This window comes from Uliginosibacterium sangjuense (assembly GCF_059132465.1).
This window is the reverse complement of the sequence record NZ_CP101132.1, coordinates 3566613-3676316: the sequence shown is the minus strand read 5'-3', so window position 1 is coordinate 3676316 and position 109704 is coordinate 3566613. Positions and strand designations below refer to the sequence as shown.

General features: G+C 66.8%; 116 protein-coding genes, 1 other RNA gene and 1 riboswitch (2 of these 118 running past the window's edge). Of the genes, 65 read left to right on the top strand and 52 right to left on the bottom strand.

From position 1 onward, the window contains the following. The 8 genes in view from NMB43_RS16955 to NMB43_RS16920 are tightly spaced (at most 38 nt apart) and all read left to right on the top strand, a layout consistent with a single transcriptional unit that may run on beyond the window. Positions 1-846, top strand: partial view of a rhamnosyltransferase WsaF family glycosyltransferase gene (locus tag NMB43_RS16955; protein WP_494349344.1) — the 3' portion only. 471 nt of this gene lie to the left of the window's left edge; only the last 846 of its 1317 coding nucleotides appear in the window; its start codon lies off the left edge, out of view; its stop codon occupies positions 844-846. Then, positions 839-2011, top strand: a complete 1173-nt coding sequence (locus tag NMB43_RS16950; RefSeq protein WP_494349343.1) for a glycosyltransferase family protein — start codon at positions 839-841, stop codon at positions 2009-2011. The genes NMB43_RS16955 and NMB43_RS16950 overlap by 8 nt, the downstream gene beginning before the upstream one ends. Continuing rightward, entirely contained in the window at positions 2008-2898 is an 891-nt protein-coding gene (locus NMB43_RS16945) for a glycosyltransferase family 2 protein (RefSeq protein ID WP_494349342.1), read from the top strand. Before NMB43_RS16950 ends, NMB43_RS16945 begins: the two co-directional genes overlap by 4 nt. 2 nt (positions 2899-2900) lie before the next feature. Next, positions 2901-3701, top strand: coding sequence for a glycosyltransferase (locus tag NMB43_RS16940; protein ID WP_494349341.1), 801 nt, complete (start codon positions 2901-2903; stop codon positions 3699-3701). Then, entirely contained in the window at positions 3686-4699 is a 1014-nt protein-coding gene (locus NMB43_RS16935) for an NAD-dependent epimerase/dehydratase family protein (RefSeq protein WP_494349340.1), read from the top strand. Before NMB43_RS16940 ends, NMB43_RS16935 begins: the two co-directional genes overlap by 16 nt. Before the next feature lie 38 nt (positions 4700-4737). Further along, positions 4738-5724: an MraY family glycosyltransferase gene (locus NMB43_RS16930; protein ID WP_494349339.1), complete on the top strand. Its 987-nt coding sequence runs from the start codon at positions 4738-4740 to the stop codon at positions 5722-5724. Positions 5725-5749: 25 nt separating this feature from the next. Next, complete coding sequence (locus NMB43_RS16925; protein ID WP_494349338.1) at positions 5750-7600, top strand: polysaccharide biosynthesis protein; 1851 nt, start codon at positions 5750-5752, stop codon at positions 7598-7600. Next, positions 7593-8435 (top strand): symmetrical bis(5'-nucleosyl)-tetraphosphatase, encoded by an 843-nt coding sequence (locus NMB43_RS16920; protein ID WP_494349337.1) that lies wholly within the window; start codon positions 7593-7595, stop codon positions 8433-8435. Before NMB43_RS16925 ends, NMB43_RS16920 begins: the two co-directional genes overlap by 8 nt. A gap of 51 nt (positions 8436-8486) precedes the next feature. Here NMB43_RS16920 and NMB43_RS16915 read toward each other — a convergent pair whose 3' ends face one another. The 14 genes from NMB43_RS16915 to NMB43_RS16850 form a co-directional block, all read right to left on the bottom strand. Next, positions 8487-9272, bottom strand: coding sequence for a lysophospholipid acyltransferase family protein (locus tag NMB43_RS16915; RefSeq protein ID WP_494349336.1), 786 nt, complete (start codon positions 9270-9272; stop codon positions 8487-8489). A gap of 83 nt (positions 9273-9355) precedes the next feature. Next, positions 9356-10111, bottom strand: a complete 756-nt coding sequence (locus NMB43_RS16910) for a GNAT family N-acetyltransferase (RefSeq protein WP_494349335.1) — start codon at positions 10109-10111, stop codon at positions 9356-9358. Positions 10112-10208: 97 nt separating this feature from the next. Next, positions 10209-10694: an outer membrane lipoprotein gene (locus NMB43_RS16905; RefSeq protein ID WP_494349334.1), complete on the bottom strand. Its 486-nt coding sequence runs from the start codon at positions 10692-10694 to the stop codon at positions 10209-10211. A gap of 12 nt (positions 10695-10706) precedes the next feature. Next, complete coding sequence (locus NMB43_RS16900; protein ID WP_494349333.1) at positions 10707-11642, bottom strand: carbohydrate kinase family protein; 936 nt, start codon at positions 11640-11642, stop codon at positions 10707-10709. A gap of 62 nt (positions 11643-11704) precedes the next feature. After that, positions 11705-12934, bottom strand: coding sequence for a glycosyltransferase family 4 protein (locus tag NMB43_RS16895; protein ID WP_494349332.1), 1230 nt, complete (start codon positions 12932-12934; stop codon positions 11705-11707). 72 nt (positions 12935-13006) lie between these two features. Beyond that, positions 13007-13387 carry a diacylglycerol kinase gene (locus tag NMB43_RS16890; protein WP_494349331.1) on the bottom strand — a complete coding sequence of 127 codons (381 nt, stop codon included), beginning with the start codon at positions 13385-13387 and terminating at the stop codon, positions 13007-13009. Positions 13388-13483: 96 nt separating this feature from the next. Next, positions 13484-13984, bottom strand: a complete 501-nt coding sequence (tpx, locus tag NMB43_RS16885; RefSeq protein ID WP_494349330.1) for a thiol peroxidase — start codon at positions 13982-13984, stop codon at positions 13484-13486. A 105-nt stretch (positions 13985-14089) separates the two neighbouring features. Beyond that, positions 14090-15373 carry a DUF3426 domain-containing protein gene (locus NMB43_RS16880; protein WP_494349329.1) on the bottom strand — a complete coding sequence of 428 codons (1284 nt, stop codon included), beginning with the start codon at positions 15371-15373 and terminating at the stop codon, positions 14090-14092. Further along, positions 15367-16257 carry a 50S ribosomal protein L11 methyltransferase gene (gene prmA / locus NMB43_RS16875; RefSeq protein WP_494349328.1) on the bottom strand — a complete coding sequence of 297 codons (891 nt, stop codon included), beginning with the start codon at positions 16255-16257 and terminating at the stop codon, positions 15367-15369. Before prmA ends, NMB43_RS16880 begins: the two co-directional genes overlap by 7 nt. Positions 16258-16266: 9 nt before the next feature. Beyond that, a complete protein-coding gene (accC, locus tag NMB43_RS16870) occupies positions 16267-17610 on the bottom strand; it encodes an acetyl-CoA carboxylase biotin carboxylase subunit (RefSeq protein WP_494349327.1) in 1344 nt (447 codons plus the stop codon). 75 nt (positions 17611-17685) lie between these two features. After that, positions 17686-18132, bottom strand: coding sequence for an acetyl-CoA carboxylase biotin carboxyl carrier protein (gene accB / locus NMB43_RS16865; RefSeq protein WP_494349326.1), 447 nt, complete (start codon positions 18130-18132; stop codon positions 17686-17688). Between the two features lie 56 nt (positions 18133-18188). Then, on the bottom strand, positions 18189-18713 hold the full coding sequence (aroQ, locus tag NMB43_RS16860; protein WP_494349325.1) for a type II 3-dehydroquinate dehydratase: 525 nt from the start codon (positions 18711-18713) through the stop codon (positions 18189-18191). A 37-nt stretch (positions 18714-18750) separates the two neighbouring features. Further along, positions 18751-19332, bottom strand: coding sequence for a TlpA family protein disulfide reductase (locus tag NMB43_RS16855; protein ID WP_494349324.1), 582 nt, complete (start codon positions 19330-19332; stop codon positions 18751-18753). Next, positions 19304-19939: a hypothetical protein gene (locus NMB43_RS16850; protein ID WP_494349323.1), complete on the bottom strand. Its 636-nt coding sequence runs from the start codon at positions 19937-19939 to the stop codon at positions 19304-19306. Before NMB43_RS16850 ends, NMB43_RS16855 begins: the two co-directional genes overlap by 29 nt. Positions 19940-20026: 87 nt before the next feature. Between NMB43_RS16850 and mpl the strand changes: the two genes are divergently transcribed. The 7 genes from mpl (at position 20027) to NMB43_RS16815 (ending at position 25985) form a co-directional block, all read left to right on the top strand. Continuing rightward, positions 20027-21382, top strand: coding sequence for a UDP-N-acetylmuramate:L-alanyl-gamma-D-glutamyl-meso-diaminopimelate ligase (gene mpl, locus NMB43_RS16845; RefSeq protein WP_494349322.1), 1356 nt, complete (start codon positions 20027-20029; stop codon positions 21380-21382). A gap of 231 nt (positions 21383-21613) precedes the next feature. Further along, positions 21614-22459, top strand: coding sequence for a cytochrome c oxidase subunit II (coxB, locus tag NMB43_RS16840; RefSeq protein ID WP_494349321.1), 846 nt, complete (start codon positions 21614-21616; stop codon positions 22457-22459). 37 nt (positions 22460-22496) lie between these two features. Then, positions 22497-24089, top strand: coding sequence for a cytochrome c oxidase subunit I (gene ctaD / locus NMB43_RS16835; RefSeq protein ID WP_494349320.1), 1593 nt, complete (start codon positions 22497-22499; stop codon positions 24087-24089). An 8-nt stretch (positions 24090-24097) separates the two neighbouring features. Then, positions 24098-24208 (top strand): cytochrome oxidase small assembly protein, encoded by a 111-nt coding sequence (locus NMB43_RS16830; protein WP_494349319.1) that lies wholly within the window; start codon positions 24098-24100, stop codon positions 24206-24208. Beyond that, a complete protein-coding gene (locus NMB43_RS16825) occupies positions 24205-24735 on the top strand; it encodes a cytochrome c oxidase assembly protein (RefSeq protein ID WP_494349318.1) in 531 nt (176 codons plus the stop codon). Before NMB43_RS16830 ends, NMB43_RS16825 begins: the two co-directional genes overlap by 4 nt. Continuing rightward, positions 24735-24953, top strand: a complete 219-nt coding sequence (locus tag NMB43_RS16820) for a DUF2970 domain-containing protein (RefSeq protein WP_494349317.1) — start codon at positions 24735-24737, stop codon at positions 24951-24953. Before NMB43_RS16825 ends, NMB43_RS16820 begins: the two co-directional genes overlap by 1 nt. A 24-nt stretch (positions 24954-24977) precedes the next feature. Continuing rightward, entirely contained in the window at positions 24978-25985 is a 1008-nt protein-coding gene (locus NMB43_RS16815; RefSeq protein ID WP_494349316.1) for a cytochrome c oxidase subunit 3, read from the top strand. Between the two features lie 13 nt (positions 25986-25998). Here the strand turns inward: NMB43_RS16815 and NMB43_RS16810 are convergent, their stop codons facing one another. Further along, the gene (locus NMB43_RS16810; protein WP_494349315.1) at positions 25999-26199 is read right to left on the bottom strand and encodes a twin transmembrane helix small protein; all 201 of its coding nucleotides are present in this window, start codon (positions 26197-26199) and stop codon (positions 25999-26001) included. A gap of 65 nt (positions 26200-26264) precedes the next feature. Here NMB43_RS16810 and NMB43_RS16805 point away from each other — a divergent pair, with 65 nt between their 5' ends. The 5 genes from NMB43_RS16805 to NMB43_RS16785 are packed head-to-tail and all read left to right on the top strand — an operon-like array spanning position 26265 to position 30008. Beyond that, positions 26265-26951, top strand: a complete 687-nt coding sequence (locus tag NMB43_RS16805) for an SURF1 family protein (protein WP_494349314.1) — start codon at positions 26265-26267, stop codon at positions 26949-26951. Further along, positions 26948-27496, top strand: coding sequence for a redox-active disulfide-containing membrane protein (locus NMB43_RS16800; protein ID WP_494349313.1), 549 nt, complete (start codon positions 26948-26950; stop codon positions 27494-27496). Before NMB43_RS16805 ends, NMB43_RS16800 begins: the two co-directional genes overlap by 4 nt. 4 nt (positions 27497-27500) lie before the next feature. Further along, complete coding sequence (locus NMB43_RS16795; RefSeq protein WP_494349312.1) at positions 27501-28496, top strand: COX15/CtaA family protein; 996 nt, start codon at positions 27501-27503, stop codon at positions 28494-28496. Then, positions 28477-29373: a heme o synthase gene (gene cyoE, locus NMB43_RS16790; protein ID WP_494349311.1), complete on the top strand. Its 897-nt coding sequence runs from the start codon at positions 28477-28479 to the stop codon at positions 29371-29373. Before NMB43_RS16795 ends, cyoE begins: the two co-directional genes overlap by 20 nt. A 47-nt stretch (positions 29374-29420) precedes the next feature. Next, positions 29421-30008: an SCO family protein gene (locus NMB43_RS16785; protein WP_494349310.1), complete on the top strand. Its 588-nt coding sequence runs from the start codon at positions 29421-29423 to the stop codon at positions 30006-30008. A gap of 490 nt (positions 30009-30498) precedes the next feature. On the opposite strand, the gene draG is transcribed toward NMB43_RS16785, so the two are convergent. The 4 genes from draG to nifL form a co-directional block, all read right to left on the bottom strand. Next, the gene (draG, locus tag NMB43_RS16780; RefSeq protein WP_494349309.1) at positions 30499-31485 is read right to left on the bottom strand and encodes an ADP-ribosyl-[dinitrogen reductase] hydrolase; all 987 of its coding nucleotides are present in this window, start codon (positions 31483-31485) and stop codon (positions 30499-30501) included. Positions 31486-31572: 87 nt separating this feature from the next. Next, positions 31573-33066, bottom strand: a complete 1494-nt coding sequence (gene nifB / locus NMB43_RS16775) for a nitrogenase cofactor biosynthesis protein NifB (RefSeq protein ID WP_494349308.1) — start codon at positions 33064-33066, stop codon at positions 31573-31575. 342 nt (positions 33067-33408) lie between these two features. After that, positions 33409-34911 carry a nif-specific transcriptional activator NifA gene (nifA, locus tag NMB43_RS16770; RefSeq protein ID WP_494349307.1) on the bottom strand — a complete coding sequence of 501 codons (1503 nt, stop codon included), beginning with the start codon at positions 34909-34911 and terminating at the stop codon, positions 33409-33411. A 70-nt stretch (positions 34912-34981) separates the two neighbouring features. Further along, entirely contained in the window at positions 34982-36604 is a 1623-nt protein-coding gene (gene nifL / locus NMB43_RS16765) for a nitrogen fixation negative regulator NifL (protein ID WP_494349306.1), read from the bottom strand. A gap of 307 nt (positions 36605-36911) precedes the next feature. Here nifL and rsxA point away from each other — a divergent pair, with 307 nt between their 5' ends. The 7 genes from rsxA to NMB43_RS16730 are packed head-to-tail and all read left to right on the top strand — an operon-like array spanning position 36912 to position 42284. Next, a complete protein-coding gene (gene rsxA, locus NMB43_RS16760; protein ID WP_494349305.1) occupies positions 36912-37493 on the top strand; it encodes an electron transport complex subunit RsxA in 582 nt (193 codons plus the stop codon). An 18-nt stretch (positions 37494-37511) separates the two neighbouring features. Further along, the gene (locus tag NMB43_RS16755) at positions 37512-38033 is read left to right on the top strand and encodes an RnfABCDGE type electron transport complex subunit B (RefSeq protein ID WP_494349304.1); all 522 of its coding nucleotides are present in this window, start codon (positions 37512-37514) and stop codon (positions 38031-38033) included. A 13-nt stretch (positions 38034-38046) separates the two neighbouring features. Continuing rightward, positions 38047-39528 carry an electron transport complex subunit RsxC gene (gene rsxC, locus NMB43_RS16750; RefSeq protein ID WP_494349303.1) on the top strand — a complete coding sequence of 494 codons (1482 nt, stop codon included), beginning with the start codon at positions 38047-38049 and terminating at the stop codon, positions 39526-39528. Positions 39529-39556: 28 nt separating this feature from the next. Next, complete coding sequence (locus tag NMB43_RS16745) at positions 39557-40642, top strand: RnfABCDGE type electron transport complex subunit D (protein ID WP_494349302.1); 1086 nt, start codon at positions 39557-39559, stop codon at positions 40640-40642. Next, on the top strand, positions 40639-41283 hold the full coding sequence (rsxG, locus tag NMB43_RS16740) for an electron transport complex subunit RsxG (RefSeq protein ID WP_494349301.1): 645 nt from the start codon (positions 40639-40641) through the stop codon (positions 41281-41283). Before NMB43_RS16745 ends, rsxG begins: the two co-directional genes overlap by 4 nt. Beyond that, positions 41280-41978, top strand: coding sequence for an electron transport complex subunit E (locus NMB43_RS16735; RefSeq protein ID WP_494349300.1), 699 nt, complete (start codon positions 41280-41282; stop codon positions 41976-41978). Before rsxG ends, NMB43_RS16735 begins: the two co-directional genes overlap by 4 nt. Before the next feature lie 24 nt (positions 41979-42002). Then, positions 42003-42284, top strand: a complete 282-nt coding sequence (locus tag NMB43_RS16730; RefSeq protein ID WP_494349299.1) for an RnfH family protein — start codon at positions 42003-42005, stop codon at positions 42282-42284. Positions 42285-42436: 152 nt separating this feature from the next. Here the strand turns inward: NMB43_RS16730 and nifM are convergent, their stop codons facing one another. From nifM to metK, 4 genes are all read right to left on the bottom strand, one after another. Further along, on the bottom strand, positions 42437-43309 hold the full coding sequence (nifM, locus tag NMB43_RS16725; RefSeq protein WP_494349298.1) for a nitrogen fixation protein NifM: 873 nt from the start codon (positions 43307-43309) through the stop codon (positions 42437-42439). Further along, entirely contained in the window at positions 43302-43775 is a 474-nt protein-coding gene (locus tag NMB43_RS16720; protein WP_494349297.1) for a nitrogen fixation protein NifZ, read from the bottom strand. Before NMB43_RS16720 ends, nifM begins: the two co-directional genes overlap by 8 nt. After that, complete coding sequence (gene nifW, locus NMB43_RS16715; protein WP_494349296.1) at positions 43772-44104, bottom strand: nitrogenase-stabilizing/protective protein NifW; 333 nt, start codon at positions 44102-44104, stop codon at positions 43772-43774. Before nifW ends, NMB43_RS16720 begins: the two co-directional genes overlap by 4 nt. Positions 44105-44512: 408 nt before the next feature. Further along, positions 44513-45679, bottom strand: a complete 1167-nt coding sequence (gene metK, locus NMB43_RS16710) for a methionine adenosyltransferase (protein ID WP_494349295.1) — start codon at positions 45677-45679, stop codon at positions 44513-44515. 222 nt (positions 45680-45901) lie between these two features. Here metK and NMB43_RS16705 point away from each other — a divergent pair, with 222 nt between their 5' ends. From NMB43_RS16705 to xerC, 5 genes are read left to right on the top strand one after another with little or no spacing between them, the layout of a single operon-like run. After that, a complete protein-coding gene (locus NMB43_RS16705; RefSeq protein WP_494352162.1) occupies positions 45902-46774 on the top strand; it encodes a lysophospholipid acyltransferase family protein in 873 nt (290 codons plus the stop codon). A 1-nt stretch (position 46775) separates the two neighbouring features. Further along, positions 46776-47195 (top strand): CoA-binding protein, encoded by a 420-nt coding sequence (locus NMB43_RS16700; RefSeq protein WP_494349294.1) that lies wholly within the window; start codon positions 46776-46778, stop codon positions 47193-47195. Between the two features lie 17 nt (positions 47196-47212). Beyond that, the gene (gene dapF, locus NMB43_RS16695; protein WP_494349293.1) at positions 47213-48055 is read left to right on the top strand and encodes a diaminopimelate epimerase; all 843 of its coding nucleotides are present in this window, start codon (positions 47213-47215) and stop codon (positions 48053-48055) included. A gap of 14 nt (positions 48056-48069) precedes the next feature. After that, entirely contained in the window at positions 48070-48720 is a 651-nt protein-coding gene (locus NMB43_RS16690) for a DUF484 family protein (RefSeq protein WP_494349292.1), read from the top strand. Positions 48721-48738: 18 nt separating this feature from the next. After that, entirely contained in the window at positions 48739-49653 is a 915-nt protein-coding gene (xerC, locus tag NMB43_RS16685) for a tyrosine recombinase XerC (RefSeq protein ID WP_494349291.1), read from the top strand. A gap of 19 nt (positions 49654-49672) precedes the next feature. Here xerC and NMB43_RS16680 read toward each other — a convergent pair whose 3' ends face one another. Next, positions 49673-50170, bottom strand: coding sequence for a 3'-5' exonuclease (locus NMB43_RS16680; protein ID WP_494349290.1), 498 nt, complete (start codon positions 50168-50170; stop codon positions 49673-49675). Between the two features lie 169 nt (positions 50171-50339). Between NMB43_RS16680 and NMB43_RS16675 the strand changes: the two genes are divergently transcribed. After that, positions 50340-51530 carry a class I SAM-dependent rRNA methyltransferase gene (locus NMB43_RS16675; RefSeq protein ID WP_494349289.1) on the top strand — a complete coding sequence of 397 codons (1191 nt, stop codon included), beginning with the start codon at positions 50340-50342 and terminating at the stop codon, positions 51528-51530. On the opposite strand, the gene NMB43_RS16670 is transcribed toward NMB43_RS16675, so the two are convergent. Then, positions 51518-52519 carry a glycosyltransferase family 9 protein gene (locus tag NMB43_RS16670; protein ID WP_494349288.1) on the bottom strand — a complete coding sequence of 334 codons (1002 nt, stop codon included), beginning with the start codon at positions 52517-52519 and terminating at the stop codon, positions 51518-51520. The genes NMB43_RS16675 and NMB43_RS16670 overlap by 13 nt on opposite strands. After that, positions 52516-53721: an O-antigen ligase family protein gene (locus tag NMB43_RS16665; RefSeq protein WP_494349287.1), complete on the bottom strand. Its 1206-nt coding sequence runs from the start codon at positions 53719-53721 to the stop codon at positions 52516-52518. Before NMB43_RS16665 ends, NMB43_RS16670 begins: the two co-directional genes overlap by 4 nt. Before the next feature lie 147 nt (positions 53722-53868). Here NMB43_RS16665 and NMB43_RS16660 point away from each other — a divergent pair, with 147 nt between their 5' ends. Beyond that, positions 53869-54885 (top strand): glycosyltransferase family 9 protein, encoded by a 1017-nt coding sequence (locus NMB43_RS16660; protein ID WP_494349286.1) that lies wholly within the window; start codon positions 53869-53871, stop codon positions 54883-54885. 3 nt (positions 54886-54888) lie between these two features. Here NMB43_RS16660 and NMB43_RS16655 read toward each other — a convergent pair whose 3' ends face one another. From NMB43_RS16655 to btuB, 19 genes are all read right to left on the bottom strand, one after another. Further along, positions 54889-55440 (bottom strand): acyltransferase, encoded by a 552-nt coding sequence (locus tag NMB43_RS16655; protein ID WP_494349285.1) that lies wholly within the window; start codon positions 55438-55440, stop codon positions 54889-54891. Between the two features lie 4 nt (positions 55441-55444). Beyond that, positions 55445-56044, bottom strand: coding sequence for a DUF4254 domain-containing protein (locus NMB43_RS16650; protein ID WP_494349284.1), 600 nt, complete (start codon positions 56042-56044; stop codon positions 55445-55447). Continuing rightward, on the bottom strand, positions 56041-57213 hold the full coding sequence (locus tag NMB43_RS16645; protein WP_494349283.1) for a glycosyltransferase family 9 protein: 1173 nt from the start codon (positions 57211-57213) through the stop codon (positions 56041-56043). The genes NMB43_RS16650 and NMB43_RS16645 overlap by 4 nt, the downstream gene beginning before the upstream one ends. Beyond that, a complete protein-coding gene (locus NMB43_RS16640) occupies positions 57210-58331 on the bottom strand; it encodes a glycosyltransferase family 4 protein (RefSeq protein ID WP_494349282.1) in 1122 nt (373 codons plus the stop codon). Before NMB43_RS16640 ends, NMB43_RS16645 begins: the two co-directional genes overlap by 4 nt. 30 nt (positions 58332-58361) lie before the next feature. Then, on the bottom strand, positions 58362-59582 hold the full coding sequence (locus NMB43_RS16635; RefSeq protein ID WP_494349281.1) for a glycosyltransferase family 4 protein: 1221 nt from the start codon (positions 59580-59582) through the stop codon (positions 58362-58364). Next, positions 59579-60703: a putative lipopolysaccharide heptosyltransferase III gene (gene rfaQ, locus NMB43_RS16630; RefSeq protein WP_494349280.1), complete on the bottom strand. Its 1125-nt coding sequence runs from the start codon at positions 60701-60703 to the stop codon at positions 59579-59581. Before rfaQ ends, NMB43_RS16635 begins: the two co-directional genes overlap by 4 nt. Positions 60704-60772: 69 nt before the next feature. Continuing rightward, positions 60773-61321 (bottom strand): alpha-ribazole phosphatase family protein, encoded by a 549-nt coding sequence (gene cobC / locus NMB43_RS16625; RefSeq protein ID WP_494349279.1) that lies wholly within the window; start codon positions 61319-61321, stop codon positions 60773-60775. After that, positions 61315-62079, bottom strand: a complete 765-nt coding sequence (locus NMB43_RS16620) for an adenosylcobinamide-GDP ribazoletransferase (RefSeq protein ID WP_494349278.1) — start codon at positions 62077-62079, stop codon at positions 61315-61317. The genes cobC and NMB43_RS16620 overlap by 7 nt, the downstream gene beginning before the upstream one ends. Continuing rightward, positions 62076-63131 (bottom strand): nicotinate-nucleotide--dimethylbenzimidazole phosphoribosyltransferase, encoded by a 1056-nt coding sequence (gene cobT, locus NMB43_RS16615; protein WP_494349277.1) that lies wholly within the window; start codon positions 63129-63131, stop codon positions 62076-62078. Before cobT ends, NMB43_RS16620 begins: the two co-directional genes overlap by 4 nt. Further along, a complete protein-coding gene (locus tag NMB43_RS16610) occupies positions 63128-63631 on the bottom strand; it encodes an O-acetyl-ADP-ribose deacetylase (protein ID WP_494349276.1) in 504 nt (167 codons plus the stop codon). The genes cobT and NMB43_RS16610 overlap by 4 nt, the downstream gene beginning before the upstream one ends. Beyond that, on the bottom strand, positions 63628-64149 hold the full coding sequence (gene cobU, locus NMB43_RS16605) for a bifunctional adenosylcobinamide kinase/adenosylcobinamide-phosphate guanylyltransferase (protein WP_494349275.1): 522 nt from the start codon (positions 64147-64149) through the stop codon (positions 63628-63630). Before cobU ends, NMB43_RS16610 begins: the two co-directional genes overlap by 4 nt. Before the next feature lie 127 nt (positions 64150-64276). Beyond that, entirely contained in the window at positions 64277-65173 is an 897-nt protein-coding gene (locus NMB43_RS16600) for a cobalamin-binding protein (protein WP_494349274.1), read from the bottom strand. Between the two features lie 182 nt (positions 65174-65355). Then, positions 65356-66162, bottom strand: coding sequence for an ABC transporter ATP-binding protein (locus tag NMB43_RS16595; protein WP_494349273.1), 807 nt, complete (start codon positions 66160-66162; stop codon positions 65356-65358). Continuing rightward, the gene (locus NMB43_RS16590) at positions 66159-67133 is read right to left on the bottom strand and encodes a FecCD family ABC transporter permease (RefSeq protein ID WP_494349272.1); all 975 of its coding nucleotides are present in this window, start codon (positions 67131-67133) and stop codon (positions 66159-66161) included. The genes NMB43_RS16595 and NMB43_RS16590 overlap by 4 nt, the downstream gene beginning before the upstream one ends. Before the next feature lie 34 nt (positions 67134-67167). Further along, positions 67168-68781 carry a cobyric acid synthase gene (locus tag NMB43_RS16585; RefSeq protein ID WP_494349271.1) on the bottom strand — a complete coding sequence of 538 codons (1614 nt, stop codon included), beginning with the start codon at positions 68779-68781 and terminating at the stop codon, positions 67168-67170. Next, positions 68778-69779, bottom strand: a complete 1002-nt coding sequence (gene cobD, locus NMB43_RS16580; RefSeq protein WP_494349270.1) for a threonine-phosphate decarboxylase CobD — start codon at positions 69777-69779, stop codon at positions 68778-68780. Before cobD ends, NMB43_RS16585 begins: the two co-directional genes overlap by 4 nt. Then, positions 69769-70692, bottom strand: coding sequence for an adenosylcobinamide-phosphate synthase CbiB (cbiB, locus tag NMB43_RS16575; RefSeq protein WP_494349269.1), 924 nt, complete (start codon positions 70690-70692; stop codon positions 69769-69771). Before cbiB ends, cobD begins: the two co-directional genes overlap by 11 nt. A gap of 13 nt (positions 70693-70705) precedes the next feature. Further along, entirely contained in the window at positions 70706-71323 is a 618-nt protein-coding gene (cobO, locus tag NMB43_RS16570) for a cob(I)yrinic acid a,c-diamide adenosyltransferase (RefSeq protein WP_494349268.1), read from the bottom strand. A 54-nt stretch (positions 71324-71377) separates the two neighbouring features. Further along, positions 71378-73219, bottom strand: coding sequence for a TonB-dependent vitamin B12 receptor (gene btuB, locus NMB43_RS16565; RefSeq protein ID WP_494349267.1), 1842 nt, complete (start codon positions 73217-73219; stop codon positions 71378-71380). Positions 73220-73343: 124 nt separating this feature from the next. Further along, positions 73344-73540: riboswitch (cobalamin riboswitch) on the bottom strand. Between the two features lie 64 nt (positions 73541-73604). Between btuB and NMB43_RS16560 the strand changes: the two genes are divergently transcribed. From NMB43_RS16560 to NMB43_RS16535, 6 genes are all read left to right on the top strand, one after another. Beyond that, complete coding sequence (locus NMB43_RS16560) at positions 73605-73811, top strand: hypothetical protein (RefSeq protein ID WP_494349266.1); 207 nt, start codon at positions 73605-73607, stop codon at positions 73809-73811. Then, complete coding sequence (locus tag NMB43_RS16555; protein ID WP_494349265.1) at positions 73808-74116, top strand: cell division protein ZapA; 309 nt, start codon at positions 73808-73810, stop codon at positions 74114-74116. The genes NMB43_RS16560 and NMB43_RS16555 overlap by 4 nt, the downstream gene beginning before the upstream one ends. Positions 74117-74170: 54 nt before the next feature. Continuing rightward, a non-coding RNA gene (gene ssrS, locus NMB43_RS16550) (6S RNA) lies at positions 74171-74350 on the top strand. Positions 74351-74402: 52 nt separating this feature from the next. Further along, positions 74403-74870: an EVE domain-containing protein gene (locus NMB43_RS16545; protein WP_494349264.1), complete on the top strand. Its 468-nt coding sequence runs from the start codon at positions 74403-74405 to the stop codon at positions 74868-74870. Further along, a complete protein-coding gene (locus tag NMB43_RS16540) occupies positions 74867-75679 on the top strand; it encodes a sulfite exporter TauE/SafE family protein (RefSeq protein ID WP_494349263.1) in 813 nt (270 codons plus the stop codon). Before NMB43_RS16545 ends, NMB43_RS16540 begins: the two co-directional genes overlap by 4 nt. Positions 75680-76274: 595 nt before the next feature. Beyond that, on the top strand, positions 76275-77261 hold the full coding sequence (locus NMB43_RS16535) for a LysR family transcriptional regulator (RefSeq protein WP_494349262.1): 987 nt from the start codon (positions 76275-76277) through the stop codon (positions 77259-77261). Between the two features lie 24 nt (positions 77262-77285). On the opposite strand, the gene uraD is transcribed toward NMB43_RS16535, so the two are convergent. Then, positions 77286-77837, bottom strand: coding sequence for a 2-oxo-4-hydroxy-4-carboxy-5-ureidoimidazoline decarboxylase (gene uraD / locus NMB43_RS16530; RefSeq protein ID WP_494349261.1), 552 nt, complete (start codon positions 77835-77837; stop codon positions 77286-77288). Positions 77838-78102: 265 nt separating this feature from the next. On the opposite strand from uraD, the gene NMB43_RS16525 reads away from it, so the two are divergent. The 11 genes from NMB43_RS16525 (at position 78103) to tam (ending at position 87936) form a co-directional block, all read left to right on the top strand. Next, the gene (locus tag NMB43_RS16525) at positions 78103-79095 is read left to right on the top strand and encodes an ABC transporter ATP-binding protein (RefSeq protein ID WP_494349260.1); all 993 of its coding nucleotides are present in this window, start codon (positions 78103-78105) and stop codon (positions 79093-79095) included. Between the two features lie 81 nt (positions 79096-79176). Then, positions 79177-80484 (top strand): ABC transporter substrate-binding protein, encoded by a 1308-nt coding sequence (locus NMB43_RS16520; protein WP_494349259.1) that lies wholly within the window; start codon positions 79177-79179, stop codon positions 80482-80484. A 133-nt stretch (positions 80485-80617) separates the two neighbouring features. Continuing rightward, positions 80618-81508, top strand: coding sequence for an ABC transporter permease (locus NMB43_RS16515; protein WP_494349258.1), 891 nt, complete (start codon positions 80618-80620; stop codon positions 81506-81508). 2 nt (positions 81509-81510) lie between these two features. Beyond that, entirely contained in the window at positions 81511-82392 is an 882-nt protein-coding gene (locus NMB43_RS16510) for an ABC transporter permease (RefSeq protein WP_494349257.1), read from the top strand. Further along, positions 82389-83099, top strand: a complete 711-nt coding sequence (locus NMB43_RS16505) for a GntR family transcriptional regulator (protein ID WP_494349256.1) — start codon at positions 82389-82391, stop codon at positions 83097-83099. Before NMB43_RS16510 ends, NMB43_RS16505 begins: the two co-directional genes overlap by 4 nt. Next, positions 83100-83861 (top strand): aspartate/glutamate racemase family protein, encoded by a 762-nt coding sequence (locus NMB43_RS16500; RefSeq protein WP_494349255.1) that lies wholly within the window; start codon positions 83100-83102, stop codon positions 83859-83861. A 31-nt stretch (positions 83862-83892) separates the two neighbouring features. Beyond that, complete coding sequence (gene uraH, locus NMB43_RS16495; protein ID WP_494349254.1) at positions 83893-84240, top strand: hydroxyisourate hydrolase; 348 nt, start codon at positions 83893-83895, stop codon at positions 84238-84240. 1 nt (position 84241) lies between these two features. Beyond that, positions 84242-84634, top strand: a complete 393-nt coding sequence (locus tag NMB43_RS16490) for a VOC family protein (protein WP_494349253.1) — start codon at positions 84242-84244, stop codon at positions 84632-84634. Positions 84635-84730: 96 nt separating this feature from the next. After that, positions 84731-85918 carry a urate hydroxylase PuuD gene (locus NMB43_RS16485; protein WP_494349252.1) on the top strand — a complete coding sequence of 396 codons (1188 nt, stop codon included), beginning with the start codon at positions 84731-84733 and terminating at the stop codon, positions 85916-85918. 273 nt (positions 85919-86191) lie between these two features. After that, entirely contained in the window at positions 86192-87112 is a 921-nt protein-coding gene (puuE, locus tag NMB43_RS16480) for an allantoinase PuuE (RefSeq protein ID WP_494352161.1), read from the top strand. A 62-nt stretch (positions 87113-87174) separates the two neighbouring features. Beyond that, on the top strand, positions 87175-87936 hold the full coding sequence (tam, locus tag NMB43_RS16475; protein WP_494349251.1) for a trans-aconitate 2-methyltransferase: 762 nt from the start codon (positions 87175-87177) through the stop codon (positions 87934-87936). A 21-nt stretch (positions 87937-87957) separates the two neighbouring features. Here tam and NMB43_RS16470 read toward each other — a convergent pair whose 3' ends face one another. Continuing rightward, positions 87958-89412 (bottom strand): aminotransferase-like domain-containing protein, encoded by a 1455-nt coding sequence (locus NMB43_RS16470; protein WP_494349250.1) that lies wholly within the window; start codon positions 89410-89412, stop codon positions 87958-87960. A gap of 177 nt (positions 89413-89589) precedes the next feature. On the opposite strand from NMB43_RS16470, the gene NMB43_RS16465 reads away from it, so the two are divergent. Then, positions 89590-89928: a hypothetical protein gene (locus NMB43_RS16465; protein ID WP_494349249.1), complete on the top strand. Its 339-nt coding sequence runs from the start codon at positions 89590-89592 to the stop codon at positions 89926-89928. Here NMB43_RS16465 and NMB43_RS16460 read toward each other — a convergent pair. Then, positions 89900-91018 carry an acyltransferase family protein gene (locus NMB43_RS16460; RefSeq protein ID WP_494349248.1) on the bottom strand — a complete coding sequence of 373 codons (1119 nt, stop codon included), beginning with the start codon at positions 91016-91018 and terminating at the stop codon, positions 89900-89902. The two genes, NMB43_RS16465 and NMB43_RS16460, sit on opposite strands and share 29 nt — an antisense overlap. Before the next feature lie 297 nt (positions 91019-91315). Here NMB43_RS16460 and NMB43_RS16455 point away from each other — a divergent pair, with 297 nt between their 5' ends. Continuing rightward, positions 91316-92074 (top strand): substrate-binding periplasmic protein, encoded by a 759-nt coding sequence (locus NMB43_RS16455; protein ID WP_494349247.1) that lies wholly within the window; start codon positions 91316-91318, stop codon positions 92072-92074. A 13-nt stretch (positions 92075-92087) separates the two neighbouring features. Here NMB43_RS16455 and NMB43_RS16450 read toward each other — a convergent pair whose 3' ends face one another. From NMB43_RS16450 to NMB43_RS16440, 3 genes are read right to left on the bottom strand one after another with little or no spacing between them, the layout of a single operon-like run. Further along, positions 92088-93467 carry an efflux transporter outer membrane subunit gene (locus NMB43_RS16450; RefSeq protein WP_494349246.1) on the bottom strand — a complete coding sequence of 460 codons (1380 nt, stop codon included), beginning with the start codon at positions 93465-93467 and terminating at the stop codon, positions 92088-92090. A gap of 2 nt (positions 93468-93469) precedes the next feature. After that, positions 93470-95419 (bottom strand): MacB family efflux pump subunit, encoded by a 1950-nt coding sequence (locus NMB43_RS16445; protein ID WP_494349245.1) that lies wholly within the window; start codon positions 95417-95419, stop codon positions 93470-93472. 10 nt (positions 95420-95429) lie between these two features. Next, a complete protein-coding gene (locus NMB43_RS16440; protein WP_494349244.1) occupies positions 95430-96626 on the bottom strand; it encodes an efflux RND transporter periplasmic adaptor subunit in 1197 nt (398 codons plus the stop codon). A 186-nt stretch (positions 96627-96812) separates the two neighbouring features. Between NMB43_RS16440 and NMB43_RS16435 the strand changes: the two genes are divergently transcribed. From NMB43_RS16435 to NMB43_RS16400, 8 genes are all read left to right on the top strand, one after another. Further along, the gene (locus tag NMB43_RS16435) at positions 96813-97685 is read left to right on the top strand and encodes a sulfurtransferase (RefSeq protein ID WP_494349243.1); all 873 of its coding nucleotides are present in this window, start codon (positions 96813-96815) and stop codon (positions 97683-97685) included. Between the two features lie 67 nt (positions 97686-97752). Then, a complete protein-coding gene (locus tag NMB43_RS16430) occupies positions 97753-98571 on the top strand; it encodes a M90 family metallopeptidase (protein WP_494349242.1) in 819 nt (272 codons plus the stop codon). Between the two features lie 170 nt (positions 98572-98741). After that, positions 98742-99788, top strand: a complete 1047-nt coding sequence (locus tag NMB43_RS16425; RefSeq protein WP_494349241.1) for a diguanylate cyclase domain-containing protein — start codon at positions 98742-98744, stop codon at positions 99786-99788. A gap of 217 nt (positions 99789-100005) precedes the next feature. Beyond that, entirely contained in the window at positions 100006-100728 is a 723-nt protein-coding gene (locus NMB43_RS16420) for a FadR/GntR family transcriptional regulator (RefSeq protein ID WP_494349240.1), read from the top strand. Further along, on the top strand, positions 100725-101519 hold the full coding sequence (locus tag NMB43_RS16415; RefSeq protein WP_494349239.1) for a transporter substrate-binding domain-containing protein: 795 nt from the start codon (positions 100725-100727) through the stop codon (positions 101517-101519). The genes NMB43_RS16420 and NMB43_RS16415 overlap by 4 nt, the downstream gene beginning before the upstream one ends. Before the next feature lie 126 nt (positions 101520-101645). Continuing rightward, positions 101646-102320 (top strand): amino acid ABC transporter permease, encoded by a 675-nt coding sequence (locus tag NMB43_RS16410; RefSeq protein ID WP_494349238.1) that lies wholly within the window; start codon positions 101646-101648, stop codon positions 102318-102320. After that, complete coding sequence (locus NMB43_RS16405) at positions 102317-102979, top strand: amino acid ABC transporter permease (protein ID WP_494349237.1); 663 nt, start codon at positions 102317-102319, stop codon at positions 102977-102979. The genes NMB43_RS16410 and NMB43_RS16405 overlap by 4 nt, the downstream gene beginning before the upstream one ends. Continuing rightward, positions 102957-103688: an amino acid ABC transporter ATP-binding protein gene (locus NMB43_RS16400; protein ID WP_494349236.1), complete on the top strand. Its 732-nt coding sequence runs from the start codon at positions 102957-102959 to the stop codon at positions 103686-103688. The genes NMB43_RS16405 and NMB43_RS16400 overlap by 23 nt, the downstream gene beginning before the upstream one ends. 15 nt (positions 103689-103703) lie before the next feature. On the opposite strand, the gene NMB43_RS16395 is transcribed toward NMB43_RS16400, so the two are convergent. Next, positions 103704-104498 carry a transporter substrate-binding domain-containing protein gene (locus NMB43_RS16395; RefSeq protein ID WP_494349235.1) on the bottom strand — a complete coding sequence of 265 codons (795 nt, stop codon included), beginning with the start codon at positions 104496-104498 and terminating at the stop codon, positions 103704-103706. Between the two features lie 230 nt (positions 104499-104728). Between NMB43_RS16395 and NMB43_RS16390 the strand changes: the two genes are divergently transcribed. The 4 genes in view from NMB43_RS16390 to NMB43_RS16375 are tightly spaced (at most 4 nt apart) and all read left to right on the top strand, a layout consistent with a single transcriptional unit that may run on beyond the window. After that, positions 104729-106132, top strand: a complete 1404-nt coding sequence (locus NMB43_RS16390; RefSeq protein ID WP_494349234.1) for a TackOD1 domain-containing metal-binding protein — start codon at positions 104729-104731, stop codon at positions 106130-106132. A 4-nt stretch (positions 106133-106136) separates the two neighbouring features. Then, positions 106137-107423: a glycosyltransferase family 2 protein gene (locus NMB43_RS16385; protein ID WP_494349233.1), complete on the top strand. Its 1287-nt coding sequence runs from the start codon at positions 106137-106139 to the stop codon at positions 107421-107423. 1 nt (position 107424) lies between these two features. Then, the gene (locus NMB43_RS16380; RefSeq protein WP_494349232.1) at positions 107425-109512 is read left to right on the top strand and encodes a TolC family protein; all 2088 of its coding nucleotides are present in this window, start codon (positions 107425-107427) and stop codon (positions 109510-109512) included. Then, a protein-coding gene (locus NMB43_RS16375; protein ID WP_494349231.1) for an HlyD family secretion protein crosses the window boundary here: on the top strand, positions 109509-109704 show its beginning. Its footprint extends 842 nt past the window's final position; 196 of the gene's 1038 nt are visible here — the first part of the coding sequence; its start codon is at positions 109509-109511; the stop codon falls past the right edge of the window. Before NMB43_RS16380 ends, NMB43_RS16375 begins: the two co-directional genes overlap by 4 nt.

Below are 109704 nucleotides of genomic sequence, written 5' to 3'. Positions count from 1 at the left end.
GGACTGCGAGATAACGATCGCTTCGTTACGACGTCTTGGTGGACTACGGCCGCTACCCTCGCCGCCATACCCTTGGAGCGCGTTACTTATTTGCTGCAGGAAGATGAACGCATGTTTTATGCGGCCGGTGACGAGCAGTTGCGTTGCGAGCAAGTCATGCGGACACCCGGCCTCAGGACACTGGTCAATACTTCCCTGTTGATGCGACATCTCTGCGAGTCTGGCCTTGAGCGTCTGGAGACCGACGGCCTCTCCTTCGAGCCCGCATTTTCGCGAGAACTGTTCCACCGTAGGCCACGCCAAGCCGGTGCACGTCGTCGCTTGGTTTTCTATGCGCGGCCCAACAATCTGCGCAATCTCTTCTTCCTGGGTATCGATGTGCTCGACAAGTGTGTTCGCGATGGTTCTCTGAACACGCGGGAATGGGAGATCGTGTTTGTCGGCAAAGACATCCCTGAACTTCGCTTTTCAGATGGGACGAGCCCTCAGATCAGGCAGGGGCTTAGTTGGGGACAGTATGCCGAGTTGGTTGGCTTGGTCGATGTCGGCTTATGCCTGATGGCGACTCCGCACCCCAGCTATCCTCCTTTCGATATTGCAGTCAGTGGCGGTTACGTGGTCACCAACACCTGGGGCTGTAAGGGCGATCTGAGCAACTATTCAAACCGCATTATTACCGCCGAGCCTGAAGTGGATGCCCTCGCCCAGGCGCTAACGGGGGTGCTGAAGAAGTTCACTGCTGTGGGCGATGCGCCTCCTCTGCAGGACGTGCCGAGTAAGCTTGCGGCAAACTGGACACAGGCTTTCGATTCGGTGATTGAGGTCCTGGAGGCTCGATTTGTTTGAGGCGTTTGTCAGCCCTGCCGACTATCTTGAGCCATGGGCGCAAGACCTGCCATCCCGGTTCCGGATGCTGACCAATCGAGTGCGGCGGGTGGCCTATTTCTACGAGAAGGCCGACAACAGTACTTTTCGTTATCGCGTCTACAATATGGCGCAGGTGCTCAATGAAGCGCCAGACGGTAAGGACTGGTCGGCCGCGTATTTCTTCCTTGATGACATTGAGTACGCGGAGGAAATTGCCAAGGCGGCTGACCTGCTGGTGATCTGTCGCGTTCGTTACGATCATCGGGTGGCACGGCTGATCAATGCTTTCCGTCTGCGCGGGAAAAAAGTGGTATTCGACGTCGATGACATGGTTTTTGATGTCAATTATGCCCATCTCATTCTCGATACGCTGAACCAAGATCTGGACAACCCCAGGGTATGGGACGACTGGTTCGCCTATTCCTCGCGAATCGGACAGGTTCTTGCTCTGTGCGATGCTGCAATTACCACCAATGCTTATCTGGGTGAGAAAATACGCCGCCATTCAGGGCTCGACGTATTCATCATTCCTAATTTCATGAACCGGGAGCAGTTGGCGATCTCAGACTGCATCTTCGACCACAAGTCGCGTAGCGGTTTCCGCCGCACTCGAGATGTCTGTTTTGGTTATTTCAGCGGCTCGCCTTCGCACAATCGTGACTTCGCCCTGGTCGTTCCTGCGCTAGGGCGTTTGCTGGCGAATTTTGAGCAGGCAAGGGTGGCTGTGGTTGGTTTTATTTCTATACCTCCAGAGCTGCAGAAATATGGTGATCGAGTCGTCAAATACCCTTTTCACGACTACGTCAACCTGCAGCGTTTGATCAGTGTGGTGGATTTCAACCTAATGCCGCTGCAGAACAACGATTTTACTAACTGTAAATCGGAATTGAAGTTCTTTGAGGCGGCTGCAGTGGGAACAAACAGCATTGCTTCACGCAGTTTTACCTACGCCGGCTCTATCTCGCATGGCGAATCGGGATATCTTTGCCACGATCATGAGTGGGAACGCTGGCTCACTGCAGTCATGATGGAAGAGTTCGACTATGCGCGGATGGCCTGCTTGGCACGTGAAGCAGTTAGGACCAAGTATGGCTGGGAGTCGCAGCGGGCGTGCATCGAACGCGTACTGGGGGCACTTGCATGACGCCTTCCGTCTGGGCCGTGATCGTCACTTTCCACCCTGATCGTTCGGAGCTGGCGCGTTTGGTAGCGGCCTTGCAATCCCAGGTTGGGCGAACGGTGGTGGTCGATAACGGTTCCGACGAGTCGGTTCGAGATTGGGTTGGTCAGTCGCAGGTTGATTTCGTCGCACTCGGTGACAATCTTGGTATCGCAGCAGCGCAGAATATCGGTATTCGGCGGGCGATGGAGGGCGGTGCGACGCATGTTGTGCTGTTCGATCAGGACAGCGTACCAGCAGAAGGTATGGTTGCTGCTCTGTATGCTGCAGCCGTGCGTCTCGTCGAAAGCGGTATTAAGGTGGCGGCGGTTGGCCCGCGTTACCTAGATTCGCGCCAGCACAACGACATACCGTTCATTCGAATAGAAAATTTTAGGGTGGTGCGAGGCCAGTGCTTCGGTGCGCAGGATGTCCAGTCTGTCGATTATTTGATCTCCTCAGGCTGCCTCATCCCCGTCGATGCAATTGAAGCGGTTGGTGGCATGGACGATAGCCTGTTCATCGACTACGTGGACATTGAGTGGGGGCTGCGGGCTGGAATGCGCGGTTACCAGTCTTTCGGCCACTGCGGTGCGTTCATGCATCATCAGCTAGGTGACGAGCCCGTTTTGTTCTTGGGGAAACGATATCCTGTCCATTCGCCGTTGCGCCATTATTATCACTTTCGTAATGCCGTCCGGATGTATCTGTGGCATGGTTTGCCCTTGATGTGGAAACTTGTCGATGGCTACCGACTCGTGCTGAAGTTTTTCTTCTATTCGCTGATGACAGCTCCACGAGCTAGACATTGCGGCATGATGTTGCTGGGCATAGTCCACGGAGTGCTCGATAGAGGCGGGCGAATTAGATAAGCATGAAACTGTCTGTCAGTATCGTAGTGTTTCGTTCGGATGTAGCCAAACTACAGGCTACGATATCGAGCTTGCGCGTTGCCTTTGCCTTGCTGTCTGAGGCTGTGCCTTCCGCAGCGCTGCAGATCGTTTTCGTCGATAACGACAACGAACCGCAGATGCCCGCTTATCTGGACGATGCTGGCGATCTTCCGGTGATTCTCGTGCGTGGTCATGGCAATGTTGGCTACGGAGCAGGGCACAACTTCGCGCTGCCTCATGTGGGTGACTACCACTTGGTCCTCAATCCAGATGTCGAGTTGAAATCGGATTGCCTCGTGCATGCAGTCCGTTTCATGGCCGACCACTCCGACGTTGGATTATTGTGCGCCTATGGACAGGATGATGCGGGTCGGGCCCTGAATCTGTGCAAACGGTATCCCACCGTATTGGATCTGTTTCTGCGTGCCTTCGCTGCCGATTGGATACGCTCTCGCTTTGCCGAACGACTCAGTCGCTATGAATTCGGCGATATGGTGGATCAGGAGGCTGTGTTCGATCCTCCACTGGTGAGCGGTTGCTTCATGTTCTTTCGCGGCAGCGTATTTCGTGAGGTCCACGGTTTCGATCCGAACTTTTTCCTCTATTTCGAGGATTTCGATATCAGCCGCCGGGCTTCTCTGCGTGCGCGCCTAGCCGCCGCCAAGTCGATTTCTATCGTCCATCATGGCGGTGGTGCGGCCAGAAAAGGCGTGCGACATATCATTATGTTCGTCAACTCCATGTGTAAGTTCTTCAATCGCTACGGATGGCGCGCCTGGTAGAGCAGGCGTTGGCTTCCCAAGGGACGTTTATGCCAAACCGGGTTCTGGTGACTGGAGCGAGTGGCTTCATTGGAGCTCGTGTATGCGCGTACCTGGAACGTGAAGCGCTGGCTGTCCGCAAGCTGAGCCGGACGCCGTTGTACGGCGAGGATGTTGTGCTTGGAGCGCTCGACGATGAGGAACTGCTGCGAGCTGCCGTGGCAGATTGTGATGTGGTCGTACATTGTGCTGGTGTCGCTCACGCGTTCAAAGGGGGGGCTGCAGAAATCGAGCGGGCCAATTTCCGCATCAATTGCGAGGCTACGCTCCGGCTGGCGCAATTCGCGGAACAGGCTGGCGTCCGCCGTTTCGTGTTCTGTTCCAGTGTGAAGGCAGGTGGCATGTCTGGAGGTGATCGTGCAGACGAGAGCTTCCAGGGGCCATTCGACGGCAGTTATGCTCTGGCCAAACGACAGGCGGAAATTGGGCTTGCCGAACTGGCGGAACGCTCCAACCTTTCTGTCGTATCCTTGCGATTGGCGATGGTCTATGGGCCAGGAGGAAAGGGAAATCTCGAGCGGATGCTGCGCATGGTGCGTGCCGGTCATTTTCCTGCACTACCGGAAACGCACAATCATCGCTCGCTCGTGCATATTGACGATGTCACCGATGCGATTCTGCTGGCGAGCATGCAAACGGATGCCAAGGGCTGTTACATCGTGGCGCATCCCGAGGCGCCGTCAGGGCGAGGAATCTACTTGGCGATGAGGGCGGCGCTGGGGATGCCCCGGCCCCGCTACTACCTGCCGGAATCCATACTACGCACGGCTGGATATGCTGGCGACATTGCAGAGAGGCTGACCTCTCGTGTGATGCCTTTTTCTAGTCAGGTAGTTTCTCGCTTACTTGATTCCGCCTGGTATTCGTCCGATAAGATCCAGAGAGAACTTGGGTGGTCGCCACGGGTCGATTTATATACTGGGATAGCAGATCTCGTTGCGGCAGGTGCTGCCGGTTGATCCTTCGTGTTTCATCCTACGGTTCTGGAGTGAGCTGATTGGCAATCGACATGTTCGCAGTCATAGCCTTTGTTGCATCTGCTGCACTGAGTGCGGTCATCATCCTTGTGCTTTTGAGTAGCGGGCTGGCTAGTGTTGCACTTGACAAGCCGAATGAGCGTTCAATGCATACAACCACGACGCCCCGCTCGGGCGGAGTGGGGGTATTGCTGGCCGTGGCTGTAGTGTCGGCGCTAATAGGTGTGACGGGACAGCCTCTGTGGGCGGGCGCCATAGCACTCGCCTTGGGAGGGCTGTGTATTTGGGATGACCGCTGTGGGCTGGGTGTTGTGCCGCGCCTGATAGCTCAATTGACGGCGAGTGCTGGCCTGATCATTGTAGTTGGGGGTGGGGGGGCTGCGTACGTAATACTCGTACTGTTGCTATTGACATGGTCAACGAACCTCTACAATTTCATGGACGGCTCAGATGGCATGGCTGGTGGCATGGCTCTGGTGGGTTTTTCGACCTTTGCACTGGCGGCTCCTGGTGATGTCATCGCTCTGTTAGCCTGGGCGGTGGCGGGGGCGGCGCTAGGTTTCTTGCTGTTTAACTGGAGTCCAGCGCGTATCTTCTTGGGAGACTGCGGATCGGTGCCAATGGGTTTCTTGGCTGGGGCCTTGGGACTGATTGGTACGATCAACGGTGTTTGGCCTGCATGGTTTCCTTTGTGGGTATTTTCTGCATTCCTGATGGATGCCAGTCTGACGTTGGCCAAGCGGATCCTGCGTGGTGACGCCTTCTGGCGGCCACATCGCGAGCATTACTATCAACGTCTGATCCGTATGGGGTTGAGTCATCGTTGGGTGGCCGCGGCTTGGATGATTTGGTCGGCGCTTATTGGGGCGCTGGCGCTTGGCTTGCGCAAGGCTGATCATGCTTGGCTGGCTTGCCTGTTGCTGCTGTGCATCTATGCCGTGTTGGCGCGGCTGATAGATAAGCGTTGGGAGAGGTATCAAGATGCGCATGCTTCCGTCCCGGCTTGATACAGGGCAGTTTTCTCTGCGCGCGATGCTCGTACTGGCCTTCGATGTGCTGGCCGTACTCGGGTGTTGGGCCTTCAGTTACGCCTTGCGATTCAATTTCGCTGTGCCAGAGGAGTTCGCGGCGTCCGGCCTGCAGGCGGCGCTGTGGGTTTTGCCGGTGCATGCGCTGATGTTCTGGTTGCTCGGTCTGTACAAGGGCATCTGGATCTTCGCCAGCCTGCCCGACTTGATCCGTATCGTGCGTGCGGTGGTGAGCGCTGCCATCCTGACCATGCTGCTGGTCTTCCTGTTCCGGGCGACACCGGCGGTGCCGCGCTCGGTCTTCATCCTCCACCCCTTCCTGCTGATCGTCGTCATGGGCGGCGCGCGCGTGGCTTACCGGGCGTGGAAGGAGCACCAGCGCTGGGGGGCGCTGGTGGCGGCAGGCAAGCCGGTGATCCTGCTCGGCGCCGGAGCTGCCGGCATGCAGATGGCGCGCGAGCTGTGCCGCAGCGCCGAATGGCGGCTGGTGGGGGTGCTGGATGACGACCCCAGCAAGAAAGGGCGCGAACTGCTGGGCTTCCGCATCCTCGGCGGGTTGGCGGACCTGGGGCGCGTGGCGGAACAGATGAAGGTCCGCCATGCCATCATCGCCATGCCCTCGGCCGGGCCGCAGGTGCACAAGCGCGCCATGACGGCCTGCGTGCAGGCGGGGGTCAAGGCGATGGTGCTGCCCGGCCTGGAAGGCATGATCCGCCCTGGCGACGCCACACCCAGCCTGCGCGAGGTGGATGTCGAGGACCTGCTGGGGCGCGAGCCGGTCCAGATCGACACCGGCAACGTGGGCCACATGCTGACCGGGCGGACCATCCTGGTGACCGGTGCCGGGGGCTCGATCGGTTCCGAGTTGTGCCGCCAGATCGCGCGTTTCCAGCCTGCCTCCCTGGTGGCCTACGAACTCAACGAGTACGCGCTGTACCGGCTGACCGAGGAGTTCGCCGCGCATTTCCCGCAGGTGCAGGTGATTCCGGTGGCGGGCGATGTGCGCGATGCCGCCTGGCTGCAGGACGTGTTCCGGCGTTTCGTGCCCGGCGTCGTGTTCCATGCCGCGGCCTACAAGCACGTGCCCTTGATGGAAGAGGCCAATGCCTGGCAGGCCGTGCGCAACAACGTACTGGGGACCTGGTGCGTGGCGCAGGCCGCCTTGGCCAGCGGGGTCGATCGCATGGTGCTGATCTCCACCGACAAAGCGGTGAATCCGACCAATGTGATGGGGGCCAGCAAGCGTCTGGCCGAAATGGTGTGCCTGGCGGCCCAGCGCGGCAGCCCGCATACCCGCTTCGAATGTGTGCGTTTCGGCAATGTGCTGGGCAGCGTGGGCAGCGTGGTGCCCAAGTTCCGCGAGCAGATCGCGCGTGGCGGGCCGGTGACCGTGACCCATCCCGAGATCACGCGCTACTTCATGTCCATTCCCGAGGCGGCCCAACTGGTGCTGCAGGCCGGGGCGATGGGCGAGGGCGGTGACATCTTCGTGATGGACATGGGCAAGCCGGTCCGGATCGTCGATCTCGCGCGCGACATGATTCGCCTGTCCGGGGCGACTGAGCACGAGATTCCCATCGAGTTCACCGGCCTGCGTCCGGGCGAGAAGCTCTACGAGGAACTGCTTGCCGATTCCGAGCTGACCCGCCAGACCCATCACCCCAAGCTGCGTATCGCCAAGGCGCGCGATGTGGATCCCGCCCTGGTGGATGAGGTCATTGCCTGGCTGCGGGCCGGGCAGGTGCGCACGCCGGGTGAGGTCAAGCGCGAACTGCGCAGGTGGGTACCGGAGTACGCGCCCGCCAGCCCGCGTGCGGATCTTCAGGTCGTCAGCCTTGCCAAGAGCCGTGCTTGAGTCTGGCGGAAGCATCTGGGCCATCGGTGACCTGCAGGGGTGCCTGAACCCCTTGCTTGCGTTGCTTGAACAAAGTGGTTTCAACCCGCAAGACCGCCTGTGGGTGGTGGGCGACCTCGTCAACCGCGGCCCGCAATCGGCCGAGGTGTTGCGCTTTCTGCGCAAGCTCGGACCGCGCTGCACGGCGGTGCTGGGCAACCACGACTTCTATTTGCTGGCCCTGGCTGCCGGCATGCCGCCGCGGCCGAGTGAGGGCGACACCCTGCACGATGTGCTGGACGCTCCGGATGCCGATGAGTTGATCGAGTGGTTGCGTTTCCGCCCCTTCCTGCATGTGGAGGGTGGCTGGGCGATGGTGCATGCGGGGCTGCTGCCGCAATGGAGCATCGACCAGGCCCTGGCCTTGGCCGGCGAAGTGGAGGCTCAGCTACGCGGGCCGCAATGGAAGGAATTCCTGCTCAATCTGTGGGGCGCCAAGCCGGTGCACTGGGAAGACGATCTCACCGGTTGGGACCGCTTGCGCGTGGTCGTGAATGCGATGGCGCGCATGCGCTTCCTGACGCCCGCCGGCGGGGTCGACGTCAAGACCAAGGGGCCACCGGAAAAGGCGCCGGCGGGCGCCGTACCCTGGTATGCCGCGCCCGAGGCGGCCTGGCGTAGCCATCGAATCGTCTGCGGGCATTGGTCCGCGCTGGGCTTCCGCGACATGGGCCAGGTCGTGGCCCTGGACTCGGGCTGTGTGTGGGGCGGGCAACTGACGGCCTACCGTCTGGACGACGGTGCGGTATTCCAGGTGGATTGCCCTGAGGCCTCGCCGCCGAGCGGCTGGGATTAGGTCGAAGGCCGACCAGAGGCCGGGATGACGGCCTCCCTGCGCACGCCGGCGCTAGGGAGTGAGATCCGGGCTCGCGCGTGCCTGCAGTGCGTGCCGCAGGCCCAGGCCATCAGCGATTTGCTGCCAACTCAGCTCTGACAGTTCGCGTCGGCCCAGTTCGGCCGACAGCGGGGCCAGCAGGCGTACTTCGGCGTGCAGCTGCGGCGCCCGCACGATGTTGCGCAGGCAGGCCCAGAACGTGATGTCCCCGTCGTAGGCTGGCGCACGGTCGGGCTGGCCATGTGCGTCGAGGTAGCGCAGCACGGCGGGCGCCACTGGCGCTGCCGCATCCACCGCCGACTGGAACAGTGCGCTCTTGAAGGGCAGCAGGCCGTGGCCGTCGGTGGTCGTCCCTTCCGGGAACACCACCACGCGTTCGCCGCCCTGCATGGTCTCGACCAGGGTCTGCGCGGTGCGCGCCGCGGCCGCCCGGCTGCCGCGCGCGATGAAGATGGTGCCGGTGTGCTCCACCAGCCAGCCGATCACCGGCCAGTCGCGCACCTCGTCCTTGCATACGAAGTGCGTCTCGGTGAGCGCATTGATGACGAAGATGTCCAACCAGGAAATATGGTTGCAGACGATCAGTGCGGGCTCGGGCAGCGTCATCGCGGCGGCTTGCAGGCGTACGCCCAGCACCTCCAGCAGACGCTGCGACCAGGCTCGCTTGACCGCACGGCGGCGGGTTTCGCTCCAGCCGGGAAAGCGGAAGCGCACGGTGTAGAGGCCGCCCAGCAGGTGGCCGGCAAGGCGCAGCAGGCGCCAGGCGGCGCGGCATTCGGCGGTGAAACGGGACGACACGGCGGGCCCAGTGGAGACTTCGGGCCGGCCAGTATAGCCCGCGCCCTGCGGGGAGTTCCGCAGGGCGGGTTCGAGCGGTGCGTTCAGGATTGGCGCTCGACGAAGTGGCGGGCGTAGCGCGGGTCGATGCGTGACATCGGCAACAGGATCAGCAGGTCGGCCGTGTTGAAGTCGGGGTCCCAGGCCGGCGCGCCGCAAACCTGGGCGCCGGCGCGCAGGTAGCCCTTGAGCAGGGGCGGGATGTCGACCGGCGAGTCGCTGGCCAGTTTGTCCACCGGCAGCGGGTGGCGCGGGAACACGTGGTACTCGGGCGAGGCCATGTATTCGCCCTGCAGTGAGCGGAAGATGTTGGCCGCGTTGTGGCCGCCGTCGCCCATGCCGATGCTGGCGCAGCCCATCAGGTATTGGTAGCCGTTCTCCAGCATGAACTTGGCGAGGCCGGCCCACAGCAGGGTGATGACTGCACCGGTGCGGTAGTCGGCGTCGATGCAGGAGCGGCCCAACTCGACCAGGCTGGGGCGCAGGTGGTGGAAGCGCGTCAGGTCGAACTCGGTCTCCGAGTAGTAGCCGCCCCGGCGTGCCGCTTCCGGCGTGATGATGCGGTAGGTGCCGACGATGCGGCCCTTGTCTTCATCGCGCACGATCAGGTGTTGGCAGTAGGGGTCGAAGTGATCGCGGTCCACGCCCGGCGTACGTGTCGGCAGGCGGGCGCCCATCTCGTCGGCGAAGACGCGGTAGCGCAGTTTCTGCGCTTCGAGGATTTCCGATTCCGACGCGGCCAGTCCGACGAAAAGATTTCGTGCGCGGATGCCGGTCAGTTGCGATTCGGTACGCAGCATGCCCAGTACTCCTTGTGAAGTTCAGGGCGATTCTGGGCAGGCTGCGTTGCAGGGGAGTTACGTCACTGTTTCGTCGCGGTGACAGGGGATGGGCGTGTCACTTCTTCGGCGGGACGCTGCTGTCGGCGGGCACCACACGGGTCTTGCCATTGCCCTGGACCAGGCGCACATGCTGGCCGAGTACAAAGTTGTCGTTACCGGCCTCCTGCACCACGATGCGGTTCTCACCGTTGTCCATCTTGAGCGTGATCTCCCACGCATCCTCGCGGGTCAGGCCTTCTTCGGCGGCCGAGCCCGCCAGACCACCCAGTACCGCACCGGCCACTGCGGCCACCTGCGAGCCCTTGCCGTCGCCCAGTCCGCTGCCGGCGATGCCGCCGATGATGGCGCCCGCTCCCGTGCCGACATAGCTCTTGGTGCCTTCCAGGCGTACCTTGCGCACGGCGGTGATGGTGCCGTCCATGTAGGTCATGGTGCGCAGGGCTTCGTCGCGCGAATAGGTGTCGCCCGACAGGCTGCTGGCGCAGCCACCCAGGCCCAGCAGGGCCGTCAGGCCCAGGGCGAGGTACAGAGGTTTATTCATGTTTGTCCTTCCTTACAGGGTTTCGCCATAGGCCTCGGCGAAACGTTGTGCGATGGCTTCCCGGCTGGGCTGGTAGTTCTGCCCGCCGCGATGGGCGATCTTGATCGCCCCCATGACCGAGGCCAGCTTGGCGGCGCGCACGATGTCCCAGCCTTGATCCAGCCCGTACAGCAGGCCACCGCGGTAGGCGTCGCCGCAGCCGGTCGGGTCGGCGACCGTTTCGGCCGGCACGCAGGGCACGTCGACCACTTGGCCGCCGCTGTAGATGCGTGAGCCCTGGGCGCCCAATGTGACCACCAGTGCGCCCAGACGTTCCGCGATCTGCTCCACGGTCAGGCCCGTCTTGTCTACAACGAGTTGCAGCTCGTAATCGTTGACCGTGCACCAGTTGGCCTTGTCGATGCAGCTCACCAGATCTTCACCCGTCAGGATGGGCAGGGCCTGGCCCGGATCGAACACGAAGGGGATGCCGGCTGCGGCGAACTCCGCCACGTGCTGCAGCATGCCTTCGCGGCCGTCCGGCGCCACGATGCCCAGGCGTACCCCTTGCGCTGCATCGCTCACGTGGTTGTGGTGCGAGTAGCTCATCGCGCCCGGGTGGAAGGCGGTGATCTGGTTGTCGTCGAGATCGGTGGTGATGAAGGCCTGGGCGGTGTAGCTGCCATCCACGGTGCGCACGAAGCTCTGGTCGATGCCCAGCGCGGCCAGGCGGTCGCGGTAGGGGCCGCCGTCCTCGCCGACGGTGGCCAGGATGCGCGGCGCGCCACCCAGCAGGGCCAGGCTGTAGGCGATGTTGCCGGCGCAGCCGCCGAACTCGCGGCGCATCTCGGGGACGAGGAAGGAGACATTCAGAATGTGCAGTTGCTCGGCCAGGATGTGGCGCTTGAACTGGTCGCGGAACACCATGATGGTGTCAAAGGCCATCGAGCCGCAGATGAGGACGGACATGTCGGGAACCCGGTTGATTGCAAACCGGCCGATTCTACGCGCTTGCGTGTCCTGCGGCGCCTTCAGTCGCCCTGCAGGGCAAGGGCGCCGCGTTTATCCAAACGCACTGCGTGGCGCTGGATCACGCCTTGCTGTACTGCCACCAGGCGCGCCACGATGGCTTGCCAGTCCACCCCCAGCACGCTGGCGCGCGCGGCTTCCCGCAGTTGCGCCAGCAGGCCGGGCTCGCGTCCCATGCGCGCCGCCAGCGCGACAAAGGCGTCGGCGTCCTCGAATGGGGCGAGCAGGCCGTTATGCCCTGGGCGCACCAGCTCGGCGCCGGCCGCGTAGTCGAAGCACAGCACCGGCAGGCCGCTGGCCAGAGCCTCGGTGATGACGTTGCCGAAGGTTTCGGTGAGGCTGGGGAACAGGAAGCAGTCGGCGCTGGCGTAGTGTGCCGCCAGGTCCTCGCCCATGCGCATGCCGGCGAACAGGTGCTGCGGGTACTTGGCTTGCAGCGCGGCGCGCGCCGGACCATCGCCGACGAACAGCAGGCGCGCATCCGGGCGCGCCTGGTGGATTGCCTCGAAGGCGCGGATGCCCAGCTCCAGGTTCTTCTCCGGCGCCATGCGGCTGACGATGGTGCAGACCAGGGCGTCCGGCGCGACGCCCCATTCGCGGCGCAAGGCCTCGCTGCGACGCTCGGGCGCGAACAGGCGGGTGTCGACGCCGCGCGCCACCACCTCCACCCGCTGGTAACCGTCGCCCAGCAGTTCGCGGCACAACGCCTCGGTGGGCACCAGGGCAAGGTCACCCTTGTTGTGGAAGCGCCGCAGGTAGGCGGCCACCGGCTGCTTGAGCCAGCCCATGCCGTAGTAGCGGCTGTAGGTGTGGAAGTTGGTGTGGAACTCGGTGATGACCGGCAGCTTGAGCTTGCGCGCCGCCGACACAGCGGACCAGCCGAGCGGCCCTTCGGTGACGACCTGGATCACGTCCGGGCGGCGCGCCGACCAGGCGCGGATCAGCGCGTGGCGTGCCGGCAGCCCCATCTTGAGATGGTTGTACTTGGGGATGGGGATGCCCTGCGACAGTAGCTCGTCGAACCCTTCCTCCTGCGCCGGCTGGTCGCCCGCATGCTGGCGCGGGCGGATCAATTGCACCTCGTGGCCCAGGGCCAGCAGGCCGTCGACGATGCGTCCGGTGGTCATGGCCACGCCATTGACCTCGGGCGGATAGGTCTCGGTGACGATGGCGATGCGCAACTGGCGGTGCGCCGTGGCGAGGTTCTGCACGAGCAGGCGGTCGGGTTCCATGCGCGCATGCTCGCGTGCGCATGCGACAGGCACATGACGCGCCCGTGACAGGGATGTGTCAGGTGCGAAGACTTACAGCAGGAACACGCATGCCCACACGACCGCCAGATTGATCAGGGTGAGCAACACCGAGGCGCTGCCGATGTCCTTGGCGCGCTTGGCGAGGCGGTGGTGTTCCAGCGAGATGCGGTCCACCGTGGCTTCGACGGCGGAGTTGACCAACTCCACGATCAGCACCAGCAGCACGCTACCGATCAGCAGGGCCTTTTCCACGCCGGTGGTCGGGCTGAAGAGGGCGATCGGGATCAGCACCAGGGCCAGCAGCACTTCCTGGCGGAAGGCGTCCTCGTGCGAGTAGGCGGCACGCAGGCCTTCCAGGGAGTAGTTGAAGGCGTTCCAGACGCGGGTGAGGCCGGTCTTGCCCTTGAAGGGGCTTTCGTCGTGCGCGGACATGCAGGCTTTCCGGGGATGGGGCGCGGCGCAGTATCGACAGCGGATGTTACGGGCCGGTGACGCCGACCGTGCCGGGGGCACGGTCGGCGCGCGGGCTTACTTCAGTGCGGCCAGCGCTGCGTCATAGTTGGGCTCGGACTTGATCTCCGGCACCAGCTCGCTGTGCAAGACCTTGTCCTGCGCGTCCAGCACTACCACCGCGCGGGCGGTGAGGCCGGCCAGCGGGCCGGAGGCCAGGTCGACGCCGTAGGCGCGCTTGAACTCGCCGCCGCGCAGCGTGGACAGGGTCTTCACGTTCTGCAGGCCTTCGGTCTCACAAAAGCGCTTGGCGGCGAAGGGCAGATCGGCCGAGATCACCAGCACCACAGTGTCGGGCAGGCTGCCAGCCTGTTCGTTGAACTTGCGCGTAGAGGTCTGGCACACCGGGGTGTCCAGGCTGGGGACGATGTTCAGAACCTTGCGCTTGCCGGCGAAATCCGCCAGCGAAACATCGGCCAGATCGGCGCCGACCAGCTTGAAGCCGGGGGCGGTGCTGCCGGGAGCGGGAATGGAACCGGCGACTTCGACCGGGTTGCCGCCAAGGGTGACGCTTGCCATGAATACTCTCCTAGTTGAGGGGTGGCCCGGCTGGCGGGGTGCCGGCAGGGCCTGGGGCAGATCGGGAGAGGCGGTCACTTTTCAAGAGACCTGCCCCGCCCTGATTCAAGGGTAGAACGCGTATAGCCGGTAGCCTGCCGCGGGCAGCTCAGTGGCAAAGCCGACCTGCGCCGTGACCTCACCCAGCGGGCTGAAAGCCGGGCTCTGTGCCATGCCTGCGGGCAACCACTCAGCAGGCGTGAGCACGCGGCGCAGGATGGCGCGGTCGAAACGGTCGGTCAGGGTCAGTTCAAGATGCGGCCAGCTTTGCATGAAGCGCGCCCGGTTGCGCAGCGTCACCACCAGGGTGTAGTGCCCGCCCCGGCTGGCGTCCGGATTCAGGTCGGTCGCCTCGACCGAGATGTCCTCGGCGCGGGTCGGGTAGGGCACCTCGCAGCCCAGTGCGGCGCAGGTCTGCTCGAAAGGAGCGCGCAGGTCGGGGAACTGGCTCGTCAGCTCGGTGCGGAACAGGAAGGCCGCCTGCACCAGCCCCAGCAGCAGGAGCAGGGCCGCGCCGCCCCACCAGCGGGCGCCACCTTGGCGTTTGGGCGGCACCAGGACCTCGTCGTCGAGATACACGGTGGCCGGCCCCGCCACGTCTTCGCGTCGGCGCGCATTGTCCTCGTCCGACATCTGCTCCAGCACACTGGCCAGCGCCTCCTGGCTGCCCTCGCCGTGCAGCACGTTCTGCGGGACGGGGTCAGGCGTCGGTTCGGTGGGCTCGCCAGGGTCGGTCTCTTCCTCGTCCAGTTCCGGATGCATGCCGGTGAGCTGGATGTGCTCTTCCGCAGAGGCCTCCGGGACGGCGGCAGGCGAAGCGATCTCTCGCGGCTCCAGGGGCTCGGGCGGCTCGTCGTCGTCGAGCCGGATCTCGAACTCCGGCGCGCGGAACTCCTCCGGCAGGCTGGGCTCGATGCGGCCGTCGATGATGTCGATGACCGGTTCAGTGATCTGGGTGCGCGCGGCGAAGCGCTGCGCTTCGCTATCTATCGAGGCGGGCGCCGCGCTGATGACGGGGGCCGTTGCCGGGGTGGGCGGCGCAACCGGCGTGACCGGCGCAATCGGCGCGACCACGGGCGGTGCGACGGGCGCGGATGCAGTCGGTGGTGGCGATAGGGGCGGCGGGGGCGGCGGGGGCGCAACCGGCGTGGTTGCCGGCGCCGGCGCGGCGGGCGGTGCCATGCTGCCGGGCTTGGGCAGCTCCGTATCGTCCGGCATCTCCTCCAGGGTGGAGAGGGCCAGGAAGGCGGTGTGGCAGTGGCCGCAGCGCACGCGGCCGCCGCGTTGGTTGAGTTGTTCCGCGCGGATGCGGAAGACCGTGTTGCACGAAGGGCAACGCGTGGTCAGCATGCGCGCCGGCCCTCCAGGCGGATCCAGCCTTCATGTTCGTCGCCCACGACCAACGCGATGTAGGGCGCATAGGCGCGGATGACCTGCTCGGCCTGCGTCGCCAGGACGCCGGAGAGTGCCAGCAGGCCGCCTGGCTTCACATGGGAAGCGATGGCGGGGGCCAGCACACACAGCGGATTGGTGAGGATGTTGGCAACGACCATGTCGAATTGTCCCGCGATCGGCTGGCCGCTGTCACGCCATTCGGCCTGCACGCCATTGCGCTCGGCGTTGGCACGGCTGGCTTCGACGGCGTGTGGGTCGATGTCCACACCCAGTACAGGTGCAGCCCCCAGGCGGGCCGCCACGATGCCCAGGATGCCCGAGCCGCAGCCGTAATCGAGCATGCTCCAGCCCGCTTGCACTTCGCGGCTGAGCCACTGCAGGCACAGGCGGGTGGTCGGGTGGGAGCCGGTGCCGAAGGCCATGCCGGGGTCCATCTCGATGTTGATCGCGGCCGGATCCGGTGCGGCATGCCAGGAGGGTACGATCCAGATGCGGGCGTCGATCTGGATCGGGTCAAACTGAGACTGGGTGAGCTGCACCCAGTTCTGTTCGGCCACCTCTTCGATGGTGAAGGGTGGCACTTCGTCCAGCCCGGCCGCGCCCGCGGCCTGAGCCAGCATGACCGCCAGCTCTACCTGCGCGTCGAACAGCGCGATGACGCGGCTGTGGTCCCACAGCCGCTCGTTGATATGCCCGGGCTCGCCGAACTGGGGCGTCTCACGCTCGGTGCCGGCGTCCGCATCCTCGATGCTGACCGACAGGGCGCCGACATCCATCAGCGCCTCGGAGAGCGCTTCGGCGCGGCGGGCGTCGGCTTGCAGGGTCACGGAAAGCCACATGGCGTGTCCTTACTTGGCGGCGAGCTTGTGCTCCAGGTAGTGGATGCTGGTGCCGCCCTGCGCGAAATTGGCATCCAGCAGCAGTTCCTGGTGCAGCGGGATGTTGGTCTTGATGCCGTCGACGACCATCTCTGACAGTGCGATGCGCAGGCGGCGCATGGCCTGCTCGCGCGTGTCGCCGTAAGCGATGACCTTGCCGATCATCGAGTCGTAGTTGGGCGGCACGGTGTAGCCGGAGAACACGTGCGAGTCGACGCGGATGCCAGGGCCGCCCGGCGTATGCCAGGTCAGGATCTTGCCCGGCGAGGGCGTGAACTTGAACGGGTCTTCCGCGTTGATGCGGCACTCCATCGCGTGGCCGCGCAGCACTACGTCCTTCTGCTTGAAGCGCAGCGGTTCCATGTGGGCGATGCGGATCTGTTCCTGCACGATGTCGATGCCGGTGATCATCTCGGTCACCGGGTGTTCGACCTGCACGCGGGTGTTCATCTCGATGAAGAAGAACTCGCCGTTCTCGTACAGAAACTCGAAGGTGCCCGCCCCGCGGTAGTTGATGCGCTTGCAGGCAGCCACGCAGGACTCGCCGACCTTGGCGAGCACCTTGCGGTCGATGCCAGGGGCAGGCGCTTCCTCGATGACCTTCTGGTGGCGGCGCTGCATCGAGCAGTCGCGTTCGCCCAGGTAGACCGCATTGCCGTGCTGGTCGGCCAGTACCTGGATCTCCACGTGACGCGGGTTCTCCAGGAACTTCTCCATGTACACGGTGGAGTTGTTGAAGGCTGCGCCGGCCTCGGTACGGGTCGTGGTCACCGCAGCCAGCAGCGCGGCCTCGGTGTGCACCACGCGCATGCCGCGCCCGCCACCGCCGCCGGCCGCCTTGATGATGACGGGATAGCCGATGCTGCGTGCGATCTTGACGATTTCCTTCGGGTCGTCGGGCAGGGCGCCACCGGAGCCTGGCACGCAGGGCACGCCGGCTTCGATCATGGCCTGCTTGGCCGAGACCTTGTCACCCATCAGGCGGATCGTTTCCGGGCGCGGGCCGATGAAGGTGAAGCCGGAGGATTCGACGCGCTCGGCGAAGTCCGCGTTCTCTGACAGGAAACCGTAACCCGGGTGGATGGCCTCGGCGTCGGTCACCTCGGCTGCAGCGATGATGGCGGGTACGTTCAGATAGCTCTGGCCACTGGGGGCCGGGCCGATGCATACGGATTCGTCGGCCAGCTTGACGTACTTGGCCTCGCTGTCGGCCTCGGAATGCACGGCCACCGTGCGGATGCCCAGTTCGCGGCAGGCGCGCAGGATGCGCAGCGCGATTTCACCGCGGTTGGCGATCAGGACTTTTTCAAACATAGGAACCTCGTGAGACGTGATCGTGATGCGTGAGCGGCCGCCTGGGCGTCACCGCGCACTGCCACGTGTCACTGATTACCCGATGACGAACAGGGGCTGGCCGTACTCGACCGGCTGACCGTTCTCGACGAGGATCGCCTTGACCACGCCAGTGGCGTCGGACTCGATCTCGTTCATGAGTTTCATGGCTTCGATCAGGCACAGCGTGTCGCCGCTGGAGACCGACTGACCTTCCTTGACGAAGGGCTCGGCGCCGGGCGCCGAGGAGCGGTAGAAAGTGCCGACCATGGGCGACTTCACTACATGGCCGGCCGGCAGGCTGGGGGCGGCTTCGACGACCGGGGCGGCGGCCGGAGCGGCGGCCTGCGGTGCAGCGACGTAGGTGACCGGCGCGCTGCTCATGGCCGGGGCCGAGGTGTGCTTGGCGATACGCACCTTTTCCTCGCCCTCGGTGACCTCCAGTTCGGCGATGCCGGATTCCTGTACGAGGTCGATGAGTTTCTTGAGCTTTCGCAGATCCATGTCTCACTCCCTGAAAACGAAACGGGGGCGGCAGGCCGCCCCTTATTGATGTTGGCTTAGCGCGACGAGGCGGTTTGCGCGAGGCGGCCAAGCACGAACTCGAGGGCCAGCATGTAGCCCTCGGCGCCGAGACCGCAGATCACCCCGACGGCAATGTCGGAGAAGTACGAGTGGTGCCGGAAAGATTCGCGCGTGTGGATGTTCGACAGATGAACCTCCACGAAGGGAATCTTGACCGCCGCGAACGCATCGCGCAGCGCCACGCTGGTGTGGCTGTAACCACCCGGGTTGATGATGACGAACTCCACCCCCTCGGTGCGCGCCGCCTGCACGCGGTCGATCAGCTCGCCCTCGTGGTTGCTCTGGAACGATTCCAGTTGCACTTTGGCGGCGCGAGCGCGCGCTTCCATGCTGGCGTGGATATCGGCCAGGGTGGTGCGTCCATAGATTTCCGGTTCGCGGGTGCCCAGCAGGTTCAGATTGGGGCCGTGCAGGACCAGGATGCGTGCCTTGGAAGGCGCGTCAGCCTTGCTGCCGGCGGCCTTTCGGGTGCCGCGAGCGGTGCTGGTGGAACTCTTCATGGCGCGCAGTTTGCCGCAACTAGCTGCAAGTTGTCCATTACTTCGCCGAACTTGCGGCCAGCGGCGCCGCCGAGAGGCGGGCGAGGGTGGTGCGCAATTCGGCTTCCTTCAAGGCGCCGAGCTTGATCTGCGCCACCTTGCCGTCGCGCGTCAGGAACACGGTGAAGGGCAGGGCCATGGCGGCGTTGCCCAGTTCGCCGGCGAGCTGACTGATCTCCAGACCGCTGACCGGCAGAGGGAAACGTACCGGTGTTTCGCGCATGAAAGTCTGCACGGCTTCTGCACGATCGACGCTGATGCCGACAAACTGCACTTCGCGGAACTCGTCAGAGAGGCGGTCGAGCATAGGCATCTCTTCGCGACAGGGCGGGCACCAGGTGGCCCAGAAGTTCACCAGCAAGGGCTTGCCGCGCCATTGCGCGAAAGCCACCGGCTTGCCTTGGGCATCCGGCAACTCCAGTTGCATCAGGCGGGCTGCGCCGGCGTGGGCGGTGGAGGGTATGTCGCGGCCATTGCGCAGCAGGTAGGCCGTGGCGGCGCCCCCTGCCAGGGCCAGGCTGGCGACCGAGGCAATCAGCAGGCGGCGGCGCTCAGGGCTGGGTGACGAAACCGGATTCACCGGCGTCCTCCTCTTCAATGATGTTCAGCAAACTGTCGATACCGATGCGCTCCAGTTGGCGTCCGCCGCTGCGGCGTGGGGTGCGCTGGGCCACCCGGTCGTAGATCGACAGCTTGAAGGGCACGTCCTCCCAGTCAAAGCTGAGCACGGCCTCGGGCGCGTCGTGGCCACTGCGCCGCGATTCGCGGTGTTCGTAGCGGATGCCCTCGTTGATCATGAAGATCTCGACGTCCTTGGCGCTGTCGGCAAAGATCTCCAGCTCCACCTCGGAGTAGGCGCCGGCCGTGCCGTCGAGCACCGTGCCGGTCAGGAAGGGGGTGAAGGGTGCCAGCGCCCGCATCGCCTCGACGGCGACCAGGCGCATTTCGTGCAGCCGTGCTTCGTCTTCTTCGTCGCGGTAGAGCTTGTGGTAGGTCTGACGCTCTTCCTCGACTTCGGCATTGGTCGGCAGCGCTTCGCCTTCGCCGATGCCGAGCTGGCGGGCCGCTTTTCGCTTGGCGAAACCGTAGTCGGTGATGCCCTCTTCAGCCATCAGACGGGCGGCGACCGCGGCGATCTTGCGGCGCAGGCTGTCCTGGCGCGTGGGGAAGCTGTGGCGGGCTGGCATGCGGGGCTCGCTCTACGGATAGAATCGGAACCTATTCTACACAGCGGCGCCCAAGGGCGGTCCGACGCATTCCCCGAGTTTCCAATAATGCATATTCACATCCTGGGTATCTGCGGCACCTTCATGGGCGGCATCGCCCTGCTGGCGCGCGCTGCGGGCCACACCGTCACCGGCTGCGATGCCAACGTCTATCCGCCGATGAGCACACAACTCGAAGAGCAGGGGATCGCCCTGATCGAGGGCTGGTCGGCTGAGCAGCTCGCGCTGGCACCTGATCTGTATGTCGTCGGCAATGCGGTGTCGCGCGGCAATCCTTTGCTGGAGGCCATTCTTGATCGCGGCCTGCCCTACACCTCCGGGCCGCAATGGCTGGCGGACAACATTCTGCAGGGCAAGTGGGTGCTGGCGGTAGCCGGCACGCATGGCAAGACCACGACCTCGTCCTTGCTGGCGTGGATTCTGGAGGATGCCGGCCTGAATCCGGGTTTCCTGATCGGCGGCGTGCCGGGCAACTTCGGCGTGTCGGCACGCCTGACGGACACCCCGTTCTTCGTGATCGAGGCGGACGAGTACGACACGGCCTTCTGCGACAAGCGCTCCAAGTTCGTGCACTACCGTCCGCGTACCGCCGTCCTCAACAACCTGGAGTTCGATCATGCCGACATCTTCCCTGATCTGGCGGCGATCGAAACCCAGTTCCACCACCTGGTGCGTACCGTGCCGCGCACCGGCCGCATCGTCGCCAACGGCGGCGAGGAGAGCCTGCGGCGCGTGATCGCGCGCGGTTGCTGGAGCGAGTTGGAGTGGTTCGGTGCGGCGGCAGGCTGGCAGTACGAGGACCTCGACGAGCGCGACAACGTGGCCTTTCTGCTGGACGGGCGTGAGGTGTCCAGTTGCAAGCTGCCGCTGGCGGGTGCGCACAACCGCTTCAATGCCTTGGCGGCGATGGCCGCGGCGCGTCATGTGGGGGTGTCGCCGGGGCGGGCGGCCGAGGCGCTGGAGGGCTTCGTCGGCATCAAGCGCCGACTGGAGCCGCGCGGCACCGTGCGCGGCGTGACCGTGTTCGACGACTTCGCGCACCACCCGACGGCGATTGCCACCACGGTGGCCGGGCTGCGCCGGCGGGTCGGCCCGCAGCGGCGCATCCTGGCGGTGTTGGAGCCGCGCTCCAACACCATGAAGCTGGGCGTCATGAAGTCGCGCCTGCCCGACAGCCTGGTCGATGCCGACAAGAGCTTCGTCTACGCCGCCAATCTGGGCTGGGACGCGGGCGAGGTGTTCGGTGCGATGGGCGAGCGCGCGGCCTGCTTTGACACTTTGCCGGATCTGGTGGCGGCGATCGCCGCCGAGGCGCGCTATGGCGACCAGGTGCTGGTGATGAGTAACGGTGGCTTCGGCGGCGTGCACGACAAGTTGCTGGAGGCGCTCGCGCAACGTTCCTGAAGCGGCCGGCAGGCGCAAGCCCTTCGCCTGCATTGATCCAGACTATCGGTTTCGCGCGAAAGACGCGCGCAGCTTTGATCTGCGTCAATATTTCTTGCTGCGGTTTCTCCCCCTGTGGCAACATTCGCGCCGATAAGCTGCGGTGCGTCCCGTCGTCGCGCCGCGTGTCTTGAGTGCGATCCGTGCCCGGCCCGTGGGCGGTCAGGATCAGGCCACCAAAAGGCAGGAGACATGAATAACAAGGCAGCACATGCATTGATCGCGGCTGGGGGGATGTTCGCCGCGAGCGCCCAGGCTGAGAACAGCCGTTACAACCTGCAGCAACCCGTCACCCACCTCGCGGAAAGCATCATGAGCCTGCACATGCTCATGTTCTGGATCTGCGTCGTGATCTTCGTGGTGGTGTTCGGCTTCATGTTCTGGTCCATCTACGCCCACCGCAAGTCCAAGGGGCATGTGGCGGCGCAGTTCCATGAGCATCTGGGCGTGGAGATCGCGTGGACCGTGATCCCCGTGCTGATCCTGCTCGGCATGGCCTGGCCCGCCACCAAGGTGGTGCTGGCGCAGAAAGACACCTCGAACCCCGACATCACCGTGAAGGTCACCGGCTACCAGTGGAAGTGGGGCTACGACTACATCAAGGGCGAGGGCGAGGGCATCCAGTTCTATTCAACGCTGTCGACACCGCGCGCCCAGATTGACCGTGGCGAGTGGAAGGGCGACAACTATCTGCTGGAAGTCGACAAGCCGCTGGTCGTGCCGGTGGGCAAGAAGGTCCGCGTGCTGACCACCGCGCAGGACGTAATCCACGCCTGGTGGGTGCCGGCACTGGGCGTGAAGCAGGATGCGATTCCCGGTTTCATCCGCGACACCTGGTTCAAGGCCGAGAAGGAGGGCTCCTACCGTGGGGTGTGTGCCGAGCTGTGCGGCAAGGAGCACGGTTTCATGCCCGTGGTGGTGGAGGTTGTGTCGGCCGAAAAGTATGCCGCCTGGGTAGCCGATCAGAAGAAGGCCGCCGCCGCGCCAGCGCCCGCCGACAAGGCGGCCGGTGCCACTGCCAACAAGACGGCCGGCTGAGTCCGCCCGCACGCCAAGAACAGGAACGGAGCCCTAAATGAGCGCAGTCAGTCACGACCCCGCCCACGCCCACCACGACGATCACCATCACCACGGCCCGAGCGGCCTGATGCGTTGGCTCACCACGACCAACCATAAGGACATCGGGAACATGTACCTGATCTTCAGCTTCATCATGTTCCTCTCCGGGGGCGTGATGGCGCTGACGCTGCGTACCGAGTTGTTCATGCCCGGCATGCAGGTGGTGCAGCCCGAATTCTTCAACCAGCTCACCACCATGCACGGTCTCGTCATGGTGTTCGGCGCGATCATGCCGGCCTTCGTCGGCTTCGCGAACTGGATGGTGCCGCTGATGGTGGGCTGCAGCGACATGGCCTTCGCGCGCATGAACCTGTGGTCCTTCTGGCTGCTGCCGCCGGCGGCGATCCTTTTGATCGGTTCCTTCTTTGTGCCGGGCGGTGCGACGGCTGCGGGCTGGACGCTGTATGCGCCGCTTTCGCTGCAGATGGGCATGGGCATGGACATGGCGATCTTCGCCATCCACATCATGGGCGCCAGCTCCATCATGGGCGCGATCAACATCGTGGTGACCATCCTGAACATGCGCGCACCCGGCATGACGCTGATGAAGATGCCGCTGTTCTGCTGGACCTGGCTGATCACCGCCTACCTGCTGATCGCCGTGATGCCGGTGCTGGCCGGCGCGGTGACGATGATGCTGACCGATCGCCACTTCGGTACCAGCTTCTTCAATGCGGCCGGCGGCGGCGACCCGGTGCTGTACCAGCACGTGTTCTGGTTCTTCGGCCACCCCGAGGTCTACATCATGATCCTGCCGGCCTTCGGCATCGTGTCGCAGATCATCCCGACCTTCGCCCGCAAGCCGCTGTTCGGTTACGCCTCGATGGTTTATGCCACGGCTTCGATCGCCATCCTGTCCTTCGTCGTGTGGGCGCACCACATGTTCACGACAGGCTTCCCGGCGGCGACGCAGTTGTTCTTCATGTACGCGACCATGCTGATCGCGGTGCCCACCGGGGTGAAGGTGTTCAACTGGATCGCCACGATGTGGAAGGGCTCGATGACCTTCGAGACGCCCATGCTGTTCGCCGTGGGCTTCATCTTCGTGTTCACGATGGGCGGCTTCACCGGCCTCATGTGCGCCATTGCGCCGGTCGACATCCAGTACCAGGACAGCTACTTCGTGGTCGCCCACTTCCACTATGTGCTGGTGGCCGGCTCGCTGTTCTCGCTGTTCGCCGGTGCCTACTACTGGCTGCCGAAGTGGACCGGTCACATGTATGACGAGAAGCTCGGCAAGCGCCACTTCTGGCTGTCGATGATCTTCTTCAACATCACTTTCTTCCCGATGCACTTCCTCGGCCTGGCCGGGATGCAGCGCCGCGTGCCGGACTACAACCCGGTATTCACCGACTTCAACGAGATCGCGACCATCGGTGCCTTCGGTTTCGGCCTGTCGCAACTGCTGTTTGCCTATGTGGTGATCAAGTGTGTGAAGGGTGGCGAGCCGGCGCCCGCCAAGCCCTGGGAAGGTGCCGAAGGCCTCGAGTGGACGGTGCCCTCGCCGGCGCCCTACCACACCTTCGAGGAACCGCCGGTCGTGCGCTGAGCCTTGCGATGAGCAGCCACGGACAGCGCCGCAATCTGCGCACCCTGTTGATCCTGGCCGCGCTGGCTGCGGGCTTCTTTGTGGCCATCATCATCAAGATCGGAGTCTTCGGGCAATGAGCCAGGCACTGGAAAACCGCCGCCTGCTGGTGCGCCTGCTGATCGCCGCAGTGGGCATGTTCGGCTTCGGCTTCGCGCTGGTGCCCTTCTACGAAAAGATCTGCGAGGTTTCGGGCATCCGCAACCTGCTGCAGCCCGACGAGGTCAGCAACAGCCAGGTGGACGCCTCTCGCGAGGTGGTGGTCGAGTTCGATGCCAACCTGCATGCGTTGGGCTGGAAGTTCCGCCCACTGCAATCGAGCATTACCGTCCACCCCGGCCAGATGGTGCGCGTGGACTACGAGGTCGAGAACACGCTGGATCGTCCGGTGACCGGCCAGGCCATTCCCAGCTACGGCCCCAAGCTCGCCGAGCAGCACTTCAAGAAGCTGGAGTGCTTCTGCTTCCGGCAGCAGACCCTGGCAGCCAACGAGAAGCGGGTGATGCCGGTGGTATTCATGATCGACGGTGCGCTGCCGGCAGACCAGAACACCATCACCCTGTCCTACACCTTCTTCGAGGTGCAGGGCGCGGTGGGAGGCTCCTGATGTCTACGGACAAGGAAAGGGCACCAGGCTTTCTCGCCACGGTCAGCGCTGTGCTGTGGTCCTTCGTGGGCCTGCGGCGGCGTAGCGGCTACCAGCAGGATGCGGCACGCCTCAAGCCCGTTCACCTGATCGTCGCCGGGGTGATCGGCGGCGTCGTTTTCGTGCTCACCATCGTAATGGTGGTGCGCCTGGTCATCGCCAATGCAGCGGTCCAGTGAGCAATCAAGGGAGTAGTGAGAGACATGAGCCAGACCTTTGAAAAATACTTCGTGCCGGACCCCTCGGCCTATCCCATCTTCGGTGCCTTCGCCCTGCTGCTGATGGGCGGCGGTGCAGCCTTCTGGGTCAACAGCCTGGAGGCCGGGCCGTGGATGGTGGCGATTGGCTTTGCCTTTCTGCTCTACATGCTGTTCGGCTGGTTCGGCCAGGTCATCAAGGAGTCGGAGACCGGCAAGTACGGCAACAACGTCGACAAGTCCTATCGCTGGAGCATGGGCTGGTTCATCTTCTCCGAGGTGATGTTCTTCGCTGCCTTCTTCGGCACCCTGTTCTATGTGCGTACGATCGGCGTGCCGCAACTGGGTGATGACCTGCACAAGCTGTTCTGGCCGGCCTTCGAGGCGGTGTGGCCGACGACCGGCCCGCACTTCACCGACATTAAGTACCTCGACATGACTTGGCCCGGCAAGGCGACGCTGGCCCTGACCCTGATGATTGCCGCGGGTGCCGCGCTGACCTATGCCCACAAGCCGCTGGAGCATGGCAAGCGTGGTCAGTTGCAACTGGTCCTGGTGCTGACCGTGGTGCTGGTGGGTCTGTTCCTGGGCGTCATGACCCTGGACTGGCTGCCGGCCATCAACACCGCGCTGCTGCTGGCCTCGGCCGCCACGCTGACCTGGGCGCACTGGTGCATCCGGCGTGGCGAGCGCGGTCAGTTCAATTTGTTCCTGGCGCTGACCATCCTGCTTGGCATCGTCTTCCTGGGCTGCCAGGTGCAGGAGTACATCCACGCCTATCACGAGGGCCTGAAGCTCTCGACTGGCATCTATGGTTCGACCTTCTTCATGATGACCGGCTTCCACGGCCTGCATGTGACCGTCGGCGCCATCATGCTGATCGTCATGCTGTTCCGCTCACTGTCCGGCCATTTCACGCCGGAGCGCCACTTCGCCTTCGAGGCGGCGGCGTGGTACTGGCACTTCGTGGATTACGTGTGGCTGCTGCTGTTCGTGTTCGTCTATATCTTGTGAGCGGGGCTGGGGCTCACTGGAACAGGTGGCCCGATACCCAGCCCATGCGGTAGATCAGCAGGATCAACAAGAAGAGCAGCAGCGACAAGCCGATACGCCAGGTCAGTGCGCGCGCGGCGCGGTCACTGCTGCTCTTGTCCTTGAGGAGCGCACGCAAGCCAGAAGCCAGCGTGACCGGGATGGCGAGCAGTAACAGGATGACGACGTAGCGCATGCTGGTCTCGGTGCGGTGGGTGGAGGCTTGAGTGTAGTGCAGCTTTGCAGGATGGAGCAGTGATCGTGGCGCGCCCTGGCTGGTTACCGTATGCGATTGGCGTGATGGCGGCGGCCCTGTTCATCAACAACGGTTTCTGGCAGTTGCGCCGGCAGGATCAGAAGCTCCTGGCGCAGGCGGAATACGACGCTGCGGCGCAGCCGCAGGCGGTGGCCGACTGTGCAGAGCTGACCGTGCCGCAGCGCGTGGTGATGCGTGGCGAATGGCAGGCGGCTGGCACGGTCTTTCTCGACAACCGCAGCTACCAGGGGCGTCCCGGATTCCATGTGCTGACGCCCTTGCGCCTCGTGGATGACGGCGGTGCGGTGATGGTGGATCGCGGCTGGTTGGCGGTGCCGGATCGACGCCGTTTGCCGGTGGTCAATACGCCCACTGGTGTGGTGGAAGTTGTCGGCAGGGTGGTGGAGCCGGCCAGCGGGGGCTTCTCGCTCGGTGAGGCGGTGGCGGAGCCGGGCATCTGGCAGCGTGTTGATCCGTTGCGCTTCAAGGAGCAGGTCAGCGGTGCCGTTGCGGCGGTGTATGTGCAGCAGGAAAGCGCGGCCGCCGATGGCCTGGTGCGCGACTGGCCGCGACCGGATTTCGGGGCAGGCAAGCATCTGGGCTATGCCTTCCAGTGGTTTTCGTTTGCAGGTGTGACGACGGGGTTGATGCTGTGGTTCGGATGGCGCAGGTACAGGAAGTCGCGGGCATGAGTCCGCCAGGAGGCACGCCGGCGATGCGCCGCAGCGGGCGGCGCACCATGTTGCTGCTGTTCCTGGTGTGTCTCGCGCCGGTGGTGGCGAGCTATTTCACCTTCTATGTGCTCAAGCCGGAGCGGCGTGCCAATTACGGCGAGCTGCTGGCGCAGCCAGTGCCGTTCTGGACGCCTGCGGAGGCAGACCCCGCCCTGCGCGGCAAATGGGTGCTGGTGGTGGGCGCCGACGTCCGTTGCGATGATGTGTGTCGCCAGCAGCTCTGGGTGACGCGCCAGGTGCGTACCGCCCAGGCCAAGGAATCGGACCGCGTGGCGCGCCTGTGGCTGCAGTCCGGTGCCGGTGCGGCTGATGCGGCCTTGCTGGCCGAGCATCCCGGCCTCGTGCTGCAGTCCGCCGATACCCGCCTGGCCGAGTTGGGCGAGCGCAGCATCGGCCTGGTCGATCCGCATGGCAAGCTGATCCTGCGCTTCCCCGCCGAGCCGGATGCCAAGCGCATGATCAAGGATCTGCAGCGCTTGCTGAAATACGTGCAGGCGGGGTGAAGCCATGATCCGCCGACTGTCCCTCGCGCTTTTTCTGCTGACCGCCGTGGTGGTGGTGTTCGGCGCCTATGTGCGCCTGTCGGATGCAGGCCTCGGCTGCCCCGACTGGCCCGGTTGCTACGGCGAACTGACCCCGCATCACGCCGCCGAAGAGATCATCGCCGAGCACACGGCCAACCCGGGCGGCCCGGTGTCGCTGGCCAAGGCCTGGAAGGAGATGATCCATCGCTATCTGGCCAGTGGCATCGGCCTGCTGATCATGGCCATCGCCTACCTGGCGTGGCGTCGCCGCGAGCGTCATGTCCTGCCGTTGGCCTTGTTTGCGCTGGTCTGCCTGCAAGGTGCTTTCGGCGCGTGGACCGTGACCATGCGCCTGATGCCCGTCGTCGTGACCACCCACCTGCTGTTGGGCATGGGCCTGCTGGGCCTGGTGTGCTGGCTGGCCCTGCGCGAATGGCAAATCGGCAAGGTCGAGCTACGGCAGGCCTGGGCGCTGCGCCTGGGACTGGCATTGTTGTTCGTGCAGATCGCGCTGGGCGGTTGGGTGTCGACCAACTACGTGGCGCTGGCCTGCATCGACTTTCCGACCTGTCACGGCGCCTGGGTACCGGCCGAGATGGATTTCCGCAGCGGTTTCAGCCTGTGGCGCGAACTCGGGATGAGCACGACGGGCGAGGCATTGTCCGCCGCGGCGCTGGTCGCCATTCATTGGGCGCATCGCCTGGGCGCCCTGCTGATTGGTGGCTACCTGCTCTGGCTTGGCCTGTTCCTGACGCGCCAGCCGGGCTTGCGCGTCAATGGTTGGGCCCTGATTGCAGGCGTGATGCTGCAGATCGCACTGGGTATCGCCAACGTGTTGATGATGCTGCCCATTCCGCTGGCGGTCGGGCACAACGCCGGCGCCGCCTTGCTGGTGATGCTGATGGTATGGACCAACTACCGCGCGCGTCCGGCCGCGGTGCTTGCCGGGGAGACGGGCCATGCGCGCCTTGCCACTTGAAGTTGCCACCCTGCGTGAACGCTTGCAGGCCTACGTCGCCCTGACCAAGCTGCGCGTCAACTCACTGATCGTGTTCTGCGCGGTGATCGGCATGTTCCTCGGCGTGCCCGAGGGCCTGCCTCCCTTGCTGACGGTGCTGGCTGCCACTCTGGGCATCGCTCTGGTAGCCGCCGCGGCGGCGGCCATCAACTGCCTCATCGAGCAGCGCATCGACGCGCAGATGGCGCGCACGCGCGCGCGCCCCTTGCCGCGCGGGGTGCTGTCAGGGCAGGAGACCGTGCTGATCTCCGGCGTGCTGGGCGGGGCCGGTCTGTCCCTGCTGTTCCACGCGGTGAACCCCTTGACCATGTGGCTGACGCTGGCCACCTTCGTCGGCTACGCGGTGATCTACACCCTGTTGCTGAAGCCCTATACGCCACAGAACATCGTCATCGGCGGCGCCTCCGGCGCGATGCCGCCGGTGCTGGGCTGGGCCGCAGTCACCGGCGAGGTCAGTGCCGACGCCTGCCTGTTGTTCCTCATCATCTTCGCGTGGACGCCGCCGCATTTCTGGGCGCTGGCGCTGTACCGCACGGCCGACTACGCACGTGCCGGCCTGCCCATGTTGCCGGTCACCCACGGCGCCGAGTTCACCCGCCTGCAGGTGCTGCTCTATACGCTGATCCTGTGCGCCGTGACCCTGCTGCCTTTTGCCATCGGCATGAGCGGCTGGCTCTACCTCGTGGCGGCGCTGGTGCTCAACGCGATCTTCGTGGCCTATGCCCTGGGTCTGTTGCGGCGCTACAGCGACGAACTGGCGCGGCGTACCTTCCGCTACTCGATCCTGTACCTGTCGCTGCTGTTCGCGGCCCTGCTGGCGGATCACTATCTCAAGTAGCGTGGCGGGCGCGTAGAATCGCGCCAGCCCGTTCGCCAAACTCCGCCATGCTTTCTCGCCGCCTGTTCCTCGTCGCTGCCGCCTCGTCGCTGGTCGCCTGCGTGCGCGACGACAAGCCCCAGTTCAACAACGTCGATATCACCGGCGCCGACTACGGTGCGGCACTCAAGCTGCCCGATGCCGACGGCAAGCTGCGCACCATGAAGGACTTCGAGGGCAAGGTGGTGGCCGTGTTCTTCGGTTTCACCCATTGCCCTGACGTGTGTCCCACCAGCCTGGCCTTGTTGGCCGACGTGATCAAGCGCCTGGGCCCGGACGGCGAGCGTGTGCAGGCGGTGTTCGTATCGGTCGATCCCGAACGCGACAATCCGCAGCAACTGGGCGCGTATGTGAAGGCTTTCAATCCGACCTTCATCGGTCTTGCCGGCACGCCCGAGCAGACCGCAGAGGTGGCCAAGGCCTTCAAGGTGTTCTACCAGAAGGTGGGCGACGTGGCCTCCGGCAACTACAACATCGACCACACGGCCGGCACCTACCTGTTCGACCCCAAGGGTCGCACCCGCCTGTTCGTGCGCCACGGCGAAACGCCGGAACGGCTGATGGCGGATATCAAACTGCTGCTGGCGGGCCGCTAGCTCTGCCTGCTCCCGAGTCGAAGGCCGATCCGTTTTTGCTCTTGAGGCGCAGACCTTGCCACACAGACGAAACCTTTCGCCTAGGGTCTGTTCACAAATACCCCGCCGGTTGCGCTGAGGGTGAATGGCGCGCAGATCAAGGCGCTGAGTTTCCACCCCTGACGACGCAATGCCGCCAGCCTTGCCAGGAGTGGCAACGCCGAGATGCGGGCTGATCTTGGCAAACCTCACCCCCAGCCCTTCGGGTGGTTCGCTGCGGCCGTCCAGCTGCGTTGCGCTCGTCGCCAAGGGCACCACCCTTGGCTTCCTCGCGGCGCCTGGCTGGAACGACCGCAGCGAACCACCCAATCCGGTGCGGTAAATGTGAACAGACCCTAGCCTTCACGCTGGCTCAGAAAGTGGCCGCTCGCCTGTGTGCGGTCCCCGCGCTTGTTTGAACGTGGTGCGGCCATGGCAGCCTTCATGCAAGGCTTGAGTGGCGAGACGGCGCCTACATCCGCCATATTGGCGCGCGCTCGATCAGCATGTCGGCATACCAGATGGCACGCGTGCAGACGATCGCGTCGAGCGCGCGCAGCCAGCGTGGCGGCAGGCCGGAGAGGCCGCACAGCGCACCCATGACGCTGCCGAGGATGGCGCCGGTGGTATCGGCGTCGCCGCCGCGATTGACTACGTCGATCAGGGCGGACTCGAAGTCGTCGTTGATGTCCATCGCCTGTAGCAGCGTGCGCATGCTGTCGACGATGTAGCCGGTGGGATTGTGTGCGCGGCGGCCGCGGAAGCGGAATTCGGGTTGTGCGGCTACCAGGTGATGGGCTTCGCGCATGACGCCCTTGATGCCTTCCCCCTTCACGGCGGCCTGGATCATGGCGACGATGGCCAGCGTGGCGGCATCGGTGAGCGGGTTGTGGTGGGTCACGCGGGCCTGGTCCAGCGTGGCCTGGCGGATGCGTTCGGGCGCGGCACCCAGCAGGCGCAGGGCGACCGGGGCGCTGCGCATGGTGGCGCCGTTGCCGGCGTCGCTGGAGGGCGGCACGCAGGGCTCGCCACTGTGGCGGAAGCGCACGATGCCGCGCCGCACGGTGTTGCCGATGTCGATGGGCTTGGCGCGCATCCAGGCGTCGAAGGCGCGGGCGAAGTCCGTGGCGTCGGCCTGCTCGCGGGCGAGCAGGGCGTCGGCCAGCGCGAAGGCCATGGTGGTGTCGTCGGTGACCTGGCCTGGCTTGAGGCGCAACCAGCCGGCACCGCGGATGCGGTCATGCACGCCCCATTTGGCGCGGATCTCGGAGGGGGTCAGGAACTCGACCGTAGCGCCCAGCGCATCGCCCAAGGCCAGGCCCAGCAGGGCACCGCGGGCGCGGTTGCGCAGTGCTTCGTGCGGAGACGTGGCGATGGGCGAGGAGGGCGTGGCGAGCCCTCTGTCCGGCATGTGCCGTGCAGGGGCCTGCAGGCCTGCGTCTTCCACGACCGTTTCCATCTCCCGCTCCTCTCGCGGGGCCTGCGGGGCGCAAGCTGCGGCCCCCGGATGTCGGCTCGCGCCGGCGCTACACGCGATGCGGCCGCATCACGCGCGGCGCTGGTGCGAATCCGGGTGCCGCAGTCGTCCGGCCTTCAGCAGGCCATTCCAAACCGCACGCAGGGCGTCCGGGACGAACTCCATCGCGTGCTCACAATCAGGCTGGATGCCGGCGGCCTCCAGTTTGTGCCAGGGGTCGATGCCGACGCGCGCGCACAGCATCACCTCGCAGTCGGCCAGGGCGCGCAGGCTGCGCGCGAACTTGTCTTCGGCCGGAGCCTCGTCGCAGTCGGCGGGGCCGGTGCAGTAGGGCGCCGTGCTGCGCTGCTCGACGATCTGAATGCCATGGGCATCGACGTCGTAGATGTGGAAGGCTTCGACATGACCGAAGTGCTGGTCGATCATCGCACCGTCACGGCTGGCCACCGCCATGCGTACCCGGCGGCCCTGGGGCAGCGGGCGCGGCAATTGGATGGTGTGGACCTGGGCGGGTGCTTGGCTGCGGCGGCGTGCCAGGTCGGCGGAAATCGCCTCCCGCAGGGCGACGCGGCGCTGCAGGGCCGCGACCTCATCCACTTCGATCTCGGCGATGCGCTCCAGTGTGAAGTCGGCGCTGCGGTCCTCGCCAAGCATGCCGACGGCATCCGCCCGGCATTGCTGGCAGTGCGTCATCAAGCGCATCTCGCCGGCGCATTGCTCCTGCACCGCGCGCAGTTCCTGCTGAGTCGGCCCGCGCTGGCCGTTGAGGCCGAAATGCGTGCCGTGCGCAGGGTCGGAGATCAGCGGCATCACGTTGTGCAGGAAGGCGCCCTTGGCACGCACCACGCGCGACAGCTCGGCCAAGTGCTGATCGTTGATGCCAGGGATCAGCACCGAGTTCACCTTCACCAACACGCCGCGCGCGACCAGCATCTCCAGCCCGCGCTGCTGCTGCTCGATAAGGATGGCGACGCCTTCGCGGCCGCTCACGCGACGCTTGTTCCAGATGATCCTGGGGTAGATCTGCGCGCCGATGTCCGGGTCCAGGCAGTTGATCGTGATGGTCACGTGATCGATGCCCAGCGCGACGATCTCGTCGACGTACTGCGGCAGCATCAGCCCGTTGGTGGACAGGCACAGGCGCAGGTCTGGCGCGCGCTGCTTCAGCTCGCGAAAGGTGTCGAAGCTGCGCTGTGGATTGGCCAGGGCGTCGCCGGGTCCGGCGATGCCCACCACGCTGAGCTGCGGGATGGCGTCGGCCACGACCAGGGTCTTCTTGACCGCCTGCTCGACGGTGAGCACTTCCGAGACCACGCCAGGACGCGATTCGTTGGAGCAGTCGAACTTGCGGTTGCAGTAGTTGCACTGGATGTTGCAGGCCGGTGCCACCGCGATATGCATGCGGGCGAAGTGGCGGTGGGCCTCCTCGGAGTAGCAGGGGTGGTCCTCCACCCGCTGGCGGAGGCTGTCCGGCAGCGCCGCCGTCTGGCTGGCGTCAGCGCCGCAGCGGCTGGCGCTGCAGCCCGTGGATGACAATGGCGTTCCGGTGAGCGAGGCAGGCATGGGGGGCTCCGCGTGATTCAGGTATCTGCCGGTGAATCCGCAAAGCCTGTGCCGGCTGGCGTTGGCTCATTCAAAACAACGACTTGCGCAAAAGGCCCCGGAGAACTTGTCGGCTTGGCGACAGCGCGGCGTGTGAGGAAGGCCACAGGCGGGGGCGGAAGTCGGACGCGCCATGTCCGTCATTCCTGCGAAAGCAGGAATCCAGTGTCGTTCGTTGCGTGGCCTGATCGCACGAACAAGCAAAGCCGCTGGGTCCCTGCCTGCGCAGGGACGACGGGCTGGGGTTTGAGCTCGCTTGCGGCGCCGCGTGCCGCGCGCCTATTCGTCCCTGGCGCCCAGAACTCAGATCTGCCGCACCTCGATGGCCAGGGTCTGGATGCGATAAGCGATCTGGCGCGGTGTCATGTTGAGCAGGCGTGCAGCCTTGGCCTGGACCCAGCCGGCCTGTTCCAGCGCAGCGATGACGCGGGTGCGTTCGTCCAGCGTGGGGTCGTCGAGGTCGACGCGCGGGCCACCCATGGCGGCGGTTTCGCGGTGGCGGTCGATGCGGATCAGGTCGGCGTCGATGTGGCCGTTCTCCGACATCACGGCGGCGCGCTCCAGGCAGTTCTCCAGCTCGCGCACATTGCCGGGCCAACTGTATTGGGTGAGGCGGGTGATGGCAGCCTCGCTGAGGTCCAGCGGACGCCCCTGGTTGTGCGCGATGCGGGTGATCAGGTGGCGCGCGATCTCGGGTACGTCTTCCAGGCGCTCGCGCAGCGCGGGCAGGGTGATCGGCATCACGTTGAGGCGGAAGTAGAGGTCTTCGCGGAAGCGGCCTTCATCCACTGCGTCTTCAAGGTCGCGGTGGGTGGCGGCGATCACCCGCACGTCGATCTTGATGGTGCGGGCGCCGCCCACGCGCTCCAGCTCGCCTTCCTGCAGCACGCGCAGCAGCTTGGCCTGGAAGGCGGGTGAAATCTCGCCGATCTCGTCGAGGAAGATGGTGCCGCCGTCGGCCAGCTCGAAGCGGCCTTTGCGGGTCGATACCGCACCGGTGTAGGCCCCTTTCTCGGAACCGAAGAGTTCGGACTCCAGCAGGTTTTCGGGCAGCGAGGCACAGTTGAGGCGCACATAGGGGCCGCGCGCGCGCGGCGAGTTGTAGTGGATCGCGTTGGCGATCAGTTCCTTGCCGGTGCCGGTCTCGCCGCGGATCAGCACGGTGGTGTTCCAGCGGCAGACCATGCGTACCTGCTCGAAGATGCGGCGCATCGCGGACGAGTGGCCGACGATGTTGTCGAAGCCGTGCTGGGCGCGCACGGTGCGGCGCAGGGTGTCGCGCTCCTCGGCGATGTTGCGTTTCTCCTGCGCGACGTCGAGCGAGAGCTTGAGCGACTGGCCGATCAGGTTGGCGACCATCTCGACGAAGCGCGCGCGGCGCTCCAGCAGGCCGTCTTCCAGGCGGTTGGGCTGCACTGCGAGTACGCCCTGCAGGCTGCCGCCGACGTGAATGGGGGCGGCGATGAAGGGGAGGCGCCGCTCGTAGATGCCAAGCCGATTGAGGAAGCGCGGGTCACCCTGGATGGCGGGTAGCGCGACGGTCTTGCCTTCCTCCAGGATGAGCCCCATCACACCCTCGCCGGCGCGGTAGCGCACCGGTTCGCGGCTGGGGTCGAAGTCACCTTCGTCCACGCCTTGCACCGTGTTGACGACGAGGTCGCCGCTGTCCGGATCGAGCACGCTGATCATGCCGCGGGTGAGGCCCGCCGCTTCTTCCAGGGTGCGCAGCACTTCCTGTGGGGCCTGTTTGACGTCCAGCGTGCGCGACAGCGCCACGCTGACCTGATAGAGCGTCTCCAGTTGCATCCGGAGAAGGACGCTTTCCGCATCCGTTGCCATGGGCGAAACCTTCCGTACTGCGGTGTGGGGGGCGGGTTCAGGCTGCATGACCCGCGCGGTGGGTCTGTGCGTCCCACTCGGCGTGCCGGCGCAGGGGGAGAGTGACGATTGCAATGCAGCCTCCTTGTGGGGCGTCCACGAGTTCGATACCACCGCCATGATCGACGGCCACCTGTTGAGCCGCGGTGAGCCCGGTTCCCAGATGGTTGCCCTGGCCCTTCTTGGTGGTGAAGAAGGGCTCGAATGCCTTGAGGCGAAGATCAGGGGCAAGGCCCGGGCCGCTGTCCTCGACCTGGATCACCACGCAGTCGTCGCGGCTCGCCGTGCGGATGGCCAGTTCGCGGCGCGTCCAGCCCTTGCTGTTCATGGCGTCGATGGCATTGTCGACCAGCGCCTTGAGCATGGTGCGCAGGCGCGTGGGCATGCCGGGCAGGGCGGGCAGCACGGTTTGCGGCGCCCACTCGGCAGCCACCCCGGTATGCAGGAAGCGGCCGGCCGACAGGTCCAGCACATCGCGCACTGCTTCGTTCAGGTTCACCGCGGTGGCCGCTTCCGGCAGCGCGGGGGGAATCGCGGCGCGCAGCGTCTCCAGCGCGGTCTGCCCGGCCTGCAATGCTTCCATCATGGCGGTCTGGGCCGGGTCGCAGCCGCGCCGGCCCATCAGCGTGAGCACGGAGTTCAGCACGTTGAGCGGCCCCTCCATCTGGTACACGGCGGCAGCAAGGCCTTCACGCAGCTCCTGCCGGCGCGTCTCTTCGGACATCAGCGCCTGCAGGGCGGCGACGCGTGCGCGCTCCTGCTCCATGAGCTGGCGGCTCACGTCCTTGGCCACCAGCAGCAGGAAGGGGTCTCCGCCACCGCTGTAGAAGGCATCGGCCGTGGCGTGGTCGTTATGCACCCACACGGCGGAGCAGGCGAACCAGCGCGGCGCGCGCCAGTGTGGCCGGTCGAGGCGGATCTGGCGTTCGGTGAAGGCATGGGCGCCAGGGCGGAAGGGGCCGAAGCCGCTGCCCAGCTCCTTGCGGATCGCGTCCAGGATGATGCCCGCCGGCTCCTGCATGCCCAGGTCGGCCATCAGTGCCTTGTAGGCCTGGTTGTCCAGCACCACACGGTCTTCCATGTTGAGCAGCGCGAGCACCAGCGGCGCACTGTCGACCACCGATTCGATCAGCGCCTTCTGGTTGCGCACTGTGCATTCGAGCTGGTGCAGCTCGGTCACGTCGCGGTGCAGCCCGAGGAAGTGCGCGAGCTTGCCGGCCTCGTCGAGCACCGGGGTCACGGTCAGGTCGGCCAGGTAGGGCGTGCCGTCCTGGCGGCGGTTGACCAGGCGGCCGTGCCAGGCTTGCTTGCCGGTGATCTGTTTCCACATCGCTTGGTAGACCTCGGGCGGGGTCACGCGATTCGAGAGGATCGAGGGCTTCTCGCCCAGCGCGTCGGCGGCGGAGTAGCCGGTGGTGCGCGTGAAGGCCGGGTTCACATATCCGATGCGCGCCATCGCGTCGGTGATCATGATGCCGATGTCGGCTTGCTCGACGGCCGCCTGGAACAAGGCGGGCGGAATGCCCATGGCATTTTCCGGCATGGGGGCGGGCGCAGCTTGCGCGCCGGGCGCGGCTTCGTTGGCTGTGCGTGCACGGGAGTTCTTCCGGGTGCTGGGCATGGCTTCTTCCGACAGTGATTCAGTCCGTCATGACGCAGCAATCATGCCTGTGCGGCGATGCCGGCAAGGCCTTGGCGTGCGCGCTTGAGGTAGGTCAACGGGGCGGGTGCGCGGGGAGCATTTGCCACATCTCGATGCTTGCTTGTCGGGTCTGCGACAGCCCGCTCGCCCCGGTCGACGGCCCCTCGCACTCCCTGTCGAGCGCCCGGATCACCGAGCCAGTCAGTGTTTCCGCACCTGGGCGGGGCATGCATTGTCGTGATTGGCATGCTCCCTGCACCAAAGGCGACAGGAGGTTCGACGAGACATGGGTGAGTACCTGATCCTGCTGGTGGGCACCGCGCTGGTGAACAACGTGGTGATGATGAAGTTCCTGGGGCTGTGCCCCTTCATGGGTGTGTCGCGCAATATGGATAGCGCGCTGGGCATGGGCATGGCCACCACCTTCGTGATCACCGTGGCTTCCGGCGCTGCCTGGGCGCTCGATCACTACCTGCTGGCGCCACTGGGGCTCACCTCGCTGCGCATCCTCACCTTCATCCTGGTCATTGCGGCCACCGTGCAGTTCATCGAGGCGGTGATCAAAAAGACGATGCCGGCGCTGTACCGCGCCTTGGGCATCTACCTGCCGCTGATCACCACCAACTGCGCGGTGCTGGGGGTCGCCTTGCTCAACGTGCAGGAGGGCAATGGCCTGGTGCGCTCGCTCGTGTATGGCTTCGGCTCCGCACTGGGCTTCACCCTGGTCATGGTGATGTTCGCCGGTCTGCGCGAGCGCCTGGCCCTGGCGCGTGTGCCGGAGGCCTTCGACGGCGTGCCCGTGACCTTCGTGCTGGCCTCGCTGTTGGCGCTGGCCTTCATGGGCTTCTCCGGCCTCAACTTCTCTTGAGCGGAAAGGACAGTGAGCATGAGCGGCATTCTGAGTCTGAGCATCCTGGGACTGACCCTGGGCCTGCTGCTGGGTTATGCGGCACGTGTCTTCGCCGTGGAAGCCGACAGCATGGCGGTGGAGATCGCTGCGCTGATGCCCGGCACCAATTGCGGTCAATGCGGACTGGCAGGCTGCACTGCAGCCGCCGAGGCGATGGTCAATGGCGAGGTCGCGGTGACGGCCTGCCCCGGCGGTGGCGCGGCCCTGGCGCGTGCGATCGCCGAGAAGCTGGGCGTGACGCTGAGTCTGGATGGTGTAGAGAGCGGACCGCAGGTCGCGCATGTGCAGGAAGACATCTGCATCGGCTGCGGTAAATGCATGAAGGGCTGCACCACCGATGCCATCGTCGGCGCAGCCAAGCAGATCCATGGCGTGCTGCATGAGGCCTGCACCGGCTGCGCGGCCTGCGTGGATGACTGCCCGACCGGTGCCATCGCGCTGCAGCCCCTGCCACAGAGCCTGCGCGACTGGAACTGGGCACGTCCTGCCTTTGCCTGAACGGAGACCCGCCATGGGCATTTTCGACAAGATCATGGGTGTGCGCTGGGGCGTGCATCCGCACGACGACCACAAGCGACCGGCTGCCGATGTGCCGCTGCGCGTGATGCCGATTCCCGCACGTCTCGCGGTGCCCTTGCTGCAGCATGTCGGCGCGCCCGCCAAGCCGGTGGTGAGCGTCGGTGATCGTGTGCTGCGCGGCCAGCGCATCGGCGTCGCGCAAGGGAACGTCTCCGCGCCGGTGCACGCGCCCAGCTCGGGCGTGGTGACGGCCATTGGCCCGATCACCGCGCCGCATCCGTCGGGTCTGCCATTCGATGCCATCGGCATCGAATGTGACGGGCTGGACGAGGCGGTGGCGGCCGAGGTCCAGCCTGACCCCTTCGCGCTGGACGCGGACGAGGTGGCCCGTCGCATCGCCGCGGCCGGCGTGGTGGGCCTCGGGGGCGCCACCTTCCCGTCCGCGCCGAAGGCGCAGCTCGGGCGCAAGCATGCGGTGCAGACACTGATCATCAATGGCGGCGAGTGCGAGCCCTATCTGTCGAGTGACGACAGCGTGATGCGCGCACGCGCCGACGAGGTCATCGACGGAGTACGCATCCTGATGCATGCGACGGGGGCCCGCGAGGCCCTGGTGGGGATCGAGGACAACAAGCCCGAGGCCATCGCGGCGATGCGCGTGGCGGCCGAGCCGTATGCCGCGATCCAGATCCGCCCGGTACCGGCGCGCTACCCCATGGGTTCGGACCGCCAACTGGTGCAGGTGCTGACCGGCAAGGAAGTACCGGCCGGCGCGCGCACCGCCACCATCGGCGTGCTGGTCAACAACGTCAGCACCTGCGCGGCGATCCATCGCGCGCTGCGTCATGGCGAAGGCCTGTATCGCCGCATCGTGACCGTGAATGGCGGCGCAGTGGCCGCGCCAGGCAATGTGTTGGCGCCCATCGGTGTGATGGTGGAGGACCTGCTGGCCTTCGTCGGCCTCAAGGAGAGCCCCGCGCGCCTGGTGATGGGCGGACCGATGATGGGGCTGGCCTTGCCACATGCGCAGGTGCCGACGGTCAAGGCTTGCGGCGGCATCCTCGCGCTGACCGCGCAGGAGATCGCGCGCCCGGACCCCAGCCCCTGCATCCGCTGCGGAAGTTGCGTGTCGGCCTGCCCGATGGGACTGCTGCCGCTGGAAATCGCGGCGCGGGTGCGCAGTGGTGACTATGCGGCGGCCGAATCGCTGAAGCTGGACGACTGCCTCGCCTGCGGTTCCTGCGCCTACGTATGCCCTTCGCATCTGCCGCTGGTGCATGCGTTCTATCACGCCAAGGGTGAGGTCTGGTCGCGCGCGCAGCAGAAGAAGCGCATGGAATTCACCAAGGGCCTGGCGCAGGCGCGGCAGGCCCGGCTGGAGCGTGAGGCGCGCGAGCGCGCCGAGGCAGCGGCGCGGCGCAAGGCGGAGCGCGCCGCGCAGAAGGCCGCCAGTCCGGCATCGGCGGCGGAATGATCAGGAGAACGAGCGTGAAGGGGTACGCATGAACACGGGTGTCCATGGTCTGCCGGCAGTGGCCGCGTCGCCGCACGCCAGCCAACTGGGCAGCGTCGGCAAGGTGATGGGCAAGGTGATGCTGGCGCTGTTGCCGGCGACCTTGTGCGGCTTCTGGTACTTCGGTTGGCCGGCCTTCAATCTGTGGCTCATCACCGTGGCCGCGGCCCTGCTGGGCGAGGCCTTGTGCCTGCAGGTGCAGGGCAAGCCGATGCGCGCGGCCCTGCTCGATGGTTCGGCCATGCTGACCGGGTGGCTGCTGGCGATGTCGCTGCCACCCTGGGCGCCGTGGTGGATCGGTCTGGTGGGTGGTCTGTTCGCCACCGCCATCGGCAAGCAACTGTTCGGCGGGCTGGGCTGCAACCTGTTCAACCCGGCCATGGTGGCGCGGGTGGCGCTGCTGGTGTCCTTCCCGGTGGCGATGACCCAATGGGTCGCCCCGTTGGGCCAGGTGGGGCTGGCCGCGCCAGGTCTGGCCGAGGGCCTGCACATCAGCTTCGCCGGCAGCATGCCGGACGCCTACACCAGCGCCTCCCTGCTCGGCCAGGCGAAGACCGAGCTGGCGCGTGGCGTGGATCTGCTGCACACCTTCGCCGCTGGCCTGCCACTGTCGGTTACCGGCATGCGGCCGGGCAGTCTGGGCGAAACCGGCGTCCTGCTGATCGCCGCGGGGGGGGGGGCGATGCTGGCGATGGGCCTCATCTCCTGGCATATCCCGCTCGCCATGCTGGCGGGCATTGCGCTGCCGGCGGCCATCGCGCATGGCGTCAATCCGGCGCGCTACCTCGATGCGGGGGCACACCTGCTGTCTGGCGCGGCGGTGTTGGGGGCCTTCTTCATCGCGACCGATTACGTCACCTCGCCCTCCACGCGCATGGGCCAGCTCGTGTTCGGGGCCGGCTGCGGCCTCCTGACCTGGTTGATCCGGACTTATGGCGGCTATCCGGAGGGCGTGGCCTTCGCCGTACTGTTGATGAACGCGCTGACCCCAGCCATCGACCGTTTGTTGCAGCCGCGCATCTACGGCCGCGATCGCCGTGGCGAGCCGCTGGATCTGCGCCAGGAGAAGCCATGAGTACCACCTGGAGGCGGGAGGTGCTGCGCGAGCGCATCCCTTACCACGGCGGCCTGCTTGGCGCGGCCTGCATGCTGACCAGTGCGGCGCTGATCAGCGCTGCAGCGCTGACCGGGCCTGCCATCGAGCGCGCCGCGCAGGCGGACCTGCAGTCCTCGCTGCAACAAGTGCTACCACCGGGACTGGCCGACAACGATCTGCTGCAGGACACACTTGAGGTGGCCGAGCGGGGGCGCCGCGTCACGGTCTATCGTGGCCGCAAGGCTGGCGTGTTCAGCGCGGCGGTATTCCAGCACAGCGCACGCGGATATGCCGGCGACATCGTGGTGCTGATCGGCGTCGATGCGACGGGCACGGTGACCGGGGTGCGCGTGCTCAAGCATGCCGAGACGCCGGGCCTGGGCGACAAGATCGAGCCGGCCAAGGCTGACTGGATCCACGGTTTCGAGAAGAAGTCCCTGGACAGCCTGCCACTGGCGCGCTGGGGTGTGAAGAAGGATGGCGGCGAGTTCGACCAGTTCGCCGGCGCCACGATCACCCCGCGCGCGGTGGTCAAGGCGGTGAAGGAGGGCCTGCAGTTCTATGCCGCGCACCGCGCGGAGATCGCCGGGCCGGCACAAGCGACGGGAGCAGCGCAATGAGCGAGAACTCGACGAGCGGGGCTGCGCCTGGCCGCATCCTGCGTGACGGTTTGTGGGATCAGAACGTGGTGTTCGCGCAGTTGCTGGCGATGTGCCCGGCGATGGCGGTGACCACCTCCGGCACCAATGGCCTGGGCATGGGCCTGGCGACCACGGCGGTGCTGGTGCTGTCGAACATGCTGATCTCGTCCATCCGTAAATGGGTGGCCGATCAGGTGCGCATTCCCGTCTTCATCGTGGTCATTGCCACCCTGGTGACCCTGACCGACATGGCCTTGAATGCCTGGCTGCACGAGTTGTACAAGGTGCTGGGCCTGTTCATCGCGCTGATCGTGGTGAACTGCGCGATCCTCGGTCGCGCCGAGGCCTTCGCGTCGAAGAACGGGGTGCTGGCCTCCGCCGTGGATGGGCTGGCGATGGGGCTGGGTTTCACCTTCGCGCTGACGCTCATGGGGCTCACCCGCGAGCTGCTGGGCAGCGGCACGCTGTTCGCCCAGGCCAGTCTGCTGCTGGGCCCGCACTTTGCCTTTCTGGAGACGAAGGTGATGCCCGACTATGGCGGCGTGCTGATGATGATCCTGCCGCCCGGGGGCTTCCTGGTGCTGGGCATGTTGCTGGCTGGCAAGCGCATCCTGGAACGGCGTCTGAGCCGGGATGGCAAGGCTGCGGCACAGGCCATGCACTGCTCGGCTTGATCCCATCCTGTTCAGGAGATGATGATGAAAGTGGCTGTGGCCTATACCGAACCCGGCGTGCAAGCCTGGCTGCACGTCGAGGTGTCCGAGGAAGCCAGCGTGCGCGAGGTGATCGAGCGCTCGGGCATCCTGCAGAAGTATCCGCACATTGATCTCGCCACGCAGCGCGTGGGCATCTTCGGCAAGCCGGCCAAGCTGGATGCGGTGCCGCGCGAGGGAGATCGTATCGAGATCTATCGTCCCATTGTCTGCGATCCGCAGAGCGTGCCGCGCCGGCCCGGCTTCGAGCTGGAGCAGGACGAATAGGGGCGCCCGCGGGGGCGCCGACACGAGCGCATGGAACGGCCATGTCCGTGCCCGGTTCGGGAATCATCCCGCCCGGACATGGGCATGGCCGGCTCCTGTCTTGCTACCGGATGAAGCTTTCGTCATTCCCGCCGAGGGGCGGGTGCCCAGCCTTATGCCATCAAGGCCTGCAGCCAGTGGCGCTGCAAGCGCGCGCGGCGTGTCTCCATCATCTGCGTGCGGATGCGGTCGCGCAGTTCGGCCAGGCGCGGTTCGCTGGCCGGCAGGATGGCTTCGCATAGCAACAGGTGCAGCCCCATCGGAGACTCCACGACGGGCGAGATCTCACCTGCCTGCATGCGGAACAACTGCGCGTCCAGCGTCGGGAAGAGCTGGCCGGACGGAACCTCGCCGATCAGCCCGCCGGCGGTGGCGCTGGGGCATTCGGAGTGACGCGTGGCGAGCGTGGTGAAGCGCTGTGCCTCGCCGCCGCAATCAGCCCTCAGGCGTTCTACGCGGGCATATGCGGCCTGGCGCGTGTTCTCGGAGTAGGCCTCATTCACCGTGATCAGCAGGTGGCGCACCCGCCGCCGCTCAGGTTTGGCCAGGCGTGTCGCGTTCAGGTGGAAGAAGATTTCCACTTCCAGCGCCGACACGGGTGTCGCGGTGGCCGAGACGATCTCCAGTACCGCCTCGACATGCAGTTCGCGCGCGATCTCCTCGCGCAGCGCAGGGAGGTTGAGCCCCTGGGTGCCGAGCGCACGCACGAACTCCAGCTCGGTGGCGTAGCGCGCGCGGATGGTGTCGAGTGCGGCTTCCACGGCGGCGCGCGAGATGATCACGCGGGCGGCCTCGGGCGTCGTCAGCACGCGTGCCTCGATGCGCTGTTGCTCGGCCACGATGCGGTGCACGCGAGCGAGCTGGGTCGTGTCCAGTGCGGCGGGCAACAGCCCGAACTGTGCCTGGGCGTGCTTGAGCGTGAGATAGGGCGTGGGCTGCAGCATGCTGCTCGTGGCCGAGCTGGCGCGGGCGGCGTGCTCAGGCATGCTGCACCTCCTCCTTGGCCACCGGGGAGGGTTCCAGCGCGGCTTCGCGCACGATCAGAGGATGCCCCGGCAGGCCATCGAAATGCACGTGGTAGACGACGCCCCACTCGGTGTCGCGCAGGACCTTGAGAATCTCGCCGCTGCCGCCCGCCGGCACGCGGATCTCGCCATCGACGGCCAGGTCGCGGGTGCAGATGACGCGCTCGCGCGTCTCGAAACGCGTGGGAATCCAGGTGGCGGTGGCGGGGATCACCTCTTCCTCACGGCAACCCACGAGACGGCCGGTGTCGAGGAAGTGCAGCGAGTAGATGACCTGCTCGCCGAGAAAGCTGCCGATGTCGAGCACGGTACCTACGCTGCCGCGTCGTACCAGCAACTCGCCGCGTTCCGCGCCGGGAAAACTGCCGTCGTCGCGCAGGTTGCGGATCACCCGCAGCTCGTCGCCGATGTCGTAGAGGGGCTTCATGTGCTCCTCCGCCCGATGGCGCTGAGCGGCACCGTGGCGATGCCGCGCGCGCGCTTGAAGACGCGGAACACCCCCTCGGTCAGCGCGTCGGAATGTTCGAAGTCGGTGTAGGCCCGCAACAGCGCGGCACGCCAGCGAGCGTGCTCGGGCGTCTCGTCGCCGCGCAGGTAGTCGTGGAAACGCTGCAGGATGTGCAGGCGATTCGTGCGCACCACGGCTGGCGAGTAGGGGATGGCGAAGAAGTCGAGGAAGTCCTCGGCCGACTCCAGCTCTGCCAGTTGCTCGGCAAGCGAATCCGGGTTGTCGATCTTGAGCGTTGCGCTGTCCATGCGGGCCTCGTCGTACATCCGCCGGCGCCGGATGCGCAGGCTTCAGTACGATTCAGCAAGGACGGTGCCACTCCGGCGAGCCGGCCGGAAACCCCTGCCGCATGGGGTCTGGCAGCAAAGCGCGCGGGTAGGCATTGTCCTGCTTGCCGCAGGCGGGAGTGCGATTGTCGTAAACCTCCCAAGTTCGCTGCGTGTGCGGGCGCGGCTATCTCCGCATGTTGAATGCCTGGCCTAGTCCGTCATTCCTGCGACAGCAGGAATCCAGTGTTTCTCGTGGAGATCCCGGGTGGGGTGGTGCCGCTAAAGTCGCTGGGTTCCTGCTTTCGCAGGAACGACGAGACGTATCCCCTGGGCCAGAAATGAAAGGGGCCGCTTGCGCGGCCCTTCGTGACACAAGACAGCCCGGAATCAGAGACCGGCGTCTGCACGCAGCGCAGCCGCCTTGTCCGTGGCCTCCCACGTGAACTCCGGTTCGTCGCGGCCGAAGTGGCCGTAGGCGGCGGTCTTGGTGTAGATCGGACGCAGCAGGTTGAGCGACTGGATGATGCCCTTGGGACGCAGGTCGAAGTGCTTTTCGATCAGCGCCACGATCTTGTCGTCGCTGACCTTGCCCGTGCCGAAGGTGTTGACGTTCAGCGACACCGGGCGCGCCACGCCGATGGCATAGGCCACCTGCACCTCGATGCGCTCGGCTAGACCGGCGGCGACGATGTTCTTGGCCACGTAGCGGCCGGCGTAGGCGGCGGAGCGGTCGACCTTGGACGGGTCCTTGCCGGAGAAGGCGCCGCCACCGTGACGGCCCATGCCGCCGTAGGTGTCGACGATGATCTTGCGACCGGTCAGGCCGCAGTCGCCGTGCGGGCCGCCGACGACGAAGCGGCCGGTCGGGTTGATCAGGTACTTCACGTTGCCCGTCAGCAGTTCCTTGGGCAGCACCGGCTTGATGATCTCTTCGATCACGGCTTCGGAGAGTTGAGCGTGCGACACCTCGGGGCTGTGCTGCGTCGACACCACCACGGTGTCGATCGCCACCGGCTTGCCGTCGACGTACTTGACCGTCAGCTGGCTCTTGGCGTCCGGGCGCAGCCAGGGCAGGCGGCCGTCCTTACGCACTTCGGCCTGGCGCTGCATGATGCGGTGCGCGTAGTAGATCGGCAGCGGCATCAGGCTGGGCGTCTCGTTGCAGGCGTAGCCGAACATCAGGCCCTGGTCGCCGGCGCCCTGTTCCAGGTCCAGGCCTTCGCCTTCGTTCACGCCTTGCGCGATGTCCGGCGACTGGCGGTTGATGGCGGTCAGGATGGCGCAGCTCTTGTAGTCGAAGCCGATGTCCGAACTGTCGTAGCCGATGCGGCGCACGGTGTCCTGCGCGATCTCGCGGTAGTTGATGTGGCCGGTCGTTGTGATTTCGCCCGAGATCACTACCAGGCCGGTCGACACCAGCGTCTCGCAGGCCACGCGGCCGCGCGGATCGACGGCCAGGATGGCGTCGAGGATGGAGTCCGAGATCTGGTCGGCGACCTTGTCGGGGTGACCTTCCGAGACCGACTCGGAGGAGAAGAGATATTCATTGGCCATGATTGCGCTCCAAAAGAAAAACCCCGGATATCGTCGGCGCGGCCGACTCCGGGGTTTCGAGCGGTCGACGCTTTAGCAGTATTTTTGCGTTCCGTTTCCGGCGACGCCCGCCCTGCAAGTTGTCTTTAACTCGGCGGTCATGGACAAAATTATCCTTGCAGCTTGCCGCCATGGCAAGCCCATGCCGGATAATTCGTCCTTTCGTCTGTCTTGTCCGCCATGCTGACCCGCCTTGTTCTCGCTTTCATCTGGTTGCTGCACTGGTTGCCCTTGCCTGTTCAGGCCGCGTGCGGCTGGGTCTTGGGCCGGGTGTTGTACTTCCTGGTGGGCTCGCGCCGGCGCGTGGTGCTGACCAATCTGCGCCTGTGTTTCCCCGCCTTGTCGGAGGCGGAGCGTCGCCAGTTGGCGAAACGGGTGGTGGTGGCGGTGATCCGCTCCATGCTGGAGCGCGGCATCATCTGGTGGAGCTCGCCGGCGCGCATCCGCCGCCTGGTCGAGATGCGCGGACTGGAGAAGCTGCAGGCGCTGCGCGACGCGGGGCATGAAATCATCATCCTGCTGCCACACTTTGTCGGCCTGGACATGGCCGGCACGCGCCTGAACCTGGAGATCGACCTGGTCACCATGTATTCGGCACAGAACGACAAGCTGCTGGAGAAGATGCTGCTCCACGGCCGTACCCGCTTCGGCAAGCAGGTGCTGGTGTCGCGCCAGGAAGGCGTGCGCGCGGCGGTCAAGGCGATGCGTGGCGGGATTCCGATGGGCATCCTGCCGGACATGGATTTCGGCCCCAAGGAGTCCGTCTTCGTACCCTTCTTCGGCGTGCCGGCCGCCACCATCCCGGCCGTGCCGCGCATCGCACGGCTGGCCAAGGCGACGGTGATCCCGCTGGTGGTGCGGCAGAAGCCCTGGGGGCAGGGCTACCTGGCAGAGTTCCGCGAGCCCTGGGCCGATTACCCGACCGAGGATGTGGTGGCGGACACGGCGCGCATGAACGCCTTCATCGAGGCCGAGGTGGCCCTGCAGCCAGACCAGTACTACTGGGTGCACAAACGCTTCAAGACCCGCCCCGAGGGCGAGGCCAAGGTGTATTGAGATGAGCTTCCGCAACCCGTCCGAGGGCGACATTGCCGAGCTGCTGCGCAAGGTGCGTACGGTGGCCGTGGTGGGCCTGTCGCCCAACCCGGCGCGGCCCAGTCATCGTGTGGCGGCCGCCATGCAGCGCCAGTTCGGCTGGAGGATCGTGCCGGTGCGGCCCCTGGTGACCGAAGTGCTGGGAGAGCCGGCCTACGCCTCGCTGCGTGACATCCCGTTTCCAGTCGACCTGGTCGATGTGTTCCGCGCGGCTGACCAGATCACGCCCATCGTCGATGACTGCATCCTGATCGGTGCGCCACGCCTGTGGCTGCAGGACGGCGTGGTCAATCCGGCCGAGGCGTTGCGCGCGCAGGCTGCGGGCATCCAGGTGGTGATGGATCGCTGCGTGTGGCGTGACGCGGTGCAGTTGCTGGTCTGACCTGCGATAATCCACCGATGAAACTCCGCTTCACCAAAATGCAGGGCCTGGGCAATGACTTCGTCGTCATCGACGCGATCAACCAGGCCGTCGAACTGAGCCCGGGGCAGGCGCGCCACCTGGCTGACCGCCGCTTCGGCGTGGGCTGCGACCAGATCCTGATCGTCGAGCGGCCGCACCAGGCCGGCGTCGACTTCCGTTACCGCATCTTCAATGCCGACGGCAGCGAGGTCGAGCAGTGCGGCAATGGTGCGCGCTGCTTCGTGCGCTTCGTCGTCGACAAGCAACTGACCACCAAGGCCGAGATCCGCGTCGAGACCAAGTCCGGCGTGATCACGCCGCGCCTGGCCGAAGGTGGCCTGGTCACGGTCGATATGGGCGTGCCGGTGTTCGAGCCGGCGCGCGTGCCCTTTGTGTCCGATTCCGCCGCCGTGGTGCAGCCGCTGGAGCTGCCGGATGGCACGACGCTGGCGATCACCGCCGTCTCCATGGGCAACCCGCACGCGGTGCAGGTGGTGGCCGACGTCGATGCGGCACCGGTGACCGAGCAAGGGCCCTTGATCGAACATCATGTGCGCTTCCCGGCGCGCGTGAATGCCGGCTTCCTGCAGGTGCTGGACGAGCACGCCATCCGCCTGCGCGTGTTCGAGCGTGGCTCGGGCGAGACCCTGGCCTGCGGCACCGGCGCCTGCGCCGCCGTGGTGGCGGGTATCCAGCGCAATCTGCTGACTTCGCCGGTACGCGTAGCGACGCGCGGCGGCGAGCTCACCATCGCCTGGGCCGGCCCCGGCATGCCGGTGCAGATGACTGGTCCGGCCGTTTCCGTCTTCGACGGCGAGATCGAACTTCCTTCCATTTGACCCACGGCCCCGCCATGAACCCACAAGACGTCGTCCAATTCCTGCGCGACAACCCCAGTTTCTTCGACGAGAACGCCGAGCTGCTGGCTGACCTGTCGGTGCCGCATCCCACTGGCGGTCAGGCCATCTCGCTGACCGAGCGCCAGCTGCACGCGCTGCGCGACAAGCTGCAACAGGTGCAGGCCAAACTGGCCGAGTTGGTCGGCTTCGGCGAGGAGAACGATGCGATCTCGGAAAAGGTGCATCGGCTGGCGCTGGCCTTGCTGCGTGCGGAGGGCTTCGAGTCGGTGGCGCAGGCGATCTACACGCATGTCCAGGAAGACTTCGCCGTGCCGCATGTGGCGCTGCGCGTGTGGAACAGCATCCTCAAGCGCGATAGCGCAGAGTTCATCGAAGTGACCGAGGACATGCGCTTTTTCGCCGCCGACCTGAGCCGCCCCTATTGCGGCCTGGCCGCGCATCCCGAGGTGCTGGGCTGGTTCGGCGAAGCGGCGCCGCATCTTCGCTCCATCGTCATGATGCCGCTGCGCCGTGATGCTCAGGTCTTCGGCATGCTGGTGCTGGGCTCGGAAGACCCGCAGCGTTTCTTCCCCGACATGGGCACGCTGTACGTCGAGCGCATCGGCGACCTTGTGTCGGCCTCGCTGCTGCGCCAGATCGGCTGAGCGCCGGGCGGTCGCGCGATGACTGAACCTGCGCCGCAGCCCACCGAACTGCCGCCCGAACTGAGGGCCTATCTGGACGCGCTGGCCACCCAGCGCCGCCTGTCCCCGCACACCCTGCGCAATTACCGCGGCGACCTGGAGAAGCTCGTCGAGCTGGCCCAGGGGCGCCCCCTGATCAGCCTGCGCAGCGCCGACATCCGCCGTTTTGCCGCCCGCCTGCATGCCGGTGGGCTGGGCGCGCGTTCGCTGGCGCGCACCTTGTCCGCCTGGCGCGGCCTGTACCGCTGGTGGATGCGCAAGGGCCTGGCCGAGGACAACCCGGTGCAGGCAGTGCGCCCGCCGCGCGCGCCCAAGAACCTGCCCAAGGCGCTCTCGCCCGACCAGGCCGCGGCCTTGCTGGATGCCCAGCCGGATGATGTGCTGGAGCTGCGGGACCACGCGATGTTCGAGCTGTTCTATTCCTCCGGGCTGCGTCTGGCGGAACTGGAGGCGCTGGATGTCAGCGGAACGTACTCGGTCGAGCAGGGCGAAGTGACCGTGCTGGGCAAGCGCAACAAGATGCGCCGTGTGCCTGTCGGCGCCAAGGCGCTGGAGGCCCTGTCGGCCTGGCTCGCGCTGCGACCGATGCTGAGTGCGGCAGAAGAGCCGGCGCTCTTCGTGAGTCGCCTCGGCACGCGCCTGTCGGCCGGCATGATCCGCCGTCGGCTGGCGCGCTGGGCCGAAATGCGCGGCGTGCCGGTGCACGTGCATCCCCACATGCTGCGCCACAGCTTCGCCTCGCACATGCTGCAGTCCTCGGGCGATCTGCGTGCGGTGCAGGAGCTGCTGGGGCACGCCAGCATCAGCAGCACCCAGGTCTATACCCATCTCGATTTCCAGCACCTGGCCAAGGTGTATGACGCGGCGCATCCGCGCGCAAAGAAAAAGGAGTGAGGCGCGAGGCTACGCTGCGCTAGGTGCCGTGGTTGAGGCGCAGCCAGGTCAACTGCAGCATCCGTGCATCCGCACTGGCGCGGTGGCGTGTGCTTCGCTGTTCGCGCTGGATGGTGGCGCGTGTTTCGTTCCACTGGTTGGCGTGTTGTTCGTCCATCAGGCTGGCGAGGTGTTCCAGGCGGAAGCTGGGATAGCTCTCCGTGACGGCATACAGCACATTGAGCCAACTGTAGTCGTGGTACCAGGCATCCGAATACACCACCTGTCCGCGCAGGCGCTGGTTGAGCAACAGCACCACCTCCTCGGGAGGGCGGCCGTGCTCGTACAAGGCTTCGCGGGAGATCCCATGAACCCGCTCCGCGGACTCGTCCCACTGCGTCCACTCGGGTGCGGGCTGGATCAGCGTGCAGAAACTGCTGCCGTCGGCCAGCGCGCAGCCGACCTCGATCGGGTAGCTGCCACGGCCGAAGCCCGAGGCTTCGATGTCGATGATGATGGGGACCTTGCCTGCGCTCATGTCGGGGCCTTGTGGGGGCAAGAACGGCGTGTCGGGCGGATTCTGCAGGCTTCTGCCGTTTTCCCCTATACGTATTCCAGCGCAGGCGGCGTGCTGTGCCGCGGTGGCGGCGAACAGCTCCGCGCATCCGGAGTAACATTCGCCCCTTTGCAGAATCCGGTGCCACCCCATGGCTGAACTCATCCTCAATCCTGGCAAGGAACGCTCGGCCATGCGCCGGCATCCGTGGATCTTCGCCGGTTCGGTCGCACGCCTGGACGGGCGCGCCCGCCCCGGCGACACGGTCGAGGTGGTGGCGGCGGACGGCCGCCGCCTGGGCCGTGCGGCCTACAGCCCGGCTTCGCAGATCCGCGCGCGCATGTGGTGCTTCGAGCCGGACACGAGTATCGACCATGCCTTCTTCAAGCGCACGGTGGCGGCTTCGGTGGCGCGTCGGCAGGCGCATCCGCAACTGCGCGCGCAGGACGGCGTGCGGCTGATCCATGGCGAGTCCGACGGCCTGCCGGGCGTCATCGCGGACCGTTTCGGTCCGGTCGTGGTGCTGCAACTGACCAGCGCGGGCGCCGAGAAATGGCGCGAGGCGATCATCGCCGGGCTGGTGCAGGCCACCGGCTGTGTCGCCGTCTACGAGCGCTCCGATTCCGAGGTGCGCAAGCTGGAAGGGCTGGAGCCGCGCAGCGGGCTGGCCTGGGGCGAGATGCCGGCGGGCACGCTCAGCATCGTCGAGAACGGGGTGCGCATGGAGGTCGACGTGGTCGGCGGCCACAAGACCGGCTTCTACCTCGACCAGCGCGACAACCGCCTGCTGACCGGCCAGCTTGCGGCCGGCCGCAGCGTGCTCAACTGCTTCTGCTACACCGGCGGCTTCAGCCTGCAGGCACTGGCCGGCGGCGCCAGCTCCGTGCTGTCGATCGACTCTTCCGGTCCGGCGCTGGAGGGGGGCAAGCGCAATCTCGCACTCAACCCGCAGCTCGATGCAGCACGCGCCGAGTGGTGGGAGGCCGATGTGTTCGAGGCCTTGCGCAGCCTGCGCAGCGAGGGCCGCCGCTTCGACCTGATCGTCCTCGACCCGCCCAAGTTCGCGCCCTCCGCCGCGCATGCGCAACGCGCCGCACGTGCGTACAAGGACATCAACCTGCTCGGCTTCCGCCTGCTCAACCCGGGCGGCATCCTGATGACGTATTCCTGTTCCGGCGGCATCGGCCAGGAGCTGTTCCAGAGCATCGTCGCCGGCGCCGCCTCGGATGCCGGCGTTGACGCGCGCATCATCCATCGCCTGTCGGCGGCGGCGGACCACCCCATCGGCCTTGCGGTGCCGGAAGGGGAATACCTCAAGGGCTTGGCCTGTCAGGTCGGGTGATGTGCCGCAGGCAAGGCGTCGAGCGCCTGGCGGACTTCATCGACGCGGATATCGCTGACTTCCAGGCCGGTGGCCTGAAGCAATTGGTAGGGCACGCCCCAGGGATGCCAGCGCGTCGTATCCGACTTGCCGAACAGGCACACGATGGGCTTGCCCAGCGCGGCCGCCAGGTGCATGTGTCCGCCGTCGGAGCAGACCAGGCGATCCACCCGTGACAGGCCGGCGATCAGCTCGCCCAGCGCGTGCGTGGCGAGCGGGAACACCGGCAGGCCCTGGCAGGCCTCGATGATCTCGCGCGCCTTGGCGTCATCGCCAGGGTGCAGCGGGTTGTCTGCCGCACCGGGGGCCCAGAACAATGCAAAGCGTAGCGCTGGTTGGGCCGCATGCAATTGATGGATCAGCGCGATGAAGCGTTCGGCTGGCCAGCGCTGCGAAGGCTTGCGTGCGCTGATGTGCAGGCCCAGCACGGGGCCGTCGCCCGGCAAGGCCTGGCGCATGTGGCTGAGCAGTTCGGCACGGGGGTATAGGCGAGCGGCGGGCAGGGTGGGCGTGGCCGCCCCCAATGCCTTGAGCAGGCTGCCGGCACGCTGCGCCTCGTGGCCCTGCGTGGCAGCGGCGCCCATCTCGTCAGCACAGATGATGCGCTTGGCACCGATCAGGCGGGCCATGCGGCGTGCGCTGTGCTGGCTGCCGCTGGCCGGCAGCAGCACCGTGTCGATGCCCAGGCGGCGCAGCGTCCACAACTGGCGCAGGCGGTCGAGCATGGCGCCCAGCGCACTCTCGCCGGGGCCCAGGTGCTTGGCCTTGCGGTAGTGGAACACGGCATCCAGGTCCGGGTTGGCGTGCAGCACCTCGGCGTTGTAGGCGGTCACCAGGGCGCCCAGCCAGGCCTGCGGAAACTGCGCACGCAGGGCCTGGATCAGCGGCAGGGTGCACACCAGGTCGCCGATGTTGTCGCGGCGGATGACCAGGATGCGTGGCGACTTCATGCCTGTGCGTCTTGTCCCAGCAACAGGCCCAGGTACACCGTGGCCAGCATGCCGTGCTCATGGTGCAGCATGGTGTTGAAGAAGCCGCCGACGAAGACCACCATGAAACCGGCCACCCCGGCTGACCACGCCAGCCAGTGTGTGTAGGGGCCGTCCGCACGGGGGTGCCGGCGCACCAGCGCGTGGGCCCAGGCGAAGCCCAGTGCGGCCAGCGCGAGGATGCCCAGCAGCCCGCGCTCGGCCAGGGTGTTGAAGTACAAGGTGTGGGCGTGGCTGGAGAACAGGTAGTACCCCGGCTCGAAGGTCTCGCCGCGCGCCTCTACCCAGCCCTGTACGTCTTGCGGCGACACCGCCGAGAAATTGCCGGCGCCAACCCCGGTCAGCGGGTAGCGGCGGAAGATCTCGATCGCGGTGTGCGCGCCCTCCACGCGGTAGGACGAGAGCTTGCCGGTCTGCACGTTCTCCACCGTCTTGGCGATCATGGTCGGGTGCAGGCTGAGCACCGCGGCGGCGGCGACGACGCCCAGCGCCGCCAGCGGCCACAGGCGCAGCAGGCGGGCGCGGCCGATGCAGGTCAGCAGCACGCCGCTGCCGATGAGGACCGGCACGATGGCGCCGCGGCTGGCAAACAGCACCAGGAAGCCGATGCTGGCCAGCACCATGGCGGCGAGCAGCCACTTGAGCCAGGCCGGCCCGGCCGGCGGGCGCAGCATGGCGGCAATGACCAGCAGCACTACTCCGGCGAAGTACATGGCCGAATGGTTGACGTGGCCGACCGAGTTGAGCTGCAGCCAGCCCTTGTTCTGCGGCATGACGATCAGCCCATGCACTGCACCGGCCAGGGCCGCCAGCACCAGGCAGGCGAGCAGCCAGTGGAGCTGGCGTGCATTCAGGCGGCTGGCGCCGATGATCAGGGCCAGAACCAGATAGCCGAACACGTCGTGCAACTCACGCCACTTCGCAGGGAAGGGCGTGAAGATGCAGCTCGCCAGTGCGGCCACGAATAGTGCACCGAGTACCAGCAGCCAGCGCCGCGGCAACTGGCCGAAATTGCGCAGGCTGAGGCTGCGCCCGAACCAGGTGGCGATGAACAGGAAGCCGAAGATGTTCTTGGGCGCCTCGAACAGCGGCAGCGAGACGGCGAACAGACACAACAGGGCCAGCTCGATCTGGTTGAGCAGGCGTGGGGAGGAGGCAGTCATGCGCAGACCCCGGAAAAAAGGTCGCCAATGATAGCGCAGGGGCCGAATCTGCTTCCTGACAAGGGGGCGAACGTGATCTGGCCGAGGGCCGGCGGTGGGCGCGCTCTGCGATAATCCGCCGCTCTCCAGCCTGCATCCGGTACGGCCATGCGAATCCTGATCCTCAAGCGCGACAAACTCGGCGACATGCTGCTGACCACCCCCATGCTCAGCATCCTGCGCCAGGCCTTGCCGCAGGCGCGTATCGAGGTGCTGGCCAACACCTATAACGCGTGGATTCTGGATGGGAACCCGGACGTGGATGCGGTGCTGAGCTACCAGCGCGTCAAGGAAGGCGGGTGCATCCACTGGGCGGCGGTCTGGGCGCAGTTGCACCAGACCCTGGCGCTGCGTCGCAATCGTTACGACTGGATCATCGTGGCCAATGGCGAGGCCTCGCATCGCGCGGCCAAGCGTGGCGTGCTGCTGGGCGGCAAGCGCCTGGTGTCCTACGTGGATGCGCGCTGCCCCACGCGCCTGGTCAGCGACGCGCTGAGCGTGCCACCGGATTGTCACGAGTCCCGCCGCATGGCCCACCTGCTGACGCCACTGGGCATTCCCCTGCCGGCGGAACTGCCCCCGCTGCGCTTCCAGTTGCCGCAAGAGGCTGCGAGCTTTGCCGCACAATGGCTGGCCGAGCAGGGCCTGCAGCCTGGCGGCTACATCACACTGGGCCTGGGCGCGCGGCGTGCCAAGAAACAGCCCACGACCGAGCAGATCATCCGCTGGACGCGCCACTTCCATGAGCAATGGGGACTCAAGACCGTGTTCATGTGGACGCCAGGCAAGAGCGACAACCCGCAGTATCCCGGCGACGACGATACGGCCCAGCCCGTGCTGGACGCCAAGCTGCCCTGGCTGCTGCCCTTCCGTGGCCCGCTGAAACCCGCGCTGGGCCTGATCTTCAACGGCCGCACCAGTCTCTTCCCGGACAGCGGCCTGATGCACTTTGCGGCGGCCAGTCCGGGGAGCGTGCTGGGTTTCTTCGCCGAGACGGATGTGTCGCCGCCGCCTTCGCAATGGGCGCCGGTCGGCCCACGTGCGCTGTGGCTGGACGCGCCCAAGGCCGTGGCCGAGCTGAGCGATGCCCAGGTGCTGGGCTGCGTGGAGAGATTGCTTGCCTGAGCGTCAGCGCGTGCGCAGGTGACGGGCCGGCACCCCAGCCCACACCTCGCCGGCCGGCACGTCGTGGGTGACCACCGCACCCGCGCCGATGACCGCCCCATCGCCGATGCTCACCCCGGCCAGCACCACCGCGTTGGCACCGATCCAGACGTCGCGGCCGATGCGGATGGGCTTGTCGATGTTGGGCTGCTTGCGGATCGGCGTGCCGGCGGCGATGCCGTGCTGGTAGGAGATGATGCGCACGCCAGGGCCGATCAGGCTGTCGTCACCGATGTGAACCCCGCCCCCACCGTTGATGATGGCGTGGTTGTTGATTTCCACCTGGCGGCCCAGGCGGATCTCGCCCCGCCCCGCTTGCAGCATGGCATAGCGGTTGAGGGTGCAACGCTCATCCATGCTGATCTGCCCGTGACCGGCGTCGATGCTGGCAAAGGCATCCACCTTGCAGCGCGCACCCAGGCGCACGTTTGCCGGTCGTTTGACCCACGCCCGCAGCGACACCTCTGCGCGATGGCGCAGGCGTTCGATGAGGGCGAACCAGAGGGTGGCGAGCATCGTGTCAGGACGCCTTGGCCGCCCCGTACAGGCAGGGGTTCAGCGTCGCGTCGTTGTACATCTTGAACTGGCGATAGACCTTGTAGTGCGCACGCCCGGCGGCGCAGTCGGCGAGCAGTTGCTCCAGGCAGCCGGCGAGGTCGCCGCGCTGTTCGCGCAGGCGGGCGAGCTTGGCGGTGCAGGTCGTGATGTGCTCCGCCGCGACCTCGTTGCGCTGGGTCTGCAGACCCATGTGGAAGATTTTCAGCGACAGGATGGACAGGCGGTCGATCATGCTGCCGGCGGTCTCCGAGTTCAGGCGGCTGCCTGGCGTAGCGCACGGCAGGGCGGACAGGATCACCTCGTCCATGCGCTCGATGGCGTCGTTGCGTTTCTGGTTGAAGCCGTCGATGGCGCGCTTGTTGGCGGCGATCTCCTCGGCGGCCACGTCCTTGCGGCGCGCCAGGTCTTCCTCGTCCCACAGCAGGTTGTTGTAGCGGTGGTTCAGTTCGAGGAACTGCCACAGCCCCTCGGCGAAACGCGCCGGGCCCTGCTTGGCCCAGTTGCGGTCGGCCACGCACTGGTCGTGGAAGGCGAGGATGTCGGCGGCTTGGATCAGGCTCACGTTGAGGCTCCGGTCACAGGGTGTGGAAGGCTTGAATCATGCGCCGCCTCGCGCAACAGGGCGAGGCAGGCTTCTTGTACTGAATCCAGCGTCAGCGCCGCCATGCAGCGCGCCTCGGCGCACTGCTGCGGCGCCGTGCCGAAGCCGCGTCCGCAGCGGCGCACCCAGGCGACTTCGCGGCGGAACAGGATGCGTTGGTCGCGGCAGGCGATCTCTGCCGACAGCGCATGGTTGGGCGAGGCGGCGAAGAAGGGGCTGCTACCGCACAGCAGCGCCGAGCCGGGACCGTAGAGGGTCACGCTGGGGGTGGCAGTCACGCGGCTCAGATGGGCGATGCCGGTGTCCGGGCTGACCAGCAGGCGCGCGCCACGCAGCAGCGCGGCCATCTGCAGCAGGTCGAGCTGGCCGGCGTAGCTCGTGTAACGACCGGCCGGATCGACCTCGGCGACCAGCGCGGTCTCCTTGGCGCCAGCGCTCCACACGGGCGTGATGCCTTGCGCCTGCAGCCAGTCGGCCAGCGCGGTCCAGCGCGCCGGCGGCCACAGCTTGAGGCGGCTGCTCGCGCCCAGGTGCAGCACCGCGTAGGGCGTGGCCGGGCGGGCGAACGGCGCGCCTTCCTCCATCGGCCACTGGGCGGGCGAATAGGGCGGCGGTGGCGGGCCGTCGACGAGGCCGGCAAAGGTCTCGGGCAGCGCGGTCGGCGTGGCGGGCCAGGGGCGCCGCTCGTCCGCGCCCCAGTTCTTGTGCGCTGGGCGGTCGCCGGCGTAGGCCACGATGTGGCGCGCGCCGAGCGCACGCGCCAGCCAGCACAGCCGGTTCTCCGCCGGCACCACGGCCAGGTCGAAGCCGTCGCTGCTGCGGGCCAGCGCATGCAGGGTGCGCAGGCTGGCCGCATCGCGCGGGTCAAAGGCGACCGCCTGCACCCCCCAGGGCTGGCGCGCATACAGCGGCAGGATGGGGCGCGGGCAGCACATCAGGATCTCGGCCTGCGGGTGCTGCTGACGCAGCTTGGCCAGCAGGGCGGCCAGCATCAGGGTGTCGCCCAGCAACAGGTGATGCACGATGAGGATGCGACGCGGCGAGGCGACCGGGCCGCGACGGCCCAGATCGCGCAGGGTCTGGCGGGCCAGCAGGCCGAGCAGGAGCAGGCGGCTGAGGCTCCGGCTCACCGCCCCGCCTCGTCGGCGACGAACATGAAGACCTTTTCCATGCGCTTGATCATGCGTTCCAGGCCGCACTGATCCACCGCGAAGCCACGCGCACGCGCGCCGAGCACCTGGGCGAACTCGCGGTCGTTGACGAGGCGGCGCAACGCCTCGGCCAGCGCGACCGGGTCCTTGGGCGGGACGATCAGGCCGGTTTCGCCGTCGCGGATCACGTCGGTCATGCTGCCCACGTCGGTGGTCACGACCGGCAGGCCAACCGCCATCGCCTGCATCACCGCCTGCGACACGCCTTCGTTGGCGTAGGAGGGCAGGGCGAAGACATCCATCGCCTGCAGCCAGGGCACCACGTCCTGCTGGTTGCCGGGGAAGTCCACCTGGTCCTGCAGCCCGAGTTCGACGGTGTGTGCCAGCAGGGCTTCGCGCTGCGGACCGTCGCCCACGATGGCCAGGCGCACGCGCGGCGTGGATAGCGTACGCAGCGCGTCGAGCAGGAAGCGGTGGCCCTTCCAGGAGCGCAGCGTGGCGACGATGCCGATCCAGATCGCATCCTGCTCCAGCCCCAGTTGGGCGCGCGCGGCAGTGCGGTTGCGTGGCACGAAGCGTTCGGTGTCGATGCCGGTCGGGATGGAGGCGCTGCGGTCCTTGGCCAGGCCCAGGTTGTCGATCAGCTCCTGGCGCAGCTTCTCACCGGTGGTGACGACATAACTGGCGGCGCGGCCGTACAGCCAGCGGTTGGCGAAGCTGGGCGCCACGGCGGCCGAGATGTGGCGCGTGCGCACGATGGGCAGGCGCTGGCGCAGGCTCAGCGTGGCCAGCGCGGCGAGCCAACTGTCGGTGGAGCTGTGGGTGTTGATGACGTCGATGTCGCTGGCGTGTTCGCTCAACCAGGTGCGCAAGGCCAGCAGCGCGCCCAGGCGCTTCTTGCGGATCGGCAGGGCGACGGCCTGCAGGCCCCAGTCGCCGGCGCGCTTGTAGATGTTCGATTCACGCGGGCATAGCAGGGTCACGCGGTGGCCGCGCGCGAGCATGCCGCGCGATTCTTCGAGGATGCGGATTTCCTGGCCGCCCCAGCCGCAGGACGATTCGGTGTGGACGATATGGAGCGGGCGCTTGGCGGTCATGGGCGGACGGGTTGGCTCGGGCGGCGGCGATTATAGCCCTTGGCCCGTGGGGGCTTGCCCGGCGCCGCTCAACAGCCGGCGATACAGTACGACCGCCGCCTGCGCCATGTGCTCGGCCGACAGTCCGGCCACCGCGTCGCGGGCTTCCTGGCGTAGCACGGCGGCGCGTGCCGGGTCGCGCAGTTGCTGCAAGAGGCTGGCGGTCTCGCGTGCGATGGCCGCCACGTCCAGTGCCTCCACCACGGCGCCGCAGTCGCGCCCGGCGATCAGCTCCGAGGCTCCGCTGCCGGTGGAGCTGAGCAGGGGCAGGCCGCAGGCGAGGGCTTCCATGGCGGCATTGGGCATCGGGTCGTACAGGGTGGGCAGGGCGAACAGATCGGCCGCGCCGAGGTAGGGCGCCACGTCCTGCTGCGGGCCGAGGAAGCGCACCCGCCCAGCCAGTCCGAGGCGGGCGGCGCGACGCTGCAGCGCCTTGGCGGCGCGGTCCTTGCCGATGATCCACAGCTCGGCATCGGCCAGTTCCTTGGCCAGTTCGGGGCGGGCGAAGGCGGCGAACAGTTGCGGCACCCCCTTGCGGGCGAAGCCGGAGCCGACGTAGGCCACGACCGGAGCGTCCTGCGGTGTGCCCAGTTCGGCGCGCACGCGGCTGCGGTGCGAGTCGCGCAGGCCGGGGTGAAAGCGCGCCAGGTCCACACCGTTGTGCAGCACGTGCAGGCGCGCTTCCAGCGCCGGCCAGCGGCGGGCGATGTCCCGCCGCACCATGTCGGAATTGCAGATCACCGCCCGCAGGCGCGGGTGGCGGAACATCGCGTCCTCTGCCGCGCAGGTGTAGCGATGCCAGGGCGAGCAGGCCTGCGCCAGGCGCGCCCACGGCGACAGGCTGCGCGCGCGCAGCGCCAGCCAGGTGGCATGCACGCCGTCACCCGCGCGGAAGATGTCGCAACCCGGAATGCGCTCGTGGCTCTGTACCAGGTCGAATTGCTCGCGGGCGATGAGGCGGCGCACCGCGCGCGCGAAGCCTGCGTCGCGCCACACCCGGCCGAGATGGAAGGGCTTGCAGATGAGCCGGCGCACGCCCGGCGCGGCGCTGGCCTGGGCCCATTCGCGCGCGATCAGCGTGAGTTCGATGCCGGTCTCGCCCAGCGCGGCGAGTGCCCGCTCGACGAAGCGCTCGGCGCCGCCGAAGGGGTTGTAGCGGGCGCGCACGATGGCCAGGCGGATCGGCCGGGTGGCGGCCGGCTGCGCGCTCACCGGCGCGGGTCCTCGCCCAGCAGCTCGTCGATGGCGGCCAGCACGCGCTGCTCCGGGATGCTCACCAGACAGTCCGACAGCTTGCCGCCGCCGCAGCCATCCATGCCGCAGGGGCGGCAGGGGTGCTCGCTGGTGATCACGCGCTGCGGCACCATCCAGGGGTGCCATTCGCGGTCGCCGGAGGGGCCGAACAAGGCCACGCAAGGTGTGCCGACGGCCGCGGCGATGTGCATCGGCGCCGAATCCACGCCGACGAAGAGCTGCGCGCGCGCGCTCAATGCCGCCATCTCCTTCAGTGAGAGCTGGCCGGCGAGGTCGACCAGTTGCGGGCTGCCCGCCACACCGCTGCGCCGCAGGATGGCGGCGATCATGTTGTGTTCGCGCTCGTCCGGTGCCGCGCTCAGCACCACCGTCTCGCCACGCGCGACCAGGGCGGCCAGCAGGGCGGCATTGCGCTCCACCGGCCAGCATTTGAAGAACCAGCGCGAGGCGGGGTGAAAGTGGATGAAGGGGCGCTCGTCGAGGCCGGCGGAACGTAGCTTGGCCTGCAGCGAGGCCGCGGCCTCGGTGCCGGCCACCAGCACCAGGCGACGATCTGCCTCGGCGGGCTGGATGCCCAGGCGGCGCAGCGCATCCAGGTGCATTTCCACCGTATGACGACGGCCACCGCCGACCGTCTTGAACAGATGGGTGAAGCTCTTCTTCCACCAGCCCGGGTTGCCCTTGCGCTGCGGTGCCACCGCCCAGCGCGGCTTGAGCAAGCGGCTCAGCCAGGCACCACGCGGATGATCGGTCAGGTGCACGATCAGGTCATAGCCGCGCGCCTTGAGCGCCCGGTACAGCGCGCGCTCGGCACGCCATTGCGCGAGCAGGCCTTGCTTCTTGGCATTGCGATCCAGGGTGTGCAACTGCGCCAGCGCCGGGTGCCCGCTGAGCATGGCGGCGGTGTCGGCAAACACCAGGGCGTCGATCTCGCACTGTGGCGCGGCGGCCTTCAGCGCGGCCGGCACCGGTGAGGCCAGCAGCACGTCACCGTGGTGGCGCAGCTTGATGATCAGCGCGCGCTGGAGCTGGGCCGGGTCGATGGCATCGGCAAGATAACCGGGCGTGGCGAAGGGCATGGTGTGTGGTGCGGGAAAGACTGCGCGGATTATGCGTGAATCCGCCTGCGGCCGCAGGCCGGCGGGGGCTCAGGCGCGCTGCCAGCGGCTTTGCGCGTCGCCGTCCAGGCGCACGCAGGTGCCCAGCGGCATGTCCTGCGCCAGCCAGGCTTCGCGTGGCAGGCCCAGCAGATGGCCGGTGATCGCGCGCAGCGGGCCGCCGTGCGACACGATGATCAACTCGTCATGGCGTGCCAGCAGCGCATCCAGGCAGGCGATCACGCGTGCCGCCATTTGGGCCCCGCTCTCGCCACCCGGGGGACAGAAGCCCCAGGGGTCGGCGGCCCAGGCATCCAGTGCCGCGCGCGGCAGCGTGGCATAGGGCTGCAATTCCCAGTCGCCGAAGTCCAGCTCCATCAGGCGTGCATCCAGCGCTGCTTCGCCCAGCAGGCTGGCCAGTTGCGCGCAGCGTTGCAAGGGGCTGCTGAAGATCGGCAGGCCAGCCGGCAACTGCGCCCGCAAGGCTGCGGCATGCGCAGTCGGCGGCGTCTGCAGCGGCAGATCGCTCCGCCCGTAGCAGATGCCCGGCGCGATGGCGGCCGGCGTATGGCGCAGCAGGTGCAGCCGGCGCGTCACCATGTCGCACACAGCGCGCAGTAGGCGGCCAGTTCGCTCAGTTGCTGCGCGGCGCCCAGGCAGTCGCCGGTGTAGCCGGCCAGGCGGCGGCGCAGCAGGCGCGCCCACCACAGTGTGACGAGCGCGGCCAGCAGCAGGGCGAGGCCCGCATGTACGGCGCCGACCAGGCCGGCGGCGAGCAGCAGGCCCAGCGGCAGCAGCCCGCCCAGCAGGCCGATCAAGACCTCGGTGGGGCCGATGCCCTGCGCCACCGGCTTGGCCCGGCTGCTGTCGTCCTCCCGCACGTAGGGCAGGCGCCACATGATCAGCAGCGCCATCAGGCGCGACAGCGGATGCACGGCCAGCAGCGCCCACACAGCCTGCAGGCCCAGCGCCTGCAGGGCGGCGAACTTGGCGAGCAGGGCGAGCACCAGGGTGGCGGCGCCGTAAGTGCCGATGCGCGAGTCCTTCATGATGCGCAGCACGTCCTCGCGCTGCCAGCCGCCGCCCAGTCCATCGGCCGAATCGGCCAGCCCGTCCTCATGGAAGGCGCCGGTCAGGCGCAAAGACGCCGCCATCGACAGCAGCACCGCCAGCGCGGGCGGCAGCACCTGCAGTGCGAGCCACAACACAGCCGCAGACAGGGCGCCGACGATCAGCCCGGCGAGCGGGAAATAGCGCGCCGCACGATTCAGCTCATCCGGCGCCCAGCCCACCCAGGCAGGCACGGGCAGGCGGGTGAAGTAGCCCAGGGCGAGGAAGAAGCGGCGGAGTTCGCTCACTGCTTTTCGCTTACCCCAGCATCCGCGAAGCCCGCCATGTCATTCATCAGCGCGAGCGCCGCGCGGATGATCGGGAAGGCGAGCGCCGCGCCGCTGCCTTCGCCCAGGCGCAGGTCCAGTTCCAGCAAGGGCTGCACGCCCAGGAAGGCGAGCTGTCGCTGGTGGCCCGGTTCGGCCGAGCAGTGTGAGAACACGCAGTAGTCCAGCACTTCGGGATGCAGGGCGTGGGCGACTAGCAGGGCGCTGGTGGCAATGAAGCCGTCGACCACGATCAGCATGCCGGCCTCGGCGGCGGCGAGGTAAGCGCCGGTCATCATCGCGATCTCGAAGCCGCCGAACTCGGCCAGCACCACCAGCGGCGCGCGCGCGCGGCCACCGACGCGGGCGACAGCCTGGGCCAGCAGGGCGCGCTTGCGGGCGAGGCCGGCATCGTCGAGCCCGGTGCCACGTCCGATGACCTCGTCCAGCGGCAGATCGGCCAGCGCATGGGTCAGCAGGCTGGCCGAAGCGGTGTTGCCGATGCCCATCTCGCCGAAGCCGATCGCATTGCAGCCGGCGGCATGCCAGGTGCGTAGCTGGGCGGCGCCGCGCGCGAGGGCCTGCGCGCACTGGTCGGCGCTCATCGCGGCCTGTTCCAGGTAGTTCGCCGTGCCCGGCGCGATCTTGGCGTCGATGAACTCCACGTCGCTGTGCTCAGGCCCGAAGCAGGGGCTGGCCACGCCGGCATCGACCACGCTCATGGCGAGCCCGGCCTGGCGCGACAGCACGTTGATGGCGGCGCCACCGGCGCGGAAATTGGCGACCATTTGCGCCGTCACCTCGGGCGGAAAGGCGGACACGCCGGCGCGCGCCGCGCCGTGGTCGCCGGCATACACCACCATGCGCGGCGCATGCAACGCGGGGCGCAGGCTTTGCTGGATCAGCCCGACCTGCAGCGCGAGCGCCTCCAGCCGGCCGAGGCTGCCCGGCGGCTTGGTGCGGGAATCGAGGCGGGCCTGCAGGGCGGCGCGCAGTTGCGGGTCGGGACGGCGGATCGAGAATGCGAGGCTCATGGTGTGAGGAGGTGGCGGTAATGCGTGAGGTCGCTGTCGAGGAAGCAGCAGAAGATCACTTCCTGCAGCGATGAGGTATGGGCGCTCTGGCGCACGGCACTGACCGCGATGCGCGCGGCCTGCTCCGGCGGGAAACGATAGACGCCGGTGCTGATGCAGGGGAAGGCGAGGCTGCGCAGGCCGTGCTGGGCGGCGAGCTGCAGGCTGGCGTGGTAACAGGCGGCGAGCAGGGCCGCTTCGTCGCGCGTGCCGCCGTGCCAGACCGGGCCGACGGTGTGGATCACGTGGCGTGCTGGCAGGCGATGGCCGCGCGTGATGCGCGCTTCGCCGGTGGGGCAGCCGCCGAGCAGGCGACACTCTTCCAGCAGGCCGGGGCCGGCCGCACGATGGATCGCCCCATCCACGCCACCGCCGCCGAGCAGGCTTTCGTTGGCGGCGTTGACGATGGCATCCACTGCCAGCGTGGTGATGTCGCCTTGCCAGCAGCGTAGCGTGCTCATGCGCGTGCCTCCTTGAGCTTCAGCGGCAGGCCGGCGGCGACCAGGGTGACGTCTTGCGCGAGCGCGGCCACGCGCTGGTTGAGGCGCCCCTGCTCGTCGCGGAAGCGGCGTGCCAGGGCGTTCTCCGGCACGATGCTCCAACCGACTTCGTTGGAGACCAGGAGCAGGCAGCCCTGGGCGGCCTGGATGGCGGCGCACAGTGCGTCGATGCGCGTCTCCAGTTCGTCTGGCCGTGTGCACAGGATGTTGGACAGCCACAGCGTGAGGCAGTCGACCAGCACGCAGCGGCCGGGCTGGCACAGGCTGCGCAGCGCGGCCGGCAGCTCCACCGGCGCTTCGGTGAGCTGCCAGTGCGCCGGGCGCTCGGCGCGATGGCGGGCGATGCGCTTTGCCATCTCGGCGTCGAGGACTTCGGCCGTGGCGACGAAGTCGACCGCGCCGCCATGGGCCTCGGCCAGGCGCTGCGCGTAGCCGCTCTTGCCGGAGCGGGCGCCGCCGAGGATGAGGTGGCTGCTCATGCGTGTGGCCTCGGCGCGGCTTCAACCTCGCCGGCCATCCTTGTCAGGGGGGAGCGTGGGCGGCGGGCTGAGCGATCGCCCTTCCCTGACAAGGGAAGGGGCGGGGATGGGTTGCTTAGTCGAGACTTCATCGTGTCTTCCTCGCCTCGTCGAGCGCGCTGCACACCGATTCCGCCGCATCCAGGATGCGCGGCCCGTGGCGGCTGATCAGATCGCCCGAGATCAGCCACTGCTGACCCGTGCGCACTGCCTTGAGGCTGGCGAAGCGGCGCCAGGTGGCGAAGCTGGCGTCGTCTGGCCGGCGCAGCGGCGTCGGGTCGTCACCCATGCGCGTGGCGAACATGACATCCGGGTTCTTCGCCACGACGCTCTCGGTGGACAGTTGCGGCACCAGCATGCGTTCCTGGCCGAAGACATTGACGCCGCCGCACAGGCGCAGCACGTCGGAGATGATCTGCTGGTCGTTGATGGTCAGCAGCGGGCGTTCGGCGATCTGGTAGAACACGCGCAGCGGCGGGCGCTGGGCGTCGCGTGCGCGCAGTGCGGCGTGACGCGTGCGGAAGGCCTGCACGGCAGTGTCCGCCTCATTGTTGCGGCCGATCAGTTGGCCGATGCGTTGCATGGCACCGGGGATGTCGGCGATGGTCTTGGGCTCCAGGTAGAACATCGGGATGCCCAGCGCGGCGAGCGTCGCCACCTCGCGTTGCGCGTTGCCGTGGTACCACACCAGCACCAGATCGGGCTTCAGCGTGGCGATGCGTTCCAGGTCCAGCTTCTGGTTGCTGCCGATGCGGGGCACGGCGCGCGCCGCAGGCGGGTAGTCGCTGTACTCCACCGCGCCGACCAGGGTGTCGCCGCCACCGACCGCGTAGAGCATTTCCGTCAGGCTGGGGGCGAGCGAGATCACGCGTTGTGCCGGGCGCGCGAGGTCCAACGTATGGCCGGCATCGTCCTTGACCGGGGCGGCGTGGGCCAGACCGGCAAAGACACACAGAAGGATCGCCGTAGGGTGGGTGAGCTGCATGCGCCACAAGCCGCCGCGACCCAACCCATCCCCTTCCCTTCCCTTGTCAGGGAAGGGAGGTCGCGCAGGCCTTCGCGCGGTCTCCCCCCTGACAAGGGGGGGCGGGGCAGTTAAGCCTTGTGGCGGGGTATGCCGCAGACGGCTCACCCACCCTACGAAGCGTGCGAGGGCGACCGGCATGCTCATGTCTTTCTCTCCAGTTCGACGCGGAACCAACGCCCCGCACCGTCTTCCAGGATGCTGACCGGCACGCCGTAGGCGGCCTCCAGATGCGTCGGCTGCAGGACCTCTTCGCGTGGGCCGTGGAGGGCACCGCCGCGCCCGTCCAGCAGCAGCGCGTGGGTGGCGTAGCTCCAGGCGAGGTTGAGGTCGTGCAGGGCGGCGATTACGCTGCCGCCTGCACCGCTCCAGCGCTTCAACAACGCGGCGAGGGTCGCCTGGTGCGACCAGTCGAGGTGCGCGGTCGGTTCGTCCAGCAGCAGGATGGGCGCGCGTTGGGCGCAGGCGGTGGCAATCGCGACGCGCTGGCGTTCGCCGCCGGACAGGCTGCGCACGTCGTGTTCGGCCAGCGTCGCGACGTCCAACTCGGCCAGCCAGTGACGCGCACTGTTTTCGGCTGCGTCGGCGTCCAGCCCGGGGTGGGTGGCGATCAGGGCGCTGGCCACCGTTTCCCAGGCGCTGACCGGGAAGGGGTCGAGCCAGAACTGCGGGCACCAGGCGCGTTGCGTGGCCAGGCCGGTGGCGGGCCAGTCGGCCAGTGCGCGTCCGTCGAGCCGTATGCGGCCGGCATTCGGGGGCAGCAGACCGGCCAGGGCCAGCAGCAGGGTCGACTTGCCGGCGCCGTTGGGGCCCAGCAGCACCCAGCGCTGGCCGGCGTCGATCTGCAGGTCCAGGCGTTGGATCAGCAGACGGCCGCTGCTGCGCCCTCCGGCGTGCAGGGCGAGGCTGTCGATCTGCAGGGGCAGGGCGTGGTGGGCGGGCGTGTTCATGCGTGCCTCCGCAGCAGCATGCTGAGGAAGATCGGCACGCCCACGGCGGCCGAGATCACCCCCACGGGCAACTGCGCGGGGGCGATCAGGGTACGCGCCGCGGTGTCGGCCAGCACCAGGAACACGCCGCCGAACAGGGCGGAGAAGGGCAGCAGCAGGCGTGCGCTACGCAGGCCGGTGAGGCGTACGATGTGAGGCGCCACCAGGCCGACGAAACCGACGCTGCCGGCGGTGGCGACCGCTGCGCCGGTGGCGAGACAGGCGGCGAACAGGGCCAGCCTGCGTCGTTGTGCGACCGGCACGCCGAGCGTCCAGGCCCAGGCGTCACCGCGCGCCATCCAGTCCAATTGCTGCGCGCGCGGCCAGGTCAGGACGAGGGCTGCGAGCGTGGCGAGCCACACCGGCCACCACAGCGTAGCGCCGTTGAGGTCGCCGAGCAGCCAGAACACGATGCTACGCAACTGCTGGTCGTTGGCGACAGCCAGCATGAAGGAGATCATCGCGGTGCAGGCGGCGCCGATCATCACGCCCACCAGCAGCACGACTACCGTGCCGGGGTGTGCGCTCAGTGCGAGGCCGCGCCCCATGCTGCGCCAGGCGAGCAGGAACACCAGGCTCATGCTGGCCAGCGCGCCCAGCACCGCGCCCAGCTCCGGCGCCAGTGGTACGGCGGCCGGCAGCAACAGCAGGGCGAGGATGGCGCCGACCGAAGCGCCGCTGGTGACGCCCAGCACATAGGGCTCGCCCAGCGGGTTGCGGGTGACGAGCTGGATCAGTGCGCCGGCCAGGGCCAGGGCCGCGCCGGTGCCGAAGGCGGCGAGCACGCGCGGCAGGCGGATCAGCCAGAAGATGTCGGCACTCGGCCAGCCCCAACCGGCGGAGCCGGATAGCAACCCCAGGACGAGCGCCAGCGGCACACCGAGGGCGGTGATCAGCAGGGCGAGGGTGAGGGGGGGCGGTTTGAGCGTCATCGGGCCGGGATGATGACGAAGTGCGTGCCGGTCTTCATGCGCGTCGCTCCAGGATCGCTATCAGCGTCTCCGTGTCCATATGCTGCGCAATGGTATCCGCCAGACGCGCGATGCTGGCCTCGCGCAGCGCCATGATGTCGGGCGCGTGGGCCTCGCGCAGGCCGGCCCAGGCGAGCAGGGCGTCGCAGGCGGCGGGTGAATCGAACAGACCATGCACATAGCTGCCAAGGATCTGCCCGTCCTCCGATTGCGCACCGTCCGGTCCCTCGGTCAGGCGGGTCGCGGGGCGCGCGAGCGCCGGTCCGGCGCTTACGCCGGCATGGATCTCGTAGCCGTGGATCTCTTCACCTCCGGGCAGCAGCATGCCGCTGACATTGCGCAACTGCTTCTCCGCCTCCAGTGTGGTGTACATGTCGAGATAGCCCAGGCCGGCGATGTTGCCCGGTTCGCCCTCCAGCCCCAGCGGATCGGCGATGGCGCGCCCCAGCATCTGGAAGCCGCCGCAGATGCCGATCAGCTTGCCGCCGTAGCGCAGATGGCGCGCGATGGCCGCATCCCAGCCCTGCGCGCGCAGGAAGGCAAGGTCGGCGCGCACCGCCTTGGAGCCGGGCAGAATGATGAGGTCGGCCACTGGAATGTGTGTGCCCCCAGCCTGGCCGCTGGCCAGGCAGCCCCCCGAGGGGGCCTCGCCGGGCTTGCGGCGGCCCGGCGCCCAGCTCGACTCCTCCGGCCCGACGAAATGGAAATCGACTTGCGGGTGCAGGCGCAGCGCGTCGAAGTCGGTGTGGTTGGAGATGCGCGGGGTGACCGGGACGATGACACGCAGGTCTTCGCCGTCATTCCCGCGAAAGCGGGAATCCACTTGTTCCGGACAGGTAGTGGATTCCCGCTTTCGCGGGAATGACGATGCTGGCGCGATCGCATCCTCCGCCTCCAGTTGCAGCCCGTGCAGATAGGGCAGCACGCCCAGCACCGGCTTGCCGGTGCGCGCCTCCAGCCAGTCCAGCCCGCTCTGCAGCAGCGCCAGATCGCCACGGAAGCGGTTGATCACGAAGCCCTTGACGCGTGCCTGCTCCGATTCGGAGAGCAGCTCCAGCGTGCCGACCAGGTGCGCGAACACGCCGCCGCGGTCGATATCGGCGACCAGGATCACCGGGCAGTCGACCGCTTCGGCGAAGCCCATGTTGGCGATGTCGTTGGTGCGCAGGTTGATCTCGGCCGGCGAGCCAGCGCCCTCGACAATGACGTAGTCATGCGCGGCGCAGAGGCGGGCGAAGGAGTCGAGCACCGCAGTGCGCGCGGTGGTCTTGTAGGCGTGGTAGTCCAGCGCCTCCATGTTGCCGATGGCGCGGCCCTGGATGATGACCTGCGCGCCGACATCGGTATTGGGTTTGAGCAGTACCGGGTTCATGTCGGTGGTGGGCGGGATGCGGCAGGCCATGGCCTGTGCGGCCTGGGCGCGGCCAATCTCTCCCCCATCCGCCGTGACGGCGGAATTCAAGGCCATGTTCTGCGGCTTGAAGGGCGCCACGCGCAGGCCCTGGTCAGCGAGCCAGCGGCAGAGGGCGGTGACCACGGTGCTCTTGCCGGCGTCGGAGGTGCAGCCCTGGACCATCAGCATGCGTGCGCGTGGATGTGTGTCACTCATCGCATCACCTCGACCAGCACCTGCTCCAGCTTCTGCCAGTCGGCTTCGGTGCCGGGCAGACCGATGCGCAGGCCTTGCGGGAAGGCACGCAACAGCAGGGCGCGGCGGGCGCAGGCCTCGAACAGTTCGTCGGCACGCGGGGTGGGCACCCAGCGGAACAGGGCGGTGCCGGACGGCGAGTGCAGGCCGTGTGCCGCCAGCAGTTTGGCCAGGCGCGCGCTGTCGGCGCTCAGGCGTTCGCTTGCCGTCTGTTGCCAAGCGCGGTCCGCCAGGGCGCGCTGGGCGACCCAGCGGGCGGGGTGGCTGATGGCCCAGGGCCCGAGCCAGTCGCGCAGCGCATCGAGTATGCGCGGGGCCGCCAGCACGAAGCCGGCGCGCACGCCGGCCAGGCCCCAGAACTTGCCCAGGGAGCGCAGCACGATGAGGTGTTCGTCCGCGGCAGCGGCCATGCTCTCGCGCGGTGTGGCGTCGATGAAGGCTTCATCCACGATCAGCCAGGCGCCGCGCAGGCTCAGGCGGTGGTGCCAGTGGGCCAGCATCGCGGGTTCGATGAGGCTGCCGGTCGGATTGTCGGGATTCACCACGATCAGCGCGTCCAGTGTGTCGAGCGCGGCATCCACCTCGTCGAGCAGGAGCGTGCGCACCCGATGACCTGCGGCATGCCAGGCGTATGCGTGTTCTGCGTAGGTGTTGCCCAGCACGCCCACTTGCCCGGCCGCGCGCAACTGGGGCAGGGCGCGGATCGCCATCTGGCTGCCAGCGATAGGCAGCGAGCGGGTGTGGCCGAAGAAGGCGGTGCTGGCCATCAACAGACCGTCTTCCTCCTCAGGCAGGCGCCGCCACACTTCTTCGGGTACGGGGGGCACGGGCCAGCCCAGCGGGTTGATGCCGGTGGACAGGTCCAGCCAGTGACGCAGGGGGATGTGGTAGTCCTGTGCGGCGCGACGCAGGCGGCCGCCATGAGCAAGCGGGGGGAGCAGGGTGACGTCAAACGACATGATGCGTGGCAATGCGTATCGAGAGTTCAAGTAGGGCGCAGACGACCAGCCACAGCCACAGGCTATGGCGTATCAGGCGCGTGCTGCGCGCGATGTCGGTGGCGCGTGGCGGCTGGCCCGCACCGAGCGGCGGGCGCGCTTCCGCCACGCCGCCGTAGCTGGCCGGGCCGCCCAGGCGCAGGCCCAGGGCGCCAGCCCCGGCCGCCATCACCGGCCCGGCGTTAGGGCTGGTCCAGGCGGGGGCCTGCTGACGCCAGCAATGCAGCGCGCTGCGGGTGTGGCCGAGCAGGGCGTAGCTCAGTGCGGTGAGGCGGGCCGGCAGGTAGTTGAGCAGGTCGTCGGCGCGCGCGGCGACGCGGCCGAACAGATTGAAGCGCGCCGTGCGATAGCCCCACATCGCATCCAGCGTGTTGGCCAGGCGGTAGAGCACCACGCCTGGCGCGCCCGCGACTGCGCACCAGAAGAGCGCGCCGAAGATCGCATCGTTGCCGTTCTCCAGCACGGATTCGGTGGTGGCGCGGGCCACCGCTTCCTCGTCCATCGTGGCGGTGTCGCGGCTGACGATGCGCGAGACCTGCTGGCGGGCGGCGCTCAGGTTCCCATCCAGCAGGGGGCGGGCGATGCTCTTGGCATGCTCATCGAGTGAGCGTGCGCCGAGGGCGAGGTAGAGCGCGAGTGCGTCGATCAGCCAGCCCGGCCCCTGGGCGCGCAACAAGCCGATCAGCAAGGCGGGTGGCAGCACCAGCAGCAGCCAGCCCAGCGCGCCGCGCAGCAGACGTGCGCGGCCGCGATTGAGGCGCTGCTCCAGCCAGGCGGCGGTACGCCCGAATCCCACCAGCGGATGCCAGCGTGCCGGCTCGCCGAAGGCGCGGTCGAGCAGTACGCCGAGCACGAGGGCCAGGCTCAGGCTCATGCCGGCGCGGCACTCACCATTCGACACCGGGCATGGCTTTCACGCCGGCGTGATAGGCGTGTTTCACCAGATGCATCTCGGTCACCGTGTCGGCGATCTCGATCAGACCCTGGTGCGCCGCCCGCCCGGTGATGATCACATGCTGCATCGGCGGGCGCCCTTCCAATTCGTGGACGACTTCTTCCACCGGCAGCCACTGGTAGCTGAGCGCGTAGGTGAATTCGTCGATGATCAGCAGGTCGATCGCCGGGTCGTGCAGGTAGGTGAGCACCTGCTCCCAGGCGCGGCGCGCGGTGGCCTTGTCCTGTGCGTCATTCTGCGTGTCCCAGGTGAAGCCATCGCCCATCACATGCCAACGGACGCGCGGGTGATCGCGGAAGAAGGCCTCTTCGCCGGTGTCGGAGCGGCTCTTGATGAACTGCACCACGGCGCAGTTCATGCCGTGGCCCAGGGCGCGCGCCAGCACACCGAAAGCGGCGCTGCTCTTGCCCTTGCCGTTGCCGGTGTTGACCAGCAGCAGGCCGCGTTCCGTGTCAGCGGCGGCGATGTGGGCGTCGATGATTTCTTTCTTGCGTGCCATGCGCGCCTTGTGGCGTTCTTCCCGGTTGGCATCGCGGTTTTGTTCGCTCATCGTGAATCTCCATGGGGGGCGGGGCGCCCGGCCTTGCAGCCGGGCGTGTACTGCTTACTTCGGTTCGTAACGCAGGGTCAGATAGGCACCGAAGCCGGGCTGGTTGTAGTACGCAGCGGTCTCGTAGCGCTTGTCGAACAGGTTTTCGATCCGTGCCTGCAGGCGCCAGGCCGCATCGAAACTGTACTCGCCGCGCAGGTCGAACAGCGCGTAGCCACCCAGCTTCACCTTGTTGGCTGCATCGTCATAGCGCGTGCCCTGGCCGCTCAGCGTGGCGCCCAGACTCCAGCGGCCGAAGTACTGGTCGAGGTCGAGGCGCCCGATCTGCCGCGCGCGGCGCGCCAGTTGCTTGCCGTAGCTGGACGAACCGTCGGAGCGGTCTTCCGGGTCCTGCAGGGTCAGTGCCGCGCCCAGTTGGGTGTTCTGGATGCGCTGGCTGGCCGTCAGTTCCAGCCCCGTGATGCGCGCCTTGGCGGTGTTGGTCAGCGGGTATCCGCCGATCAGGTCGTTGATCTGCATCCTGAACAGATTGGCACCCCACTTGAACTCGCCGGCCTGTCCCGACAAGCCCAGTTCCAGGTTGCGCGCACGCTCCGGCTTGAGGTCGGCATTGCCGTAGCCAGGGTAGTAGAGCTGGTTGAAGCTGGGGGCCTTGAAGGCGGTGCCCACGCCAGCGGTGAGACGCAGTGCGGACGAGAAGCTGTAGCCGGCGCCCAGGCTGCCCGTGGTGTGCTGGCCGAACTGCTCGTTGTCGTCGCCACGCAGGGCGAACTGCAGGTCGGCTGCGCCGAAGCTGCCCGAGTACTGGCCGAAAATGGCCTTGTTATCACGCGAGCTGACGGTATAGGCCGTGTCGCTATCCACCTTGTCGCGCTGCGCGTCGATGCCCAGGGTCAGCAACTGGCCTTCGGCGAAACTCAGATCGTTCTGCCAGCTCAGGCTGTCGCGCGTCGTGTTGAAGCGGGAAGCGAAGCTGTCGTCGAGGTAGTTGGTGTTGTCGTCGCGGCTCTGACCCAGGCGCAGCTCGCTGTTCCACATGGAGGTGGGGGCGAAGCGCAGGGTGCCGCCGAAGAGCTGCAGGCGGGTCTTGCCCTGATTCTGGAAGTTGCCGTCGAACTCGTTGTGGCTATAGCCGCTGAGGGCTTGTAGTTCGAGTGAGGTGCTCGCGCCGAAACGGTAGCCGCCGCGCAGCGCGAAGCTCTGCTCGTCATATGCGTCCTTGTCCGGTTGATTGGCGAAACAGCCGCCACCCGTGCCGTAGCAGGCATTGAATCCGCTCGTTCGTTCAGCGCTGACGCCCAGGTTGAACCAGCTCTTGTCGCTGCCGCCGGCCAGGTTGGCCGAACCGTTGAGGGTGTTGTGGCTGCCGCCGCCCAGGCTGAAGGATGGGGTGAGCTTGCCGCCGCCCTTGCGGGTGAAGATCTGCAGCACGCCACCAATGGCCTCGGAACCATAGAGGCTCGCACGCGGCCCGCGTACCAGTTCGATGCGCTCGATCTGGTCGACCGGAATGTCCTGCAATGCGGCCGTGCCCGAGGTGGCCGAACCGATCTTGATGCCGTCGATCAGTACCAGCACATGGTCGGAATTGGTGCCACGCAGGAACAGCGAGGTCTGCTTGCCACGCCCGCCTGTGTTGCTGAGGCTCACGCCCGGCAGGCCGCGCAACAGGTCGTCGATGCTGCGTGCCTGCAGGCGCTCGATGTCCTGGCGCGTGATCACGCTGACGGGCACCAGCGTGTCGTCCGCGCTGCGCGCCACGCGGTCGGCGGTAATCACGCTGGCCGGTAGTTCGGGCTCGGCGGCCTGTGCCGCGAAGGCGGCGCCCAGGGCAAGCACGAGGCCGGCGGATTTCAGGATGAAATGATTGGATTGGGGATACTGCGGGTACTTCATGTGGACTCCCTCCGCGCTCACCCGCGCGGATCGTTCGGATAGAAACCGCGCGTTGGGAGAATGGACAGAGGCAGTCGCGCCCGACGGCAATGACGGGCGGAACCGCAACATTGCCCACCGCAACGCGCACGCAACGACTGTGGCCGGTCTCCGGGCTCGTGAGCGGCTTGCGCCGACCTTGCGCCTTCCCGTGCGAAGCACAGTGGCGGATGCAAGGCTTGACTCACCTACCGTTGCGGGGGCAGCGCCGGATTCTGACCGGCTTCCCGTTTCACCCCGGCCGCGACACGCGGACGGGACACCTCAGGCGAGGCGCGATGATACCCGATCTGCGGCAGGCCCCGCGGCTTGACCCGGCGCGCGCGGCGCCTCTACCATCCTTCACATGGACAAGGAAATCGCCCTGCTCGAAACCCGCCTCGCCGAGCTGCTCGACGAGTACCAACGCTTGCGCGGTGAGAACCGCCAGTTGCAGGAGCGGGTGACCCAGCTTGAAGCCGAGAACCAGCGCCTGGCCAGCAAGGTCGACGTCGCCGTGCAACGCGTCGAGCGTGTGCTGGCCCGCCTGCCGGCCAGCGAGGAGGCGTCATGAGCGGCGGTACCGAGACGCTGGACATCCAGTTGCTGGGCAAACAATTCACCGTGGCGGTCAAGCCCGGCGAGCGCGACAGCCTGGAAGCCGCCGTGACTCTGGTGGCGGAAAAGTTGCAAAAACTTGCAGGCCGCACTGCCAGTGGAGGTGAGACACTGGCGGTGATGGCCGCGCTCGATATCGCGCACGAATTCGTCAGCAGCCAGCGCGGCGCAGGCTTGGACATCCCGGCCTACCGGCGTAAGATTTCAGCCATGACCGAGCGCGTTGAAGAAGCGATGGCGCGCCAGGAGAAGCTCTTTTAGATGACAGGTTTCGGGACCATGCGAGCGCGTTGGCGCACGCAAGGTCCAGCAAGTTTTCCCCTGCGGTGTTCGTTGAGACCACATACTCCTTGAACCAATGTCCACGTGACATGGCCGCCGATGCAAGACCGCTGTTGCGCGCGCCCCTCCGTCGGGCGCACCTGATGCGGGTAGTCGGCAGCCCCCTGAACCCTCGGTTCAGGATGACGGTCTGGCGGCATCTGCGGGGGATCCCCATTCGAAACGCGGCGCAAGCCGCGTTTTGTTTTTGTGCGGAGGAAAAGCGATGCGTCACTGGCTGATGAAGTCCGAACCCGACGACTGTTCCATTGATGACCTGGCCGCCCTGCCGCAGCAGACGGTCGCCTGGTATGGCGTGCGCAACTATCAGGCGCGCAACTTCATGCGCGATGTCATGCGCATCGGCGACGAAGCTTTCTTCTACCATTCCTCCTGCCCGCGACCCGGGATTGCCGGCATCGTGCGCATCGCCTCCCACGCCTATCCGGACGAAACGCAGTTCGACGCCGCCAGCCGGTTCTTCGATCCCAAGTCCACGCGCGACAATCCCCGCTGGCTCAACGTCGATGTCCAGCTCGTCAGGAAGACCGCGTTCGTCGACCTGGCGGTCATGCGGGCCGCGCCCGAGCTGGCGCAGATGCGTGTGCTGCAGAAGGCCAACCGGCTGTCGATCACGCCGGTGGCACCCGAGGAGTGGCAGTTCCTGTGTCGTCTGATGGAGGAATCTGAATGATCCTGAGCCCGGATGGGTGGTGGCTGGCGTACTTCCTCGTGGGACTTGTTTCCGGCTACCTCGCCGGGCTGCTGGGCATAGGCGGCGGCGTCCTGATCGTGTCGGTGCTGACCATGTTGTTCGACGCCCAGGGCTTCGCCCACGCGCACTTGCTGCATCTGGCGCTGGGCACCTCGATGGCGACCATCATCTTCACCTCGATTTCCAGCCTGCGCACCCACCATGCGCATGGCGCCGTCATCTGGCCGGTCGTGCGCATGGTGGTGCCAGGGGTGCTGGTGGGGACCTTCGTCGGCACGCGCATCGCAGCGTATGCGCCGACGCGGGGACTGGCGCTGTTCTTCGGCCTGTTCATCCTGGTCATCGCAATACAGATGGCTTTCGGCCTCAAGCCCAAGCCGGGACGCGAGTTGCCCAGCTGGCGCGGGGTCAGCCTGGCGGGCGGTCTGATCGGCTGCGTGTCGGCGCTGGTGGCCATTGGCGGAGGCTCGCTAACCGTGTCCTGGCTGACCTGGTGCAATGTGCGCATCCAGCAGGCCATTGGCACGGCTTCGGCAATGGGCTTGCCGATCGCCATATTCGGAACGCTGGGCTACCTGTGGAACGGTTGGGGGCAGGCCGAGCTGCCGCCGGGCAGCATCGGCTACCTGTATCTGCCCGCCCTGGTATGCCTGATCGTGGCCAGCATGATCACCGCGCCAATCGGTGCGCGCATGGCGCACCGCATGCCGGTGCTGATGCTCAAGCGTGTCTTTGCAGGGTTGTTGGTCGTGCTGGCGGCGAAGATGCTGAGCAGTGTCTGGACCTGAGTTTTGCTGCTGTGCACTAAAGGCGCAAACCCGCATGAATTCATAACCTAGGGATAACCCTTACATGCAGTGCACCATAGAAAAGTTTTAAGCGGAACAGCGGGATTTATACCTACATAAGGGCAAATGATCTGTCAGAATGCGCAGCACTCGGAATTGCTTCCGCGTCAAAAAACGACGCCAAGGCACACCGCGAGGATGTTGGAGACATAGCAGCCACCAGGCTTGCAAATAAAGCGCCGCCGACCGGGGCATCAGCCCCCGGCGAGCGGCGGTAGAAGTAGGTAGCACTGCGCGGCAGCCGGTCCTGGGGACCGGCCCGCGTGCAGGACACGGAATAGATCGACTCTGGGCGTGTCGCCGGGAGGAGCAGGAACATTCAGTAGGGGGAGGGAAATCCGGATACGGATTTCCTCTATTGGGGACGGGAAGCCACGAAGTGGCTTCCCGTTTTTTTATGTCCGACGGCCAGGACGTGACTTTTTGTTTCTGATCGGGTGCCCATGCCTGGTATGGCACGACCGTTGCATGACCCGTGGAATTGGGCCGTCCGTGCACCGGCATGGTGCGGCCGTTCTGAATTCGAGGGGGTCTTATGGCATTGGGCGGAAACTGGGAATCCATCGACGTACATCTTTTGCGCGTGCTGCATGCGCTGCTGACCGAGTGCAGTGTGTCGCGCGCCGCGCGCCGCCTGAATCAGTCGCAGCCGGCGGTCAGCACTTCGCTGCGTCGCTTGCGTGAAATCACTGGCGACCCGCTGTTGGTGCGCTCGCGCGACGGCATGACGCCGACCGAGCGTGGTGCGGCGCTGCTGGAGCCGGTCAAGCAGGCGCTGGCCAGCATCGAATCCATCGTCAATGGCCAGGTGCGATTCGACCCGGCACTGACGCGTCGCGTGTTCAATATTGCGACGCCGGACTACCTGCATGCCACGCTGCTGGCGCGCATCACCTCGCATATGCGCCAGTTCGCGCCGCAGTCGCAGATCGTGTTCCACTCGCTGGGGCCGGATCAGGACTTCGCGCAAGCGCTGGAGTCCGGCGAGCTGGATGTGGTGATCGGCAACTGGCCGCAGCCGCCGGAGCAACTGCGGATCACCACGCTGTTCGAGGAGGAGGTGGTGTGCCTGATGCGCTCCGACCATCCGCTCGCCGCACGCCCGCTGAGCATCAAGCAATACCTGGATGCCGAGCATCTGGCGCCGACGCCGTACTCGGTCGGCCGGCGTGGTGTGATCGATCTGCATCTGGCGCGCGAGCGTCTCAAGCGCAAGGTCATGGCCTATGTGCCTTACTTCAACCTGGTGCCCTATGTCTTGCTGCAGACGGACATGCTGTTCACCGGGCCGCGCATGTTCGCCGAGCATTGCGCAGACATCCAGCCGCTGAGCATCGTGCGCTCGCCGATCGACTTCCCCAAGATGAGCTTCTATCTGCTGTGGCATGACCGCACACAGCATGCCGAGGAATGCCGCTGGTTCCGCGAGCAGATCGTGAAGCTCGCCCGCGCGGCGACCGAGGTGCAGGTGCCGCGTGCCGAGCCGGTGCGGCGCGCACTGGGCGAATTGCGCGTGGTGTGAGTCGCGGGCCCTGCGGGGGCGGCCTCAGGGCGCGAGCCGGTCTTCCAGGCGCAGGCGGGCGATGCGTGCGATCTGGCGCAGGCATTCCATCCTTTCCTCCTGTGGTTCGTTGCCCAGGCGGCTGGCAAAGGTCTCGATGATCTGCTGCCGCGTGTAACCACGCACCGCGAGGATGAAGGGGTGGCCGAAGCGCGCGCCGTAGTCGGCGTTGAGCTGCTGCAGGCGCGCGAACTCCTCCGGCGTGCAGGCGCCGAGGCCGGCGCCGCCCTGTTCCTGGGTTGATTCTTTCGTGAGCTGCCCGGCGATGGCGGCCTTGCCCGCCAACTCGGGGTGGGCGCGGATCAGGGCCAGTTGCTCACTTTCGGCGGCCGCCATCATTTCTCCCACCAAGGCCTCGGCCAGCGCGTCGCGACTGGCGAAGGGGCGCTTCTGCCAGGCGCGCCGGGCAACCCAGGGCGAGTGTTCGAAGATGCCGTCCAGCGCGGCGACAAAATCCTCTTCGCTCAGAGCGGACAGGGTGGCGGCACTGAGCTGGCAGGCCTGGAGCGTGGCGGGCGGGGTGAGCGTGGAAGGCATGGCGGGGGCGCGTCGTGATCGTGCTGTGAGCTTAGGAAGGGCGCCGGGCCGACACAAGCCGTCCGCCGGTATACCGCCTTTCGAGTCAGGCGTATGAGCAGATGCACTGGATTGACCCGCCAGGCACTTTTTGTGTGCATTCTGGTTTGTGGATTGTATGCAAAACTTGGCGAGGAGATTTTGCCAAGGTATTGATTTCAGGGTGTTTTGAGAGTTTGTCTGTGCTGGCATACCACGTGCTTCCTGGGTTCGTGGAGGTATGCATATGGCACTTCAGTCATCCGGCCTGGAACTCGTTCAAGTCAGCAAGCGCTATGGTCAGGTCACGGCCGTGGATGCCGTCAATCTGAGGATTCCCTCGGGCAGCTACTGTTGTCTGCTGGGGCCCTCGGGCTGCGGCAAGACCTCCACCCTGCGCATGATCGCGGGCCACGAGACGGTCAGCGATGGCGACATCCTGCTGGGTGACCGCAACATCACGATCCTGCCCGCGGCCGATCGCGGGACCGCGATGATGTTCCAGAGCTATGCCTTGTTTCCGCATCTGTCGGTGCTGGACAACGTGGCCTTCAGTCTCAAGATGAAGGGCGTGGCCAAGGCCGAGCGCCATGGGCGTGCGCAGGCCCTGCTGGAGCGTGTGGCGATGGGGCAGTACGCGCAGCGCAAACCGGCGGAACTCTCTGGCGGACAGCAGCAGCGTGTGGCGCTGGCGCGCGCACTGATCACCGAGCCGCGTGTTCTGCTGCTCGATGAGCCCCTGTCCGCACTGGACCCCTTTCTGCGCATCCGCATGCGCGCCGAGCTCAAGCGTTGGCAGGCCGAGCTGGGCTTCAGCTTCGTGCATGTGACGCACTCGCAGGAAGAGGCGATGGCTTTGGCCGACCAGGTCGTGGTCATGAACGGTGGGCGCATCGAGCAGGTCGGCACACCGCACCAGGTCTTCAACGCGCCGGCCACCGAATTCGTGGCGCGCTTCATGGGCGGCCACAACGTCTTGCAGATGGAGGCGCAGAAGATCGCCCTGCGGGCGGATCGCACGCGCCTGTCGCGCCACAGTTCCGCCGCCGGTTTCGAGGTCGAGGCGCGCATCGCCGCAGTCGAGTACCAGGGCACCTACGTGCTGGTGGAACTGGCGCACGACGCGATTCCCGAATTTTCCGCCGTCGTCGCGGAAGCCGACTTCTTCGCTGCGCCCTGGGAGGCTGGCGAGACGGCCTATGTGTCCTGGCGGGCCGAGGATGCCCATGTACTGAGCTGATTGTTCAGTTTCCAGGCTCCACTGCTTTTCTTACCGCCGGCATGGCCGGCATGTACGCTCACCTGTTGAATGGAGATGACGATGGCAGAGATAGATTCCGGCAAGACCGTACCTGGCGTGCAGGGCGACGCTTCCGACACCGCAGCGAGCCCGATGCGCCGCAACCTGCTCAAGGGTACGGCGGGCATCCTGGCGACCGGCATGTTCCCGGCTGTCCACGCGCAGGAGAAGATCGTGCTGCGCTACCTCGGCACCGCGGTGAACCAGGACAAGGCGATTGCCGAGAAATTCAAGGCTGACACCGGTATCGAGATCCAGTACATCCCGGTCACCACGGATGAAGTGACCAAGCGCGCGGTGACTGCTCCGAACTCCTTCGACCTGATCGACACCGAGTACTTCTCGCTCAAGAAGATCATCCCGACCGGCAACCTGCTGGCCATCGATGCCAAGCGCATCAAGAACGCCGACAAGATCACGCCGCTGTTCACCAAGGGCGAGATCGGCGGCAAGAAGGTTGGCGACCAGGGCACCGCGCCGAAGAAGGTGATGTTCCTCGAAGGTCCTGGCTCGAAGAAGTTCTCCGCCACGCCGACGCAGTTCATGACCCTGATCCCGACCGTCTACAACGCGGACACCCTGGGCATCCGCCCCGATCTGATCAAGCGTCCCATCGAGTCGTGGAAGGAGCTGCTGAACCCCGAGTTCAAGGGCAAGGCCGCGATCCTGAACATCCCCTCGATCGGCATCATGGATGCGGCGATGGTGGTCGAAGCCATGGGCCTCCACAAGTATGCCGACAAGGGCAACATGACCAAGGCCGAGATCGACCTCACGATCAAGACCCTGATCGAGGCCAAGAAGGCCGGCCAGTTCCGCGCGCTGTGGAAGGACTTCAACGAGAGCGTGAACCTCATGGCCTCGGGCGAGGTGGTGATCCAGTCGATGTGGTCGCCGGCCGTGACCGCGGTGCGCACCAAGGGCATCCCCTGCGTGTTCCAGCCGCTCAAGGAAGGTTATCGCGCGTGGGCCGCTGGCTTCGGCGTGCCGCGCACGGTCAGCGGCAAGAAGGCCGATGGCGTGTATGAATTCATCAACTGGTTCCTCGACGGTTGGGCCGGTGCCTACCTGAACCGCCAGGGCTATTACAGCGCCGTGCTGGAGACCGCCAAGGCCAAGATGGAAGCCTACGAGTGGGCTTACTGGATGGAAGGCAAGGCGGCCACGCAGGACATCAAGTCCCCGAATGGCGAGCTGCTGGCCAAGGCCGGGGCGGTGCGCGACGGCGGCTCCTACGAGCAGCGTCTGGGCGGCATCGCCTGCTGGAACGCAGTGATGGACGAGAACGAGTACATGGTCCGCAAGTGGAATGAGTTCGTCGCGGCGTAGCCGCAAAAATGGTCCTGGCGGCGTTGCGGCTCCTTGCCGTGCCAATGCACTGTCGGTGTCGCCGCACCTTGCCAGGACCGCTTCGCTCCATTTGTGCGACTACGCGATCGTCGCTGCTTGAGGAAACCCGCGCATGAGCGCACCAAAGAATCTCCTGTCGCGTTCTGCCCCCGCCTGGCTGCAAGCCGGTCCCTACGGGCTCGTCTTCCTGCTGTTCTTTCTGCTGCCGCTGGCGCTGATCGTCGCGGTGAGTTTCTGGGATGCGACCGAGTACGAGCTGATCCCGGCTTTCGTCGGCAAGAACTACCTGGCCATCTTCGAAGGCTGCGCCAACACCACGGAGATGTGCGTCACCTTCAAGACCTACCTGTCTACGCTCAAGTTCAGTTTCCTGACCTGGCTGTTCACGCTCCTGATCGGCTTCACGGTGGCCTACTTCCTCGCGTTCTACGTGCGCAGCACGAGCATGCAGACGGCGTTGTTCGTGTTGTGCACGATCCCGTTCTGGACCTCCAACGTGATCCGCATGATCTCCTGGGTGCCGCTACTGGGGCGCAACGGCCTGGTCAATGACGGTCTGCTGGGGATCGGGCTGGTCAATCAGCCGGTCGAATGGTTGCTGTTCTCGCCGTTCTCCGTCGTGGTGGCTTTCGTGCACCTCTTCACCGTCTTCATGATCGTGCCCATCTTCAATTCCATGATGCGCATCGACCGTTCCTTGATCGAGGCGGCGCGCGATGCCGGCGCCAATAGCTGGCAGATCCTGTGGAACGTGATCATTCCCCTGTGCCGTACCGGCATCATCATCGGCTCCATCTTCGTCATCACCATCGTGATGGGCGACTTCGTGACCATCGGCGTCATGGGCGGGCAGCAGATCGCTTCGGTCGGCAAGGTCATCCAGGTGCAGACGAGCTACCTGCAGTTCCCGCTGGCGGCGGCCAACGCGGTGATCCTGCTCGCCGTGGTGCTGATGATCATCTGGGCGCTGACGCGCCTGGTCGACATCCGCAAGGAGCTATGACCATGCATGAACAACGCAGCTTCGGCTTCTATGCGCTGGCCCTGTTCTTCGCGCTGTTCCTGCTGTTCCTGTACGGCCCGACGATCACCATCTTCGTGCTGAGCTTCCAAGGGCCGGAAGGCGGGCTGACCTTCCCGATGCGCGGCTGGTCCCTGCATTGGTTCCAGGAGTTGTTCAAGGGCATTGGGGTGATCGACATCGGCGCCGCCTTCATCCGCTCGCTCAAACTGGGTGCGGTGGTGACGCTGTTGACGGTGCTGCTGGCGGTCTCTGCCAGCCTCGCCTTCCGCAAGGCGCTCAAGGGCGGCGGCAGCCTGTTCTACATCACGGTGGCGAGCCTGATCATGCCCTCCATCATCGTCTCGCTGGGCATCGGCCTCTCCTTCCGCCTGCTCGACACTGGCCTGCGCAGTGCCTTCGAATGGGCGGGCTGGAGCGGGCTGGCGGAGAGTTTCGGTACCAGCATGGGGCTCTATACTTCGGCGCTCGGTGCCCAACTGACCTGGACCCTGCCTTTCGGCCTGCTGATCATGTTCGCCGTCTTCAACCGCTTCAATGTGGCCTACGAAGAGGCCGCGCGCGACTTGGGCGCCACTCCCTGGCAGACCTTCCGCCATGTCGTGCTGCCCCTGATCGGCCCCTCGGTCATCGGGGTGGGCATGTTCGGCTTCACGCTCTCATGGGACGAGATCGCGCGCACCTCGCAGGCAATCGGCGATCTCAACACGCTGCCGCTGGAACTGCAGGGCCTGACCACCACGGTCACCACACCAGCCATCTACGCCCTGGGCACGCTCACCACCGTGGTGTCCTTTCTCGTCGTCGCCCTCGCCTTGGGCCTGGCCGCACTGGGCCGGCGGCGCGCACGCAAGGGACGCGGATGAGCACGGACCTGGCCGACGCCGCCACGCTGACCGACGCCGATATTTACGAGCGCATCGTCGAGGCGGTGCTGGACCATCGGCTTGCGCCGGGCACGCGGCTCGGCGAGGAGAAGCTGGGACGCGCCTTCGGTGTGTCGCGCACGCGCATCCGCCAGGTGCTGGTGCGTCTCGCGGCCGAGCAGATCGTGGTGCTGGCGCACAATCGCGGCGCGACCGTCGCCTGCCCGACACCGCAGGAGGCGCGCGAGGTATTCGAGGCGCGCATCCTGATCGAACCACCCCTGGTGGAGAGTTTCGTGGCCCATGCCGGCGCGCGTGAGGTCGCGGCGCTGGCCCGCGTGCTGCGCGACGAGGAGAGCGCGCGTCGCACGGGAGATCGCCGTGCGGCGATCCGCCTCTCGGGGGAGTTTCACCTGGCCATCGCGGAGGGCGCGTGCAATGCCACGCTGGAGAAGATGCTGCGCGAGCTGGTGTCGCGCACCTCGCTGATCCTGATGACTTATGAAGCGCCACCGAAACCGCATGCCCATGCACAGGGTTGTGGGTGCGACGAGCATGAGGCCTTGCTGAGGGCGATGCAGGCGGGGGATGCCAAGCTCGCCATGCGTTTGATGAAGAAGCACCTGCAGCATCTGCTGGCGCAATTGTCTTTCGCGCCAGTGGCTGCGGGGGCCCCCGATGTCGAGGACATGTTCCGGAACGCCTGAATGCGCGCACTGATCCTCAATCCCAATACCAGCGTCGCCGTCACCGAGCGTTTGTGTGCGCATCTGGCACCGCGCTTGCGCGGGTGGACGCTGATCCCCGCCACCGCGAGGCTGGGCGCGAGCTATATCGCGTCCGAGGTGGCCTACGCGATCGCTGCGCATGCTGCGCTGGACGCCTGGGCGCAGGCGCCGGCGGAGATCGACGCAGTGCTGGTGAGTTGCTTTGGCGACCCTGGGCTGGAGGCCTTGCGCGAGATCTGCGGCGTGCCGGTCATTGGCCTGGCCGAAGCCGCGATGCAGGAGGCCGCGCGCGGGGGGCGCTTCGCCATCGTGACCGGCGGCGAGCGCTGGCCCGCCATCCTGCAGCGGCGCGCCGCCGCCGCGGGCGTCGGTGAGCGACTGGCTGGCATCCGCGTGCTGCGTGAATCCGGCGCGGAGTTGCTGGCCGATCCAGTACGTGCGCTGGACTTGTTGGAGCGGGCGGCACGCGAGGCACGCGAACAGTTGGCCGCCGAATCCGTGCTGATCGGTGGCGCGGCGCTGGCCGGCATGGGCGAGGCGCTGGCGACACGCCTGCCCTTCGCGGTGATCGACAATGTGTCGGCCGCTGCGCGGGCCTTGCTGGCGGTGCGCGAGCGTCGCGCGCCCGATCCGGACGGAGCGGGCTACAGCGGGCTTTCGTCCGAACTGGCCGCGCGCCTGCGCAGCATGGACGAGGGTGATACTGGCTATCAGCGTGACGCGCGTGCGCCCTCTCTATAATCGGACGCATGAAGATCGCAAGGGAGCGGAAATGGGAAAGCTGACCACGCATGTGCTCGACACCGCCAGCGGCAAGCCTGCCGCCGGCATGCGTTTCGCCCTGCGCCGAGCCGGCGAAGGTGCGCCCATCCTGAGTGGCGCGACCAATGCCGATGGCCGATGCGACGCACCCCTGCTGGCAGGAGACGATCTCCTGCCGGGGTGTTACGAGCTGGCATTCGAGGTTGGCGCGTACTTCCGCGCACAAGGCCTGGATCTGCCCGAGCCGCCATTTCTCGACGTGGTGCCCCTGGCTTTCGGGGTGGCCGATGCGAATGCGCACTACCATGTGCCGCTCTTGGTGTCGCCGTGGGCGTACAGCACCTACCGAGGGAGCTGACATGCAAATTGCGTCGCTCGATCACCTGGTTCTGACGGTGGCCGACGTGGCCGCGACCTGTGCTTTCTACGAACGTGTGCTGGGCATGCAGGTGGTCACCTTCGGGGATCAGCGCAAGGCTCTGCAGTTCGGTCAGCAGAAGATCAACCTGCACCAGCATGGCAAGGAATTCGAGCCCAAGGCTGCACACCCCATGCCAGGGTCGGCGGATCTGTGCTTCATCACGAGTACGCCGCTGGCGCAGGTGATCACACATCTCGAAGCCTGCCAGATCCAGATCATCGAAGGGCCGGTGAAGCGCACCGGCGCTCGCGGGCCGATCCTGTCGGTCTATCTGCGTGATCCGGACCAGAACCTGATCGAGATATCCAACTACATGGATGCCGCTCCCTAGGGAAGGCGTCACACATGCGCGCACGACGAAATCGGCGTTAGAGTCGGGTCGTGCGATCCCGGCGCCAAAACGGGATCGACGATAAGGGAGTTTCACTTGGATACCGCATACCTCATCGATGCCGCCAGCATGCTGCTGCGCTGGCTGCACCTGATCGTGGGCATTGCCTGGATTGGCGCCTCGTTCTATTTCGTGTGGCTGGATAACAGCCTCAAGCCGCCCAAGGACCCGAAGCTGATCGAAGACGGTGTCGGCGGTGAGCTGTGGGCCATGCACGGCGGCGGTTTCTACAACCCGCAGAAGTACGCCAACACCCCCAAGCACCTGCCCGAAGACCTGCACTTCTTCTTCTGGCCCAGCTACACCACCTGGATCACCGGCTTCCTGCTGATCTCGGTGATGTACTACTTCCAGGCCGCGACCTACATGGTCGATCCCGCGGTTTCCAGCCTCACGCCGGGGCAGGCCGTCGGCGTCGGCCTGGCGACCCTGGCCATCGGTTGGGTCGTCTACGATCAGCTTGCGCGCCTGCTGATCGAGCGCAGCCAGTTGCTGTTCGCCGTGATCTACGTCGCCTTCGTAGCCGTCGTCGCCTACGTGCTGTGCCACCTGCTGTCGGGTCGTGCAGCCTACATCCACGTCGGCGCGATGATCGCCACCACGATGAGCGCCAACGTCTTCTTCTGGATCATCCCGGCGCAGCGGCGCCAGGTTGCGGTCATGAAAGAGGGCGGCGAGGTGCCGGCGATCTGGGGCAAGCGCGCCAAGCAGCGCAGCTACCACAACAACTACCTGACCCTGCCGGTGCTGTTCTCGATGATCAGCAACCACTACGCCAGCACCTACAACCATGCCTGGAACTGGCTGGTGCTGGTCTTGATCATGCTGGGCGCGGTGCTGATCCGCCACTTCTTCAACCTGCGCCACAAGGGCCTCAATCGCTGGGAGTTCCCGATTGCGGGGATGGCGATCATCCTCGGTGTCCTGGTCTGGATCGCGCCCAAGCCGGTCCAGGTGGAGGCCGGCAAGCCGGCGCCGTCGATGGCCGAGGTCAAGGCGATCATGGACGCGCGCTGCGTGGCCTGCCATGCCGAGAAGCCGACCCTGATGCCGGTGGCACAGATGGGCGTGATGCTCGACAACGAGGCACGTATCAAGCAGTACGCCCAGCGCATCTACGAGCGCTCGGTGCAGCTCAAGACCATGCCGTTGGGTAATGTGACGCAGATGACTGATGCCGAGCGCGAGACGTTGGCGGCCTGGTTTCATGCGGGTGTGAAGTAGCCGGCTGCCGTCATTCCTGCGAAAGCAGGAATCCAGTGTCGTTTGGTGAGACCGGCTCGGGCGTAGGATGAAGCAAAGTCGCTGGGTCCCTGCCCCCGATCAGGTAGAGGGCAGGCTCTGCGCAGGGACGACGGCGTTGGATGGGGCACCGCCGCCCATCACTCCTGCGCAGGCCGGTATCCCGTGGCATTCGACGCGCGCAGCCAGGGGCGGAAGCCTGTTTGCCGGGGCTCTACAGTGTCGGAAAGCACGGCGAAACGGAGAGTGAATATGATGACGAATGACTACCCTCGCGACCTCGTCGGCTACGGCCGCAACCCACCGCATGCCCAGTGGCCCGGTCGCGCGAAGATCGCGGTGCAGTTCGTCCTGAACTACGAGGAGGGCGGCGAGAACTCGGTGCTGCATGGTGACGCCGGCAGTGAGCAGTTTCTGTCCGAGATGTTCAGCCCGCCGGCCTTCCCGGATCGCCACATGTCCATGGAAGGTATTTACGAATATGGCTCGCGCACCGGCGTGTGGCGCATCCTGCGCGAGTTCGAGCGGCGCGGCCTGCCGCTCACTGTGTTCGGCGTGTCGATGGCGCTGCAGCGTCATCCGGAGCTCACCGCGGCCTTCAAGGCGCTGGGCCATGAGATCGCCTGCCACGGCTGGCGCTGGATCAGTTACCAGAACATCGACGAGGCCACCGAGCGCGAGCACATGCGCATCGGCATGGAGATCATTGAGCGCCTGACCGGCGAGCGCGCGCTGGGCTGGTATACCGGCCGCGACTCGCCCAACACGCACCGCCTGGTGGCGGACTACGGCGGCTTCCTCTACGACAGCGACTACTACGGTGATGACCTGCCGTTCTGGATGCCCGTGCGGAAAACGGACGGCAGCATGACCCAGCAGCTCATCGTGCCCTACACGCTGGACGTCAATGACATGCGCTTCGCGCTGCCGCAGGGTTACTCGCAGGGGCAGGACTTCTTCACCTACCTGCGCGACAGTTTCGATGTGTTGTATGCCGAGGGCGAGGACTGCCCGAAGATGATGAGCATCGGCATGCACTGCCGCCTGCTCGGCCGGCCGGGGCGCATGAAGGCGCTGATCGACTTCCTCGACCACATCGAGCGGCATGACCGCGTGTGGGTCGCGCGGCGCATCGACATCGCGCGTCACTGGCGCGACAAATTCCCAGCGCCCTGAACGCCTGCGGGGCGATGGCGGGGCGGAGTATGCTGGGCGCTTTCCGCCTGGAGGGCTGCGCCATGCCAACCTGGGACGAGAAGCAGTACCTCAAGTTTGCCGACGAGCGCACGCGGCCGGCGCGCGAACTGCTGGCACGCGTGCCGCTGGGCGCGCCACGCCACGTGGTGGATCTCGGCTGCGGCCCCGGCAATTCGACCGTGCTATTGCGCGAGCGTTGGCCGCAGGCGCGTGTCGTCGGCGTAGACAACTCGCCCCAGATGTTGGTGCGTGCGCGCCAGGACATGCCCGACCTGGAATGGGTCGAAGCCGACATTGCTGCCTGGGTGCCGGATGGCGCGCCGGACCTCATCTTCGCCAATGCCTCGCTGCAATGGTTGCCGGACCACGCGGCGTTGATGCCGCGCCTGTTCGGCCTGCTGCCCCCGGGGGGCGTGCTGGCCGTGCAGATGCCGGACAGTTTCGACGAGCCCAGCCACGCCTGGATGCGCCAGTTGCCGGGGCCGTGGACCGAGTTGTTGCAGGCGGTGCGGCAAGGGCCGCGCGTGCTGCGCGCCAGCGACTATTACGATCTGCTGGCGCCGCAGGCGGGCCATGTCGACATCTGGAGTACGCGCTATGAGCATGTCATGGCCGATGCGGCGGCCATCGTGGAGTGGGTCAAGGGCACCGGCCTGCGCCCCTATCTCGAAGCGCTGCCGGCCGGGATGCGCGAGGCCTATGAGGCGGCCTATCGCACGGCCATCGACCAGGCCTATCCACCGCGCGCGGACGGTGGCCGCCTGTTCTCCTTCCCGCGCCTGTTCTTCATCGCGCAGCGCTGAGCACGTGGCGACGGTGATCGCTCAGGCAAGCTGACCGCGCGCGATCTCGGCGAGACGCTTGATCGCGGTCTCGGTCTCCGCGCCGAAGGGCTGGCAGCAGTTGATGCGCACGTAGTTGTCGTAGCGGTCGCTGTTGGAGAAGATCCAGCCCGGCGCCACGCGAATGCCCTCGCGCAGCGCGGTCTCGAACAACACGCGCGGCTGGCGCAGCGGGGGCAACTGGATCCACAGCAGCATGCCCCCCTCGGGCAATGACAGGCGTGTGCCAGCCGGGAAGTGGCTGGCGATGGATTCGGCCATCTGCTCGCGTCGCGTGTGCAGCAGGCGGCGCAGGCGCGTGAGGTGGCGTTCGTAGGCCGCGCTGCCCATGAACTCGGCCAGGGCGAGCTGTGGCAGCGTCGCATTGGGCCGGCTCTGCGCATACTTGAGCATGCGAATGCGGGCCTGCCAGCGCCCACCGGCCACCCAGCCCAGGCGCATGCCGGGGGCCAGGGTCTTGTGCAGCGAGGCGCAGTGGATCACCTGGCCGCGCTCGTCCCAGGACTTGATCGCACGCAGCGGCGTCTCGTCGCCCAGCGCGCCATAGGTGTCGTCCTCGATCAGCGGGATGTCGTAGCGCTCGCACAGTGCCAGCAGGCGCTGCTTTTCCATGTCTGGCATCACGCTGCCGAGCGGATTCTGGAAGTTCGGGATCACCACCACCGCCTTGAGGCTGGCCTGCGTCTGCAGTGCTAGCTCCAGCGCGTCGACCGACAGGCCACTGCGTGGGCTGGTGGGAATCTCCAGCGCACGCAGGCCCAGGCTCTGCAGGGTCTGCAGCAGGCCGAAGAAGACCGGTGACTCCACCGCCACCACGTCGCCCGGTTGCGTCACCGCGCGCAGCGCGAGGTTCATGGCCTCGGTGCAGCCGTGCGTGACCACGATGTCCTCGGCGGTCAGGCGCATGCCACCGCCTTCCAGCGCACGGCGGGCCAGCACGGCGCGGAATCCCGGGTCGCCATGAGTGGGCACCGGGCTCACCAAGACCTCGGGGCGCAGGCGCAGGGCGCGCGTGGCGGCCTGGCGCAAGGCCTCGGCCGGGTAGGCGTCGGGCGAGCCGAAGGCCTGGGCCAGGTTCAGGCGCAGGTTGTGCTGCTCGCACTGCACGATGAAGCTCGACACCCGCTCATGGATGCCCAGGTACTGCGCCGGGTCGGGCGCCACCACGCTGTCCGGCTCGCTGGCCGGCGCCAGCACGTTGCGACGCGGGCGCCGCACGAAGTAGCCGGCGCGTGGCCGCGCCTCCAGCCAGCCCTTGTCCTCCAGGTAGCGGCAGGCCTGCAGTGCGGTGCTGAGGCTCACATGATGCAGGCGGGTCAGGTTGCGCACCGAGGGCATGCGGTCGCCAGGCGACAGCGTGCCGGACTCGATGGCGCCCTGGTAGTGATCGGCCAGGCGCAGGTACAGCGGCTGGGATTCGGCGGTGGCAAGGTCCATGAACGATCTTCCAATGGGGATGAGCGGCAGAACAGATACAGATTTCGCTGAATTGGACAGTAACAGACCAGAACAGCGCCGCTTTGATCCGGTACACAAAGTGTGTTGCTGTGTCTGTTATGGCCACGCACGGAAGCTCAGCATGGAGCCATCGAATTCTTGTGCTGGAGTTTCATCATGCTGCGTCCCGAAATTGCCTCCACCCAAAGCCTGTCGGCTGGCGAGGGCCTGTCGCTGCGCTTGCCGCGCGGTGCCCGCCTGGTCTGCCTGGAGGGCTCGCTGAGCCTGGCCTACCCGCTGCAGAGCATGGCTGGCCGCGTGTTCGCACCGAGCGCGACCCTGCGCGCTGGCGAGCAGCAGAGCATGGAAGAGGAAACCTGCCTGGGCCTGCAGGCTGGCGGCAAGGGCGCTCGCCTGCTGTGCCTGCGCCCGGCGCCGGAGCCTTCGCTGAGCTTCCGGCTGCTGCGGGTGTGGCGTCGCTGGCTGGCTAGTCTGGAACTGGCATCGCGGATCTGATTGCCGTAGCCGGCTGAGTTGCCGCTTTGAGATAGGGGCGGCGAAGGCGCAGGAAGGGGCTTTCGATGAAGCGGTAGCTGGCCCAGGCCAGCGGCAACATCAACAGGAAGCCCCCGGCCGCCCAGGCACAGGCCAGATAGAAGTTGCCCAGTGCCATGATGTGCTGGTCAACGAAACGCGCCATGCCGAAGACGAAGAAGAAGTGCAGCAGGTAGATCGAGTAGGAGTACTCGCCGATCTTGCCCACAAAGCCGGACCAGCCGGTCCTGCTGAAGACGAAGGAGCTGTCGTACCAGGCGATGGCCGTGGCGAGCGCCAGCCCCTCCAGTGTTGGCAAGAGAATCCATAGAGGTTCGGGTGACGGGTAGCTGGGCATGCCGTAAAAGCCGCCACGCATATCGAAGACCCAGTAGCCGAGGCAGAAAATCGTCAGCAGCAGGCTGATCTGGAGATGCTTGCCTGTCAGGTGATGCCTGAGTGCAAACATCAGGATCCCAAGGGAAAACTGATCGATGCGGCCGATCAGTGTCCAGTAAGAAAGGCTTTGAATCTCGCCACGCTGCAGGTACAGCCCGGTGCGCAGAGACAGCGCTGCCGCAACAATTGACAGCAGGAGGACGGGCCTGCGTCGCTGCAGGTATAGCAACAGCGGAAGCAAAAGATAGAAATGCGCCTCAACGGTGAGCGACCAACCGCCGTTCGGCCAGGTTGGCAACAGCATGCCCTTGGCCATGTCGGAGGCGTAGCGGGACAGACTTTCGCCAGCCTGCCAGCGCTGCACACCCACGATCAGAATCACCACGAGAAGCAGCGGTAGCAGACGCAGTGCGCGATTCCACAGGAAGGCGCCGAACGCGATGCGGCGCCCGTCGAGCAGTTTGGCGAACAGGTAGCCACTGAGCGTCATGAACAGTGCGACGCCCACATGCCCTTCATCCAGCACAGCAAGCGGAAACACGCGAGGCGCGCCGCCGAACGCAATGGGATAGCCTGTACCTGCATGAATGAAGTGCCAGGTGAACACCATGAACGCGGCCAGTGCGCGGACATGGTCCAGGGCGATGAAGTGGGCGCCGGTGGAGGAGCGCATGCGGGTCGAGGTGGAGAACGAAAGGGCGGACTATGCCAGTCCGTGGCCTGATGCGGGAAGGTGCAGGTGTGGGCTGCAGCCTGGAGCGGTCAGCCGGTGCGCCAGGGCGGCTACCGCCGCCAGCAACTGGCCGACTCCAGCCTGCGCTGAGCGCACGGCCAGGCCAGGCGTGCGTGGCACGCCTGGCAGACATGTTGTCATCGCCCTTGGGGTGGGCTATAGCGAGATGACTGGTAATCCACAGCAAGGCTCGGGCGAAGAGCCTTCCCGCTCCACCCGCGACACGGCGAATGGATCATGGCCCTTCTCGCAAGCTTGTTCCGCCTGTTGTTCTTCCTTGCCTGCGGCATGCTGGCGGTATCGGCCCTGGCGCAGGATCGGCTGCGCCTCGTCACGCTCGAATATCCGCCCTACATCGTCAACGCGCCGGGCGGCGCCGAGGGCCTGGCCGCGTCCATCGTGCGCGAGGTTTTCTCACGCATGGGGCAACCCATCGACATCGAGTTCTACCCCTGGTCGCGTTCCTTGCGCATGCTGGCCAGTGGGGAGGCGGACGCCTTGTTCACCATCAAGCACACGGCGGAGCGGGAGCAGACCATGCTGTATCCGCGCGAGCCCCTGCTGAGCCAGGACTACGTCTTCTTCGTGCGCAAGGATTCACGCCTGCGCTTCGACGGAGATTTCGCGTCGCTCGCGCACGCAAGCCTCGGCCTGGTCAGGAACACCTCCTACGGCGCGCGTTTTGATTCCGCGCTGGCACGTGGCCGCTTCACCAAGCTGCAGTACGCCAACGACTACGAGCACATCTTCCGCATGCTGCTCGCCGGCCGCGTCGATGCCGTGATCTGCAGCCATCTTGTTGGGCTCAGCTTCCTGCGCCAGTTGAACGGGCTGGATCAGGTCATGGTCAGCGGGCCGCCAGCCGAAACTGCGGTCAGCTACCTCGTTTTTACGCGCGCCCGCGATACGCGCAAGCTGGCCGAGGCCTTTGACCAGGCCCTGGCGGCGATGCGGCGCGACGGCACGCTCACGCGTCTCGCCGCCCCTTATCGTTGAATGCCCTGGGGGCCTAGGGCTGGCGCGGTTCGCCGCCCAGCGCCAGGACCAGCGAGACGTGGTTGGAGAGGCGGTTGTAGCGGTTCTCGGCCAGCGCGTTCTCCGCCGCGCGGCGCTTCTCCTGCGCATCCAGCCAGGTCTGCAGGGTGACGGCGCCGGCGCGGTAGCGCACCTCTGTGAGGCGCTCCACCTCGCGCGCGGCGTCCAGCGAGCGCAGCAGCGCCTCGCCCTGGGCGGTGTACTGGCTGCGCGCGGACAAGGCGTTCTCCACGTCGCCCAGCGCCGCGTACAAGGTCTGCCGGAAGCTGGTGACGGCCAGTTCGTAGTCGGTCTGGGCGACCTGGATGTCGAGCTGGCGTGCGTTCCACTGCAGGAAGGGCAGGCTCAGCGTCGCGGCGAGGCTGGTCGCCGGATTCAGCAGGATCTGGCGCAGGCTGTCGCTGCTGCTGCCGAGGCTGCCGGTCAGGTTCAGGCTGGGGTAGAGCGCGGCGCGCGTGGCGTCGGCCGTGGCCAGCGTGCTGCGCAGGCGCAGCTCGGCCGCGCGCAGGTCGGGACGGCGCCCCAGCAGGCTCGCCGGCAGGCCGGCCTCCACCACCGGCAGGGCTTGCTCGGGCAGGGCTTGCGGGGCGGCAGCGGCCGGCGAATCGCCGTCGAACAGCAGGGCCAGCGCGGTCTGCGCCTCTTGCCGCTGCTGCAGCAACTGGGTGCGGCCGGCCTGCTGGCTGGCCAGGTTCTGCTCAGCTTGCAGCACCTCCAGGCCAGTGGCCGCGCCAGCGGCGCGTTGGGCGCGCACCAGTTCCAGCGTGCGCTGCGCGTAGGCCACGCTGGCCTCGCTCTGGCGGATGCGCTGGGCGAGGTAGCCCAACTGCCAGTACAGGCGCGCGGTGCTGCCGGTCAGCGACAGCGCGGTGCTTTCCTTGTCCTGTGCGCTGGCCTGCGCCTCCCATTCGGCCGCGTTGCGCTGGTTGCCGAGCTTGTTCCACAGATCCAGCTCCCAGCTCGCGCCCAGCGTGGCGTTGGCGCCGCGCGTGGTGCGCCCGGCGTCGCGCAGCGAGCTCTCCACGCTGTAGCCCACGCTGCCACTGAACTGGGGCGTCAGCGCATCGGCAGCCAGGCCGGCCTGCAAGCGGGCACGCTGCAGCTTCAGTGCGGCGTTGGCGAGATCGTTGTTGCGCGCCAGCGCCTGCGTCACCAGCGCGTCCAGTGCCGGGTCGTGGAAGGCCTGCCACCAGTTGTCAACGGCCTGGGGCGTCGCAGTGTGTGTGCCGCTGGTGCCCCGCCATTGCGCCGGCACTTGCGCGGCCGGGGTCTGGTAGGGCGTGTTCATGCTGCTGCAGGCCGTCAGGGTGATGGCGGCAAGCAGCGTCAAAGTGGGTTTGAATGCAAATGCCATGTTCATTCTCTGGCGAGCGCGTCGACCGGGTCGAGGCGTGCCGCGTTGCGGGCCGGCATGAAGCCGAAGGTGAGCCCGATCAGGGTGGAGCAGACGAAGGCGGCGACGATGGAGCCGGTCGAGTAGACCATGCTGAAATCCTTGACCGTCTCCTTGACGACGAAGCCGATGCCGCCAGCCAGCAGCACGCCCAGCACGCCACCGGCCAGGCATACCAGCACGGCCTCGATCAGGAACTGCTGCATGATGTCGCCCTGGCGCGCGCCGACCGCCATGCGCACGCCGATCTCGCGGGTGCGCTCGGTCACCGACACCAGCATGATGTTCATCACGCCGATGCCGCCCACGACCAGCGAGATCACCGCGATCAGCGAGATCAGCATGGCCATGGCGGCCGTGGTGCTCTCGATGGTCTGGCGGATGCTGTCGGAGTTGAAGGTGAAGAAGTCCTTGCGACCATGGCGTGTCTCCAGCAAGCGCTGGATGCCTTGCTCGGCGGCCGAGGTGGACTCGCCGTCGCGCACCCGCACGGTGATGCTGCGCAGGTAGTTCTGGCCGGTCATGCGGCCCATCGCGGTGGTGTAGGGCACCCAGATGTTCAGATTGTTGTTGTTGCCGAAGCCGCTCTCGCGCTTCTTGGTGACACCGATCACCCGCACCGGCACCTTGCCGAGCAGGATGATCTCGCCCACGACCCTGTCCTGCGGTGCGAACAGCTTGTTGCGGGTGTTGTCGTCGATCACCGCCTCCTGCGCCAGCGTCTGCTCGCTCTGTGCGTCGAAGCCGTGCCCCTCGGCCATCTCCAGGCCGCGCACGCGGAAGTACTGCTCGCCCACGCCGCTGACCTGCGCCGCGGCGGCGATGTTGCCGTGGCGCGCCGTCATCGAGCTGGCGACCATGGGCGTCACGCTGTCCACATAGCCTTGCTGCGCCAGGGCCTGCGCATCGGCCGGCATGAGCGTGCGAACGCCACCGGCGCGCTGATCGCCGAAGTCGCTGCCGGGATACACATCGATGGTGTTGGTGCCCATCGCGCGGATGTCTTTGAGAATGCGCTCCCGCGTGCCCTGGCCCAGGGCCACCACCGACACCACCGAGGCGATGCCGATGATGATGCCCAGCATGGTCAGGAAGCTGCGCATGCGGTGGCTGGCCAGCGCCAGCACCGACATGCTGAAGGCTTCGCCGAGGCGGTCGCGCAGACCGGCCCAGCGCGTCGCCACCGGCGTGCTGTCGGCGCGGCGCGGAGGTGGCGGCGGGGCGGCCTCGGGCTTGCGGCGGTCGGCCACGATGCGGCCGTCGCTGATCTCGATGATGCGCTCGGCATGCTGGGCGACCTGCATGTCGTGCGTCACGATGATGATGGTGTGGCCTTCGGCATGCAGCTCCTTGAGCAGGCGCATGACCTCGGCGCCGCTGTGGCTGTCGAGCGCGCCAGTGGGTTCGTCGGCGAGGATCACCTGGCCACCGTTCATGAGGGCGCGCGCGATCGACACCCGCTGCTGCTGGCCGCCGGAGAGCTGGCCCGGACGGTGGTGCATCCGCTCGCCCATGCCGAGGCGTTCGAGCAGGGCGCGGGCGCGCGCATGGCGCGCCTCGCGCTTGCTGCCGGCATACACGGCCGGGACTTCGGTGTTGCCCAGCGCGTCGAGGTCGGGCAGCAGGTGGTAGCGCTGGAAGATGAAGCCGAAGTGCTCGCGGCGCAGTTCGGCCAGCTCGTCGGGCTGCAGCGCGCCGGTCTCGCGGCCGGCGACGCGGTAGCTGCCTTCGCTGGGGCGGTCCAGGCAGCCCAGGATGTTCATCAGCGTGGACTTGCCGGAGCCCGAGGGGCCGACGATGGCGATCATCTCGCCGGCGCCGATGTCGAGATTTACATCGTCCAGCACACGAAGCTTGCCTTCGCCGGCGGGATAGTCGCGCGCGAGGCCGCGCAGTTCGAGGAGGGCGCTCATGCTACGGGCCTCACATCGGCGGGCCGGGGCGGCGATTGGTCGGCATCGTGATCTCGCGGCTGCCTTCGCCGATCACCACGCGCTCGCCTTCCTGCAGGCCCTCCAGCACTTCCGCGCTGACCTTGTTGTTGAGGCCCACGCGCACCTGGCGCGGGGCGATCTGGCCGTCCGCCGCCTGCACGCGCACTGTGTAGCGGCCATCGCGTCCGCGTGGGCCGAGGGCCGCCGAGGGGATGCTCAGCGCATTCTTCGCGCTGGCCAGCACGATGTGCACCTGGGTGGTCATCGAGATGCGCAGCGTGCCGCGTGGGTTGGGTACGTCGAGCAGGCCGTTGTAGTAGATCGCGGTGCTCGAGGTGCTGGTCGTCGTGCTCGTGGTGGTGCTGCTTTCGCTGGCAATCGAGGTCGGGGCCGGCTCGATGGCGCGCATGGTCGTGGTGTAGCGCTGGTCCGGTTCGCCCAGGATGCTGAAGTACACCGCCTGGCCTGGCTTGACGCGTGGCACGTCGGCCTCGCTGATCTCGGCCTTGATCGTGACCTTGTCCATTTGCGCGAGCTTGATGATCGTGGGCGCGCTCTGATTGGCATTCACCGTCTGCCCTTCCTTCGCCACGATGGCGACCACGGTGCCGTCGATGGGCGCGGTGATGCGCGTGTAGCCGAGGTTCACGCGCGCCGTGTCGACGGCGATGCCGCCTTGCGCGATCTGCGCTTCCAGTGCCGCAATGTCGGCCCGCGTGGTGGCGAGGCTGGCTTCGGCTGCCTCGTAGTTCTCCTGCGTGGTGGCGTCGGCGGCCAGCATCTGCTGCTGGCGTTTCATCGCCAGTTCGTTCTGCTTGAGCAGGGCCTGTTTGGCGCGCAACTGGGCTTGCGTGCTGGCCAGCTCGGCCTCGGCCTTGCGCAGCGCGTTCTGCTGGGTGAGCGAGTCGATCTCGGCGATCAACTGGCCCTGCTTGACGGTGTCGCCCAGTGCCACCTTCAGCGACTTGATCTGGCCCGAAGCCTGTGCCCCGACACTGACCTGCTGGAAGGCCTCGATGCTGCCGGTGGCGATGACGCTGTCCTCGATGTCGGCGCGCGCCACGCTGGCGGTGACCAGGGGCGGTGGCGTGGGGCGGGCGAACCACAATTGATGGGCGGCGAAGGCCGCTGCGATGAGGGCCAGGGTCAGGCTGGCGAACAGGAGCTTCTTGCGGGCGGGCGTCATGGTGCGGGACAGGTGGAGGAGGGGGCGATGCGCGCGGAGTGGGCGGGCATCGGCGGACACATTCTGGCAAGGCGAACGTAAAGCTTTGTCAGCAAGCGGTAATAAAGCCGTCTGTTTTGTGTCGGCGGGTGCGTGGGTCAGAGGGGGTAAGATGCCGCGAGTTCCCGACTGTCCGAGGATTGCCGCATGCCCAGCTCCGCCGCCCGCCCGTTCACGACCCTGATCGACTGCCACGCCCTGCAGGCCCTGCTGGATGACCCGGCCTGCTGCGTGATCGACGTGCGCCATGAGTTGAGCAATGTCGATGCCGGTCGCGCCGCGTATGCCGAGGGGCATGTGCCGGGGGCTTTCTTCCTGCATCTCGACGCGGATCTGTCCGGTCCTAAGACCGGCCACAACGGTCGCCATCCACTGCCCGACCCGGAGGTGTTCGCGGCCCGCCTGGGCGCGCTGGGCATCGACGCCGCCACCCAGGTCGTGGTGTATGACGCGGCCGGCGGCATGATGGCCGCCCGCCTGTGGTGGATGCTGCGCTGGCTGGGGCACGAGGCGGTGGCGGTGCTGGACGGCGGCTGGCCGGCCTGGCTCGCCGCAGGTGGCGCGCAGACGCAGGCGCTGCCGACGCCGCGCGCGGCCTGCGTGTTCCCGCGCCGGCCCCCGCGTGTCGCCACGGTGGATGCGGCCGGCGTGCTGGCGAACCTCGCCAGCGCCCAGCGCCTGATCGTCGATGCGCGCGCGCCGGATCGTTTCCGCGGCGAGAACGAGACCCTCGACCCGGTCGGTGGGCATATCCCGGGTGCATGCAACCGTTTCTTCCGTGACAACCTCACGGCCGACGGTCGCTTCAAGCCGGCCGCCCAACTGCGCGAGGAATGGTCCGCGGTGCTGGGGGCACACGCGCCGGCCGCAGCCATCATGCAGTGCGGCTCTGGCGTCACCGCCTGTCACAACCTGCTGGCGCTGGAGATTGCCGGCCTGGCGGGGGCGGCGCTGTACCCCGGCTCGTGGAGCGAATGGTGCAGCGACCCGGCCCGCCCGGTCGCGACGGGCGCCGGCTGAGCCGGCTTGAAATCGAGGCGGCCGTGACAACCTAGGGTGGATCATCCACTCGTGCAGGTGCCGGCGCGTGTCCTTCCTGATCTTCACCGTGCTGGCCCTGTTGTTCATGGGCTGGCTGGCCTCCGGGCCACTGCGTCGGCGCTGGCGCCGGCAGCGCCTGCGTGCGCGACCCTTTCCTCCCGAATGGCGTGACATCCTGCGCCGCCGCATGCCGTATTTCCAGCGCATGCCCGTCGACCTGCAACTGCAGTTGAAGCGCCACATCCAGGTCTTCCTGGCGGAGAAGGAGTTCATCGGCTGCGCCGGGCTGGAGGTGGATGACGAGATGCGCGTGACCATCGCGGCCCAAGCCTGCCTGTTGCTGCTCAACCGGCGACATGACTACTACCCGCAACTGCGCCAGATCCTGGTCTATCCGGGCGCCTTCGTGGTGCAGCATGCACGGCCCGACGCAGCCGGCGTGCTGCAATCGCAACGTCAGGTGCTGAGCGGCGAGTCGTGGAGCAACGGCCAGGTGATCCTGTCCTGGCACGACACGCTGGAGGATGCGGCGGCGCCCTTCGATGGGCGCAACGTGGTGATCCACGAGTTCGCGCACCAGCTCGACCAGGAGAAGGGCGAGGCCAGCGGCGTGCCCTACCTGGGCCGACGCGCCGACTACGCGCGCTGGTCGCGCGTCTTCGCCGAAGCCTTCGCGCGCCTGCAGCAGGAGGCGCAGGGACAGGTGCAAGGCCTGTTCAACCATTACGGCGCCACCAATCCGGCGGAGTTCTTCGCTGTCGCCAGCGAGGTGTTCTTCGAGCAGCCACAGGCACTGCAGCAGCATTCGCCGGCGGTATATGCGGAGCTGAGCGCCTACTACCGGGTCAATCCGCTGAGCTGGTGAGGCGGTTGCGTGACATAGGTCTCGCCTGGCGTACGGGGGCGGGGCATGAGGGCATTCAGCGCTTCCTTTTTATGCCGAAAGACATATCCTTTAAGTGATAGATCGGCGGAACGTGGCAGGCGGGAAAGTATTTGTATTTTCAGCAATATGACTGCGCGAGTCGGGTCGTCGTGACCTTTCTGGAGGCCGCTGTGCTGGCGCAGGACAAGCTGTTGGAAATCATCCGCATCCAGACCGACACCGTGCGGCTGGGCGCCGACCTCGGAGGCGTCATGAGCCTCGTCGCCGAGCGTGTGCTGGCCCTGGTCGAAGCCGATGGCGCGGTCATCGAGCTGGCCGAGGGTGAGGACATGGTGTATCGCGCCGCCTCGGGCGTGGCGAGTGGCGCCTTGGGTCTGCGCCTCAAGCGCGCCACCAGCCTCTCCGGCCTGTGCGTGCAACTGGGCCAGGCCTGTCGTTGTGACGACAGCGAGACCGACCCGCGGGTGGATCGCGAAGCCTGTCGGCGCGTGGGCATCCGCTCGATGATCGTGCTGCCGCTGCGTCATGACACCGAGACGGTGGGCGTGCTCAAGGCCATGTCGACGCGTGTCGCGGCCTTCGACGATCACCACGTCGCCTTGCTGGAGCAGTTATCCGGCCTGGTTGCGGCGGCCATGTTCCATGCCGCACGGTATGACATGGACGTACTGTTCCATCGCGCCACGCATGATCCGCTGACCGATCTGGCCAACCGCTCGCTGTTCATGGACCGCTTGCGTGCGCGCCTGCAGCAAGGCGGTCGCGACGGCGTCGGGTGCGCGGTGCTGGTGCTGGACATGGATGGGCTCAAGCAGATCAACGACAGCTATGGGCACCGTGCCGGGGATGCCGCCCTGGTCGAGTTTGCGCGGCGTCTGCGCGACTGCGCGCGCCAGTCCGACACGGTGGCGCGCCTGGGCGGCGACGAGTTTGCGCTGCTCCTCGCGCCGGTGGAGCCGGTGGAAGGCGTCGCCCGCGCGATGGCCCGCATCGAGGCGGCGCTGGCGCCGGCTCTGGTCTACGAAGGACTGACGCTGGCGTTGCGGGCAAGCATCGGTTGGGCTCATGCCCCGGCCGAGGGGAATGCGGTCGACGAGTTGGTGGAGCTGGCCGACCAGCGCATGTACGAGTGCAAGCGCGCCCGTCGCGGGCGGCATTCCAGCGCCGGGGACGCAGTGCAAAGACTCGCCTCCTGAGCGGCGCCCCGTCCTGGGGCGTCGGCGCGCGCAGCGAGCCCTGCGAGGGCGCCAGTGGTGCGCCCAGCCCCTGCGTGGGCATCCGGGCCTTCTTTCAAGGCACTGAATTCATTGGGTAAGTTGCGCGAGCTTCGCGCTGGCACGGGCAGTGCTTTAACTGGTCGAACTGGTCAGACCAGTTGTCGTCTTCCATTGCCGAACCGTCCGCGCCCGCGCCATGCCCCGCCTCTCCAGCTTTGCCGCCCAGACCTTGCAGCGCCAGATCCACGATGGTCGTTACCGCTGCGGCGATCTGCTGCCCGGTCAGCGCGAACTGTCGGTCACGCTGGGCATCAGCCGTGCCGCACTGCGCGAGGCGATCTCCACGCTGGAGGCGCTGGGCCTGGTGCGCGCGCAGCCGGGCAAGGGGGTGTTCGTCACCGCGGGGCGTGCGCGCAGTTCGACCGAGGTGCCGCCCGGTCCGCTGGCCATGCCGGCGCAACAGGTCTTCGAGTTCCGCGCCATCGTGGAGCCGGCGGCTGCCGCGCTGGCCGCGCAGCGCGCGGATGCCGCGGCTATCGCGGCGCTGCGCGAGATGCAGCGTCGCCTGGAGGCCGCCTTGTACGGGCTGGATCTGGTCACGGCCTCCGAGGCCGATCTCGATTTTCACCTCGCCCTGGCTGACTACGCGGGCAACCCCTTGCTGACCTCCGCGATCCGTTCGCTGGAAGAACCCATCGCCTACAGCCTGCGTCTGCCCTTCGCCGATCCCGAGGGCATCTGGGCGCCGGCCGATGAACACCGTGCCGTGCTGGCCGCCATCGAGGCGCGCGACGGCACCGCCGCGCATGCCGCCATGGCCGAACACCTGGTGCGTGCCGCGGCACGCATCGACATCCCTGTTCTCATCCCTTTCGAAACGCCCCGACCGGGCAAGTTGCATGAAGGAGTCTTCCCATGAATCGCCGCACCATGATCCGTTTCCTGTCCACCTCGGCTCTCGCCCTGGGCCTGCTGGGCAGCAGCCTGCCCGCGCTGGCCGACGCGCTGGACAACATCAAGAAGGCCGGCACGCTGCGCGTGGCCGTGCCGCAGGACTTCCCGCCCTTCGGAACGGTCGGCTCCGACATGAAGCCGCAGGGTTATGACATCGACACGGCGGCGCTGATCGCCAAGGAGATGGGCGTCAAGCTGGAGCTGATCCCGGTGTCCTCCACCAACCGCATTCCCTTCCTGACCACCGGCAAGGCCGACCTGGTGATCTCCAGCCTGGGCAAGAACCCGGACCGCGAGAAGGTGATCGACTTCACCGACGCCTACGCCCCCTTCTTCAACGGCGTGTTCGGCCCGGCCGACGCCAAGATCGCCGGTCCGGCCGACCTGGCGGGCAAGACCATCGCGGTCACGCGCGGCTCGGTGGAAGACCTGGAGCTGACGAAGATCGCGCCGCCCACCGCCACGATCAAGCGCTTCGAGGACAACAACGCGACCATCTCGGCCTACCTCTCGGGTCAGACCCAACTGGCTGCGACCGGCAACGTGGTGGCCGCTGCGCTCAACGAACGCACCAAGCTGCGCCCGCTGACGCCCAAGTTCCTGATCAAGAACTCGCCCTGCTTCGTCGGCGTGAACAAGGGTGAGGCCGCGCTGGTGGCGAAGGTGAACGAGATCATCGCCAAGTCGAAGAAGGATGGCTCGCTGAACCAGATCGCCCAGAAGTGGCTGCGTAATCCGCTGCCGGCCGATCTGTAAGTCAGGCCTTCAACCCCCCCACCCCTCCCCTTGTCAGGGGAGGGCGACCCGGCTGGCATGTTTGGTAGCGCCTGTCCTGCCTTTGGCAGAAGGGCTGAGATTGCCGGGTATGCATGAAAGATGTCTATGGCCTATTCATTCGACTTCACCGCCGTCGCCGCTTACCACACACAGCTCGCGGTGGGCGTCGGCTATACGCTGCTGCTGACCGCCATCGGTGCCGTGCTGGGCGTGGGCCTGGGCATCCTGGGCGGCGTCTTGCGCGCCTGGCGCATCAAGCCCTTCGCGCAGGTGTTCGGGCTCTATGTTGAGCTGATCCGCAATACGCCCTTCATCGTGCAACTGTTCTTCATCTTCTTCGGCCTGCCCTCATTGGGCGTGAAGCTCGGTGAGCTGCAGGCGGCGATGATTGCCGTTGTCATCAATCTCGGGGCGTACTCCACCGAGATCATCCGCGCCGGCATCCAGGCCATCCCGCGTGGCCAGATCGAGGCCGCCGGTTCGCTTGCGATGACGCGCGCGCAGATCTTCCGCCATGTGGTGCTGCGCCCGGCCTTGCAGAAGGTGTGGCCCGCGCTGTCGAGCCAGATCGTGATCGTGATGCTGGGCACCTCGGTGTGTTCCCAGATCGCGGCCGAAGAGCTGACCTTCGCGGCCAACTTCATCCAGTCGCGCAACTTCCGCGCCTTCGAGACCTACATCGTCACCGCCCTGATCTACCTGCTGCTGGCCATCGGCGTGCGTGCGCTGCTGGCGCAGATCGGGCACAAGCTGGTGGTGAAGCGGAGGGCCGCAGCATGATGATGGACTTCACCCTGTGGGACATCCTGCGCAACCTGGGTTTCGGTGCCTTGTGGACCATCGCCCTGTCGCTCACCGCCTTCGCGCTCGGTGGCACGGCCGGCTTGCTGGTGCTGGCCGCGCGCATGGCCAAGTCGCCCGGGCTGCAGCGCGCGGCGCGCTGGTACATCGAGTTCTTCCAGGGCACGCCGCTGCTGATGCAGCTCTTCATGGTCTTCTTCGGCATCGCCTTGCTGGGCGTGGATGTCCCGCCCTGGCTGGCTGCCGCGATGGGCCTCACGCTGTTCTCCAGCGCCTATCTCGCGGAAATCTGGCGTGGCTGTGTGGAGGCGATCCCGAAGGGTCAGTGGGAGGCCTCCGCGAGCCTCGCCATGACATGGGTCGAGCAGATGCGCCACGTGATCCTGCCGCAGGCGCTGCGCATCGCGGTGGCGCCCACGGTCGGCTTCTCGGTGCAGATCGTCAAGGGCACGGCGGTGACCTCGATCATCGGCTTCGCCGAGCTGACCAAGACCGGCTCCATGCTCGCCAACGCCACCTTCCAGCCCTTCATGGTGTTCGGCTTCGTCGCCCTGGGCTACTTCATCCTCTGTTATCCGCTGTCGCTGTATGCGGCTCGTCTCGAAAGGAAATTCCATGGAAGCCTTGGTTCGCATTGACGCGCTCCACAAGCACTTCGGCGCCAACCACGTGCTCAAGGGCATCGACCTGCGTATCCAGCAGGGCGAGGTGGTCGCCATCATCGGCCGCAGCGGCTCGGGCAAGAGCACGTTGCTGCGCTCGATCAACGGGCTGGAAACCTTTGATGACGGCCTCATCGAGATCGACGGCGAACGCCTCTACGCCGGCCAGACCGATCTGCGCGCACTGCGCCAGAAGGTCGGCATGGTGTTCCAGCAGTTCAACCTGTTCCCGCATCTGACGGCCGGCGAGAACGTGATGCTCGCCCCCCAGGTGGTCAAGAAGACGCCCAAGGCCGAGTGCGAGACGATTGCGCGCGCCATGCTCACCAAGGTGGGGCTGGCCGAGAAGTTCGATGCCTACCCCGACCAGCTCTCGGGTGGCCAGCAGCAGCGTGTGGCGATCGCCCGCGCGCTCGCCATGCAACCCAAGGTGCTGCTGTGCGACGAGATCACCTCGGCACTGGACCCGGAGCTCGTCAACGAAGTGCTGGCGGTCGTGAAGCAGCTTGCCGCCGAGGGCATGACGCTGATCATGGTCACCCACGAGATGCGTTTTGCGCGCGAGGTCGGCGATAAGCTGGTCTTCATGTACCAGGGCCGGGTGCATGAGAGTGGTCATCCGCGCGAGTTGTTCGCCAACCCGCAGACGGCCGAGCTGCAGAATTTCATCGGTGCGGTGAACTGACGCGGGGCCAGGGCCTCAGGGGCTCAGGTAACGCTGCCGCAGGCGTGCCAGTTCGCCGCTGCGGTGCGCCTCCTGCAGGGCCTGTTCGAGGCGCAGGACTTCCGTCCGCGGGGTGCGGCGGGAGGCGAACAGGTACTGCGGACGCGGCAGGTCTTCCTTCAGTACCAGCACCTTGAGCTGCCGCTGCAGGCCCAGGCGCTGGATGGTCGGGATCGCTCCGAAGTCGTGGTAGAAGAAAAAGCGCCCGTCACCGCGCAGCAGCTTCTGCAGGTTGGCCTCGATGCTTCTTGCGCTGGTGTCGATGCGCGCCTCGGGCAGCGTACGCAGCGTGCGTTCCAGCTCGGTTCCCGGGATGGTCAGGAAGATGCCTTCGTCGGCGAGCCGATGCAGCTCGTCATGCCGCTGGATGGCAATCGTGTCGTCGGCGCGCAGCACCAGTACCGGTCGCAGTACGAGCAGCGGAATGTCGATCAGGTGGAACTTCGCCATGCGCTCGGGCGAGCGCACCCAGCCACAGAAAAGGTCGATGCGCCCGGCCTCCAGCTCAGTCTCCACCCGCTTGCCGGACGCGAAGTCCTCATAACCGCCGATGTGGATGCCCGTCTTCTGCTGCAGCAACTGGTAGATGTCCACGCATAGACCGCGCATGGGGGCCTGCGGGTTGCGCGCTTCATGGAAATACTTGGGGTAACTGTCCATCGCCAGGGTGCGTAGCCCGGCGTCCGCTGCGGTGGCAGGGCCGGCAAGCAGCCACAGGCAGGCAGCGATCGTATGCAGACGGGCCGTCATCGTCTGGTCTCTCCTGTCCATGCGGATGGAATCCTGCGGGGGCCCCGGCATTTCACTCCTGGAAGGGGCCGTTTGGCAAGTTAGCGTCAGCGTGATCATTGTTCACAGTCTGGCTGGGACATTCACCGGGGAAAACGGCAAGCTCCCGCCTCCGCGCGATGGGCTAGCCTTGTATCAAGGTCAGATGGCTGGGGCGCATGCATCATGCCGCGCTGTCCCGGGGGTGCCGGGGTAACGGGAAAGGAACTGCATTGAGTCTGCCGTGGGTTTGCCTGGGCGATCGAACGGGGGGCGACCTGCCTGGCGGCGCGTCGCGGGTCGAGGACTTGGCCGCCTTGCTGGCACAGGCCGCTGGGGCGGCCGTGTTGCTGGACACGCAGGACTGGGCCCGTGCGCACGATTGGGCGCGTGTGCTGCGCAGCCAGGCCGCGCTGGCGCATCGCCCCCTGTTCCTGCATGCGCGCCCGACCGGGCCCGAACCACTGGGCGCCGCCGCGCTGTTCGATGGCGTGGGCCTGGAGGTGGCCGCGCGTGATGCGCTGGCGCAGGAGATCCTGGCCCAGGCGGCGCGCCTGAGCCATGTGGCGGCGGCCCCCGGCGAGGCGGTGGCGCAGTACCTGGCCTGCCGGCCCAGCCAGCGCCTGCACCCGCTGAAGGACTGGACCGCGCCGGGCTACTACCGCTATCCGCTGGTCGAAGCCTTGCTGGCCGAGGGCGAGGACCCCTTCGTGTGGCTGGAGCGCTGGAGCCGGCGCCGCATCCTCGACACCGACATGGTGCTGGACCGCCTGCGCCTGTGCGACCAGTGTTCCAGCGCGCACCTCAACCACGTCGACGTATGCCCGGCCTGCGCCAGCATCGACATCGCCAGTACCCGCCTGCTGCATTGCTTCACCTGCGGTCACGTCGACCAGCAGGAGAGCTTCCAGCGCCAGCACCGCCTGGAGTGCCCCAAGTGCTCGACCGTGTTGCGCCATATCGGCGTCGACTACGACCGCCCGCTGGAGCAGTTGCAGTGCCGCCAGTGCAAGAACCTTTTCGTCGATGCCGACGTGCGCAGCCAGTGCATGGCCTGTGGCGCCACCAGCTCGCCCGAACGCCTGCCGGTGCGCCCCATCCCAGTCTATCGCCTGGGTGGGGCCGGCCTGCTGCTGGCGCGCCAGGGCAACCTGTCGCCCGTGCTGTCGGGGCTGGACACGGTCAACTTCATCGCACCGGCGCTGTTCGAGCGCCTGCTCGACTGGCAGATCGCGCTGGCGCAGCGCTACCCGGAGAGCCATTTCTTTAGCGTGATCGGCCTGCGCGTGCGCAATCTCGAAGCCCTGGTCGGCGCGCTCGGCCGCTCGACCACCGCGACCCTGGTGGATGGTTTCGCCGAGCGCCTGCGCGCCACCCTGCGCAATACCGACCTCACCACGCGTGGCGATGACGATCACATCTGGCTGATCACGCCGCACACCGACGAGCCTGGCGCGCGCCTGCTGGTGTCGCGCATCCGCGCGCTGGGCCGCGCCTCGCGCCAGGCCGATGAGACCAGCATGCTGCAGCTCTCCACCGCGGTGGCGAGCCTGCCCGGTCCCGAAGAGTGGCCGCTGGAAGCCAACCAGCTCATGGGCCTGATGGCCTCGCGGCTGGAAACAGAAAGCGAGTCCTGAGCAGATGATTGACGCGCGCAGCCTTGGCGACATCCTGCTGACCGTCTTTCCCCTGGTGCTGCTGTTCGAGCTGCCGATCTACCTGCTGTGCTGGCTCGGCGTGCTGCGGCGCTGCCTGTGGCCGGCGTCGCTGTCGCGCGAGGCCGAGGCCTGGCGGCCGCGCGTGAGCTGCGTCGTCACCTGCTACTCGGAGGGGCGCGATGTCGGCAAGACCATCCACTCCCTGCTGGAGCAGACCTACCCGGGTGTCATCGAGATACTGATCATGGTCGACGGCGCGGTGCAGAACCGCGCGACCTACGAAGCGGCCCTGGCATGGCTGCCGCAGATGCGGCGCTACCCCAACCGGGTGCTCAAGGTCCTGCCCAAGCGCACGCGCGGCGGCCGTGTCTCCAGCCTTAACGCCGGGCGTCACTTCGCCTCGGGCGAAGTGGTGCTGGCGCTGGACGGCGACACCTCCTTCGACAACGACATGGTGTGGCACATCACGCGCCCCTTTGCCGATCCGAAAGTCGCTGCGGTATCGGGCGCGCTGCGCGTGCGCAATGCCGCCGACAGCCTGGTCGCGCGCCTGCAGGCGCTGGAGTACATGATGACCATCCAGTTTGCGCGCACCGGGCTCACTGAGTTCAACACCGTCAACAACATCTCCGGTGCCTTCGGTGCGTTTCGCGCGCGCCTGCTCGATAGCCTCAGCGGTTGGGACGCCGGCACCGCCGAGGACCTGGACCTGACCCTGCGCATCAAGAAGCGCTTCGGCACGCGCGAGCGCTACCGCATCGTGCACCAGCCGCTGGCCATGGGGCACACCGACGCGCCCACGAGCTGGAAGGTCTTCTTTAAGCAACGCTTGCGCTGGGACGGCGACCTGTTCTACCTCTACATCCGCAAGCACTGGTCCAGCCTGCGCCCCGGCCTGCTGGGCTGGCGCAACTTCATCATGCTGATGTGGACCGGCGTCTACTTCCAGCTCGTGATGCCCTTCATCATCATCGGCGCCACGCTGTGGCTGGTGTGGGCGCTGCCCTGGCCGATGCTGCTCGCAGTGCTGGGCCTGACCTACGTGTTCTACACCCTGCTCACCGGCGCGCTGTTCCTGAGCTACCTGCTGATGCTCTCCGAGCGGCGCCGCGCCGACTGGCCTTATCTCGCCTACGTGCCGCTGTTCCCGCTGTTCACCTTCGCCTCGCGGGTGTGGAACGCCTTCGCCACGCTGGCCGAGCTGGTGACGCGGCAGCATCTGGATTCCTCCATGGCACCCTGGTGGGTGCTCAAGAAGACGCGCTACTGATATGGCAAAGGCATGCTTCAAGTTTGTGCTGTGTGCTGGCCTGCTGCTGGGCCAGGGCTGCGCACAGGCCGCGCCGATGAGCCTGGGCGAGTTCGCCGAAGGTCTGGACACCCATCCCGACTACGCGCTCGTGCTGAGCGAGGGCGAGCTGGCCGAGGCCCAGCTCGCGCGCGAACGCGCGGCCAGCGGCGCCCGCCTGTACGGCAACCTCGGCGGCGCCAGCGCCTACGAGCCGCAGTTCGGTGGGGGCACGCGCGACTACACCAGCCTGATCGGCAGCCTGGGCGTGCGCTACCCGCTGCTGGCGGCAGCCGCCGAAGAGCGCCTGAAAGTGGGCTACGCCTCCATCGACGCGCTGCTCGCCCGGGTGCAGCGCGAGGCCCTGCGCCAGCGCCTGCTGCAGGACTTGCGTAACGACTACTACGCGCATGCCCGGGCCGAGGCGCAGCAGGCGCTGGCCGCCCGCTTCCTGCAGGATGCGGCGCGCATCCGCGAGGTGCTGGCGCAACGCGTCGCCGCCCGCCTCTTGCTGGATGGCGAACGGCGCGACCTGGAGCTGGGCCTGGCCCAGGCCGAGCGACAACTGGTTGCCGCCCAGGCCGAGCAGGCGCGCGTGGCGCAGGCGCTGCGCCGCTGGCGTGCGGACTTCACCGGCCAGGTCGCGCAGGGGCCGGGCGGTCCGCTCACCACGCCGGCGCGGCAGGATGTTGAAGACGCCCTGCAAGCCCTGGCCGAGCTGCAGCAGGAACTGAGCGCCGCCGGCAGCAGCAGCCTGCGCGCCAATGCCTATGTGGGGGCCAACGCGCGCAAGGATTCCGACCTCGGGCGCGCCAGCGGCTTCAATGCCGGCATCAGTTTCGAGCTGCCGCTGGATGCCAGTGGCGTGGCGCGCGGCAGCCAGCGTGAGACGAGCGCGCGGGTGCAGCGTGCGCGCCTGCTGCTGCAAGCCCAGGACGAGGCCTTGCGCCAATGGCATGCGGCCCTGGCGCAGACGCAGGAGGGCGCGTTGGCCGAGCTGCGCTTTGCCCGCAGCACGGCGCTGGCCAGCGCCGCCGCCTTGCGTGAGGCCGCCGAGCGCGCCCGCCTGGCTGCTGGCGTGGCGGGTGACCCGATCGAGCGCTGGGTCCGTGCGCGCAACAACCACTATGCCGCGCTCAACGGCCTGCTTGTCGCACAGACCCGCGCCTGGGCGCTGGGCGTCGTGATAACTGACGAAGTGCCCGGCTGCGCCATGCCCGATCTCGCCTGGCTGCACTGGGCCGCGCTGCAGGCACCGCCGGTGGATGCCTGCGCAGCCCCGGCGGCGGGCGGCTCCGCCGCGCCTGCCGCCCGGCTCGCGGTGTACGCCTGGGGTGGTCAGCCCAGCCTCGCGTCGGCGGCCGCGCGCGCGGCGCTCGACGAACTGGGCGCCAGCGACATCTGGCTGTCATTCAATGCACAAGCATTGCGTACCCTGGCCGAGCCTGCCGCGCGTGCGCAACTGGCGGAAGATATCCGCGCGCAGCAACGCCTGGGGCGGCGCGTGGGCTTGCTGCTGGGCGACCCGGACTGGCTGCGCGAGGGGCGCGGGGCGAGCCTCGGCGAGATCGTGCGCAGCCTTGCCGATCTGCCTTTCGACGGGCTTCACCTGGACCTGGAACCGGACCAGTTGGCGCCCGCCGAGCGCAATGCCAAAGGCATGGCGCTGGCATGGCGCAATCTCGCCGCGCGGGTCGCCGAGCTGCGCGCGCTGACCCCGCTGCGCATCACCCTGAGCATTCACTGGCGGGCCCTGCTGCCCGACGCGGCGGGGCGCTGCGCCGCCTGCGAGCCCGCGCGTGCAGCCGACGAGGTGGCGGTGATGCTGTACACAAGCTCGGCCAATTCCGCGCGCGCGCGCATCCAGCGCATTGCCGCCGCCCTGCCGGGCAAGCCGCTGTGGTTGGCGCAGAGCATCGAGCCCGAGCTGGGCCCGGACGAAAGCCACTTCCGCGCCGGCCGTGTTGCGCTGCTGCGCCACCTGCAGGGGCTACAGTCCCTGACCGCCCAGGGCCTGCTGCGCGGCACCGCCGTGCAGAGCCTGGAAACCTACCTGAGCGCTCCCCCATGAAGATCCGCTTCCGCGTGCCCGAAGCCGCCGATCCCCGCCGCGAGTCCGGCATCAGTCTGCCGCCGCAGGAGTCCAAGCGCGTGCCACCACGTCTGCGCTGGATTCTCATCACGCTGCTCGCCCTCAGCCCGGCGATCTGGGTCGCCTGGCACTTCATCAACGAATGGCTGTGGGTGGAGGCGCGCGGCTTCG

What these genes read in the sequence shown, in the direction of transcription:
- NMB43_RS16945 (WP_494349342.1), top strand. Translation starts at nt 2,008, where the DNA reads ATGACGCCTTCCGTCTGGGCCGTGATCGTCACTTTCCACCCTGATCGT.
- NMB43_RS16940 (WP_494349341.1), top strand. Translation starts at nt 2,901, where the DNA reads ATGAAACTGTCTGTCAGTATCGTAGTGTTTCGTTCGGATGTAGCCAAA.
- NMB43_RS16935 (WP_494349340.1), top strand. Translation starts at nt 3,686, where the DNA reads ATGGCGCGCCTGGTAGAGCAGGCGTTGGCTTCCCAAGGGACGTTTATG.
- NMB43_RS16925 (WP_494349338.1), top strand. Translation starts at nt 5,750, where the DNA reads ATGCTCGTACTGGCCTTCGATGTGCTGGCCGTACTCGGGTGTTGGGCC.
- NMB43_RS16910 (WP_494349335.1), bottom strand. Translation starts at nt 10,111, where the DNA reads ATGCTGCGTACCGAATCGCAACTGACCGGCATCCGCGCACGAAATCTT.
- NMB43_RS16905 (WP_494349334.1), bottom strand. Translation starts at nt 10,694, where the DNA reads ATGAATAAACCTCTGTACCTCGCCCTGGGCCTGACGGCCCTGCTGGGC.
- NMB43_RS16900 (WP_494349333.1), bottom strand. Translation starts at nt 11,642, where the DNA reads ATGTCCGTCCTCATCTGCGGCTCGATGGCCTTTGACACCATCATGGTG.
- NMB43_RS16895 (WP_494349332.1), bottom strand. Translation starts at nt 12,934, where the DNA reads ATGGAACCCGACCGCCTGCTCGTGCAGAACCTCGCCACGGCGCACCGC.
- NMB43_RS16890 (WP_494349331.1), bottom strand. Translation starts at nt 13,387, where the DNA reads ATGTCCGCGCACGACGAAAGCCCCTTCAAGGGCAAGACCGGCCTCACC.
- tpx (WP_494349330.1), bottom strand. Translation starts at nt 13,984, where the DNA reads ATGGCAAGCGTCACCCTTGGCGGCAACCCGGTCGAAGTCGCCGGTTCC.
- NMB43_RS16880 (WP_494349329.1), bottom strand. Translation starts at nt 15,373, where the DNA reads ATGCTGACCACGCGTTGCCCTTCGTGCAACACGGTCTTCCGCATCCGC.
- prmA (WP_494349328.1), bottom strand. Translation starts at nt 16,257, where the DNA reads ATGTGGCTTTCCGTGACCCTGCAAGCCGACGCCCGCCGCGCCGAAGCG.
- accC (WP_494349327.1), bottom strand. Translation starts at nt 17,610, where the DNA reads ATGTTTGAAAAAGTCCTGATCGCCAACCGCGGTGAAATCGCGCTGCGC.
- accB (WP_494349326.1), bottom strand. Translation starts at nt 18,132, where the DNA reads ATGGATCTGCGAAAGCTCAAGAAACTCATCGACCTCGTACAGGAATCC.
- aroQ (WP_494349325.1), bottom strand. Translation starts at nt 18,713, where the DNA reads ATGAAGAGTTCCACCAGCACCGCTCGCGGCACCCGAAAGGCCGCCGGC.
- NMB43_RS16850 (WP_494349323.1), bottom strand. Translation starts at nt 19,939, where the DNA reads ATGCCAGCCCGCCACAGCTTCCCCACGCGCCAGGACAGCCTGCGCCGC.
- mpl (WP_494349322.1), top strand. Translation starts at nt 20,027, where the DNA reads ATGCATATTCACATCCTGGGTATCTGCGGCACCTTCATGGGCGGCATC.
- coxB (WP_494349321.1), top strand. Translation starts at nt 21,614, where the DNA reads ATGAATAACAAGGCAGCACATGCATTGATCGCGGCTGGGGGGATGTTC.
- ctaD (WP_494349320.1), top strand. Translation starts at nt 22,497, where the DNA reads ATGAGCGCAGTCAGTCACGACCCCGCCCACGCCCACCACGACGATCAC.
- NMB43_RS16830 (WP_494349319.1), top strand. Translation starts at nt 24,098, where the DNA reads ATGAGCAGCCACGGACAGCGCCGCAATCTGCGCACCCTGTTGATCCTG.
- NMB43_RS16825 (WP_494349318.1), top strand. Translation starts at nt 24,205, where the DNA reads ATGAGCCAGGCACTGGAAAACCGCCGCCTGCTGGTGCGCCTGCTGATC.
- NMB43_RS16820 (WP_494349317.1), top strand. Translation starts at nt 24,735, where the DNA reads ATGTCTACGGACAAGGAAAGGGCACCAGGCTTTCTCGCCACGGTCAGC.
- NMB43_RS16815 (WP_494349316.1), top strand. Translation starts at nt 24,978, where the DNA reads ATGAGCCAGACCTTTGAAAAATACTTCGTGCCGGACCCCTCGGCCTAT.
- NMB43_RS16810 (WP_494349315.1), bottom strand. Translation starts at nt 26,199, where the DNA reads ATGCGCTACGTCGTCATCCTGTTACTGCTCGCCATCCCGGTCACGCTG.
- NMB43_RS16800 (WP_494349313.1), top strand. Translation starts at nt 26,948, where the DNA reads ATGAGTCCGCCAGGAGGCACGCCGGCGATGCGCCGCAGCGGGCGGCGC.
- NMB43_RS16795 (WP_494349312.1), top strand. Translation starts at nt 27,501, where the DNA reads ATGATCCGCCGACTGTCCCTCGCGCTTTTTCTGCTGACCGCCGTGGTG.
- cyoE (WP_494349311.1), top strand. Translation starts at nt 28,477, where the DNA reads ATGCGCGCCTTGCCACTTGAAGTTGCCACCCTGCGTGAACGCTTGCAG.
- NMB43_RS16785 (WP_494349310.1), top strand. Translation starts at nt 29,421, where the DNA reads ATGCTTTCTCGCCGCCTGTTCCTCGTCGCTGCCGCCTCGTCGCTGGTC.
- draG (WP_494349309.1), bottom strand. Translation starts at nt 31,485, where the DNA reads ATGGAAACGGTCGTGGAAGACGCAGGCCTGCAGGCCCCTGCACGGCAC.
- nifB (WP_494349308.1), bottom strand. Translation starts at nt 33,066, where the DNA reads ATGCCTGCCTCGCTCACCGGAACGCCATTGTCATCCACGGGCTGCAGC.
- nifA (WP_494349307.1), bottom strand. Translation starts at nt 34,911, where the DNA reads ATGCAACTGGAGACGCTCTATCAGGTCAGCGTGGCGCTGTCGCGCACG.
- nifL (WP_494349306.1), bottom strand. Translation starts at nt 36,604, where the DNA reads ATGCCCAGCACCCGGAAGAACTCCCGTGCACGCACAGCCAACGAAGCC.
- rsxA (WP_494349305.1), top strand. Translation starts at nt 36,912, where the DNA reads ATGGGTGAGTACCTGATCCTGCTGGTGGGCACCGCGCTGGTGAACAAC.
- NMB43_RS16755 (WP_494349304.1), top strand. Translation starts at nt 37,512, where the DNA reads ATGAGCGGCATTCTGAGTCTGAGCATCCTGGGACTGACCCTGGGCCTG.
- rsxC (WP_494349303.1), top strand. Translation starts at nt 38,047, where the DNA reads ATGGGCATTTTCGACAAGATCATGGGTGTGCGCTGGGGCGTGCATCCG.
- NMB43_RS16745 (WP_494349302.1), top strand. Translation starts at nt 39,557, where the DNA reads ATGAACACGGGTGTCCATGGTCTGCCGGCAGTGGCCGCGTCGCCGCAC.
- rsxG (WP_494349301.1), top strand. Translation starts at nt 40,639, where the DNA reads ATGAGTACCACCTGGAGGCGGGAGGTGCTGCGCGAGCGCATCCCTTAC.
- NMB43_RS16735 (WP_494349300.1), top strand. Translation starts at nt 41,280, where the DNA reads ATGAGCGAGAACTCGACGAGCGGGGCTGCGCCTGGCCGCATCCTGCGT.
- NMB43_RS16730 (WP_494349299.1), top strand. Translation starts at nt 42,003, where the DNA reads ATGAAAGTGGCTGTGGCCTATACCGAACCCGGCGTGCAAGCCTGGCTG.
- nifM (WP_494349298.1), bottom strand. Translation starts at nt 43,309, where the DNA reads ATGCCTGAGCACGCCGCCCGCGCCAGCTCGGCCACGAGCAGCATGCTG.
- NMB43_RS16720 (WP_494349297.1), bottom strand. Translation starts at nt 43,775, where the DNA reads ATGAAGCCCCTCTACGACATCGGCGACGAGCTGCGGGTGATCCGCAAC.
- nifW (WP_494349296.1), bottom strand. Translation starts at nt 44,104, where the DNA reads ATGGACAGCGCAACGCTCAAGATCGACAACCCGGATTCGCTTGCCGAG.
- metK (WP_494349295.1), bottom strand. Translation starts at nt 45,679, where the DNA reads ATGGCCAATGAATATCTCTTCTCCTCCGAGTCGGTCTCGGAAGGTCAC.
- NMB43_RS16700 (WP_494349294.1), top strand. Translation starts at nt 46,776, where the DNA reads ATGAGCTTCCGCAACCCGTCCGAGGGCGACATTGCCGAGCTGCTGCGC.
- dapF (WP_494349293.1), top strand. Translation starts at nt 47,213, where the DNA reads ATGAAACTCCGCTTCACCAAAATGCAGGGCCTGGGCAATGACTTCGTC.
- NMB43_RS16690 (WP_494349292.1), top strand. Translation starts at nt 48,070, where the DNA reads ATGAACCCACAAGACGTCGTCCAATTCCTGCGCGACAACCCCAGTTTC.
- xerC (WP_494349291.1), top strand. Translation starts at nt 48,739, where the DNA reads ATGACTGAACCTGCGCCGCAGCCCACCGAACTGCCGCCCGAACTGAGG.
- NMB43_RS16680 (WP_494349290.1), bottom strand. Translation starts at nt 50,170, where the DNA reads ATGAGCGCAGGCAAGGTCCCCATCATCATCGACATCGAAGCCTCGGGC.
- NMB43_RS16675 (WP_494349289.1), top strand. Translation starts at nt 50,340, where the DNA reads ATGGCTGAACTCATCCTCAATCCTGGCAAGGAACGCTCGGCCATGCGC.
- NMB43_RS16670 (WP_494349288.1), bottom strand. Translation starts at nt 52,519, where the DNA reads ATGAAGTCGCCACGCATCCTGGTCATCCGCCGCGACAACATCGGCGAC.
- NMB43_RS16665 (WP_494349287.1), bottom strand. Translation starts at nt 53,721, where the DNA reads ATGACTGCCTCCTCCCCACGCCTGCTCAACCAGATCGAGCTGGCCCTG.
- NMB43_RS16660 (WP_494349286.1), top strand. Translation starts at nt 53,869, where the DNA reads ATGCGAATCCTGATCCTCAAGCGCGACAAACTCGGCGACATGCTGCTG.
- NMB43_RS16655 (WP_494349285.1), bottom strand. Translation starts at nt 55,440, where the DNA reads ATGCTCGCCACCCTCTGGTTCGCCCTCATCGAACGCCTGCGCCATCGC.
- NMB43_RS16640 (WP_494349282.1), bottom strand. Translation starts at nt 58,331, where the DNA reads ATGACCGCCAAGCGCCCGCTCCATATCGTCCACACCGAATCGTCCTGC.
- rfaQ (WP_494349280.1), bottom strand. Translation starts at nt 60,703, where the DNA reads ATGCCCTTCGCCACGCCCGGTTATCTTGCCGATGCCATCGACCCGGCC.
- cobC (WP_494349279.1), bottom strand. Translation starts at nt 61,321, where the DNA reads ATGGTGACGCGCCGGCTGCACCTGCTGCGCCATACGCCGGCCGCCATC.
- cobT (WP_494349277.1), bottom strand. Translation starts at nt 63,131, where the DNA reads ATGAGCCTCGCATTCTCGATCCGCCGTCCCGACCCGCAACTGCGCGCC.
- NMB43_RS16610 (WP_494349276.1), bottom strand. Translation starts at nt 63,631, where the DNA reads ATGAGCACGCTACGCTGCTGGCAAGGCGACATCACCACGCTGGCAGTG.
- cobU (WP_494349275.1), bottom strand. Translation starts at nt 64,149, where the DNA reads ATGAGCAGCCACCTCATCCTCGGCGGCGCCCGCTCCGGCAAGAGCGGC.
- NMB43_RS16600 (WP_494349274.1), bottom strand. Translation starts at nt 65,173, where the DNA reads ATGCAGCTCACCCACCCTACGGCGATCCTTCTGTGTGTCTTTGCCGGT.
- NMB43_RS16595 (WP_494349273.1), bottom strand. Translation starts at nt 66,162, where the DNA reads ATGAACACGCCCGCCCACCACGCCCTGCCCCTGCAGATCGACAGCCTC.
- NMB43_RS16590 (WP_494349272.1), bottom strand. Translation starts at nt 67,133, where the DNA reads ATGACGCTCAAACCGCCCCCCCTCACCCTCGCCCTGCTGATCACCGCC.
- NMB43_RS16585 (WP_494349271.1), bottom strand. Translation starts at nt 68,781, where the DNA reads ATGAGTGACACACATCCACGCGCACGCATGCTGATGGTCCAGGGCTGC.
- cobD (WP_494349270.1), bottom strand. Translation starts at nt 69,779, where the DNA reads ATGTCGTTTGACGTCACCCTGCTCCCCCCGCTTGCTCATGGCGGCCGC.
- cbiB (WP_494349269.1), bottom strand. Translation starts at nt 70,692, where the DNA reads ATGAGCCTGAGCCTGGCCCTCGTGCTCGGCGTACTGCTCGACCGCGCC.
- cobO (WP_494349268.1), bottom strand. Translation starts at nt 71,323, where the DNA reads ATGAGCGAACAAAACCGCGATGCCAACCGGGAAGAACGCCACAAGGCG.
- btuB (WP_494349267.1), bottom strand. Translation starts at nt 73,219, where the DNA reads ATGAAGTACCCGCAGTATCCCCAATCCAATCATTTCATCCTGAAATCC.
- NMB43_RS16560 (WP_494349266.1), top strand. Translation starts at nt 73,605, where the DNA reads ATGGACAAGGAAATCGCCCTGCTCGAAACCCGCCTCGCCGAGCTGCTC.
- NMB43_RS16555 (WP_494349265.1), top strand. Translation starts at nt 73,808, where the DNA reads ATGAGCGGCGGTACCGAGACGCTGGACATCCAGTTGCTGGGCAAACAA.
- NMB43_RS16545 (WP_494349264.1), top strand. Translation starts at nt 74,403, where the DNA reads ATGCGTCACTGGCTGATGAAGTCCGAACCCGACGACTGTTCCATTGAT.
- NMB43_RS16540 (WP_494349263.1), top strand. Translation starts at nt 74,867, where the DNA reads ATGATCCTGAGCCCGGATGGGTGGTGGCTGGCGTACTTCCTCGTGGGA.
- NMB43_RS16535 (WP_494349262.1), top strand. Translation starts at nt 76,275, where the DNA reads ATGGCATTGGGCGGAAACTGGGAATCCATCGACGTACATCTTTTGCGC.
- uraD (WP_494349261.1), bottom strand. Translation starts at nt 77,837, where the DNA reads ATGCCTTCCACGCTCACCCCGCCCGCCACGCTCCAGGCCTGCCAGCTC.
- NMB43_RS16525 (WP_494349260.1), top strand. Translation starts at nt 78,103, where the DNA reads ATGGCACTTCAGTCATCCGGCCTGGAACTCGTTCAAGTCAGCAAGCGC.
- NMB43_RS16520 (WP_494349259.1), top strand. Translation starts at nt 79,177, where the DNA reads ATGGCAGAGATAGATTCCGGCAAGACCGTACCTGGCGTGCAGGGCGAC.
- NMB43_RS16515 (WP_494349258.1), top strand. Translation starts at nt 80,618, where the DNA reads ATGAGCGCACCAAAGAATCTCCTGTCGCGTTCTGCCCCCGCCTGGCTG.
- NMB43_RS16510 (WP_494349257.1), top strand. Translation starts at nt 81,511, where the DNA reads ATGCATGAACAACGCAGCTTCGGCTTCTATGCGCTGGCCCTGTTCTTC.
- NMB43_RS16505 (WP_494349256.1), top strand. Translation starts at nt 82,389, where the DNA reads ATGAGCACGGACCTGGCCGACGCCGCCACGCTGACCGACGCCGATATT.
- NMB43_RS16500 (WP_494349255.1), top strand. Translation starts at nt 83,100, where the DNA reads ATGCGCGCACTGATCCTCAATCCCAATACCAGCGTCGCCGTCACCGAG.
- uraH (WP_494349254.1), top strand. Translation starts at nt 83,893, where the DNA reads ATGGGAAAGCTGACCACGCATGTGCTCGACACCGCCAGCGGCAAGCCT.
- NMB43_RS16490 (WP_494349253.1), top strand. Translation starts at nt 84,242, where the DNA reads ATGCAAATTGCGTCGCTCGATCACCTGGTTCTGACGGTGGCCGACGTG.
- puuE (WP_494352161.1), top strand. Translation starts at nt 86,192, where the DNA reads ATGACGAATGACTACCCTCGCGACCTCGTCGGCTACGGCCGCAACCCA.
- tam (WP_494349251.1), top strand. Translation starts at nt 87,175, where the DNA reads ATGCCAACCTGGGACGAGAAGCAGTACCTCAAGTTTGCCGACGAGCGC.
- NMB43_RS16470 (WP_494349250.1), bottom strand. Translation starts at nt 89,412, where the DNA reads ATGGACCTTGCCACCGCCGAATCCCAGCCGCTGTACCTGCGCCTGGCC.
- NMB43_RS16465 (WP_494349249.1), top strand. Translation starts at nt 89,590, where the DNA reads ATGCTGCGTCCCGAAATTGCCTCCACCCAAAGCCTGTCGGCTGGCGAG.
- NMB43_RS16460 (WP_494349248.1), bottom strand. Translation starts at nt 91,018, where the DNA reads ATGCGCTCCTCCACCGGCGCCCACTTCATCGCCCTGGACCATGTCCGC.
- NMB43_RS16455 (WP_494349247.1), top strand. Translation starts at nt 91,316, where the DNA reads ATGGCCCTTCTCGCAAGCTTGTTCCGCCTGTTGTTCTTCCTTGCCTGC.
- NMB43_RS16450 (WP_494349246.1), bottom strand. Translation starts at nt 93,467, where the DNA reads ATGGCATTTGCATTCAAACCCACTTTGACGCTGCTTGCCGCCATCACC.
- NMB43_RS16445 (WP_494349245.1), bottom strand. Translation starts at nt 95,419, where the DNA reads ATGAGCGCCCTCCTCGAACTGCGCGGCCTCGCGCGCGACTATCCCGCC.
- NMB43_RS16440 (WP_494349244.1), bottom strand. Translation starts at nt 96,626, where the DNA reads ATGACGCCCGCCCGCAAGAAGCTCCTGTTCGCCAGCCTGACCCTGGCC.
- NMB43_RS16435 (WP_494349243.1), top strand. Translation starts at nt 96,813, where the DNA reads ATGCCCAGCTCCGCCGCCCGCCCGTTCACGACCCTGATCGACTGCCAC.
- NMB43_RS16420 (WP_494349240.1), top strand. Translation starts at nt 100,006, where the DNA reads ATGCCCCGCCTCTCCAGCTTTGCCGCCCAGACCTTGCAGCGCCAGATC.
- NMB43_RS16415 (WP_494349239.1), top strand. Translation starts at nt 100,725, where the DNA reads ATGAATCGCCGCACCATGATCCGTTTCCTGTCCACCTCGGCTCTCGCC.
- NMB43_RS16410 (WP_494349238.1), top strand. Translation starts at nt 101,646, where the DNA reads ATGGCCTATTCATTCGACTTCACCGCCGTCGCCGCTTACCACACACAG.
- NMB43_RS16405 (WP_494349237.1), top strand. Translation starts at nt 102,317, where the DNA reads ATGATGATGGACTTCACCCTGTGGGACATCCTGCGCAACCTGGGTTTC.
- NMB43_RS16400 (WP_494349236.1), top strand. Translation starts at nt 102,957, where the DNA reads ATGGAAGCCTTGGTTCGCATTGACGCGCTCCACAAGCACTTCGGCGCC.
- NMB43_RS16395 (WP_494349235.1), bottom strand. Translation starts at nt 104,498, where the DNA reads ATGGACAGGAGAGACCAGACGATGACGGCCCGTCTGCATACGATCGCT.
- NMB43_RS16385 (WP_494349233.1), top strand. Translation starts at nt 106,137, where the DNA reads ATGATTGACGCGCGCAGCCTTGGCGACATCCTGCTGACCGTCTTTCCC.
- NMB43_RS16380 (WP_494349232.1), top strand. Translation starts at nt 107,425, where the DNA reads ATGGCAAAGGCATGCTTCAAGTTTGTGCTGTGTGCTGGCCTGCTGCTG.